The 115,343-nt window shown below is 56.6% G+C and carries 82 protein-coding genes and 1 tRNA gene (2 of these 83 cut by a window edge); 40 read left to right on the top strand and 43 right to left on the bottom strand.

What is annotated here, in order from left to right:
* Positions 1–1,237: the 5' portion of an ELWxxDGT repeat protein gene (locus GFN93_RS15130; protein ID WP_235902080.1), read on the bottom strand. 182 nt of this gene lie to the left of the window's left edge; 1,237 of the gene's 1,419 nt are visible here — the first part of the coding sequence; the start codon lies at positions 1,235–1,237; its stop codon lies off the left edge, out of view.
* 453 nt (positions 1,238–1,690) lie between these two features.
* Here GFN93_RS15130 and GFN93_RS15125 point away from each other — a divergent pair, with 453 nt between their 5' ends.
* The 3 genes from GFN93_RS15125 (at position 1,691) to GFN93_RS15115 (ending at position 4,259) form a co-directional block, all read left to right on the top strand.
* Positions 1,691–2,524 (top strand): DUF6502 family protein, encoded by an 834-nt coding sequence (locus GFN93_RS15125; RefSeq protein ID WP_153502157.1) that lies wholly within the window; start codon positions 1,691–1,693, stop codon positions 2,522–2,524.
* Positions 2,521–3,699 (top strand): hypothetical protein, encoded by a 1,179-nt coding sequence (locus GFN93_RS15120; protein ID WP_153502156.1) that lies wholly within the window; start codon positions 2,521–2,523, stop codon positions 3,697–3,699. Before GFN93_RS15125 ends, GFN93_RS15120 begins: the two co-directional genes overlap by 4 nt.
* A gap of 335 nt (positions 3,700–4,034) precedes the next feature.
* Positions 4,035–4,259 (top strand): hypothetical protein, encoded by a 225-nt coding sequence (locus GFN93_RS15115; RefSeq protein ID WP_153502155.1) that lies wholly within the window; start codon positions 4,035–4,037, stop codon positions 4,257–4,259.
* Between the two features lie 77 nt (positions 4,260–4,336).
* Here GFN93_RS15115 and GFN93_RS15110 read toward each other — a convergent pair whose 3' ends face one another.
* Positions 4,337–6,043 (bottom strand): amidohydrolase, encoded by a 1,707-nt coding sequence (locus GFN93_RS15110; RefSeq protein ID WP_235902078.1) that lies wholly within the window; start codon positions 6,041–6,043, stop codon positions 4,337–4,339.
* A gap of 388 nt (positions 6,044–6,431) precedes the next feature.
* On the opposite strand from GFN93_RS15110, the gene GFN93_RS15105 reads away from it, so the two are divergent.
* Together GFN93_RS15105 and GFN93_RS15100 are read left to right on the top strand one after the other, a co-directional pair.
* A complete protein-coding gene (locus tag GFN93_RS15105) occupies positions 6,432–8,072 on the top strand; it encodes an acetolactate synthase large subunit (protein WP_153502153.1) in 1,641 nt (546 codons plus the stop codon).
* Between the two features lie 108 nt (positions 8,073–8,180).
* A complete protein-coding gene (locus GFN93_RS15100) occupies positions 8,181–9,611 on the top strand; it encodes an aldehyde dehydrogenase family protein (RefSeq protein ID WP_153502152.1) in 1,431 nt (476 codons plus the stop codon).
* Between the two features lie 354 nt (positions 9,612–9,965).
* Here the strand turns inward: GFN93_RS15100 and GFN93_RS15095 are convergent, their stop codons facing one another.
* Genes GFN93_RS15095 through GFN93_RS15085 form a run of 3 tightly spaced genes read right to left on the bottom strand, consistent with a single transcriptional unit; the run spans position 9,966 to position 15,793 of the window.
* Positions 9,966–11,576 (bottom strand): Na/Pi cotransporter family protein, encoded by a 1,611-nt coding sequence (locus tag GFN93_RS15095; RefSeq protein ID WP_153502151.1) that lies wholly within the window; start codon positions 11,574–11,576, stop codon positions 9,966–9,968.
* 59 nt (positions 11,577–11,635) lie between these two features.
* Positions 11,636–14,344, bottom strand: a complete 2,709-nt coding sequence (locus tag GFN93_RS15090) for a cation-translocating P-type ATPase (RefSeq protein ID WP_153502150.1) — start codon at positions 14,342–14,344, stop codon at positions 11,636–11,638.
* 9 nt (positions 14,345–14,353) lie between these two features.
* Complete coding sequence (locus GFN93_RS15085) at positions 14,354–15,793, bottom strand: MBL fold metallo-hydrolase RNA specificity domain-containing protein (RefSeq protein WP_153502149.1); 1,440 nt, start codon at positions 15,791–15,793, stop codon at positions 14,354–14,356.
* Positions 15,794–16,139: 346 nt separating this feature from the next.
* Between GFN93_RS15085 and GFN93_RS17235 the strand changes: the two genes are divergently transcribed.
* The 8 genes from GFN93_RS17235 (at position 16,140) to GFN93_RS15050 (ending at position 26,599) form a co-directional block, all read left to right on the top strand.
* Entirely contained in the window at positions 16,140–16,289 is a 150-nt protein-coding gene (locus tag GFN93_RS17235) for a hypothetical protein (protein WP_194285827.1), read from the top strand.
* A gap of 181 nt (positions 16,290–16,470) precedes the next feature.
* Positions 16,471–16,971: a Csu type fimbrial protein gene (locus GFN93_RS17230; protein ID WP_194285826.1), complete on the top strand. Its 501-nt coding sequence runs from the start codon at positions 16,471–16,473 to the stop codon at positions 16,969–16,971.
* Positions 16,972–17,045: 74 nt separating this feature from the next.
* Positions 17,046–19,922 (top strand): fimbria/pilus outer membrane usher protein, encoded by a 2,877-nt coding sequence (locus GFN93_RS15075; protein ID WP_153502147.1) that lies wholly within the window; start codon positions 17,046–17,048, stop codon positions 19,920–19,922.
* Between the two features lie 12 nt (positions 19,923–19,934).
* Positions 19,935–20,639, top strand: coding sequence for a fimbrial biogenesis chaperone (locus GFN93_RS15070; protein WP_153502146.1), 705 nt, complete (start codon positions 19,935–19,937; stop codon positions 20,637–20,639).
* Positions 20,636–21,565 carry a Csu type fimbrial protein gene (locus GFN93_RS15065; RefSeq protein WP_153502145.1) on the top strand — a complete coding sequence of 310 codons (930 nt, stop codon included), beginning with the start codon at positions 20,636–20,638 and terminating at the stop codon, positions 21,563–21,565. Before GFN93_RS15070 ends, GFN93_RS15065 begins: the two co-directional genes overlap by 4 nt.
* Positions 21,566–21,724: 159 nt before the next feature.
* The gene (locus tag GFN93_RS15060; RefSeq protein WP_153502144.1) at positions 21,725–22,525 is read left to right on the top strand and encodes an endo alpha-1,4 polygalactosaminidase; all 801 of its coding nucleotides are present in this window, start codon (positions 21,725–21,727) and stop codon (positions 22,523–22,525) included.
* An 86-nt stretch (positions 22,526–22,611) separates the two neighbouring features.
* Positions 22,612–24,564, top strand: coding sequence for a monovalent cation:proton antiporter family protein (locus GFN93_RS15055; RefSeq protein WP_153502143.1), 1,953 nt, complete (start codon positions 22,612–22,614; stop codon positions 24,562–24,564).
* 439 nt (positions 24,565–25,003) lie between these two features.
* Complete coding sequence (locus GFN93_RS15050; RefSeq protein ID WP_153502142.1) at positions 25,004–26,599, top strand: ABC1 kinase family protein; 1,596 nt, start codon at positions 25,004–25,006, stop codon at positions 26,597–26,599.
* A 48-nt stretch (positions 26,600–26,647) separates the two neighbouring features.
* Here the strand turns inward: GFN93_RS15050 and GFN93_RS15045 are convergent, their stop codons facing one another.
* Together GFN93_RS15045 and GFN93_RS15040 are read right to left on the bottom strand one after the other, a co-directional pair.
* Positions 26,648–27,064 carry a hypothetical protein gene (locus GFN93_RS15045; RefSeq protein ID WP_153502141.1) on the bottom strand — a complete coding sequence of 139 codons (417 nt, stop codon included), beginning with the start codon at positions 27,062–27,064 and terminating at the stop codon, positions 26,648–26,650.
* 12 nt (positions 27,065–27,076) lie between these two features.
* Positions 27,077–28,354, bottom strand: coding sequence for a porin (locus GFN93_RS15040; RefSeq protein WP_194285825.1), 1,278 nt, complete (start codon positions 28,352–28,354; stop codon positions 27,077–27,079).
* 818 nt (positions 28,355–29,172) lie between these two features.
* Between GFN93_RS15040 and GFN93_RS15035 the strand changes: the two genes are divergently transcribed.
* Both GFN93_RS15035 and GFN93_RS15030 read left to right on the top strand, forming a co-directional pair.
* Positions 29,173–31,635 (top strand): amidohydrolase family protein, encoded by a 2,463-nt coding sequence (locus GFN93_RS15035; protein WP_153502139.1) that lies wholly within the window; start codon positions 29,173–29,175, stop codon positions 31,633–31,635.
* A 44-nt stretch (positions 31,636–31,679) separates the two neighbouring features.
* Positions 31,680–34,673 carry a parallel beta-helix domain-containing protein gene (locus tag GFN93_RS15030; RefSeq protein WP_153502138.1) on the top strand — a complete coding sequence of 998 codons (2,994 nt, stop codon included), beginning with the start codon at positions 31,680–31,682 and terminating at the stop codon, positions 34,671–34,673.
* A 338-nt stretch (positions 34,674–35,011) separates the two neighbouring features.
* On the opposite strand, the gene GFN93_RS15025 is transcribed toward GFN93_RS15030, so the two are convergent.
* Positions 35,012–35,620: a lysophospholipid acyltransferase family protein gene (locus GFN93_RS15025; RefSeq protein WP_153502137.1), complete on the bottom strand. Its 609-nt coding sequence runs from the start codon at positions 35,618–35,620 to the stop codon at positions 35,012–35,014.
* A 267-nt stretch (positions 35,621–35,887) separates the two neighbouring features.
* Between GFN93_RS15025 and acnA the strand changes: the two genes are divergently transcribed.
* On the top strand, positions 35,888–38,635 hold the full coding sequence (gene acnA / locus GFN93_RS15020; RefSeq protein WP_328594751.1) for an aconitate hydratase AcnA: 2,748 nt from the start codon (positions 35,888–35,890) through the stop codon (positions 38,633–38,635).
* A gap of 360 nt (positions 38,636–38,995) precedes the next feature.
* Here acnA and GFN93_RS15015 read toward each other — a convergent pair whose 3' ends face one another.
* On the bottom strand, positions 38,996–41,038 hold the full coding sequence (locus tag GFN93_RS15015; protein ID WP_153502135.1) for an alpha/beta hydrolase: 2,043 nt from the start codon (positions 41,036–41,038) through the stop codon (positions 38,996–38,998).
* Positions 41,039–41,244: 206 nt separating this feature from the next.
* Here GFN93_RS15015 and GFN93_RS15010 point away from each other — a divergent pair, with 206 nt between their 5' ends.
* Entirely contained in the window at positions 41,245–41,538 is a 294-nt protein-coding gene (locus GFN93_RS15010; protein WP_153502134.1) for a hypothetical protein, read from the top strand.
* Positions 41,538–42,152 (top strand): GNAT family N-acetyltransferase, encoded by a 615-nt coding sequence (locus tag GFN93_RS15005; RefSeq protein WP_235902092.1) that lies wholly within the window; start codon positions 41,538–41,540, stop codon positions 42,150–42,152. Before GFN93_RS15010 ends, GFN93_RS15005 begins: the two co-directional genes overlap by 1 nt.
* A 631-nt stretch (positions 42,153–42,783) precedes the next feature.
* Here GFN93_RS15005 and GFN93_RS15000 read toward each other — a convergent pair.
* Entirely contained in the window at positions 42,784–43,650 is an 867-nt protein-coding gene (locus GFN93_RS15000) for an SDR family oxidoreductase (RefSeq protein ID WP_328594750.1), read from the bottom strand.
* 26 nt (positions 43,651–43,676) lie between these two features.
* Positions 43,677–44,927, bottom strand: a complete 1,251-nt coding sequence (locus GFN93_RS14995) for an oxygenase MpaB family protein (protein WP_153502133.1) — start codon at positions 44,925–44,927, stop codon at positions 43,677–43,679.
* Positions 44,928–45,040: 113 nt separating this feature from the next.
* On the opposite strand from GFN93_RS14995, the gene GFN93_RS14990 reads away from it, so the two are divergent.
* The 6 genes from GFN93_RS14990 to GFN93_RS14965 all read left to right on the top strand — a co-directional run bounded on the left by GFN93_RS14990 (position 45,041) and on the right by GFN93_RS14965 (position 50,674).
* Positions 45,041–45,658 (top strand): TetR/AcrR family transcriptional regulator, encoded by a 618-nt coding sequence (locus GFN93_RS14990; RefSeq protein ID WP_153502132.1) that lies wholly within the window; start codon positions 45,041–45,043, stop codon positions 45,656–45,658.
* Positions 45,655–46,650: an AraC family transcriptional regulator gene (locus GFN93_RS14985; protein ID WP_153502131.1), complete on the top strand. Its 996-nt coding sequence runs from the start codon at positions 45,655–45,657 to the stop codon at positions 46,648–46,650. The genes GFN93_RS14990 and GFN93_RS14985 overlap by 4 nt, the downstream gene beginning before the upstream one ends.
* Before the next feature lie 308 nt (positions 46,651–46,958).
* Positions 46,959–47,840, top strand: a complete 882-nt coding sequence (locus GFN93_RS14980; protein WP_153502130.1) for a fatty acid desaturase — start codon at positions 46,959–46,961, stop codon at positions 47,838–47,840.
* Between the two features lie 165 nt (positions 47,841–48,005).
* On the top strand, positions 48,006–48,881 hold the full coding sequence (locus GFN93_RS14975) for a fatty acid desaturase (protein WP_153502129.1): 876 nt from the start codon (positions 48,006–48,008) through the stop codon (positions 48,879–48,881).
* A 14-nt stretch (positions 48,882–48,895) separates the two neighbouring features.
* Positions 48,896–49,696, top strand: coding sequence for an SDR family NAD(P)-dependent oxidoreductase (locus tag GFN93_RS14970; RefSeq protein WP_153502128.1), 801 nt, complete (start codon positions 48,896–48,898; stop codon positions 49,694–49,696).
* 210 nt (positions 49,697–49,906) lie between these two features.
* Entirely contained in the window at positions 49,907–50,674 is a 768-nt protein-coding gene (locus tag GFN93_RS14965; RefSeq protein WP_153502127.1) for an NYN domain-containing protein, read from the top strand.
* A 347-nt stretch (positions 50,675–51,021) separates the two neighbouring features.
* Here GFN93_RS14965 and GFN93_RS14960 read toward each other — a convergent pair whose 3' ends face one another.
* The 9 genes from GFN93_RS14960 to GFN93_RS14920 all read right to left on the bottom strand — a co-directional run bounded on the left by GFN93_RS14960 (position 51,022) and on the right by GFN93_RS14920 (position 59,426).
* Entirely contained in the window at positions 51,022–52,326 is a 1,305-nt protein-coding gene (locus tag GFN93_RS14960; RefSeq protein ID WP_153502126.1) for a TRAP transporter large permease, read from the bottom strand.
* Positions 52,323–52,829: a TRAP transporter small permease gene (locus GFN93_RS14955; protein ID WP_153502125.1), complete on the bottom strand. Its 507-nt coding sequence runs from the start codon at positions 52,827–52,829 to the stop codon at positions 52,323–52,325. The genes GFN93_RS14960 and GFN93_RS14955 overlap by 4 nt, the downstream gene beginning before the upstream one ends.
* On the bottom strand, positions 52,830–53,822 hold the full coding sequence (locus GFN93_RS14950; RefSeq protein ID WP_153502124.1) for a TRAP transporter substrate-binding protein: 993 nt from the start codon (positions 53,820–53,822) through the stop codon (positions 52,830–52,832).
* A gap of 8 nt (positions 53,823–53,830) precedes the next feature.
* The gene (locus GFN93_RS14945) at positions 53,831–54,682 is read right to left on the bottom strand and encodes a TRAP transporter TatT component family protein (protein WP_153502123.1); all 852 of its coding nucleotides are present in this window, start codon (positions 54,680–54,682) and stop codon (positions 53,831–53,833) included.
* Positions 54,683–54,752: 70 nt separating this feature from the next.
* Positions 54,753–55,574: a rhomboid family intramembrane serine protease gene (locus tag GFN93_RS14940; RefSeq protein WP_153502122.1), complete on the bottom strand. Its 822-nt coding sequence runs from the start codon at positions 55,572–55,574 to the stop codon at positions 54,753–54,755.
* A gap of 231 nt (positions 55,575–55,805) precedes the next feature.
* A complete protein-coding gene (locus GFN93_RS14935; RefSeq protein WP_153502121.1) occupies positions 55,806–56,879 on the bottom strand; it encodes an aminopeptidase in 1,074 nt (357 codons plus the stop codon).
* Position 56,880: 1 nt separating this feature from the next.
* Positions 56,881–57,447 carry an elongation factor P-like protein EfpL gene (gene efpL / locus GFN93_RS14930; protein ID WP_153502120.1) on the bottom strand — a complete coding sequence of 189 codons (567 nt, stop codon included), beginning with the start codon at positions 57,445–57,447 and terminating at the stop codon, positions 56,881–56,883.
* Between the two features lie 312 nt (positions 57,448–57,759).
* Positions 57,760–58,539 carry a lysophospholipid acyltransferase family protein gene (locus GFN93_RS14925; protein WP_153502119.1) on the bottom strand — a complete coding sequence of 260 codons (780 nt, stop codon included), beginning with the start codon at positions 58,537–58,539 and terminating at the stop codon, positions 57,760–57,762.
* Positions 58,539–59,426 (bottom strand): GNAT family N-acetyltransferase, encoded by an 888-nt coding sequence (locus tag GFN93_RS14920; protein WP_153502118.1) that lies wholly within the window; start codon positions 59,424–59,426, stop codon positions 58,539–58,541. The genes GFN93_RS14925 and GFN93_RS14920 overlap by 1 nt, the downstream gene beginning before the upstream one ends.
* 422 nt (positions 59,427–59,848) lie before the next feature.
* Here GFN93_RS14920 and GFN93_RS14915 point away from each other — a divergent pair, with 422 nt between their 5' ends.
* Positions 59,849–60,091 (top strand): CDGSH iron-sulfur domain-containing protein, encoded by a 243-nt coding sequence (locus GFN93_RS14915; RefSeq protein ID WP_153502290.1) that lies wholly within the window; start codon positions 59,849–59,851, stop codon positions 60,089–60,091.
* A 432-nt stretch (positions 60,092–60,523) separates the two neighbouring features.
* Here the strand turns inward: GFN93_RS14915 and ppc are convergent, their stop codons facing one another.
* Positions 60,524–63,190, bottom strand: coding sequence for a phosphoenolpyruvate carboxylase (gene ppc / locus GFN93_RS14910; RefSeq protein ID WP_328594749.1), 2,667 nt, complete (start codon positions 63,188–63,190; stop codon positions 60,524–60,526).
* Positions 63,191–63,349: 159 nt separating this feature from the next.
* Here ppc and GFN93_RS14905 point away from each other — a divergent pair, with 159 nt between their 5' ends.
* Complete coding sequence (locus tag GFN93_RS14905) at positions 63,350–64,291, top strand: nucleotidyl cyclase domain-containing protein (protein WP_153502116.1); 942 nt, start codon at positions 63,350–63,352, stop codon at positions 64,289–64,291.
* A gap of 76 nt (positions 64,292–64,367) precedes the next feature.
* On the top strand, positions 64,368–66,089 hold the full coding sequence (locus GFN93_RS14900) for a S1 family peptidase (protein ID WP_194285824.1): 1,722 nt from the start codon (positions 64,368–64,370) through the stop codon (positions 66,087–66,089).
* Here the strand turns inward: GFN93_RS14900 and GFN93_RS14895 are convergent.
* Positions 66,038–67,048, bottom strand: a complete 1,011-nt coding sequence (locus tag GFN93_RS14895; RefSeq protein ID WP_407921807.1) for an LLM class flavin-dependent oxidoreductase — start codon at positions 67,046–67,048, stop codon at positions 66,038–66,040. The two genes, GFN93_RS14900 and GFN93_RS14895, sit on opposite strands and share 52 nt — an antisense overlap.
* A gap of 185 nt (positions 67,049–67,233) precedes the next feature.
* On the opposite strand from GFN93_RS14895, the gene GFN93_RS14890 reads away from it, so the two are divergent.
* The gene (locus GFN93_RS14890; RefSeq protein WP_153502113.1) at positions 67,234–69,027 is read left to right on the top strand and encodes a serine protease; all 1,794 of its coding nucleotides are present in this window, start codon (positions 67,234–67,236) and stop codon (positions 69,025–69,027) included.
* Positions 69,028–69,408: 381 nt separating this feature from the next.
* On the opposite strand, the gene GFN93_RS14885 is transcribed toward GFN93_RS14890, so the two are convergent.
* The 10 genes from GFN93_RS14885 to GFN93_RS14845 all read right to left on the bottom strand — a co-directional run bounded on the left by GFN93_RS14885 (position 69,409) and on the right by GFN93_RS14845 (position 90,569).
* A complete protein-coding gene (locus GFN93_RS14885; protein WP_153502112.1) occupies positions 69,409–70,308 on the bottom strand; it encodes a hypothetical protein in 900 nt (299 codons plus the stop codon).
* Positions 70,242–70,832 (bottom strand): hypothetical protein, encoded by a 591-nt coding sequence (locus GFN93_RS14880; protein WP_153502111.1) that lies wholly within the window; start codon positions 70,830–70,832, stop codon positions 70,242–70,244. The genes GFN93_RS14885 and GFN93_RS14880 overlap by 67 nt, the downstream gene beginning before the upstream one ends.
* Positions 70,833–71,452: 620 nt before the next feature.
* Entirely contained in the window at positions 71,453–71,932 is a 480-nt protein-coding gene (locus GFN93_RS14875; protein WP_153502110.1) for a hypothetical protein, read from the bottom strand.
* A 57-nt stretch (positions 71,933–71,989) separates the two neighbouring features.
* Positions 71,990–72,295 carry a hypothetical protein gene (locus GFN93_RS17390; RefSeq protein WP_235902076.1) on the bottom strand — a complete coding sequence of 102 codons (306 nt, stop codon included), beginning with the start codon at positions 72,293–72,295 and terminating at the stop codon, positions 71,990–71,992.
* 17 nt (positions 72,296–72,312) lie between these two features.
* A complete protein-coding gene (locus tag GFN93_RS14870) occupies positions 72,313–72,963 on the bottom strand; it encodes a transposase (RefSeq protein ID WP_235902075.1) in 651 nt (216 codons plus the stop codon).
* Between the two features lie 465 nt (positions 72,964–73,428).
* Positions 73,429–73,965: a DUF6990 domain-containing protein gene (locus GFN93_RS14865; RefSeq protein WP_153502109.1), complete on the bottom strand. Its 537-nt coding sequence runs from the start codon at positions 73,963–73,965 to the stop codon at positions 73,429–73,431.
* Position 73,966: 1 nt separating this feature from the next.
* Positions 73,967–81,220 (bottom strand): two-partner secretion domain-containing protein, encoded by a 7,254-nt coding sequence (locus GFN93_RS14860; protein WP_194285823.1) that lies wholly within the window; start codon positions 81,218–81,220, stop codon positions 73,967–73,969.
* Positions 81,207–81,692, bottom strand: coding sequence for a ShlB/FhaC/HecB family hemolysin secretion/activation protein (locus GFN93_RS14855; protein ID WP_235902091.1), 486 nt, complete (start codon positions 81,690–81,692; stop codon positions 81,207–81,209). The genes GFN93_RS14860 and GFN93_RS14855 overlap by 14 nt, the downstream gene beginning before the upstream one ends.
* 149 nt (positions 81,693–81,841) lie before the next feature.
* A complete protein-coding gene (locus GFN93_RS14850; protein WP_153502106.1) occupies positions 81,842–88,912 on the bottom strand; it encodes a two-partner secretion domain-containing protein in 7,071 nt (2,356 codons plus the stop codon).
* Positions 88,887–90,569: a ShlB/FhaC/HecB family hemolysin secretion/activation protein gene (locus tag GFN93_RS14845; protein ID WP_153502105.1), complete on the bottom strand. Its 1,683-nt coding sequence runs from the start codon at positions 90,567–90,569 to the stop codon at positions 88,887–88,889. The genes GFN93_RS14850 and GFN93_RS14845 overlap by 26 nt, the downstream gene beginning before the upstream one ends.
* 131 nt (positions 90,570–90,700) lie before the next feature.
* Here GFN93_RS14845 and GFN93_RS14840 point away from each other — a divergent pair, with 131 nt between their 5' ends.
* Both GFN93_RS14840 and GFN93_RS14835 read left to right on the top strand, forming a co-directional pair.
* Entirely contained in the window at positions 90,701–91,831 is a 1,131-nt protein-coding gene (locus tag GFN93_RS14840) for a tetratricopeptide repeat protein (RefSeq protein ID WP_153502104.1), read from the top strand.
* Between the two features lie 8 nt (positions 91,832–91,839).
* A complete protein-coding gene (locus tag GFN93_RS14835; RefSeq protein ID WP_153502103.1) occupies positions 91,840–92,658 on the top strand; it encodes a putative RNA methyltransferase in 819 nt (272 codons plus the stop codon).
* On the opposite strand, the gene GFN93_RS14830 is transcribed toward GFN93_RS14835, so the two are convergent.
* Positions 92,655–94,268, bottom strand: coding sequence for an FAD-dependent monooxygenase (locus tag GFN93_RS14830; RefSeq protein WP_328594797.1), 1,614 nt, complete (start codon positions 94,266–94,268; stop codon positions 92,655–92,657). The two genes, GFN93_RS14835 and GFN93_RS14830, sit on opposite strands and share 4 nt — an antisense overlap.
* Before the next feature lie 74 nt (positions 94,269–94,342).
* Here GFN93_RS14830 and dinB point away from each other — a divergent pair, with 74 nt between their 5' ends.
* Positions 94,343–95,452 carry a DNA polymerase IV gene (gene dinB, locus GFN93_RS14825; RefSeq protein ID WP_153502101.1) on the top strand — a complete coding sequence of 370 codons (1,110 nt, stop codon included), beginning with the start codon at positions 94,343–94,345 and terminating at the stop codon, positions 95,450–95,452.
* A gap of 213 nt (positions 95,453–95,665) precedes the next feature.
* Here dinB and GFN93_RS14820 read toward each other — a convergent pair whose 3' ends face one another.
* Positions 95,666–95,881, bottom strand: coding sequence for a hypothetical protein (locus GFN93_RS14820; protein WP_153502100.1), 216 nt, complete (start codon positions 95,879–95,881; stop codon positions 95,666–95,668).
* Between the two features lie 250 nt (positions 95,882–96,131).
* On the opposite strand from GFN93_RS14820, the gene ppnN reads away from it, so the two are divergent.
* Entirely contained in the window at positions 96,132–97,499 is a 1,368-nt protein-coding gene (gene ppnN / locus GFN93_RS14815) for a nucleotide 5'-monophosphate nucleosidase PpnN (RefSeq protein ID WP_153502099.1), read from the top strand.
* 250 nt (positions 97,500–97,749) lie between these two features.
* Here ppnN and GFN93_RS14810 read toward each other — a convergent pair whose 3' ends face one another.
* Positions 97,750–98,520, bottom strand: a complete 771-nt coding sequence (locus tag GFN93_RS14810) for a 3-hydroxyacyl-CoA dehydrogenase (RefSeq protein ID WP_153502098.1) — start codon at positions 98,518–98,520, stop codon at positions 97,750–97,752.
* 205 nt (positions 98,521–98,725) lie between these two features.
* Between GFN93_RS14810 and egtB the strand changes: the two genes are divergently transcribed.
* The 3 genes from egtB to GFN93_RS14795 all read left to right on the top strand — a co-directional run bounded on the left by egtB (position 98,726) and on the right by GFN93_RS14795 (position 101,659).
* Positions 98,726–99,973, top strand: coding sequence for an ergothioneine biosynthesis protein EgtB (gene egtB, locus GFN93_RS14805; RefSeq protein ID WP_153502097.1), 1,248 nt, complete (start codon positions 98,726–98,728; stop codon positions 99,971–99,973).
* 31 nt (positions 99,974–100,004) lie between these two features.
* Positions 100,005–100,994: an L-histidine N(alpha)-methyltransferase gene (gene egtD, locus GFN93_RS14800; protein ID WP_153502096.1), complete on the top strand. Its 990-nt coding sequence runs from the start codon at positions 100,005–100,007 to the stop codon at positions 100,992–100,994.
* Between the two features lie 140 nt (positions 100,995–101,134).
* Entirely contained in the window at positions 101,135–101,659 is a 525-nt protein-coding gene (locus GFN93_RS14795) for an acyl-CoA thioesterase (protein ID WP_153502095.1), read from the top strand.
* A 212-nt stretch (positions 101,660–101,871) separates the two neighbouring features.
* Here GFN93_RS14795 and GFN93_RS14790 read toward each other — a convergent pair whose 3' ends face one another.
* Positions 101,872–102,465: a DUF2846 domain-containing protein gene (locus GFN93_RS14790; protein WP_208993766.1), complete on the bottom strand. Its 594-nt coding sequence runs from the start codon at positions 102,463–102,465 to the stop codon at positions 101,872–101,874.
* Positions 102,466–102,710: 245 nt separating this feature from the next.
* Here GFN93_RS14790 and GFN93_RS14785 point away from each other — a divergent pair, with 245 nt between their 5' ends.
* From GFN93_RS14785 to GFN93_RS14765, 5 genes are all read left to right on the top strand, one after another.
* Complete coding sequence (locus GFN93_RS14785; protein WP_153502094.1) at positions 102,711–103,211, top strand: DUF1289 domain-containing protein; 501 nt, start codon at positions 102,711–102,713, stop codon at positions 103,209–103,211.
* A gap of 197 nt (positions 103,212–103,408) precedes the next feature.
* The gene (locus tag GFN93_RS14780; RefSeq protein ID WP_153502093.1) at positions 103,409–104,044 is read left to right on the top strand and encodes a TetR/AcrR family transcriptional regulator; all 636 of its coding nucleotides are present in this window, start codon (positions 103,409–103,411) and stop codon (positions 104,042–104,044) included.
* Positions 104,041–104,847 carry an SDR family NAD(P)-dependent oxidoreductase gene (locus GFN93_RS14775; RefSeq protein ID WP_235902074.1) on the top strand — a complete coding sequence of 269 codons (807 nt, stop codon included), beginning with the start codon at positions 104,041–104,043 and terminating at the stop codon, positions 104,845–104,847. The genes GFN93_RS14780 and GFN93_RS14775 overlap by 4 nt, the downstream gene beginning before the upstream one ends.
* Before the next feature lie 13 nt (positions 104,848–104,860).
* A complete protein-coding gene (locus tag GFN93_RS14770) occupies positions 104,861–106,345 on the top strand; it encodes a flavin-containing monooxygenase (RefSeq protein ID WP_153502092.1) in 1,485 nt (494 codons plus the stop codon).
* An 18-nt stretch (positions 106,346–106,363) separates the two neighbouring features.
* Complete coding sequence (locus GFN93_RS14765; protein WP_153502091.1) at positions 106,364–107,311, top strand: patatin-like phospholipase family protein; 948 nt, start codon at positions 106,364–106,366, stop codon at positions 107,309–107,311.
* 111 nt (positions 107,312–107,422) lie between these two features.
* Here GFN93_RS14765 and GFN93_RS14760 read toward each other — a convergent pair whose 3' ends face one another.
* From GFN93_RS14760 to GFN93_RS14730, 7 genes are all read right to left on the bottom strand, one after another.
* Positions 107,423–111,163 carry a hypothetical protein gene (locus tag GFN93_RS14760; RefSeq protein WP_153502090.1) on the bottom strand — a complete coding sequence of 1,247 codons (3,741 nt, stop codon included), beginning with the start codon at positions 111,161–111,163 and terminating at the stop codon, positions 107,423–107,425.
* A 74-nt stretch (positions 111,164–111,237) separates the two neighbouring features.
* Complete coding sequence (locus GFN93_RS14755) at positions 111,238–112,308, bottom strand: OmpA family protein (protein WP_153502089.1); 1,071 nt, start codon at positions 112,306–112,308, stop codon at positions 111,238–111,240.
* Between the two features lie 351 nt (positions 112,309–112,659).
* Positions 112,660–112,899: a hypothetical protein gene (locus GFN93_RS14750; RefSeq protein WP_153502088.1), complete on the bottom strand. Its 240-nt coding sequence runs from the start codon at positions 112,897–112,899 to the stop codon at positions 112,660–112,662.
* A 144-nt stretch (positions 112,900–113,043) separates the two neighbouring features.
* Positions 113,044–113,520: a LabA-like NYN domain-containing protein gene (locus GFN93_RS14745; protein WP_153502087.1), complete on the bottom strand. Its 477-nt coding sequence runs from the start codon at positions 113,518–113,520 to the stop codon at positions 113,044–113,046.
* Positions 113,521–113,696: 176 nt separating this feature from the next.
* Positions 113,697–113,781 (bottom strand) — tRNA-Leu (locus tag GFN93_RS14740).
* 57 nt (positions 113,782–113,838) lie between these two features.
* A complete protein-coding gene (locus GFN93_RS14735) occupies positions 113,839–114,525 on the bottom strand; it encodes a hypothetical protein (protein ID WP_153502086.1) in 687 nt (228 codons plus the stop codon).
* Positions 114,526–114,590: 65 nt separating this feature from the next.
* On the bottom strand, positions 114,591–115,343 hold the 3' portion of the coding sequence (locus GFN93_RS14730; RefSeq protein ID WP_153502085.1) for a hypothetical protein. The gene runs 123 nt beyond the window's last position; only the last 753 of its 876 coding nucleotides appear in the window; its start codon lies beyond the right edge, outside the window; the stop codon is at positions 114,591–114,593.

The raw sequence follows: 115,343 nt of genomic DNA, 5'->3' as shown, positions 1-115,343 counted from the left end.
AGTAAAAATCCGAACCGCTGGCGCCTGGCTCGATGTCCTTGAGCAACACCGTGCCGGCAACCGTACCGTCAGTGGTCCACATTTCCTGACCGTAAGTTGCATCCTCGCCCACAAAGAGGACCGTATCATTGGCAACCATCAAGTAATTCACATTTCCGGTATTGAACAGGGCCATGGTTCCCGCTCCAGTGCCATCGGACACCCATAGCTCATCGTCACCACCAGAAACCGAGCGCGCAGTGAAAAACAGCTTGTCGTTCACCGCATTCATGAAATCGATGTTGGCCCCATTGGCGGTAGTGCTCCCCCCCGTGCTGGTATTGATATTCTTGACCAGCTCGGTACCCGCAGCGGTACCGTCAGTGCGCCACAGCTCGGCGCCCTGCGCGGTACTTTCAGCTGCAGAGAAGTAGATCATCCCGTCCATGGCGACAAGATCGGCGGGCAAGGAGGGATCGGTACCTGGGCGGATGTCTTTTACCAATTCCGTACCCGCTGCGGTGCCATCACTCTTCCAGAGCTCGTGACCATGAGTGCCATCATCCGCTCTGAAGTAAAGCATGCCATCCACGCTGATCATTTCCGAAATATTAGATGGGGAGGCCCCGGGATTGATGTCCGCCACCATCACCGTCCCAGCCGCTGTGCCGTCGCTTTTCCACAACTCATAGCCCACAACACCATCACTGGCGGAGAAGTACACCGCAGCTCCCATCGTCACCAGATTGCTGACCCCCGTACCGTTTATCCCGGGCTGAATGTCCTTAACCATGATCGTACCCGCCACGGTGCCATCGGTTTTCCACAGCTCAGTGCCGTTGACATTATCGTAGGCGCCGAAATACAGCGTGCCATCAGCAATAGCGAAACTGGGAATGTAGGTACTTCCCGTACCGGCGCGGATATCCTTCAACAGGATCGTGCCAGCCTCCGTGCCATCCGTTACCCATAACTCACGGCCATTGATGCCATCATCCGCCTGGAAGATGGTTTTGGCACCAAGACTGCCAAGCACCTCAACATCGGCGCCGCCACCGGCATTGATCACCTTGACCATGGAGGTACCCGCCGCGGTGCCGTCGGTTTTCCATAGCTGCCTGTCATTCACGCCATTGTCCGCCTGGAAAAACTTCACCGTCGGACTTGCTGTCACCTCCGGCGCCGCCCTGTTGCTGGAGCCACCGCCCCCACACGCCGTCAGAAACAATGCCGCACCCAGCACATACCACGCATTCATAATCGATCCCTCTTTCATATTTGGGTTTATTTTCCCATTTTTTGAGAAGATAACAAAAGCCATCCTGTTTTGCACGTGCTTTGTGAAACGGCTCACGGAATGCACATTTAACTTTCAACCTTTTGTTTTTTATAGAATTAAAAGATGACATTCAGGCTCGACAAGCCCAAAACCCTCATTGTCAGGCTAAAAAAAGTGCTTTTTTTATGGGATAGAAAGCCCACGGGAGGTAGCATTGGCTTTAACAGGAAACCATTCAGGGGCAGAAAGCGAGTCATTAGCGGTGAAAGTTGGCTGCCTGAAACACCGCTCTCCTGACCAGGGACGAGCAACAGGCGCATCGCTATCAGGTATATACTGCCCCGTCGCGGGAAACGTAGACGGTTAGCGCACAGCCAAAACCAGTAAACGTGTCTCGCAGGAATTCAAAAATTCGCGCTTGGTTCATACCCAATGTCCGATGCATCTACAAAAACAGGGTTTCATAAAGCTGTTCGCAAGCTGATGCGCCCTCTCGTCCGGATGGCCATCAAACGCGGGGTATCGGTGAATGATTTTTATCTCTGGCTCAAGGCCATCTACGTAGAAGAAGCAGAAAGCTTCACCATTGAGGGGAAGAAACAGAGCACCTCGCGAATTGCGCTCCTCACCGGGCTGGACCGAAAGGAAACCGCTCGATTGCGCAAGCTCAATCAAGACATGGATGCCCTGCTGCAGCTGCAGACCAAGCGCACTAACCGTGCTGTCAGAGCCATCAATGCCTGGCAAAAGGAAGCGCTTTACTCCGATGGGCAAGGCCATCCGCAAGCTCTCCCCCTTTATGGTGAAGGGGCCAGTTTTGAAAGCCTGGTTCAGCAGTACTGTGGTGATGTTTCTGTCGTCACCGTTCTCGGCGAGCTGGAGCAATCCGGGGCCATTGAGGTCCATGATGACGACAGCGTTACCCTGAAAGACACCAGCTATATCCCCCATGAAGATAATGAAGAGCTGCTTTTCCTGATGGGCCAGGCGGCCCACGACCTGCTCAACACCAGTGCCTACAACATCGAACAACAAGGCCAAACCTCACGCTTGCAGCTCAGCGTGGCGTACAACCGCGTCAACCCTGAAGTCATCGCCAAACTGAAAGTGCTGATCGAAGCAGACAGCCTGGAACTTTTGCAGAAACTGGATCGGTGGCTGGACCGGGAGATTGACCATCAAGGCGACGCCCGCCCTGAGCAGTACCGGGCTGGTGTCGGCATCTACTATTTTGAAGAACCCATGGACTCAGGCTCGGAGCAATGAAAAACACCACCAAACTTGCACTCTTCATACTGATTGCTCTGCTGCTGTCTTGCGGGGGCGAATCGTTTTCTGTCTCGAGCAATGACGGCGGGATATCCGGCACCGGCAACGGTGGCAGCAAGTCGTCGCTTACCGGCTCAGCCTATAAAGGGCCCTTTATTCAGGATAGTGAGGTGGATGTCCTCAAGATTGAGGGAGATACCAGTTCAGTGGTTGCCAGCTCACAGGTTCGGGCAAACCTTGGGGACTTCAGTCTTGAGGTAGAACCCGGTCTGCTGTCCGTGGCAACAACCGGGCGCTATTACGATGAAACCGAAGCCACCTACTCCAACGATGATGTCACTCTCAAGGCTCTGGTGAACAAAGACCCTGAACAACAGGCCAACATCTTTGTGAACGCGCTGACGTTGCTGAGCCACGACTATGCAGTGGAGTTGATCAATCTGGGCAGCAGCTATGAGCAAGCGACCCTTGAAGCCGACAGCAGAGTGAAGAACGTACTGGCCGCCGTCACCGGTGACATCCCGACCAGCCAGCCCTTTATCAACATGAGCATCAGCAATCGCGCCGGCACTACGCCAGAGGACAACGCCTACGCGCTGTATATTTCATCCCTGTTCAGTGAGGCGGTGAATGAAAGACGCATCGAAGAACCGCACTACAGCATGAACACCCTGCTCAGCACACTAAGGGCCGACGTGCTCAACAACGATGCCATTGACGAGATCACCCTGCTTTCCCTTCAGGAAGCCAACGGCAGGCTGGATGCGGCATCGATTCAGCAGAATCTGGAAGCGGTACTGATTGGCGAAACCATCGCGGATATTGGCGACGTGATAGAAGCCGTCTCACCGGGGCTGGTGACACCCTCCAATCTGAGCACTTCTGTAGAACCAACCGCTGGCGCTCAACAATTCTGCTTTGACATGGAAGCGGTTTGCTCCAACCCGGAGCACAAGGCGGAAATCGTCACCGTCTCAGGCTTCTCTTATGAACTGCAGATTGATGACAATGCGGACTTCTCCTCCCCGATCGCCGATCTGGACTGGCAGCGTAACTTCTTTTCAATCGAACATACCTCTTTGGGCAGTGGCACCCACTACTTCCGGGTCAGAAAGCGGCAAGCTGACGGCCAGCTAAGCCTGTGGGCACAAACGGATTTTGTTGTCCCATGAAACAGAGACGAAGCTAGTGCTCTAACTGGTCCACGAAAACGTCCCTTGCAATGCCCGGGGCGTTTTCTTTTAAAGGCCAACGTGGCAACCACCCAAGCAATTTCCGGACAGATTCAGGAGTATCCCCGCGCCCTAAAAGGCGGCCGGAAATCCACCGCTGGCAGACGCCTGCAGGTACAGCCTTCCGCCGTTCGCGAAAAGTGCACGACCATCCATCACAAACGCTCAAACTTTAACCAAATACCGCCAAATGCCGTTTGTTTTACGTCACCATCGTTGGCAACATGGGGTTGAGTTCTGCAGTTGAGAACTCACAAACCATCAGGAGGCTTCGCATGAGCGACTACGAGAAAGACGAGTACCTGAGAGAAGAGTACCTGCAAGAAGCCGAGGATCTGCTGGAAACCATCGAGCAGGTGGAAGAAACCCTGACTGTGATGTCCAAGGTCGTTGGACAGTTGAAAGAACAGGTGGCCTCACACCTGGATCATGATGCGATTGAAATGAGCGCAGAAGAATTCCTGGAGCAGTGCGAGAACCTGGAAGGTACCTGGCACTGATTCAGCTGGGGGCGTTGTAAAAAACGCCCAACCGGTACAGGGGCCGCACCGTTGGCCCCCTTGCTCTCGCCGCCACCCTATTCTGTCATTCCATCAGGGAAGCGACGTACCCCATCGACCCAGACCCCCCGCACCTGGATAGACTTCCAGTCGGCGATGGATTCACGGGGGTCCCGGTCGAGCCACACCAGATCAGCACGCAGTCCTGGTCTCAATTGCCCGACTTCCTCTGCCACTCCCAATTGCCGCGCTGCATCGATGGTCACCGCCTTGAGAGCACGCTCCACGGTGATTGCCTGCTCTGGCCCCAGCAGCTGACCACTGGCGGTTTGCCGGTTCACCGCATTCCAAACCAGCTGAAGCGGCTGGAACGGCACCACCGGAGAATCCGCATGCAACGTAAACGGCAACTCCAAACGAGCGGCTTCTGCCAGGGGCGAAATACGTCCTGCGCGCTCTGGCCCCAGGAAGATATCCCGATGACGGTCCCCCCAGTAATACACATGGACGTTAAAAAAGGAGGGGATCACATCCAGTGCCACCATGCGATTCAGCTGTTCGGTAGTGGCCATCTGCGCATGAATGAGTACCGGCTGGCGCTGAATTTCAGGACACTGCGCCCGGGCCGCCGCAATGGCATCAAGGCTCATTGCAATCGCCGCATCCCCGTTGGCATGAATCGCAACCTGTAGATCCTGACAGTGAAAGCGCACCACCTGCTCATCCAGCGCTTCTGCAGACAGAGAAGGAAAACCAAGATACTCCGGGGGATACGTCTCCGGCACCGTGTAATAAGGCTCACTCAGAAAACCGGTAAAACCCTGCAGGGAGCCATCGCTGACCAGCTTCACCGACCCCGGGTATCCGCGGGGTGTACGCACCAGCTTCAGGCGTCCCGAGCTGATCTGTTCCTGGGCCTCGGCATCTGGCCACACGCTCAGCCGCATCGGCAGCAAGCCATAACGCAACACCGGCGCCAGCGCGCGCAAAGTTCTGGCATCCGCCAGACCATTCTGGGCAAAGGTAATCCCACGGGAAAGGTACAGGTGCGCCGCCCGACGCATGACACGGAAGCCGTCCATGCCCGACAGATTCAGCAGGCTTGTCCTGACCGGGCTGAAAGCGGTTTCCGCCAGCACCCCATTGAGGCGACCATTCTCATCACGACCGTAATAGCCGCCGATCGGGTCGGTGACCTCTTCGCTGATCCCCATGGCCGCCAGCCCTGCGCTGTTAAGCACACCGAAATGACCGGAGATGTGCATCACCAGAACCGGGCGTGTCTCGCTGACCAGATCCAACTCCTGACGGGAAGGATAGCGCTGCTCGCCGATAGTGGTATCGTCAAAACCATAAGCGAGCAAAGGACCATCCGGACGGCGCTGGGCGAGCAGCTTGAGCCGCTCCAGAAGGGTTTCAATACTGTAAAGGTCGCCAATGGGAGGACTATTGGCATCCACTGCAACAGCAGAAAGCCCCTCGCCGGGGAAATGACCATGAGCTTCGATAAAACCCGGCATCAGGGTGCCGCCCTGCAAATCTACGGTCACCACATCCCGGCTGACCCGATCGCGCAGGGTTTCTGCATCCCCCAGAGCAACAATCTCACCACGCTGAACCAACATGGCTGTCGCCTGAGGAAAGGTCGCATCCATGGTCAAAATGGAGCCATTATAAAAAAGCTGTGCGGGAGGAGCAGGAGGATTAAACCAACGGTGCACCCCGGCGAGCCCCGCCGTCACCACCAACAGCAACGCCACACTAATTCCAAGCCAGGTTTTCATCATCCTCCTCCCTAGAGGCAAACATCCGAACCAGCGCTCTACGACAACATGCCCTTGTCGCGCCCCCAATGGCAAACCAGGCAGGACGCTGTGAGATATCGAAAAGGTCTGGCGCAGACTGTGCACCGCAGGGCCTAATCCGGCAATGGGCCATGATCACATTTGTTAATAAAAAGTATCGGCTTTGCCTACGCCCTATCTGCACCATGTCGCGCTATAGTGAAGCCCGGAATGCATATAAGGCACCATATTGATGCACTTTTCCTGCACTAATACAGGGAAAAACAGGCACAGCCTTTGCATTACCCGCGTTGAATTTTGATTACCACGCGTCGTGGACACCTGTTTGAGAGCAAAACCAGACAGGTAACAACCGGAGAGACACCCCATGAAAGCATCAGATTTGTTCGTCCGAGCCCTGGAAGCCGAAGGCGTGGAGCACGTCTTTGCCATTCCTGGCGAGGAAAACCTGGACCTGCTGGAGTCCCTGCGCGGCTCCAAGATCAAACTGGTGATTACCCGTCACGAGCAGGCGGCCGGCTTCATGGCGTCAACCTACGGTCGTCTCACCGGCAAAGCCGGTGTGTGTATGTCTACCCTTGGCCCCGGCGCAACCAACTTAGTGACTGCTGCGGCCTATGCCCAGCTGGGCGCCATGCCGATGGTGATGATCACCGGCCAGAAGCCCATCAAAAGCAGCAAGCAGGGCCAGTTCCAGATCATTGATGTGGTCGACATGATGCGTCCGCTGACCAAGTTCACCAAGCAGGTGGTAAGCGGGGACTCCATTCCCACTCGCATCCGTGAGGCTTTCCGACTGGCCCAGGAAGAGCGCCCCGGCGCGACCCATCTGGAGCTGCCGGAAGATATCGCCCGCGAACATTCCACCATGCCGGTGACGGAACCCAGTATGACCCGTCGCCCGATTGCCGAAGACAAGTCAATCTGTAATGCCATCGAAGCCATTCAGGGCGCACGCAAGCCCTTGCTGCTGGCCGGCGCCGGAGCCAACCGCAAGTTGACCAGCAAGATGCTGCGCCAGTTTGTAGAAAAACTGGGCATCCCGGTAATCACCACCCAGATGGGTAAAGGCGTGGTCGATGAGACCGGACCACACTTCCTGGGTAACACCGCCCTGTCCTCCGGAGACTTTGTACACCGCGCCATCGACCAGGCCGACCTGATCATCAACGTGGGCCATGATGTGGTGGAGAAGCCGCCCTTCTTCATGCGCCCGGGCGGCGCCGAGGTGGTTCACATCAACTTCAACTCTGCCCAGGTTGATCCCGTGTACTTCCCGCAGATCGAAGTCATCGGCGACATCGCCAACAGCCTGTGGCAACTGAAGGAACGCCTTGAGCCTCAGGAGCACTGGAGCTTCTCCGATTTCCATCGCATTCGTGATGCGCTGCAGACTCACATCCGTGAAGGCATTGTGGACGACAGCTTCCCGATTCGTCCGCAGCGTCTGGTGGATGAGATCCGCAAAGTCATGCCCGAGGACGGCATTCTTACCCTCGATAATGGCATGTACAAAATCTGGTTTGCCCGTAACTACCCGGCGATCAAGCCCAACACCGTGTTGCTGGATAACGCACTGGCCACCATGGGCGCCGGTCTGCCCTCCGGCATGGCCGCCAAAATGGTGTATCCGGAGCGACGTGTCATGGCTATTGCCGGCGATGGCGGCTTCATGATGAACAGCCAGGAACTCGAAACGGCGGTGCGCCTGAAGCTGGACATCGTCATCCTGATCCTCCGCGACGACGGTTACGGCATGATCAAATGGAAACAGGCAGACATGGACTTCCAGGACTTCGGCCTGGACTTCACTAACCCGGATTTTGTGGATTATGCCCGCGCCTATGGCGCCAACGGCCACCGGGTCGAGTCCACCGCCGGCCTCGCACCCCTGATTGAAGAATGTTATGCCGCTGGCGGCGTACATGTGATTGATTGCCCTGTGGACTACAGCGATAACAACCGCATCCTGAACCAGGAAATTCGTGAGTTGAGCGGAAAGCTGTAAGCACACCCGACGCCCGACGCCTGATGCACGACGCTCGACGCCTGCTTTCTTTAAGCGTCATGCATCAGGCGTCTAGCTTCCGGCGTTCTTCAACCTTCGGAGAAAAAAATGCTGAAGAATTCTTACCCCTACTACCTGGCCAATGAGGCGGTCTTCGCCAACCAGGATCTGGACGTTACTGACAAATACAGCGGTGAAGTCGCGACCCGGGTCGCCATGGCCGATGCCGCCACCATTGATCAGGCCATTGAGGCCGCCGACAAGGCCTCCGAAGCCATGGCCAAACTGGCCCCCTACGAGCGCCAGGAAATTCTTTATCACTGCGTCAAACGTTTTCAGGAACGCTACGACGAACTGGCCGAAGCCTTGTGCATCGAAGCCGGCAAACCGATCAAGGACGCCCGCGGCGAAGTGACCCGTCTGATTGACACCTTCCGCGTGGCGGCTGAAGAAGCGGTGCGCATTGAGGGCGAAGTGCTGAATCTGGAGATTTCCGCCCGAGCCAAAGGGTACCGCGGTATGGTCAAGCGTGTGCCGATCGGCCCCTGCTCTTTTATTTCTCCATTCAACTTCCCGCTGAACCTGGCTGCACACAAGGTGGCCCCGGCGATCGCGGCAGGCTGCCCCTTCGTGCTGAAACCCGCCAGCCGCACCCCCATCGGCGCCATCATCATTGGTGAAGTGCTGGCCGAAACCAATCTGCCCAAGGGCGCGTTTTCCATTCTGCCCTGCCACCGGGAGGGGGCTGACCTGTTTACCACCGACGAGCGCTTCAAGCTGTTGAGCTTCACCGGTAGCCCGGACGTGGGCTGGGACCTGAAAGCCCGCGCAGGCAAGAAGCCCGTCATTCTCGAACTTGGCGGCAACGCCGCGGTGGTGGTAGACGAAGACGCCGATCTGAACGACGCGGTTGAACGTATCGTGTTCGGCGCTTTTTACCAGTCCGGCCAGAGCTGCATCGGCGTACAGCGCATCATGATTCACGACAAGATTTACGATGACCTGAAAGCCCGGCTGGTAGAAAAAACGGCATCCCTGAAGATGGGCGACCCGAAGGACGAAGACACATTCATTGGCCCGGTCATTTCCGTAGGCGAAGCCACACGACTGGAAAACTGGATCAACGAAGCCGTGGAAGCCGGGGCCAACTTGCTGGTAGGCGGCCAACGCGATGGCGCCATGCTGCAGGCCACCCTGCTGGAAGATGCACCGGCGGGCACCAACATTGTGGAAGAAGAAGCATTTGGTCCCGTTGCCGTGATCAGCCGCTTCAGCGATTTCGATGAGGCACTGCAATCCATCAATGCCTCCAAATTTGGTCTGCAAGCGGGTATCTTCACGCGCGATTTGTACAAGGCCCAGAAAGCCTGGGACGTGCTGGAAGTGGGCGGCGTGGTGATCGGTGATGTGCCGAGCTGGCGCGTCGACAACATGCCCTACGGTGGCGTGAAAGATTCAGGCCTTGGCCGTGAAGGCATTCGCTGGGCCATCAACGACATGACCGAAGAGCGCCTGCTGGTGATTCGCACACCGCAGTAACGATGACAAGGTCCACCAGTTACCTCCCTCTGGACCAGGGAGTGCGGGCCCGCTTTCGCAAGGAAGCGGGCCCGAATTTTTTAGGCCGCTTTGCGGCTGCAACACGCTTCACGCTCAACCAAAACCCCGCTCTTCCAGGGGACGAACCTCGCGTAGCGAGGCGACCGAAGGGAGGTGTTTTAATCAACCTGTCGAGCCCGGAAAGGCCTGATCGCCCTGCGGCATGTTCCTTTCTGGGCCCTCTTAAGGGAGTAGAGGCGCCGACAAATCTAAATGCGTTTCTGGAATCCTTACCTCGCTTAGGCTCGGATCGCGAGCAGGCTCGCTCCTACAGCGGCTTCGTAGCTTTCAGCGTCAGGCATCAGGCATCAGGCGTTCACTATCCTCCGGGTCATCCGCAGGCGGGGTGCCGGCCATGTTGGTGTAGTACTCCAACGCCCGCTGCCACTGCTCCAGCATCCAGCGCCCCTGACTCAAGCTCTGCAGGGCAAGATCCAGAGAAGCACGGGACAGGTTGCCCGACATGGCACTGGCCAGCAGGCCATGCTTGGCCTGCTCATACTTGTTAAGCAGTGTCTCGGCACCCGCACTCCCGTCACCGGCACGCCACTCTTCTTGCATCTGCCGTCCGGCGCTGGCAAACCAGTCCACCAGAATTGACTCAACCCTCGCCCAGTCATCATGGCGCTGCAAGGCAAGGCCAAGACCATTGAGCCGCTCGAGAGTGTCATCCATGTTCAGCAGATTACCCTGCAGCCGCCACCCCATCTGAAACACAGTAATCTGTTCATCGTTCAGGTGCTGACGCCCCACATCAGCAAGAAAATCCCCGATCTCTTCCAGCAAACGATCACGGATGGCAACGTGACTCAGGCGTTTGGCATCGGCACCGGGCAAGGTGGCCATGGCCACGGGATACTGCACCAGCAGGCGCTCCATTTCCTGGGCCAGGGCCGCGCGGGCAGCGTCTGGCAAGGCGATCAGGTTACGATCCAGAAACTGCAGCTTCGCCAGACTATGCTGGCGCTCCTTGAAACGGCTGAGCAGAAAGCGGCTCATAAAGGGTTCCACCGGCCACATCAACAGGATGCCAAGCAGATTGAAGAGAGTATGGAACAGGGCAAGCCGCGCCGCAGGATCCTCTTCCAGTCCGGTGACGCCAGCCACCACATTCACCACCGCCAGCAACGGCGCGATCAACAGGTAGGCCATCACCCCTGTGAACAGGTTGAACAGGACATGGGCAATCGCCAATCGCCGGGCATTGGCGGTAGCCCCCAGGGTGGCGATCAGTGCGGTGGAGGTAGTGCCCACATTGGCACCGATGACCATCGCTGCGGCTTCGCGGAAGCCCAGCAAACCACCGGCAAGGGCAGTGAGCACCAGTGCCACGGTGGCGCTGGAGGACTGCATCAGGGAGGTCAACACAATGCCCGCCAGCACCAGCCACACCAGCGCAGCACCTTCCGGCACGCTGAACTGTGAGCCGAGGTTTTCAAACCCGCCAGACAGCACATCGATGCCCATAAACAAAATGCCGAAACCGGCCAGCGCCATACCCAGGTTGCGGTAGCGATCAACGGGAGCAAACACCCGCAACAGCGCCCCGACACCTACCAGTGGTAACGCCAGTACATCAATCTTGAATTTCACGCCAATCAGCGCCACCACCCAGGCAGTAAGCGTGGTGCCGAGATTGCTACCAAAGATGACCCACACCGCGCGCTCGAATCGCAGCAGGCCGCTGTTCACAAAACCGAGCGCCGCCACCGTCACCGCACTGGAGGACTGCACCACCGCCGTGAGCAAGGTGCCGGACAAAAGCCCACGCAATCGACTGCGCGTCCACCTGGCCAGCAGCCGCTCCAGCGACGCGCCTGCGGCCACTTTCAACCCTTCGGTAATCAGCCACATGCCCAGCAGAAAAAGCCCAACTCCGCCGAGCACGGCAATGACATATTCCATCTACACCCGGCCTCCCAGCCAAACCGAGCCATGCCTGATCCTGGTGACGCTGATTTCCATCAACGCCCCACTCCGTTATTCATTACCCGCTCTGAATCCCCATGCGCCCCCCTCAACAGGCGAACCAGCGCCTTTTCCCCTTCCACCGCCAACAACACCAACAGTGCCGTGAACAAGGCTTCGCTCCACAGGTGCCACGACAATGACACGGAGCCAAACAGTTGCTGTAGAGGCGGCAGCTCCAGAAACGCCCATTGCAACACCACCACCACGGCGGAGGCCAGCAAGGCCGGCATCACTCCTTTGAGAGACAACCGCGACCAGGCCGGGGCCAGCACCCGGCGACAGGCGAACAGATAAACAATTTCAATCCACACCAGCGTCAGCACCGCCATGCTGCGAGCTCTGTCCAGGTCTTCAGCATCAAATCGGTGGTACTGCCAGAACACGGCCGCCGTACCCACTATGCCCAGCCACGCCAACCGGAACAGCAGCAAGGGGGTAACCAAACCCTGACGCGGTGAGCGGGGCGGGCGCGCCATCAGATCCGACTCACCCTGCTCGAAGGCCAGCGCCAGCGCCAGCGAGATAGCCGTTATCATATTGACCCAGAGAATCTGTACTGGTGTGATCGGCAACGGCACCCCCAGAACCACCGCCACCATCAGTACCATGGCCTCAATCAGGCTGGTTGGCAGAATAAACAGGAGTGCCTTGACGATATTGTCGTAAACGGTGCGCCCTTCACGCACCGCCGCCGCGATGGTGGCGAAGTTGTCATCAGTCAGCACCATCCCCGCCGCATCCCGGGCCGCATCCGTGCCTTTGCCGCCCATGGCGATGCCAATGTCCGCCCGTTGCAGGGCCGGAGCATCATTGACACCATCACCGGTCATGGCCACCACCTGGCCTCCGGCCTGCAGGCGTTCCACCAGACGCAACTTGTCTGCCGGTGAGGTACGGGCAAACACATCCACTTCATTCAGCAGCGCATCCAGTTCCGCGTCAGACGTTTGCGCCAGCATCTTGCCGGTCATGACCTTGCCGCCTGCCAAGCCAACCTGAGAGGCAATCACCCGCGCTGTTTGCGGATTATCACCCGTGATCATCTTCACACGGATACCAGCACGACGACACTCGGCCACGGCCGTTACTGCCTCCTCGCGCGGCGGGTCCAGAGTGCCGGCGAGACCCAGCAAGACCAGCCCGCTTTCAAGGTCCTGTTCTGTGAGTGTGGGCTGACCTGTCGGCAGCCACCTGGTGGCCAGCGCCAATACCCGCAGCCCTTCCCCTGCCAGACTGTCCAGCGCTTGCTGCCAGACATCCTGTGCCAGCGCTTCGTGGCCTTGCGCCGTCTGCTGATACTCGCACAGGCCCAGCAGTCGTTCCGGCGCCCCTTTCACCATGATCTGCTGCTGGTCACCCACTTGATTGAGGGTGGCCATGTATAGACGCTCAGTGGCAAAGGGCAACTCCGCCAGACGCGGGCAGCCTTGACGAAAACCTTCATCCAGCCCGGCCTTGCGGGCCATCACATAGAGCGCGCCTTCGGTGGGGTCGCCATGCAAGCGCCACTGCTCCTGCGCTTGCTCCAGCCTCGCATCGTTGCACAGCATGGCCACCTGGGCTGCTTGCTCAAACAACGCCAAGGCCGCTGGAGTGTCACTGTCGATGGCGCCTTCAGGCGCGTAACCTTCGCCACCAATCTGGATCCGGCCTGCCGATGTCACGAAGGTGCGCGTGGTCATTTCGTTGCGGGTCAGGGTGCCGGTCTTGTCGGAGCAGATGACTGTTACCGAGCCCAATACTTCCACCACCGGCAACTTGCGAATGACCGCATGACTCTTTGCCATGCGCTGCACACCAATGGCCAGAGTAATCGTGACAATCGCGGGCAGCCCTTCTGGAATCGCAGCCACCACAATACCCACCGCCACCGGCAGCAGCTCAGAGGGAGCCAACCCCATGGCCAGCACCGCCCAGGCCAGACCCACCGCTGACAACACCAGAATCAGCATGGCCAGCTGACGCCCAAGCCGCCCCAGCGCTCGGGTCAACGGCGTCTCCGGAGACTGCACCGTTGCCACCATTTCGCCAATGCGCCCCAGCTGCGTCGCCGTACCCGTCGCCACCACCAGGCCTTCAGCGGAGCCCGTGGTCACCAGCGAGCCCATCCACACCATGTTGTGACGCTCGGCCAGGATCGTTTCTTCCGGCAGTGTTGCCACCCGCTTGCCCACCGGCACGGATTCGCCCGTGAGCGTCGCCTCATCACAATGCAGCTCGCTGACGCTGAGCAACCGCAGATCTGCGGGGACACGATCCCCCGCGGCCAGCACCACCCGGTCTCCGGGCACCAGCGCTGCCGCATCCAGAGTCTGGATCTGACCACCGCGCCATACCCGGCAGCTGGATACCAGCATCTGCTGAATCGCCTGCAATGCGGCCTCTGCCTTGCCTTCCTGAACAAACCCCACCACGGCATTGATCAGCACCACCATGACGATAACCACCGCATCGCTGGTATGGCCCATGAACAGAGCCAGCACTGCCGCAACCAGCAGCACGTAAAGCAAGACATTATGGAACTGGCCAGCGAGACGTCGCCAGGGACCACGTCGACGCTGATCCAGCAATCGATTCTCACCAAAACGCTGACGCCGCTCGCGGACCTGGGCGTCGCTCAATCCCCCCTCAAGGCTGCCAAGTGTTTGCAGCAAGGAGGTCTCTGTCTGGTAATGCCAGTCCCGCTGTGGAGAGGCGTCCATGCATCACCCTCAAGTGAAGTCTGGAACGAATGTGACCCCCTGCTCCGCCACCGTCACACGCTTGCCCAGGTCCGCCAGCGCATTCGCAAGGCTCTGCAAGGCTTCGGGCTCTCCGTGGACCAGACGAAACTGTGGGGAGTCTTCAAACTTGTTCGCCCAGGCCAGCAATTCATGACGTCCGGCGTGCGCCGAGAAACCGCCCAGCGTATGCAGCTGTGCCTTGACGGCATAGCGCTGACCGAACATGCGGATATGGGTTGCCCCATCCACCAACCGTCTACCCAGGGTTCCTCGGGCCTGATAACCCGTAAACACCAGATGATTGCGTGATTGCCAAAGGCGATGCTTGAGATGGTGGCGGATGCGACCGCCATTACACATGCCGCTACCGGCAATAATGATCGCGCCCCGTTCAATGCGGTTAATCTGCATGGACTCTTCCACGGAAGGGGTGGGTGTCAGTACCGGCAGAAAATCCTGAAGTGTGCGCGCACCATAGTGCGCCATGACACGCTGGTCCTGCTCGTCCAGCGCGTCCAGCCACTGGTCATAAAGGCCGGTCACTTCCAGGGCCATGGGGCTATCCAGAAATACATGCCAGCCGCCAAGCAGTCCACGATGATAAAGACAGCCAAGATGGAACAGCAGCTCCTGGGTTCGGCCGACCGCAAAGGCCGGCATCATGATCACACCATCGTTGTTGGCCTGGGCGATGATCTGTTCCAACTCCCCCATGGTGTCTTCCTGGCTACGATGATCCCGATCCCCGTAGGTGCTTTCCATCAACACCAGGTCGGCCCGCTCCGGCACTTCCGGGCAGCGCATCAATACCCGCTCGTTTGCGCCCAGGTCACCGGAAAACACCAGCGTTCTATCGGGCTCTCCGGCAATGGTCAGTTCTACCACCGCCGAACCCAGAATATGGCCCGCATCATGGAAACGCAGGGAGACGCCAGAAAAAACAGCCTCCTGCTCGTGGTACTCCATGGGCTGACACTGTTCCAGCACTTGCCGCACATGCTCCAGCGTATAACGAGGCTTCAGCGTGGCCCGGCCGGCTCGCTTGCGGCGGAGATTGCTGTGATCCAGATCGCGCTGATAAAGGTTGGCCGCATCTTCCAGCATAATGGCCAGCAGGTTCAGGGTAGGACCTGTGCAGTAGATGGGGCCGCCGAATCCTTCCGCCACGAGTAAAGGCAAAAGACCACTGTGATCCAGATGGGCATGGGACAGCACCACCGCATCGATCTGCCGGGGTACAAAGCCGAATTGCTCGTCCTGCAGGCGCTTTACCGCATCACCGCCCTGGTGCATGCCGCAATCCAGCAACAGTTGCCTGCCCGCCACAGCAACCTGATGGCAGGAGCCCGTCACCTCCCCTGCCGCACCGTGAGAGGTAATCGTCAATGCCCCGGCGCGGTCCCCGGTCCCCACATTCTCGTTTTGCATGGCCGTCCTTAATACTGTTGATCGATCCTGTAGCGTCCCTTGTCTCTCCCCCCAAGTCTGTCCAGTTCACCACCTGCAAATCAACGCTTTTTCACCACTTCGCAGTCGCCCCTTGGTGCGCGGGTCAAGCCAATCACTTCGTGCCATCAATAGATCGCGGAAAGCCTTATTCGCTGACCGCCAACACGACATCCTTCCGACCAGACCGACCATCGCCCTGTAACGACCACCTACCCAGCGCCCCTGCATTTTGTCCCTTTCCGGAATGCGCCTGTCCCAAAGCGATGGCGAGAAGGAAAACACGGGGTTTAGTGTCAGAAGTGACTGAAACGATGGAGGACAAGGAATGACCACCACAATTAAAGACATGCTGAATGCGCTCGCCACCCTGCTCGGGGCTGCCACCTATAACGGCTGCCTGGATGCACGTAAGCCTGTACCTGTTCCTGTACCGATCAATCAGGCCCAACCAAGGTTGCCGGTTCGGCACAGGTAAAAACGTGGATCGGGGGTATGACCATTCAGGCCGACATGAACGCCGTTCATCTTGGTTTTACACAAGATTAACAGAAGAGGATTTACCTACGGGGAGTCTCATCTTATCTTCTGAACCCAATGACGATAATGTGACGCAAGTCACACAAGACCAAACACTGTACCGGGAATGGAGAATTCCAATGAAAAAGAGTCTTTCGCTTGCCGCCCTGTCCGCCGCCATGTTGAGCGCTCCACTGGCCTCTCAGGCTGCCACCGCCACCGGCACCTTCGACGTATTGCTGACCCTGATTGGTTCCTGCACCGTGAGCCAGGTCAACAATGTGGATTTCGGCACCCAGACTGAGGCAGCAGTCAATACTGGCGGCATTACCGCCGCGGCGACCCTGGGCGTCACCTGCTCCAACAATACTGCCTACACCGTAGGACTGAGTGGCACCAATGGTGCTCGCTTCATGACTTCCGCCAATGGCTCTTCCGTGGAATACGAACTGTTCCAGACTGACGGCACCACCGCCTGGGATAGCACGAACACAGAAGCCAATACCGGTAACAGTGCAGAGCAAACCTACACCGTCAACGGTAATATCCCGGCCCAGACCATGACCCTGAACGCGGCTGACGCTCCTGACGGCACCGGTATCGCCCTGAGCGATACTGTCACCGTTACCGTTACGTTCTAAGCGGATAAACCGCTATCATTGCCCCTCCCGGACTGAATCCCCAGTCCGGGTAGAGGACACAAGGATGTCGGTAAGTGAAGGCAAAGCTGTTGCAGGAAAGGTTGTGCGCTGGGCGCCGCTCGGGTTCAGTACTATCAACCCCATTCCTCTTTGCGTCGCTCTACCTGTTCACCCCCCTTGCATGGGGTAGTGACGAAGCCTCCCCGCGCATTGCCGCAGCAGATATCGCGGCTTCCAGAGTCGTTTCACTGGACAACACCTTTACCCAATCCGATATCGCCAAGCTGCGGGCACAGGCTCGCGGCCAGGCCACTGCCGCCTACATTGCCTACCCTCAGTTGATCCTCAATGGCCAAGCCACACCACGGATGCTTCCTGTGCAGGTGTACGGTGAAGAGGTCGCAGTGGATACCCGGGCCCTGGCGGCCCAGGGCATTGATATTCCCGGCAGCAGTGACGAGCAGTGGCAGACGCTCAACCAGCTTGGCATCGCTGGCCACTACGATAACAACAGCCAGCAGATCAACCTGCTGGTTCCCGCAGAGTGGCTGCCACACCAGACCCTCAATGCGGGGTACTTTCCGGGAAACAGTCCTGTCCAGCGCGGCCAGGGAGCCCTGCTCAACTACGACGCCTACAGCACCTGGCTGGACAATGGCGGAGAAAGCACCTCTGCCAGTCATGAACTGCGCCTGTTTGATGACTGGGGGATTGCCAGCACCAGCGGTCTGGTGCGTTGGAACCATGAGCTGGAAGACAGTGGCGACTATGTTCGGCTGGACAGCTACTGGCGCTATACCAACCCCCAGCGTATGCAGACCTGGATGGTAGGCGATACGATTAACGGCGCTCTGACCTGGATGCCCTCAGTGAGGCTCGCGGGTGTTCAGCTGTCCCGCAACTTTTCCTCCAGGCCTGACCTGATTACTTTTCCGCTTCCCCAGATCAGCGGGTCCGCAACTCTGCCTTCCGCACTGGAGGTGTTCGTCAATAACTTGCGCCTTGCAGACCAACCCATACAGCCCGGGCCTTTTGTTCTGGAAACGTCTCCCCGGGTGACGGGGCTGGGCGAGGTGCAGGTTGTCACCACCGACACTCTGGGTCGGCAGGTGACCCAGACCGTACCCTTTTATGTCAGCCCCAAACTGCTGCGCGAAGGTCTCTGGGACTATTCCGGCACCCTGGGTACAGCTCGCCGTTACTACGGTCAGCGCTCCAATGACTATGACGGCAAGCCCATCGGAACCGGCGTAGCACGTTATGGCTACAATGAGCGACTGACCTTCGAAGGCACCAGCAGCCTCAGTGCCGAGCTTCTCAATGCCGGTGCGGGTGTGGTTTTTCGCCCAGGCATGTTCGGGGTATCCAACCTTGCACTTGCCCACGGCCAGGATGACGACGACAGCGGAACCCAGTGGGTACTCGGACATGAATTCCGCACCCGGCGTTTCGGTGTCAGTGGCCAGCTGACTCAACGCACCGAGGGATACCGGGATCTGAGTAACAGCCTGGACGTACTGCCCAACATCAAGAGCAGCCTGCAGCTGAACGCCAACCTGAACCTGGCGGAACAGGGTGACATCAGCGCCAGCTATCTGGAGACCCGGTTATTCGACGGGGATAACAGCCGTTTCTTTGTTCTGGGCCATAGTCGCACGCTGTGGAAGCAGCTTTCCGTCACCCTGAGCGTCAATCAGAACCTGGATGACAGTGACGATCGCACCTGGCTCGCGGGCTTCCTCTACCGGTTGCGCTCTACGGGCAGGCAGCCCATACAAGCTGGCGCCAGGTTCGATCACTACGAAAAAGACAATGAAACTGACACTCTGCTGACCCTGCGCCAGCAAGTGGACGAGTTCTGGGACCTGGGCTGGGACCTGGCCTACAGCCCTGATAGTGATGGAACCCGTCAGGCCCGCGGACGCTGGTGGACCCCCTATGTCGATCTTGAGGCAGGCGTTTACGGGCAGGGTAATGAGCTGAACAGCTTCGCCAGCCTGAACGGCGCTTTTGTGACCAATTACGATGATGTTTTTGCGTCCAACAGCATGTACAACAGCTTTGCCATCGTGGACACAGGCGGTTTCGCCGATCTGCCCGTCCGGCGAGCCAACCGGGTCATTGGCCACACCAACAGCAAGGGCCGACTGCTAATGCCTGATCTGGTGCCCTGGCAGGACAACACCCTGTCCATCGACGTGGACAACCTGCCCATGGATGCCCAGTTGCAGGCACCCGAGCTCATTCTCAAGCCCTCGGAGTTGACAGGGGTCACCGCTCTGTTTGATATACAGCAGACCCACAGCGCAATACTGGTTGCCATCGATGCCACCGGCGACCCAATCCCTGCCGGCGGGCGAGTTCTGTTGCCAGGTGCCGAAGCGACCGTGGTCGGATTTGATGGCGAGATTTTCCTGCAGGGGCTTTCCGCAGGCAATAATGAAATCGGCATCATCAGTGGTGGCAGCCTGTGCACCCTCACCTTTGATTTCATCCCTGAGCCGGGAACCTTGCAACGGCTGGGCCCAGCCACCTGCCTGGCACCTTCAGAACGGCTGGACCCGCCTGCAGCCATCGAGCCAGCCCCGCAGCCCGTTGAAGAAGAGAGCCAGCCTGAAGCGCCCCCCGTGGAACCGGCTCAACCCGTTGCCGCCATAGCCGCATCGGCCCCGGCAGACCCGGAAACGCCAAACAGCGCCTCTCTGGTCATTCAGGACAGCGCCGGAAAGCCCATTTCCGCAGGCGCCCGGGTGCTGATCCCCAACGCCAGCCCCACCACCGTGGGTAGCGAGGGTCAAACCTTGCTGCGCGGCCTCAAGGAAGGCGAAAACGAAATTGGTATTATCTCCCGTGCTGGACTGTGTACTGTTAAGTTCACATTCACTGCCTCAGCGAACGACACACAGCAGCTTGGCACACATACCTGTCTGTCACCCTCGGAACAAGAGTAAAGGAGCGCTTCAATGATGAGCCGTTTGAATACATTTTTCCTCTGCGCTCTGCTTACTGGGTTAAGCCCACTGCTTTGGGCCGGCCAGCTCACTGTCGCGCCACTGACAATGAAAATGACCCCCACCCAGCCCAATGCCACCTACAAGCTGACCAATGGCTCAAGCCAGGAAAGCTTTTACCAGCTGCAATTATTCGCCTGGGAGGAGAAAGATGGAAAAACCCGGCTGCTCAAGCAGGACGATCTAATTGTGTCACCGCCCGTCACGCTGATTCCCGGTAACGGAGAGCAGCTGGTGCGCATCATTCGTCAACGCCCAACCCAGTCCGAAAACGAGAAAAGCTATCGATTGATCGTCAGTGAAGTACCCGACACTGAAAGCCCCCAGGGGGCCAACCTCAAAGTTCTTTTGAGAATGTCCCTGCCCGTCTTTGTCGGCAGCGAGGGAAAGGAATATGCCCTTGATGCCTACTACAAGGACGGAATTCTGCGTGTCAGGAATACGGGCTCCAAGCACGCACGATTGAGCGATGTATTCTGGATGAATCAAAGCTCCGACAAGAAATATGAGATCCAGAAAGGCCTGCTCGGATATGCCTTGCCCGGCTCCGAGCTACATCTGCCCGTTGAGAAAGCGCCTCCCCAAGGGGCAATCAAGTTTTTCTCCGCCACCATCAACGGCCAAAGCCAGACCATCCTTATCGAGGATTCGCCATGAGAGCACTGACGGCTTTTCTGATCCTGCTTTGCTTTCCTCTTGGCAGCAACGCGGCGGTAGTGTGTGGGCTCACAGGCAGCCCGGTACTGGATTTTGGTACCCCTGACCCATTCGTGGGCGGCAACATTACCAGCACCGCCACCCTGAACTGGTCCTGTACCAAAGACTCGCCCGGGCAACCCTCCTTCACCCTGTGTTTCTTCGTCTCGCCTGACACCAATGGCAACATTGACCCCCGGTACCTGACCAATAACGGGGTACAAAGCCTCCCCTTCAATGTCTACAGTGATGCCACTTATACGACAGTGATGCAGCCTACAGTTGATGGCTTTCCTGTCATTGTAGACATGCCCAACAGAGGTCCTGACACCGTCAGCGGTAGCGTCACCTTGCACGGCAGCCTTCCAGGGCCTCTCCCGGCAAATGTGCAAACCGGGCAGCACCAAACGGTCATGGCCAACTCCCAGGTCCATATTGTCGCGGGCACTTCCGCCAACGCCTGCAGCAGCACCAAGCAGGCAGCTGACAACATCTACACCCTGACTGCGCAGGTCAATATTCCCAACCAGTGTCAGGTCACGGCAACAGATCTGGACTTTGGGACTCAGGCAACACCTCTGTTACAGACGGACAGTCAGTCCAGCGTCACTGTACGTTGTACCAACACAACCCTGTTCAGCGTGGGCTTGAACGGCGGCTTAAGTGGCAACCGCGAGCTGGTCAGCGGCGGAAGCACAGTCGGTTACGAGCTTTACCAGGATGCGGGACGCACAATCATCTGGAATAACAGTACCGACAGACAACCCGGCACTGGATTGGGAACGACAACGGCAATCCAGATGACCGTGTTCGGGCGATTATTCGCCAATCCAACCGCAGCCGAAGGCGTTTATACCGACACCGTCACGGTGGATGTATCGTTTTAAGTTCGCTCATGGATACTTTAAGAATATAACCGAGGAATTTTTTATCTTTTTTATGTAAAAGCGATTTACAAAAATAGCGCGATTGCGCCACATTTTTCACCCTGCCTCAGCCCTAGTATCAACGGTGCCCATCTATTGCCGGCTCACTGAAGATACATTATGGAATCCGTCAGGCTCATCGGTTCACTGCTTACCACCCTCGCTCAACCCGTGGTGAATGAACCCGGCCCCAACGTCAACTGGTATCAACCCGATATGAGCAGCCAGTGGCAGATCCAACTCCAAGGAACGCCGAACACGGGCTATTCCGTCGATCTTTTCGTGCTTGACCTCTTCGATACTCCCCAAAACGTGATTGAAGATATCCAGGCCAGTGGCCGACATGTGATCTGTTATTTCTCTGCCGGCAGTTATGAAGACTGGCGAGAAGACCAAAGCCGCTTTTTACCCACCGACAAGGGCAGGGATCTGGACGGTTGGCCCGGTGAACGCTGGATCGATGTTCGCTCGCAGAATGTTCGGGACATCATGAGTGATCGTATTGCGCTGGCAGCGGCAAAAGGCTGCGACGGCGTCGATCCGGATAATGTAGATGGCTACACCAACAACACCGGCTTTCCCCTCACCTATAAAAACCAGCTGGATTACAATCGCTTTCTTGCTGACCAGGCCCACAGCAACGGACTGGCCATTTCGCTGAAGAACAATCTAGAGCAAGTGAAGGACCTGGTTGCACTGTCCGACTTTGCCATTAATGAATCCTGCCATCAGTGGAACGAATGCGACCTTCTCAAGCCATTCATCGAGGCTGGCAAGCCCGTGTTCCATATCGACTACCTGTATGCCAATGATCCCGTAGCACGTTCCAGGTTCTGCCAGGCCATGCAGCAGCAAAGCTTCCGCACCCTGACCTTGCCGATGGCATTGGATGACAGCTACCGGCTCAGCTGCGCCCCATAATCGACGGTCTCGGTATTGCCGCAACACAGACGGATCTTGTTCCTAGCTGATACACTGGGCGTATCGACTCAGGGACGATCCGCTCCATGCACGACGCCTTAACACTTATTGTTGTTCTACTCGGCTCCGCCGTGGCTGCGGTAGTGCTGTTTCGCCGCCTTGGCATGCCTCCGATCCTGGCCTATCTACTCTGCGGTCTGGCAGCAGGGCCTTTCGGGTTTGGCGGGATCACCGATCTCGAAGGCATACAGCACGTGGCCGAATTCGGGATCGTGTTTCTGCTCTTTACCCTCGGTCTTGAATTTTCTATTCCTCGCTTGCTGACCTTGCGGCGAGTGGTATTTGGTGCAGGCCCGTTGCAGGTCATTCTGACAGGCCTGGCCGTTTTCGCCGTTATGCGCCTGCTTGGCTTTTCACCTCTCACTTCAGGTATTACCGGTTGCGCACTGTCGCTTTCATCCACCGCCATTGTGATTCGCGAGTTGATTGGGCGCGGTGCGGTGAACACCGGCTATGGCCGTGCTTCCACCGGTATTCTGCTGTTCCAGGACCTGGCTGCCGTCTTGATGCTGGTATTGCTGCCGCTGTTTAGTCAGGAGAACAGTGACAACCTGCTCGGCATGACAGCCCTGACGCTGGGCAAATCCCTGCTGCTGTTTGTTGGCATTTTTGTGGTCGGCAAATGGGTACTGCCCCGCTTGCTGGAAGAAACCGGCCGCACCCGGTCCGACGAAGTGTTTGTGATGACCGCGCTGCTGCTGGCGCTGGTGGCCGCGTGGGTCACTCACTGGCTTGGGCTGTCCATGGCCCTGGGCGCGTTCCTCGCCGGCATGATGCTTGGCGAGAGTCACTTCCGTCACCAGATTGAGGCGGATCTCCGCCCGTTCCGGGATCTGCTGCTCGGGCTGTTCTTTATCAGCGTGGGCATGCTGGTAGACCCGGATCTGTTTGCCGCCAAATGGCACTGGATCATCATTGCTGCCGCTTCCATCATGCTGTTCAAGGTGGTGCTGATCATGGTGCTGCTGAAAACCCTGGGTGAGCGAACAGAGGTTAGCCTGCGCAGCGGCCTGATCCTGTCCCAGTGCGGTGAGTTCGGTTTCGTGCTGGTGGCTCTGGCGGTCTCCCACGACGTCATGACTCCCGGCAAGGCTGGCCTGCTGGTGTCGATCACCGTTCTGACCATGTCGGTGACCCCTGCCCTGATCCACAACAGTGGCCGGCTGACCCGTGCCCTGCTGCGCCCCTGGCTATCGGTTCCGGACGATGCTCCGGTGTCCAAGGATATCCAGGGGCATGTGATTCTCTGCGGGTACGGTCGTGTGGGACAGAATCTCATGCGCTACCTGGCCAACTTCCATCATCAGGCTATTGCCGTGGACCTGGATATCGTCCGCCTCCAGGAAGCCAGTGCCGCCGGCGAGCGCATTCTCTACGGCGATGCCAGCCGCAAGGATATTCTCGAGCGCGCCGGTATCGAACGCGCGCGCTTGCTAGTGGTGACATTCGACAATGCGCGGCTCGCCGAACGCATTATCCATACCGTGCGCGATATCAATCCGGACATTCGGGTACTGGTGCGCACCCGGGATGAAACCCACCTGGAAAGCCTCACCGAGGCTGGCGCCGCCGAAGTAGTACCAGAAGTGCTGGAAGCCTCCCTGATGCTGGTCGCCCACGCTCTGATGATGCTGGATGTCCCCTTCGAAAGAGTGCTGGCCACCCTGCGCAAGACACGCCGGGAGCGCTATCGCATGCTGCGCGGCTATTATCATGGCGACAGTTTCCCCACCGCCGACAGCGCCGGTAATCCCTATCGGCTGCTACACGCTGTGACGCTCACCGGCAAGGCCCGTGCAATTGGCTTGAGTATCGAGGAATGCAGTCTCAAGGATGTGGAAATCCGCGAAATCAAACGTCATGGCCAGGGTGAAGAAAATCCGGACCGGGACACCAGGCTGCAGGAGGACGATACCTTGATCCTGTATGGCCCACTGGAAGCGGTGGAAGCGGCGGAAGGCAAGTTGTTGGGCGGCTAATCTACGCCATCGAAGCGCCAATGCATCATCGTGCATGCCAACGTGGGGAGCAGGATTGCCGGTCTGTACCCCAACCGCTTCCGGAAAACCCGGGGACACAGCGGATGAAGGATCCGTTCAGATGCTGCCCGCTTTGAGTGGTCGTTATCGTCCGGCTGCGACCGGCCTGTTCATCATCAATACTCTAAAACGATCAGCACTGATCCTTCGACTCTCTCCGCCTGACTTTCTGACCCTTTCCCATATCGGAAAATTGTTCACAGAGACATGCAGAAGTCGCTCCCACCCTCACAAACCGTCCATAAACCGGGGCTGAACAGGGATCTGCCACCGAACATCTGGAAATACACATAGTGTACATGTGTACATTTTTATATTGCAGGCCACCCCGATTCCGGCTACATTGTGAACACTTATTCACCAACAGAGGTGCGTGAGCATGAGCGATCACGACTCCAAACAGCTTCAGGACTCCGGCGCCGCCTGGCAGCCACTCACCGACTTTGCAGGCCAGCGACAGCAGGACAGCGGTCTCAAGGCCTGGCTGGCGGTGATCAATGGCTGCATCAAAGCCATCGAGTCCGCCGCCTGGCAAGGCCGAGACCTGGCCGATCAGGCCTTTCGCGCCTGTCAGGCCATTGGTCGTGGCGCTAATGCGGTCAATGAGGAAATGCAGCTGCTGGCCGACGAAGCCCGGCGCTGGCCTGCTCGCCTGAAGCGCCTCAGCGTCACTGGCTGGATGCTCACCAAGATCCTTACCAGCTACCGCCTGTGGAATACCCGTTCTGCCTTCCTGCCCAGGAGCATGCGCGAAAAAGCGTTGACGGCCCTCCACGAACGCAATGCTCAACGTTTTCTGGAGACCTCCCAAAAGCAGGGCGGCGCCTTCCTCAAAATTGGCCAGCTGCTCTCCAGCCGCCCGGATCTGTTGCCGCAACCCTGGGTCGAGGCGCTGGCCATTCTTCAGGATCAGGTCAACCCAATTTCCTACGCAGAGGTCTGCGCCGTTATTGAGGCTGACTTCGGCCAGCCGTTGGAAGAATTGTTTGCCGAGTTCAACCCTGAACCCCTTGCTGCCGCCAGCATTGGCCAGGTGCACCATGCCCGGCTCGCAGACGGCACCGAGGTGGCGGTCAAGATTCAGCGCCCGGGTCTGGATGAGCTGGTGGAGCTGGATATGGCCATCCTCAAGGTTTTCGTGGATGCGGTGAAAAGCGCCCTACCCCCCATGGACACCGATACCATCGTGCGCGAGATCCAGCGCACCGTTCGTGAAGAGCTGGACTATGAGCGTGAGGCCCGCATCCTCACCAGCATTGGCAAACAACTGAGCCACGTTGAGGGTGTCACCACGCCGTCGCTGGTGCCGTCACTGAGTACTCGCCGGGTCCTGACAACCGCTTTTGTCAAAGGCCGCAAACTGACTGTGGTGCTGGATGAGCTTGCCCAGGACAACCCTGCTGCGCTCAACCTGATACTGCATCGCCTGCTGGACGCCTGGTTCAGTCAGGTGTTGCACGGCGGCCATTTCCACGCTGACCCGCACCCCGGCAACATCATGATCTCTGATCAGGGCGAGCTGGTGCTGCTGGACTTTGGTTGCAGCCAGGCCATCAGCCGGGAAGCCCGTCACGGCTACTTCCGTGTATTGCAAGCCTGTGTCGTCGATGAGCCCGCCGTGATTGCCGAAACCCTGGACAAGCTGGGCTTCCGTACCCGCAGCGGCCAGCCCGGCACCCTGCTGGCTTTTGTCTCCGCCATCCTTGACCAGGTGCGCGAGGCTATTATCAACCCGGATCAGCAGGACGGTTGGCCGTCCTCGGAAGCGGTAATGCAGCAGCTTGCAGACCTGCTGGGTCAGCTGGAGCATGACCCAGTGGAAAGCATGCCAGAGGACTTCATCATGCTGGCACGTGTGTTCGGCACCCTGGGCGGCCTGTTCCTGCATTATCAACCGGAGATCGATATCGCTGGCCTGATGCTGGGATACCTGACCAAACCAATTGATGGGCACCACCAACCGGTGGCGGCTTAATCGCAGAGCAAAAAAATGGCCAGCATTCGCTGGCCATGTTCATTTGGGTCAGGGCAATCTCAAGAGCACCTTCACACCCGGTTGCAAGTCTCCCTCATCCATGTAGCCCAACGCATGGGGGTCCGCCTTCAGGGAACGAACCATTTCCATTGGGCCACCCACTTGCCGTGGCGGGGTGCCCCTGCCGGTAAAAATCATCCTTGCCCAATAAGACTTGAGCTGTGATTCATTCTTCCCGGCTACACGACTGTAAAAAGACTTACGCAGTGTACTTCCCTCCGGCATATCCAGAAGCTTCACCTTGTAACCTCCCGCATTATTGGTGTTGCCCATGTAAAGTTGGCGAACCTCACTCTTGCTGAGTGAAGCCAGGTCCGAGTGATCAGCAGCCACCACAATGGTTCCAGCGTTAGCCAGGAGCGGACAGAAAAGCGAAACGACAAAAACGATTATTATTTTATTCATGTCCATCCCCCCTTAAAAAACACTTTCTACAGCAAAGCGGTAGATCAGTGGGTCATCATCATCAGGCTGCCCACAACCCAGCCCCGCAGTCGCAACATCACAGCTGCTGTCGTAAAGGCCTTTTGATGGATACTCGCTATCACCAAGATCATAGTTTCGGGTCACTTCTGCCTTGAGTGCCACACCGGGAGTCAAATCGTAGCGTGCGGTAAACGTCCAGCTCTTCTGGCGATCTGCGAAATTATCGAAGATGGCTGGCGCGACCGGATTAGAGGTGTCGACATCCTGAAAGTCGCTGTGATCAATGCTGGCCCAGGTCACTTGCGGGGTAAATTTACCTATGCGATACCCCATCGAGACATACGCAGATTCAAGCCGAGGAAACCAGTGATTGGGAGTGGACAGGTCCAGCCGGCCAACTTCCCCCATGGTAAAGAAAGAGCCATTATCATATTGCAGCCCCACGCCAGTGAAATAAGCGTAGTGCTCATCCATATTCAGTGCGGCAAAAGCAGGGTCAAATAATGGATCCGGGGATAGAGGAGTAAGGTCAACACTTACCCGGCTGTTGGTATAGCTGTACCAGAGTGCCCAGTTCCCCAAGTCAGAACGGATATTGGCGCCATATTGATCACGGACCTTGAATTGCAATCCATTAGCCGGCACATCCATGCCTCCCCAGAATACATTGATGCTGTTGGCTACCGGACCGGTTGACAGGTTCCAGGTCAAATCGATTCCCTCATGTGTATCGAGCGGAATCACTGAGTACATTTCTTCCGGCAAGGTCACCCAGTTATACGCATAACCGACCTGGGTGTACTGAGAGTGCAGATAGAACGGCAATACCAGCCGCCCGGCCCGAGCTTTTAATGTGGGAGAGAGCTCATACGACACATACGCCCATTGAACGCCAGCATCAAAATCCTCATCCGCCCTTCCCAGGAGCTGAACCACCGCTTCGGTCTTCTCGTTGACTTCCCCCGTAAACTGAATGCCAGCCCGTGTCAGACTGTTCATGTTCCACTCGTCACTGCTCACATTTTCAGAGAAAACCAAACGCTCCCCTGAAGCAGACCTGGTACCCGATGCACGCTCCATAGCAAAGGTCATAAAACCGTTGATCTTTACCTTGTCTTCCAGACCTGCGTTCTGCGCAGGCTGCTTTTCCAGCATTTCAAGTCGCGATTCTGCCTCAGAAAGACGTTCCTCCAAGGTCATATCCGCCAGGGCCGTCACTGACATGGCAGACAACACCATGACAGCCGAGGCCTTGCCTAAAGCGTTCATATGTACTCCGTCACTTTTCATTGTTATTGGTTTAGTCGCAGGTCTTCACACAGGTGGGATGCGTTCTTGAATCGCGAGGTTCGTCTCTGCACATTCAAGAGAAACGCGCCATGGGCGATATCCGCTCTTCCAGCCCCTTTACAGGGTGTGCCGCAGGCGAACTGGCATGAGGTGTCAGCATGGGTACCGGTTTTGAGATGACAGGAAGGCATCACATCCTCTGACCATTTTTATTTTTATAGACTGGGACAAGCCCCCAAGCTCATCCCAAGGACGCCTGTAACTGTGCAGAAAGTTTGATGAGTGTGCAGCGCCACTCATCCTGCCTTCGCGGCCTTTGGTCCCTCTATTCCATCGAACGCAATTCATGTGTACGTTCGTTCAATAAGTTTTTGGAACCAAGGTGTCAATCCCCGCATAAAAAGCATTAAAACAGAAAAAACAACAAGTTAATTAGCACCTCCAGAACGAACCCCCATCCAAAAATAAAGAACTTTTGTTCACAGCAATCGATTTATTTTCCAGCGTCTGCCAGCACTTTTCACGCCAAAGGAACCGCTGCTGGACCGGAATAGCCCGACGGCAAAACATGCCCGACGGATCCACTCCACCCGTAACCGGGCGATGGGCCGCCATGGATTTTTACCCCCCGCCGCTACAAACCCGTAAAGAAAGCGTCAAGAACCCTGACAAATTTGCAACAGCCTCCCCTGCCTCATTCAAGGTACAAACGTACCAATAACAATGCAGCGTAGTTCATAACAACCAAACACCGCTACGTGCACATACCACCATCATGGATCATCTAGGGGTCAGTCATGTCGATGAATCGGACACTGCCACTGGTGGCAGTTACTGCTGTTGCCACATTTTTGTCGGCCTGCGGGGGCGGAGGCAGCAGCGCTACCGCCACTCAGGACACCAGCACACCGGCCACCGCCCAACAGCAACCGGTCACCCTCCCCCCCACGCCCAGCAAGCCACCGGAACAGCCGCAACCGCTGAATCGTTACAGCTTCGCCAATGGCTGCTTCACCCTCTCCAGTGAAGGGCGCTACCTGCAGGCGGGGACAGACGGGTATCAGCTGACCACCAGCGCCGGGGAGGCAACTGCCTTTTACATGAAACCCACGGCTCTGGGGCGCTACTTGCTGGTCTCAAACTATCAGCGCGATCCCGGTGCTTTCGGTGATATCGAGCTGCTCGGCATCAGCGATCCGGCCGGCGAGTTCCTTGATGACAGCGGCAACTTCATTGGTGAGGTCAGCTATCTGGTTTCCGGTCTGGGCGACACCCTGAATCTGGTGCTCGACCCCATTGCTCCCCTGGGCGGCCTGCTCAGGGAGCTGGGCGAAAGCCTGGATGGACTGGGAGACAACATCGGTGAGATCAACGTTCAACCTGCCCTCGGCAAGGTGGACAAGGCCAGCGACCTGGCCGTGTGGAACGTGAACCCCAGTGAAGGGGAGCGCTTTACCGTGGCATCCCAGGTGACCGGCCTGCTGCTCACCGCCACTGATGAAGGGCTGACACTCAGCTCACCCAGCCTGGAAGATGACAATACCCGCTTCACTCTGGCTTCAGCGGAACAGTGCGCCAGCTACCCTGAGGCGCACGTCAGCGCCGACGTGGAAGAACAGGGCCCCGCGATCTACCTCAGGGAAGTGGAGCGTTTCCGCAACGTTCCAGGTCTGGATAACGACGATATCTTTGGTTATGTGGATGCCCACAGCCACATCTCTGCCTACGAATTCATTGGCGGTCGCATCAACTATGGCGACCCCTTCCACAAATTTGGTGTTGATCATGCCCTGCATGACTGCGCGGAGAACCATGGGCCAGAAGGGCTTACCGGCGTGGTGGAACAGGTCACCAGCACGCCAGGGCCCCACGCCACACGTGGCTGGCCGGACTTCCCTTACTGGCCGCGCAATAATTCCTTGCAACACCACCAGAGCTACTACAAATGGATCGAACGGGCACACCTGTCTGGCCTGAAGATCCTGGTGAACCATTTGGTGCACAACGAAATCCTGTGCCAACTCAATCCGCAAAAGCAGAACGACTGCGACACCATGGTGGCTATTGAAATGCAGGCGGAGCAAATGCATCGCATGCAGGACTACATTGATGCCCAGAACGGCGGCCCCGGTGAAGGCTGGTTCCGTATTGTCACCGATCCCGCCCAGGCACGGGATGTCATCGCCGACGGCAAGATGGCCGTAATCCTCGGCGTGGAAGCCTCCAAAGCGCTCAACTGTGGTGAGTTCCTCAACGTGGCCGAGTGTAGCCGCGAAGAGATTGTGGAGCGTCTTGATCGACTCTACGCCATGGACGTTCGCAGCCTGTTCCCGGTCCACAAATTTGACAACGCCTTTGGCGGTCACCTGCCAGATCTCTCCGACGGTATTGGTATTGGTGCCGTGCTGTATGGCGGCAACCTGCTGGAAACCGGTCACCCCATCGAGTTTGAGGAATGTCCGGAGCACGAGCATGGCGACACCAGCAATCCCGTCGCCGACGCCCTGCAACCACTTGGTATTTTTGATCAGCTGCTATTCCAGATTGATTACGTGGGCGAGCGTTTTCCTGCCTCCCCGGAAGAACTGGCGGAATACGATCCGCGCCGCGGCACTGACCACCTGTGTAACACCCGCGGCCTTACCGACCTCGGTTTCTTCCTGATTGAGGAACTGACCAAGCGCGGCATGATGATCGAAACCGACCACATCAGCCGCAAGGCAGCCAGCCAGATTCTCGACGTCACCGGCGCCCGCGGTTACCCCGTCATCAACAGCCATGGCGGCTGGGGCGGCACAGAGGACCTGCGCAATCAGGTGGCTGCGCAAGGCGGCATTGCGGCCTCTTTCGGCAGCGTTCGCGGTAACTGGGTAGACCAGCTGACCCGCGATGGTAACCGCCCCCGCGCTGACGAATTCAAGGTGGGCCCGTTCGGCGGCGCGCCCTTTGCCTCAGACGTGAACGGCATTGCCAGCCTCGCCGGCAACCCCGGCACCCCGGATCAGGAAACCTCGCTCTACCCGTTCACCTCGGTGGATGGCCGCGTGGTATTCGACAAGCAACTTACCGGTGACCACGCCTTCAGTCTTTACGAAGGCCGCGGCGTTGCCCACTACGGTCTCTACCCGGACCAGATTGCCGACATGATCGCCAACAGCGACCGCTCGGAGGAGCAGGTGAACGATGCTGTTAACCAGCTATTCACCTCGGCGGAAGCCTACATACGGATGTGGGAACGACTGGAGCTGGCCACTCAGTAATGGCCCGTACAACACAAAAGAGAAAACATCTTCAGGGGAACATCATGAGCATCGACCTTACCCGACCCATAGCGCTGGCCTTGCTGGCCAGCGCACTCAGCCTCACCGGCTGTGGTGGTGGCGGCAGCAGTAATAGCCCCGCCAGCAACTCACCCGTTGCCAATACAGGTGGCGGTGGCACTGACACGCCGCCGCTGACCGGCGATGGCCGCACCTTCCTGGTCAGCCCCGGCGACAACGCCACCAAGGACATGGTCGATGCCATGATTCAGCTTCGTCCGGGGGATACGCTGCAATTCGATTGTGGTTACTTCAACCTGGACCAGGGGCTTTTGATTCAGGCTACTGAGGACGTGTTGATCAAGGGCTGCGGCAAGGACAAGACCATTCTGTCCTTCAAGGACAGCGTCAACGTCACCGGTCTTGAAGCACTCAATATCAGCGGCATCACCGTGGAAGACCTGACCATCCTCGACTCCCCCGGTGACGCCTTCAAACTGAAGGGCGTCAAGTGGGGCACCCTGCGTAATGTACGAGCCATCTGGTCCGGCGGCGGTGGGCAGATCACCGAAGAAAACTACGCTGAGCGCGTCAATGTGGCCTGTACCACACCGCCGTTCAACGAAGGCGACCCGACTCCGGACTATGTCCCCAGTTCGGCCAGTGGTCGTTACGGTATCTACCCGGTTGAATCGGAAAATATCCTGGTAGAGGGCAGTGAATCCGTCGGCGCGTCCGATGCTGGCATCTACGTCGGCCAGACCAACACCGCCATCATTCGAGACAGCCGTGCGGTCTATAACGTGATGGGCTTCGAGATCGAAAACGTTCAAGGCGGCGAATACGATAACAACGTGGCCGAATGTAATACCGGTGGTTTCCTGATCTACGATCTGGAAAACATCACCCAGTACGGTGATACCTCGGTGATGATCAACAACCTGGCCCGCAACAACAATACCTACAACTTCGCACACAGTGGCCTGGTGTCCGCCGTGCCTCGCGGCACCGGTTTTATCACCCTGGGCTACGACAATATTGAAGTGGTCAACAACACCTTCGAAGACCACAGTACGGCTGCTGTCATCTACACCAGCTACGAGCTGATTGATGGCAAGGGACAAACTGCAGACAGGAAACTCGACCCTTATACCGAAGGCCTGCACATCCACAACAACGTGATGAAAAAGTCAGGCTATGATCTGCCCCCGCCGAACCTGGAGAAAGTGGCCAACGGCGAAGTGGAAAGTGTCCTGCCCACCCTCATCGGTCTGAAAAACCTGCCCACCATCAACGATCCCACACAGCTGTTGGGAAGCCTGGACAATATCCTCAATCTGGGCAAAGGCGCCCATATTGTCTGGGATGGTCTGCTCGATGATCTCGACGCCGACTGCCCCTACCCGGTGGACAGCAATGGCGAACCGGTACCCAAAGACAGTAACGGCAAGCCGATCCATACCAATGAACACCCCAACCCCAGCTGCCATTACAACGCCTACAAGTTCGACGATGAAGGCGCCCGTATTCAGCCGAAGTGGGGGTCCTGCTTCCACGACAATGAGTTCTCTGACGACAGCGAACCCTACCTGAACTTCCACGGCACCGATGGTCTGGAACTGGTTCTGGCGCTGGCTGAACAGGACTTCTCCATCCTTTCTCCCGAGGGGCTGCTGGACGCTCTGGAAGGTCTGATGAATATGCCTTCCGATACCAATATTGCCGACCATGATTGCCAGACCCGCTTTGGCAGTGTGCTCAGCTCTCTGCCTCGAGTGGTGATTCCGCCCTTCGAGCGTAGTGGTGATTTCGATCCTGCTCCGGATCCGGAAGTGGTCGAGCAACTGTGTAATACCGAAGTCGCCAGTGGCGAGATCAACCGCGCAGCCCTGGTAGTGAACTGCCCGCGTCTGGACCAGTACAACCTGTTTGCCAGCAGCGATGACCCTCGCAGCCTGCCCAACGAAGGCGGCGTACCCTATGTACTGAACAGCAAGCTGTTTTCCGATTACGCCACCAAGTACCGCGTTGTCTTTGTGCCGCCGGGCACCAAGGCCGTGTACCGTGACGGTCAGGATGGCAACAACCTCAACGGTGGCATCCACTTCCCCGCAGGCACTGTGATCGCCAAGACCTTTGCCTTCACCAATGAAAGTGAAGGTACCGAAAGACTGGTGGAAACCCGTTTGCTGATCAAACGTACCAGCAGCAGCGGCAAACCCATCTGGGAAGGTCTCCCTTATATCTGGGGCGAAGAAAATGGCGAGCTGGTGGCGCGTCTGGCCATGGGTGGCGGCACAACGACTGCTGAATGGCACTACCGTGATGCAGACTCCGGCTCTCTGCTTACCGGCAGCACCACCGGCTATTCCGTGCCCAACGCCAATCAGTGCATCACCTGCCACGGCAATGATGATCAGCCCGCAGGCAGCGCCCCCATTGGACCGAAACCCCGCAACCTGAACCGTCCCTACAAGGCCGAATCTGCGTTCATGGGCAACACCGGTCAGGCGGGCTTCCCGGCAGTGAACCAACTACAGTACTGGACCGATGTGGGCATTCTCACTGGTACACCGGAGCTCACCATCAGCAACGGCATCGCGACCAACATCGAGCGTATTCCACACTGGAATGTGCCCGGCGACAGTGGCGCTACAGCGGGCTCTGACGCCGACGTTGAAAGCCGCGTGCGCGCCTACCTGGAAGTGAACTGCCAGCACTGTCATAACGACAAGGGCGCCGCCTCCAACACGGGCTATTACCTGGATCACTTCCGTGATGTGGATGCCAGCTATGGGGTCTGCAAGAAGCCCACCGCCACCGGCGGCGGCTCCTGTGGCCGCCAGCATGTACTGGTGCCCGGCAGCGCAGACAGCTCCATCGTCTCCTGTCGCGTGGCTGCCGAAAACGATCCGCAGCGGATGATGCCCCCCATTGCCCGCAGTGTTGCCCATACCGAAGCCAGCGCCCTGCTGGATCAATGGATCAACACCGTGGTGGACAGCAGCTACACCAACGCTGAAGCCTGCGGCAACTGACACCCTGAACCCCTCCGCCTCCCGCTTGCGGGAGGCACCCCTCCCCGCGTGCGGGGAGGGATTTTCCGCCCCCACTCAAGCCACGACGTCGAACCGGACGCTTTTCGGTATTACTGACCGAGAGTTAGGGCACCGGGCTTTGATCTTTTTGCGGATGACACCGTGCCGGGCACTGACACATTGGGCCCTCTACAGGAGTCTCTTTGCATGGTCGGCAGGTAACTTGGCGGGTGGCACAGACAGTCCACCCCAAAGGACAACTCAGATTGCCGAGCGAATTGAATCAAGCGCGAGAAAAGGGTCTCAAATTTCCAGTGGCTGTCGAGTAAAGCTTGTCGCTATTCCACTTTATCCCGCAGCGCCTTGATGGGCGCAGACAACTTTTCCGGATGGCGAGGGTGTACCTTCGCATAGCAATTGAGAATGGTAGCCAGGTCTGTCTCCAGGTCACCTGAAGCCGGTACCACCAGCGGAAAATCGATTTCCTTTTTACGGTAGTCCGCCGACGCCACGATGATCGGCACCCCTGATTTTTCGGCAATGCGGTAAAAGCCGGTTTTCCACTGGCTGGCACCACTGCGGGTGCCTTCCGGAGCCACGATCATGAACAACTTGTCATGCTCGTTGAACTTAGCCACAGTCTGCTCAACCACCCCTCCGGCCTTGCTGCGATCAATGGGCAGCGCGCCCATCCAGCGCAACAGCGAACCCAGCGGCCCCTTGAAAGCGCTGTCCTTGATCATCACGTGGGCATCCAGCCCCAGCTCCATCATGGCCGCCAGCGTCACGATACCGTCCCAGTTGGAGGTATGGGGCCCACCGATCATCACTGCCTTGGGTATCTCAGGCAGAGGACGCACCACTTTCCAGCCAATCAGTTTCAGGAAACCACGGGCCAGCGCGCGGGAAAAGCCGTTACCACGGCGGGGATAGGAATCAGTGCTCATCAGGGGTCCAGGTGATCCGGTTCAGAGGGAGCGCAATGGTACGGTGAAGCCAGTGCGGTGGCATTGACCCTGACGACCATTCCGTCGAGTGGTACTCATCCTGCTACAGCGGGATGATGCGTTTCATGTCACTGCGATATGGGCGTAGTATGAAATGAGTCATGCGCAGGGGCGTTACGTCATCATGTTGCAGACCCATGACGCCCCTGCTCCCCGCCACGCCCACCCACGGGTTGAGGCGAAATCCCTATGACCAGGAGGTGTACAGTGACACGGATTGGCCAGGACACCCTGAACAGCAAGACTTCCCTGCAAGCCAATGGCAAGACCTACCACTACTTCAATATCAACACCGTGGCCGACAAGGGCTGGGGTGACCTCAGCAAGCTGCCCTTTTCACTGAAAGTCCTGCTCGAAAATCTGTTGCGATTCGAGGATGGCGACACCGTCACCAGCGAGGACATCGAGGCAGTGGTGCGCTGGCTGGAAACAAGAAGCTCCGACCACGAGATCAACTATCGCCCGGCTCGGGTGCTGATGCAGGATTTCACCGGGGTACCCGGGGTGGTAGATCTGGCCGCCATGCGTGACGCGATCAGCAAGGCCGGTGGCGATCCGTCACGTATCAATCCACTCTCCCCTGTGGACCTGGTCATCGACCATTCGGTGATGGTAGACAAGTTCGGCAACCCACAAGCCTTTGCCGAAAACGTGGACATCGAATACCAGCGCAACCGTGAACGTTACCAGTTCCTGCGCTGGGGCCAGAAAGCCTTCAACAACTTCCGTGTTGTTCCTCCGGGCACCGGCATATGTCATCAGGTGAACCTGGAATACCTGGCAAAGGGGGTGTGGTCCTCCGACAGTGACGACGGCAATACCTACGCCTACCCGGATACCCTGGTGGGCACCGACTCCCATACCACCATGATCAACGGCCTCGGCGTGCTGGGCTGGGGTGTGGGGGGCATTGAGGCCGAAGCAGCCATGCTCGGACAACCCATTGCCATGCTGATCCCCGAAGTCATCGGCTTCAAGGTCAAGGGCAAACTGCGCGAAGGCATCACTGCCACCGATCTGGTGCTCACGGTGACCGAGATGCTGCGTCGCCGCGGTGTGGTGGGGAAATTCGTGGAGTTCTTTGGCGACGGACTCGCCGACCTGACCCTGGCCGACCGAGCCACCATCGCCAATATGGCGCCTGAATATGGTGCCACCTGTGGCTTCTTCCCCATTGATGAACGCACCACCGAATACATGGAACTGTCGGGCCGCGATGCAGATACCATTGCTCTCGTGGAAGCCTACTGCAAGGCGCAGGGGTTATGGCGTTCCAGTGCCGACCCGGACCCGGAGTTCACTGATGTACTGGAGCTGGACCTGGGCGATGTCGTGCCCAGCCTGGCAGGCCCGAAGCGCCCCCAGGATCGGGTACCACTCACCGCCGTGAAACGCACTTTCATTGATGTGGTGACCGAGACACTTAACCTGAACGACGAAGAAATCAGCACTCTGGAAGGGGAAGGTGGCCAGACGGCGGTCGGTAATCACGAACCCAGCGGCGGCCAGGTGCCCGTCATGCTTGACGGTCAGAAGCATTACCTCACCCATGGTGATGTGGTAATCGCTGCAATCACCTCCTGCACCAACACGTCCAACCCCAGTGTGATGATCGCCGCCGGTCTGGTTGCAAAAAAAGCCGCCGAAAAAGGCATGAACCGCAAACCCTGGGTGAAGACGTCCCTAGCTCCCGGGTCCAAGGTCGTCACCGACTATCTGAATGTTACTGGCCTGCAGAAGCCGCTCAATGAGATCGGTTTCGATCTGGTGGGCTACGGCTGTACTACCTGTATCGGTAACTCCGGCCCGCTGCCGCCCGAAATCGACAAGGCCATCAGTGACGGCGACCTGGTCGTCGCCTCGGTCCTGTCAGGCAACCGTAATTTTGAGGGGCGGGTGCATCAGAGTGTGCGCACCAACTGGCTGGCCTCACCGCCACTGGTGGTGGCCTACGCGCTGGCAGGCACGGTGAAGATCGATCTGGACAAGGATCCTCTCGGCAAGGACAAGGACGGCAACCCGGTTTATCTGAAAGACGTGTGGCCAAGCTCCGATGAAATTCAGTCAGAGTTGGTGAAGATCAACAACGACATGTTCCGCAACCAGTACGCCAGTGTCTTCGAGGGCGATGAAACCTGGCAGAGCCTGCCCATCCCGGACTCCGAGACCTATGACTGGGATAGCAGCTCCACCTACATTCAAAATCCGCCGTTCTTTGAAGGGTTAACCGCCGAAGTGGACGATGTGAAGCCGGTGAGAGAAGCCCGCATCCTGGCGCTGCTGGGAGACTCGATTACTACCGACCATATCTCTCCAGCCGGCGCCATCAAGGCAGATTCACCTGCCGGGCACTACCTGCAAGGACACGATGTGGAGCCCATCGACTTCAATTCCTACGGCTCCCGCCGCGGCAATCATGAAGTGATGATGCGCGGCACCTTCGCCAACATTCGCATCCGCAACGAGATGACCCCGGATATCGAGGGCGGCTTTACCAAACACCTGCCCCAGGGCGAGGAGATCTCCATTTACGGTGCCGCCATGCGTTACCAGAAAGATGGCGTCCCCACCGTCGTGATCGCCGGCAAGGAGTACGGCACCGGCTCCAGCCGCGACTGGGCAGCAAAGGGCACCAACCTGCTCGGTGTAAAAGCGGTGATCGCAGAAAGCTTCGAGCGCATCCATCGATCCAACCTGATCGGTATGGGCGTTCTGCCGTTGCAATTCCCGGAAGGGACGGATCGCAAGACGCTGAATCTGGATGGCAGCGAGAAGGTGGATATCCCGGACCTCTCCAACGGACTCAAACCCGGAGAAACGGTAAAAGTGGTCTTCCACCGCGATGGCAAGGAACAAACCGTGGAGGCCATCTCTCGCCTGGATACCGCCGCCGAAGTGGAGTACTACAAGAACGGTGGCATTCTCCACTATGTACTGCGGCAGATGATGAAATAGACACTGCTCGCTTCACGCAACAGGCAACACGCAAAAGGGCGGTGCCAATCGGCATCGCCCTTTTGCGTAAATCTTTCACCTCTCTCAGCCCCCGCTGTCCGCTGCAGGAGTTCGCTTCCCGGGGACGCGCCTCGCCAGGCGAGGCGACCGAAGAAGGACCATTCTTTGGAGACGTGCCCAGCCTGATCGCCCTTCGTCGATTCCGTGCTACGCACGGTTCGCTCAGGCAAGCTGAGTCTCCTACAACAGGCAGTGCCCTTTAAAATTCGCCGAACTCAACGATCTGAAACGCTTTTCCGTTCTTCGGAAAACCCGGAAACGTATCCAGGCTTTCCTATCCAAACGAGCGAGGCTCGCAGCTTACAGCACCGGCACTTGCACCGTGCCACTCAATGTCACCGCCGGCACCAGTACATCCCGGCTCAGGCTGGAGAGGTACTGCAGGTGATAGCCGTATACCAGCAAGCCCAGCTCCTCATCCTCCTGCAAGGCATCCGCAACACCGACCATGTTCACCCGATGGCCTCCCAGGCCGCGCAGCGGGGTGAGTTGATCATCGATCAGGCGAGGTGCTTCGGTTCCGACACGCGCGCCCCAGCCCACATGGACGATGGCATCACAGCCGGTGGCCGGCAGCTCCTCTGGCAGATCGACGCCCGCGTTACAGTATTCAGGCACGCCCAACAGCGGCAGGCCGAGCGTCACATCGAGGGCACCGATCCCCGCCACACCCGGAAGGTTTTCAGGCAGGTCATCCAGAGGAATAAACACCGGTGCCAGCAAACTGCTCAGCCCGAGCAGGCTGTTGGGAATCGGCACCGGGGTCACCGGCACGGTGGTTTCCACGCGGTTCTCATCATCGATCTGCGCAAGGGATCGCCACACCGCTTCACCATCTTTTAATGGCAAGCACACTTCATTCTGGAGTCGATCCACCTGGCCGAGCATGGCAGCATCCAGCACCTCAGCACGGGGCGGCTCCAGTTTCTCGTTGAGAAACGCCAGCACCGCATCATTACGGCTCAACTCACCACAGGCGGCAGCACCGCCGGCCTGCTGCAATTCGGGCAGATCTGCTCCAAGGCTGTTGAGCAAGTCCTGCAGCGGTGCAACACCTTCCGCCAGCGGTCCCAGCTGATCCAGCAAACCGGCGATTTCCGGCAAGATGTGGCCACTCTCATGGCCCATCAGGCGAACGTCCCCACCCAGCGCCCGATAACCCTGGAAGTTTTCCCAGGCTTCATTGAAGTTGAACAACGTATCGCGGATGCCCTGGGAGAAGAGGATATCCACCGCTTCGGGCTGCACTGCGGCGAATTCGTACTCCAGCCCACCGGCAATGGGCGCGGTGAGGAAATCCATAGGTGGCTGCTGATCCGCAGGCAGCGCATCCAGGAAATAGGCCGCGCTGTGATAATAGAAAAATGGTAACGCCCCCTCATGCATCACGTTGAAGGTAGCGCCCCGCAGCAACGTTTCCTTGATGGCCGGGTCCAGCCCTCCCAGCAGAGGCTGGTTGGCCCCTCTCTCTCCCCCCGCCACCAGCAGCAAGTCCCAGGCCGACTTGATGGTGCCATTGGGGTTTAGACTGTAGCGAAGATCATGGGGGGTAATATCCGGGGTCAACACATCCAGCCGATGCTGCGGATCAATGTTGTGAATCAGTAGCTGGTACATGCCGCCATAGCTGCCGCCAGTCGCACCGGCAGCCAGATTGAACCCACCGGCGGGCTGGCGATCATGGGCCAGATAGTCCAGATGAGTTTCCGCCCAGTCCAGAATCTGTAGCAGGTCACGGCCTTCGAAATTGGGATCCATCACCCGTACGGTGCCACTGCTCTCATTGAAGCCACGCTGGTCAATGCTGATGACCGTATAGCCGTTATCCAGCAAGCGCTGCAGTTGGGTACCCGCAGGGTCTGTCACCCGCTGCCCACCAAAACCATGACCATGCAGCATCAGAGGGTGGCCAGTCACACAGTCCACACTGGCGGGCTCCATGACCTGAAAGCTGATGGTTTCCCCGCTGGCGGAGGTGAGCAGCACCTGATAGTTGGCAGCGCCCGTCAGCGCCCGTTCAGCCCGGCAAGAAGCCGTATTGGCATCGGGATCTACCTCCGCGAGAGCAAGTCCGGGCGTCTGGTACGCAGGAAGCCGTCTCGCCACCACCGGAATCTCGGGCGGATCTACCGGTCCCGCCTGAGGCGCAGCCTCATTGGCCGTTGGGCTTGGCGTAGTGGTAGCGCTGCCATTCGATGACGCATCGCCACCACAGGCCACCAGCAGGGAGCTGGCCAACGCAGTCAGAACAAGGGAACGTATCAGGGGCTGACGGCCCCCGCTAATCGCAGTGAACATGAAATCTCCCACGTGACCACTGGCGCCAGGATGGCGATTGGTCATTATTGTTTTCGAATGCGCTGAGTGACGCTTTGTGGGACGTTAATCCAAACTTTTCACCAGCGGCACTGGCCCTAACCAAACCCCAGCAAATCCGCTACAGGTCGTTTACCTTGTTCACAGAATACGTTGGCAAGTCTTGCCCCTCCCCCACGCCGTCCGGTTTTTGCTATGCTGACTCTCCTTCACGCTGGGTTTGGGGAAGCGCCATGCGTTGCTTGTTACCATTGATGTTGCCACTGATGATGATGTGTGGCCCAACACAGGCCAGTGATGATGAATTGCTCACGGCAGAGCAGCGCGATGCCCGCATTCGTGAGCAGCAGGAGCTGGAAGCGCGCACCCGGGAGCTGGAAGCCCAGCGGCAAACGACTCAACAGTTGCTGGACCAACAGGACGCCTACCTGAAGGCACTGCGAGAACAAATCGACGCCCTGAAAGCGAATGGGGCGGACACGAATACTAATAAAGAGCAGGCAGAGCCTGCCGGGGAAACACCGTGATGCTGGATTGGATTCGCCGCCTCCTTGGCCGTGTGAAAACAGACGCCGAGCAGGAGCAGTCACCCTCTGCACGCATGGCTGAGCCCACTCTGTCGCAAGAGGCTGTGCAGGCAAGCGAACCAACGGATGCGTTTGCCGCCTTTCTGCCTTTCCAGATACGACCTCTGCAATCCGGGGACTTGAGCAAGCTGATCAGGATCTTCCGAGATGCCATTCAGGTCAGTACCGCCGGCCACTACGATCAGCAACAGCGTGATGCATGGAGCCTGGCCCAGAACCATGAAAGTCTTATTTCCCTTCTGGGCGACGGGGAAACGGTGGTCGCCGAGTGGGATCAGGAGCTGGTGGGGTTTGCCCAGCGAATTCAGGACAGCATCAACATGATTTACGTCCATCCGGATTCTGCCCGTGTGGGCATTGCCACATTGCTCTACCAGCACCTGGAAGACAGCGCTCGAGTGGAAGGCCTGAGCAGGCTGACCGCCCACGTCAGCCTGACGGCGCATGATTTTTTCCAGTTCATGGGTTTCAACAGTGAAGGGGAAGAACAGGCCGACCGCGGCGGCGTCACCCTGACACGCCACCTTATGCGCAAATCATTAGTGAGTAATTAAGTATACAGTCTGCCCATTGATCAATTTTTTTGATCATACCTCTCAATCCAGTACGCTGGGTTGCCTGACAAAGCCGCAGTACTCTTATCCCATGGTTGGCAACAAGGCCACCAGCAGAACGAACTTGCGCTCACTCTGTGTACAACGGAATCAAGGATGATTCCACCCTGGAGCCCCTGCTACCCCCCCTTTGGCAGGCTCCGACAACCCCCTTATGGCCGTCCCCTCGACGGCTATTTTTTCTTCATTTTCGGGCATCTTCATTTCTTGTTTTCTGCAGGAAAGCCAACGTGTTGGCCCAAGGACTCCGCCTCCATCAAACGTCAGGCCTCCAGTTAATCTGGCACGGGATGAAAGTTGAAGCGGTGGTTTGTGGGTAATTCAGCTTGCTGAACGGATTGAGCCGACTTTCTGTTCAATCCATGCAAGTGGGAAACGCTGTCGGTCAATGTCGGGGGACTTTCTCGAATGTTCTTGTCCAAGCGTAGCTTGTAGCGGATCCTGACCGCTTGCAAAGCGAACCTGCCCCAGGCGAGTAGCGGCAAGCTTGCCAACCCCCACTATCCCACCAGGGAAAATCCGCTTTGCAAACAGTCACACCACCCGCAGAACAGGCGGCGTGGAATATCGATCAGGACTTGTACAACAGCTTGCCAATGCTGCTGAAAGCCTTTTCCGAAAGACTCATGCGTATCATGGAGCGGAACAGGGTTTCCGGCAGCAGACGACGGGCGGCCAGCAACATCCTGGCATCCATACCCACGCTGTAACGTAAGCGTGGGCTGGCGTCTGTGGAAGCGCGGTAGATTACCTCAGCAGCCTGCTCCGGTGTCGCTCCTCCCGGCCCGGTCTTGTCCATCACCCCGAACTGCGCTTTGCTGTAGTAAGCATATGAGGAGACGCCGGTGTTGTTCTCCCTGTCGGAGGAGCGACCAAAGAAGGCCGTATTCACGGCGCCCGGCTCAATAATCTTCACACCAATCCCGAGCGGCCCAAGCTCATAGATCAACCCCTCAGTGAAGCCTTCCACCGCCCACTTGCTGGAGTTGTAAACGCTGTACAGTGGCAACGGCACACGCCCCACCATACTGGCCACATTCACCAGTACGCCGCTACTGCGCTCACGGAAGTGTGGTAGCACCGCGCGGCAGGTTTCCATCAAGCCAAACACATTGGTATCAAACTGACGAATGATCTGCGCTTCGCTGAGGGTTTCAAACGCCCCCATCAACCCGTAGCCTGCGTTGTTCACCAGCACATCGATGCTGCCAAACTCGCTGATGGCTTCCCTGATCGCGCTTTCAATACTATTGCGATCATTCACATCCAGCCGTAACACCAGCACTCCCGGCAGTGCTGCCAGGCCACTGGCATCACCGGGGTTGCGCATTGTCGCCACCACGTTCCAGCCCTTCTTTTGAAAGAGCCGGGCGGTGGCATAACCGATGCCGGATGAAGCACCAGTAATCAGTACCGTTTTTTGCTGCTTGTCTGTCACGTCGCGTTCCTTTCTGCTCAGATCGTTCAAACATGCCCGGGGTGTTGGCTGTCCGGGCGGATGATTCCTTGCTCGGCCTCGCCGAACATCTGATTGAGCACCGCGAGTTGATCACGACGACCGCGACGTTCCTGACGGCCCCGCAACAGCGGGTTGTAGCGCTGCGCCACATGACCAACGAAGCGCGGCACCAGGGTCGCCACCGGATACCAGGGCAGCGTCGATGACGGTAAACCGAGCTGCTCCATTTTTTCCTTGTCCAGGAAATAGCGGCTGACGCTGAGGTGCTTTTCATAAGCGAGCCGGCGCTGCAGTCCTTCAAAATGACTGAAATGACGCTCCAGCGGCTCCTCGGCCAGCGCCTTGCCCAACTCACGGCTGGTTTCATCCGGGCGGCTCTGAGTCATCAAAGTGTGATGCAGCAGCACGATGCCCTGGCTCTCGGTATCCACCAGCCAGCGTTCCTCAACGCCCATCAACCAGCTTGAGTACTTCCAGAGATGCATCACCGCCTTCGATTCCCGCGGGGTTACTGGCACGCCCAGCTTTCGAAGACCTCCCAGCATGACCACGCAAAAGCCCAGGTAAGTCGCCACCATGTCCACCTGGCTCAGGGGCATCCCCCACTCACTAGCATCCCAGTCCTTGCGGCTGTTGAGATTGCGCCGCACCAGTGAATGCACCATCCGCACATGCATTGTGGAGTGAAAACCGGGGCCAAAACGACGCAAGCCGCCTACTTCAGTGCAGTCGATCCACCACTTTCCTGTCTCGGCAACTCTTCGCGAGGCGCCCTTGTTCAAGGCCCCAGTGAGTACCAGTGACTGATTGAACCCGGATAGCAGATATCCGCCCATCAGCGCCAGGTCACGCAGAACATAGGGCGCGGTCATCCCGGTGGAATGAATGAAGCGCGCACCTTCATCGATCAGGTCGAAATCCACCCACTCAGGACGCTTTTCCATCTTGCGGACAAAGTGACGCAGCGGCTCCGGGCAATCTTTTATTGCCGCCAGCCCTTCGTTGATGGCCTTCTCGAACAGGGCTCGGGCCTCACGGGCACCAAACTCCATCATCCAATCCACCAGGGCATCCATCTCCGGATCCCCCACCCAGAGGGCGCCCACAACCCCATCAAACTCCGCTTTGCTGGGCGCCAGTTCGCGGCCCAGTAGTGCCTTCAACAGCAGCGACGTAGGCTGCTGGGTCTTCTCAAAAGGCCGCACCCGTCCGGGTACTGCCGGTAATCCTTGGTGTGTCTGGGCCGGAGCATTCATGCTCGCCTCCACATGTCGGTACGACCGTTGTTGCAATGACCTGCACCCTAATGCGAATATGTATTCGCATTCAATTCGCATTTGGACTCTGGCCCAACAAGACTCTTTTCGCTATGCGCAAACGCCCACAACAACAACGCTCCCGGGAAATGGTCCGGGCCCTGATCGATGCCACTGCCAGGGTCATCCAGCAGCAAGGGCTCGATAACACCACCACGGCACGCATTGCCGAAACCGCAGGTGTCAGTGTGGGTTCGCTCTACCAATACTTTGGCGACAAGGATTCCCTGATCCAGGCGCTGATGGAAAGCCTGGCTGATGACATCGGAGTGGGGCTGCGCAAGCTGCCGCTGATGGATAATGTGGACATGCACGCCCTGATTGGTAATGCCATTCGTTTCGGCTTTGCCGTACTGCATTCCCGTGACGGCCTGTATCTGGAACTGGTGCGTAACTGGCATCGCCTGCCCACGGACCGGGTGGTAGATGTGTTGCAACAACATTTCATGGATCTGGCCCGACTCTACTTCCTGCGTCACTATCGGGACTACCCCATCGACAATCTGGAAGTGAGGGTATTTATCGTCACCAACAGTGTCCTGTTCACCATGGTGCGCCATATCAGCCAACACAACGGGCTGATTCGCGAAGATGCCCTCGCTACGGAATTGACCAGCATGGTAGCCAATTACATGATGCTGCCGCCGCAGTCAGCGGAGGCACAGCGATGACGCCAGATCTTGCACTGGCCTACTGCCGCATGATTGCCCAGGCCATGGGGCTGGATCAGGACGGTCTGGAAAACCTGGTCTGCAATACCGGCATCAATGTGGATACCCTGCTCCACGGTGACGGCTTTATCGACTGGCCCGGCACCTGCCAACTGATCGCCAATGCACAGGCCCTCAGTGACCAACCCGACCTGGCACTTCAGGCCGGGCTGCGAGCACTGCCAGCCATGCACGGACCCATGGGCATGGCGGCCATGGCCAGCCCTACCCTGCGCGACGCCATGAAGGTCTTTGCGATTTTCACCAATACACGCACCCGGGTTTTCCATACCGAAATGGAAGAAGGCGCCAGTACCATCACGCTCAATCTGCAGTTCAACTACCCCATGGATGAGTACATCCGCTTTCTCACCGAATCGGCCATGGCCTCGGCCTACGCCTGCCATGTGGTGCTGCGCGGCAAGCCCATCCATGATGGCCAGGCCTTCTTCAATTACCCGGCTCCCCCCTGGGCAGAAGCCTACAAGAAGATTTTCCGCGGCACCGAAGTCATCTTTGACGCCCCCGGTGTTGGCTTGGCCCTGCCTGCCCACTATGGCGATGAACCCCTGGCCAGCCATGACAGGGAACTACTGTGGATGGCGGTACAACAGTGCGAAGCCCGCCAGGAATCCCTGCGCAAGATGGGCACGATCAGCGATCAGGTGCTGGCGCTGCTGCACCAGGCAGAGGGCAAGGCCGATCTGAATACCATTGCCGACCGGCTGCATGTGAGCCCACGCACCCTGATCCGCAAGCTCAAGCAGGAGGACACCCGTTTCCAGCAACTGCGCGACCAGACCCTCAGCCGCCGCGCCACCCAGCTACTCAGCCTGCCCCACTACACTGTGGCCGCCGTGGCGGAGGACCTGGGCTATACCGACGTCGCCAGCTTCCGCCGCGCCTTCCAGAGATGGTTTGGCACCAGTCCGGGGAAGTTCCGGCAGGAATAGAGCAGTTATGAGTAGCGAGTAACGAGAAGCGAGTTTCGAAAGTCAAAAAACGGGTGGTGCGGAACCTGGTTTTCTCGCTTCTCGCTTCTCGCTTCTCGCTTCTCGCTTCTCGCTTCTCGCTTCTCGTAACTCGTAACTCGTAACTCGTAACTCGTAACTCGTAACAGAATAGTCTCACCGCGCTGATGGGTTGGCTCGAGATGCCATGACACCCTGTCATTTATCATCCCCCCCTTGTCAGCATCCGCGCTTATGCCCGCCCCGGTTTCCAGCAACACTGAATCAATGCCGCGATGGAGACTGGCGCTATGAATAATGAAGATAACAACACCGAACTGGCTCAACTCAAGGTGTCACCGAAGCTTGCCTGGCCAACTCTGGCCATTCTGGTCGCGGCTCTGGCTGGCGTGGCCCTCACCTGGTTTATGGTCCCCATGGGCATCTGGCCCCTTTGGTTGGGCATGCTGGTCAACAGCATCGCCGGCTATGCCTTGTTCACACCGGCCCATGAAGCCATTCACCGTGCCGCCGCCCGGAAATCAGAGCACAACGATTTCATATTGGCCGCGGCCACCTTCGTGGCAGTCCCATTCGGCAAGGGCAAACTGTTCCGCCTGCTGCACATGCGTCACCATCGCTTTGCCAACGACCCGGAAAATGATCCGGACCACTGGATGAGCAGCAGTTTGTGGACCATGCCGCTGTGGGGCCTGTGGCCGTATTTCTATCTGTACAAGTTCCTGCGTAACCCAGCCCTTCTGCCTAACGTGAAGGTATCCGAGATTGTGCGCGAGATCGTGGTAGCGGGCGTGATCTTCGGCATCCTGATCGTGCTGATGCCCTGGTACATGCTGACGCTATGGCTGATCCCCACCTACTTTGCCTTCTTCCTGATGTGCCTGGTCTTCATGGTACTGCCGCACTATCCGCATACCGGCCGCCAGGACGAAGACCCCAACTCCACAGCGCTAATGCGCATGGGGCAGGAATGGTGGCTGACCCCAGTGCTGATGTACCAAAACTATCATCTGGTGCACCACCTCTACCCCACCGCACCGTTCTACCGGTACGGCAAGATCTGGAAAGCTCGCGAAGCGCATCATCTGGCGTACTCCGGAGACATGATCATCGGCCCCTTCGGGCTCGGTCCGGACAAATCCCGACGCGAGTCCGCCGGCAAGGCAACCTGACCCCTTTCCGGGCGGCTTCGGCCGCCTGTTTTTATTCCTGGTCGGCCGAAGAACGGCCAACCATCAGGTGACAGTTTTTATCCCCTGATTGGCAATTTCCGCGCTTAACAAGCTTTGCCGATTAGTAAACACTGTGTATCTGAACCATGCAGGGAGACCGCTCCAATGACCACAACAACTGAAGCAGAAGAACTCAAGACCCTGGCCAAGCTGAAGGTGTCCCCGAAGTTTGCCTGGCCCACCATCGCCTTGATGGTGCTCTCCCATGCCGCCAATATCATGAGCTGGGTAATGGTCATCGGCGGTTACTGGCCAGCCTGGGCAGGCCTGATCATTAACAGCATTTCAGGCTACGTCATGTTCACCCCGGCCCACGAATCCATTCACCGTGCTGCTGCCCAGAAATCCGAGCACAACGACCTGATCCTTTCCATTGCCACCTTCGTGGCAGTGCCGTTCGGGAAAGGCAAGCTGTTCCGCATCATGCACATGCATCATCATCGCTTTGCCAACGACCCGGAAAAGGACCCTGATCACTGGATGGCCAGCAGCCTGTGGACCATGCCATTGTGGGGTTTCTGGCCCTTCATCTATCTGATCAACTTCATGCGTAATCCGCAGAAGCTGCCCAACGTGGAAGTGGCCGAAATCCGTCGTGAACTGATCGTGGCCGGTGTCGCCCTGACCGCCCTGTTCATCTGGCAGCCCTATGTCACCCTGATGCTGTGGCTGATTCCATCCTATTTCTCGTTCTTCCTGATGTGCCTGGTGTTCATGGTGCTGCCGCACTATCCCCATACCGGCCGACAGGACGTGGACCCGAACACCACGTCCCTGATGCGCATGGGCAAGGAATGGCTGCTGACCCCGCTCCTGATGTACCAGAACTACCATCTCGTGCATCACCTCTACCCGACCGTACCGTTCTATCGCTATGGCAAGGTATGGAGGGCACGTGAGGCGTATCACCGCGAGCATTCCGCCAGCATGATTATTGGCCCCTTTGATCTTGGCCCCAAAGAACAAACCAGCGAAGTCTGATCAGGAGAACAAGAATGACAAGAACCGTACTGGTCACCGGTGGTGCCGGTGGTATCGGCCGTGAATTCTGCAAGCTGTTCAACAACGACGGTTACCGCATCGTGGTATTCAGCCTGCTGCAGGAGGAACTGGACCAACTGGGCAAGGACTTGAAGGCACAGCGTGCCGAGGTGGAATACCATGGCATGCAGATGGATCTGTCCGAGCCGGATGCGGCGGAGAGGATCGTCGACTGGCTGGATCAGGAAAAGATCGACCTGGATGTACTGGTCAACAATGTGGGCTTCGGCATGATGGGCGAGCACGTCGAACAGGACAGCAAAAAGCTGGAGCGCATGCTCACCTTGAACAACATCCTGCTCAGTAAACTGTGCATGCTGGTGGGCAACCGCATGAAGGGCCGTGGCACTGGCCAGATCATGAACATCGGTTCGCTGGCGGGCTTCTGTCCCATGCCGTTCTTTGCCGCCTATAGCGCCAGCAAGGCGTTCGTGATCAACTTCAGCGCCTCCCTGCACGAAGAGCTGAAGCCCTACGGCATACAGGTCACCTGCTTCTGCCCCAGCACGACCAGGACGGCTTTCCTGGACACCGCCCAGAGCAAGCACCAGTCCTCCAGCGGCATCACCAAGTTCGTCTCCGCTCAGATCGACACCCCGGAAGAGGTGGCCATCGCCGGGTACAAGGCACTCAACGAGAAAAAAGTCTTCGCCCTGCCGAATCTCTCCATCACCCTGCAGAGTATCTGGATCCGCATGATGCCGCTGCGCACCATGGCGGCCTACGTCCACAAGAAATCGTTAAACGAGCAGTGAAAAAGCAGTTAACCGTGACTCGTTAACAACTGCGCGGGACAGGTTAGCCCGTACCGTAACCAAAGAGGCCGCACCCATGTCTGGGTGCGGCCTCCTTGGTTTGGGAAGCCGAAAACATGCTGCAGGAGTACTGCTTGAGGTGACATCATGCGGTTATGGAAACCTGCTTATGTGGGATAAGCTGACTTCATCGAAAAACAAGGAAGAGCAATGGCAATCAGGTATGAAGCCCAGAGATCCGCAGATCCAGATCACGCCTCTCTCGCCGTATTGATTGATGCTGATAATGCGTCGCACAAGATCATTGATGGCTTGTTTGAGGAAATCGCAAAGTATGGCACTGCCAGCGTCAAGCGCATTTACGGTGACTGGACCGCCCCCAACCTGGGAGGCTGGAAGGATGTGCTGCTGAAACATTCCGTACAGCCCGTGCAGCAGTTTGCTTACACCAAAGGCAAGAACGCCACCGATAGCAGCATGATTATTGATGCCATGGATCTGCTTTATACCAAGCAGCTGGATGGCTTCTGCATCGTGTCCAGTGATAGCGATTTCACCCGACTGGCAGCCCGACTCAGAGAAGAAGGCTTGATGGTGTATGGGTTCGGAGAGGAAAAGACACCAGAACCCTTTGTGTCCGCTTGCGACAAGTTTATCCGAACCGAGGTGCTCCGCTCTGATCACAGCCCGGCACAGGATGAGAACAAAGAGACGCCTGCAGAATCCGCTCCAGCGCCGGTACGAAAGGAGCCGCCACCCCTGCAACTGATCGCCAATGTCATCGATTCCATCGGAGACGAAGAGGACTGGGCCAACCTGGGTACTGTTGGACAGTTGATGAGCAAGCGCAAACCGGACTTTGACACCCGCCTCTACGGCCACAAGAAACTCAGCGATCTGCTACGCGCCTATCCAAAATGGTTCGAGGTCAAGAATGGACCCGGCAAAGGGATTCTGGTCAAAGCCCTTCGCAAATAATTCCACGCAATCTTTCTGCAGGAGCACCTCTCAAGGTGCTAACCGAGCGACAGCGAGTAACGAGTTCGAGTTGCGAAAGGCAAGATCAAAAATCACCCCTGCGAGAACCGGGGTTTTGGTTTTCGAAACTCGCTTCTCGGAACTCGAAACTTTTTGTTCGCGGCTCACCAAGCGAAGCGCAGGAACGTCGAAGACGGCCCCGAAGGGGTGAGCGCAGCGAATAACCGCCGCGTCTACAGTTCATCCAAACGAAAGAGGCCGCGCCCAATGCCTGGGCGCGGCCTCTAACTTTTCAATCACCGCCACGCCTTCCCCGCGCAGCTATTCATTATTAACTATTCACTGCCTCACCGTACCAACCACAAACTCAGCTGGGGTATATAGGTGATCATCAATAGTGCCACGATCAGCACCAGCATGAACGGGATCGTGGAGGCGAACAGCTCAGTGACGCGCTTCTTGAAGCGATAGCTGGCGATGAACAGGTTCATGCCCACCGGCGGGGTGATGTAACCGATCTGCATGTTGGCCACAAAGATCACGCCCAGGTGTACCGGGTCGATGCCGTAGCGCAGGGCCACAGGCAGGATCAACGGCACCATGATTACCAGGGCAGCGAAGATATCCAGCAACGCCCCCAGCAACAACAGCAGGATATTAAGCAGAATCAGGAAGGCGATCTTGCTCTGCACATGGGTCTGGATCAGGGTGAACAGCTTTTCCGGTACCCCGGCGTAAACCAGATAATCCGTGAACGCCAGCGCCACCGCCAGAATCAGCAAAATCCCCCCCACCATGATCATGGAATCACGCATGATCGAAGGCAGTTTGCGCAGGGAAATCTCGCGGTACAGGAAGACCTCGGCTACCAGCACGTAGAGTGCGGTAACGGCCGCGGCTTCGCTCACAACCAGGAAGCCGGAGAAGATGCCGCCCAGCACCACGACGGGCAAAGGCAATTCCCAGCGGGCTTCCCAGAGCGCATCCACCAGCTCACGGAAATCGAACGCCTGGCGGGGAATCGGGTGCCCTGCCTTGGCTGCCCCACGGGTAGCCCAGACGCAATAGCCGTACAGCAACACAATCATCAGCAGCGCCGGCACCAGACCTGCCAGATAAAGATCAACAATCTCGACCGAAGGCATGTCCAGCTGCTGGGACATCTGCTGGGCAATGATGCCGTAGATCAGCAACGGTACGGATGGAACCAGTAGCAGACCGAGGCTGCCCGAAGAGGTCACCAGGCCAAGACTGAATCGTTCCGGATAATTCCCTTTCACCAGTGCCGGCAGCAACAAGGCACCGAGCGCCACGATGGTGACACCGGACCCGCCCGTCAGGGCGGTGAAGAAGGCGCAGGCAATCAGCGATACGAAAGCCATACCCCCGGGCATCCAGCCGAAAGCCGCCTGGCTGAGACGCAACATACGGTCGGCGGTTTTCGATTCGCTAAGCAGGAAGCCCGCAAAGGTGAACAGCGGCAACGCCATCAGCACCACTGAATTACTCAGCTGGTAGATATCGATATGCAGCACAGCCATCTCGATATCCAGGGTGTAGAAACCCAGTGCCGCCGCCCCCAGGATAATGGCATGCAGCGGGGCACCCATCAGGGCCAGCAGGATCAGCAAAAGGATCGCGATGGTAATCATGCCACCGGCTCCTGCATCTTGGGTCGCTTGCCTAACAGGCCGAGCCCGAACAGCGCCACATAACGTACCGCCATCACCGAGAAGCCCACCGGTATAATGGCCTGCAGCAACCAGCTGGGCACGTTGCCAAAGGCCGGAGTCGCGTACTCATATTCTTCGATCACGAATCCCACGCTGTACCAGGCCACCAGTACACAGATGAACGCCGTAAACAGATCCACCGCCGTGGTCAGGATCGGATGGTATTTCTCGGGCAGCAAGGTGGACGCCACATCAATACGGATATGCTCGTCCTTGCGAGAGGCAATCATGGCCCCCAACAAGCCAATCCAAAGCACGGCGTTTTGCAACAACGGCTCGATCCACACCAGGCTGGTTCCGAAAAAATTACGCAGCACAATCTGCGCCACCGCCAGGAGGATCATAAACAAAAGGACGGCCACGATAAGGCCGTCCTCGATGCGGTGGAGGGTGCGGTGCAAGCCGCCCAGAAAACCGGTCATTTACTGCCCTTCACGCTGCTTGGCCAGAATGGAATTGAGACGATCCAGCATGGCCTGGCTGATTTCGCCCTCTTCCACCAATTCGGCAGTGGCGCGATCAGCGTACTTCTTCCATTCCTTGAATTGCTCATCGGTGGGCTTGACCACGGTAAGGCCCTGCTGTTGAACCGCCTGGAACGCACTCAGGTTTTCCTGACGGCTGTCCGCATCCAGCTTGGCAAAAGTAGCCCCCAGCACTTCGTGCACCGTTTGCTGATCTTCCGGGCTGAGACGGTCAAAATATTTCTTGTGGATACCCAACAGGCCGAAGGTGTAGAGCAGCGGCATGTCGGTCACGTTTTTCACGCGGGAATACCACTGCAGGGTCAGTGCCGCCACCGGCGGTGCAGCAAAGGCATTCACCGCTCCGGTCTGCAGCGAAGTCAGCACCGCACCGATGTTGAGCATGATCGGCGACAGCTCAAATGCCTTGGCGGCCTTGGCAGACGCTTCGTCGTTGGCCGGCAGCCACAGCTTCTGGTCACGCAGGTCATCCAGGCTGCGTACCGGGTTCTCGGACATGACGTAAGCAAAGCCGCCATCAATCAGACCAAAGCTGACCCAGCCGCCAGCCTCCAGACCTTTCTGGATTTCCGGGTCCAGCTCGGCACGGACGGCATCCACTTCGTCGTAGTTATTGAAGGCCAGCGGCACATTGAGAATCTGGCTGTCCTTGTAGGCAGACGCGAAGGCGCCGCCCTGGGCGATCTGGCCATGGAGCTGGCCAATGCGGATCTTGCGTTCCACCGCGCGATCATCCCCCATCACACCACCGGGGTAGATTTTCAGCTTCACCCGCCCTTCGGTTTTCTCGGCGATCTGCTTGCCCGCATCTTTCAGGCCGGCAACGATGGTGGTGCCATCCGGATACAGGGTGGAAATTTTAAGGGTAGTGGTAGCGGCAGAAGCCACCAGCGGCAGCAGGGCTACCAGAACCGTCGCAAGACGCAACATATCAGCTCCTAGAAATAATCATCAGCATCGGCAAGTAGCGCAGTTGCCTGTTGCTGTGCGTAGGTATTTTGCAGGGTCAGGCCGTGGACGTCCGGGTCTGCCTCCAGCACTTCATTGAGCAGGCGATCATGCAGTTCCCGGTCAAAGACCAGCCGTGCGTATTTTTCAGCGTACAGCACCGGGGCCAGCAAGTTCTTGCCCTCAGACAGCGTGACCGCCTTTTCAAAATGCTCTTGTGCCTTGTCCGGATTGCCTCCCAGGGAAGCCGGCAAGATGCTGTTCAGCACCCCCAGATACATGTGGGCCTGACCATACTGATAGCGTTCATCCAGCTCGACCACGCGATCCATGATCGCTTCCACGCGACCCAGCTCTGCCACCGCATTCCAGTCGCTGGTGTTCTGCTGGATATATCCTGCCCAGGCCCCACCGAGGGTGAACAACATGGGCACGTCTTTCTTGCTGGCATCCTCAAGCAGCGCTTCGAATTCCGGCACGCTCAAGCCACGCAGATCGCAATAGTCACCATCACGGGCACAGGCGGCACGAAATCCGTAGTCCAGCGCCTTGATACTGAGTTTTCGGGCCCGTTCAGGCTCTTTCACGAACAGGCCCGCGTAGGCACCGTAAAGGTCGGCGCCACTGGCCAGCAAAGACTCGCTTTCCGGCCAGTTTTCGATCAGCCCATCCACCATCAGCAGATAGGTCGGCAGGCCGTCCTCCACCAGCTGAAGGTCGTTATTGTTCAGTACGCCATAGGGCAGGTTGTCATCGACCCGGGCCAATGAACAGCCCTGAAGTGTAAATGCCGATGCCAGCAAGAAGGTGGGGACCAGCCCCTTGAGAAAGCGCCACTGCATAGGTCGCTGGTGTCCTTTCATATTATGGTCATTGTTTTGGCTGTCTTTATAGCAGCCCCACAGGGGTAACTCAAACCGCCCCATTGGCCGAACCGCGGCGAATCAGGCCGAAAATGCCACCCAACACGCAGCCACTGACCAGTCCGGCCAGGTGCGCTGCATTGGCGACCACACCGGACAGGCCCACAAAGCAGATCACCATCCACGCCAGCATGAAGATGACGATTTCCCGGCGCAGGGCATAGCCCGCCCCGGGGTTGAGGCGGCCATAGATCCATAAATAACCCAGCAAGCCGTAAACCACACCCGATAGCCCGCCAAACGCAGGGCCACTGGTCAGGAACTGGGCCACATTGGCCACCGCCGAGGTCACCAGGGTCACCATCAGCAACTGCCCGGAAGACTGGAACCGTTCAATCAGACGCCCCAGATCCGCCCACCACAACAAATTGAACAGGATATGCAGCAGGGAGAAATGCAGCAGCATGGGAGAAACCAGCCGCCAGGGCTGGGCCGCCAGCCCGGACAGACTGTTGGGGAACAACAGCGCGCTGTAGACCTCATTACCGATCAACCACGGGGTCAGGAAGATCACCGCACAGAGCACCAGGATCGTTTTAGTCACCCAGCCCATACTGGCCAGCCAGCCGCCGGACAGCAGTGGTTGTGGTCGCCCTGTCAGCGGTTCCACCGCCACCTGCCCCTGCTGGCGCTTGAGGTCGCCAATCAGCTCCTGCACCAACTGCCGGGCATGGGGGTACTGATGCTCATCAGGAATCGACAGCACCAGCTGATCCCCCACTTCGCTACGTTCCACCGTAAAGCCATTACGGGTCAGGGTACGCTGGATCAGGTCGGCCAATTCCGGTTGCGGGGTACGAATCAGTTCCATGAAAGTCCTGTAGGGCCTGTTAAGACTACCGAAAAGGCATCTGCTGAATGCATTTTTTCGTCCAGTAGTGTCAGCCGATGTGACGTGTAGTCATTCTACATAAACATCGGATGGCGCTCTGCTGGGCGGAAAAAGGGATCAGCCCTTCGGGTTGAGCCCCAAAATCCGCCACTCGTCGTTATTCGTCACTCATTTGGATAAACCAAACATCACTCCTCATGCCTGGATTGGCTAATTTTGGGACTCAACAGGGGCCATTTCGGTAGCCTTAACAGGCCCTAACGCCTTTTTGCGTTGGGCGTCAGTCAGGTCGGCAAGATTATCGACCTGCTGCCAGAAGCAGTCCCAGTCTCGCTGGCACTGGGTAAGCAAGCGGGCGAACGCGGGGACATAGCCATTATAGTCACTGACACCATTGAGCTGGGCATTGTTCAACGGTCCGTCGAAAAAGCCCCGATAACCTGCCAACGCCGGGGTATCCGTTTGTTCCTGCTGAAAGCGTTCCCGGGCCAGCTGCTGGATACGGGCCTTCTCCGCCGCCAGCAACTGCGGGTCCTCACTACTTTCGTACAGCCGACTGAGCGCCTCGCGGGTATCTTCGACAATAGCCATAAAAGCCCGCTCAGCCCTGTCCCGTTGAACCAGAGCCTCTTCGTTCAGATGAATGCCCTGATCCGCAAAATACGCCAGGGCGCCTTCGCGGCCCACCAGGGTCGCCAGGGATTCATTGAAGCGGGTGTCATTGGCAATGTAGATGCGACGATGAGTCAGCTCATGAATAAGCAATTCCGCCAGGGCCGGGCGCGAACGGTTGAGCATCGGCGTGGTGAGCGGGTCAGCAAACCAGCCCAGGGTGGAATAGGCAATCGCTCCGCCCACCCAGGTATCCATACCGTCCTCGGCCAGCGCGGCGGCCTCCCGGTCTGCCCGGGCACGATCAAAGTAGCCCCGGTAACTGACACACCCCAGTAGTGGGTAACACCAGGTTTTTGGCGTCAACGACCAGCGCGGCGCCGCCAGCACGTTCCATAGCACCGCATCCTGCTCCAGGGCCACGTACTGGTGGTAAACGTCATCCACGGGCAGGTCCAGATGCGGCCCCGCCCAGGCGATGACCTGCTGACTGAAGGCCAGTTGCTCCGCCACCTCTGCCGGCGTATCCGGGTCCGCCAGCACCGCTGCCACCGGCTCTCGCTTGCCCATCAGCGCAAAGTGGCCGTTCATGGCCTGGCTGTAATAGCCCAGTTGGCACCCCGCCAGCAGTGCTGGCAGGGTCAGCATATAAAGCCAGGCAAGACGCCGCATATCAGGCCCGGGACATGAACTTGCGTTCCGCCGTGTTCACCCGCACCTTTTCTCCTTCCACAATGTATTCTGGCACCTGAACCACCAGGCCGGTGTTCAGGGTGGCGGGTTTGGTGCGCGCCGAGGCGGAAGCGGCTTTCATGGCCGGGGAGGTCTCCGTCACTTCCAGCACAACCGATGCCGGCAATTCCAGGCCGATCACGGTTTCACCGACTTTCAGGGCCAGCACCCCTTCCGTGTCTTCGGTAATGAAGGCCAGCTCGTCACTGATGTCGTCCTGCTTGAGCAGGTACTGGGAGAAATCCTCGTTGTCCATGAAGATGTAGTCATCACCATCGACATAGGAAAACTGCACCGGGCGACGCAGCAACTCCACGGTGGTGACATCCTCATCCCCCTTGAAGCGCTCCTCAAACTTGGGACCGCCGCCCACCGCACTGGCTTTCACCCGATACAGGGTGGCCGCGCCACGGGCCGAGGGCGACTGCACCTCAATCTGGCGAATGGCATAGAGAGTGCCGTTGACTTCAATAACGTCGGATTTCTTCAGTTCACTGGCGCGCGTCATGGAAAGGGATCTCTGAAATGATGATGCGCCAATGCTACAACAAACCGGGGCGGCAGGCTGCAGGTCAGGGCATTTCCATGGCGTAGAGCCCCGCGAGCGAACGGGAGCGTTAGCGAGTGCGAGTTTCACGTTGCGAAAAGCAAAACCCGCAGTCGAAGGGGGTCAGGTTTTCGAAACTCGTCACGGGCTTTTCCAGACCTCAAGCCCGGAAATAAGGAGATGCCCATTCCCGGATCGCCCTTTGGCCGATTCCATGCTGCGCATGGTTCGCTCAACAAGTTGAGTCTCCTACAGCTGGAATTTCGACAAGACTCAGCCCTTGAGCTGCTGCGAGATCCGCTCCCGGGCCTGCTCACAAAGCGCCTTGCGATCCCCGTCAACCCTCAGCGGCTCACAGAAATGCAACCGGATACGGACCTCTCGACGAAGCAGCATGGCCCAAAGGTGATGATGGAATTCGTCCTCGCCGATAAAAGCCATGGCCGGATCCGGCGCCCCCATGCTGTCCAGATAGCGAATCGCCAGCGGCTGTACCGGTATGTCCGCCAGCAGCGGTGCATCAAACAATTGCGGGAAGAAGCGGCGCAGCGAGGTGCCGTCGGTGGTGGTGCCTTCCGGGAACACCAGCACGGTATGGCCCAGCTGCAGACGAGCGGCAATCTCCCGGGCCTTGTTACCCGACTCACCGCTGCCACGCTTGATAAACAAGGTGCCCACCGCCCGGGCCAGCGATCCGATCAGGGGCCACTCGCCCACTTCAGCCTTGGACAGAAAATACAGATGCCGCTGACTGGCAATCACCGGAATATCCAGCCAGGACACATGATTGCTGACCAGAAACACATTGCCGCCCTCAGGACTGCCTGTGACGGTCAGCTCAGTACCAAGAATGCGCAGGAACCGCTGGCACCAGCGCTGCTTGGCGGCCAGCACTCTTGGTTGCTGTGGCGCCCGGAAGGCGCCAAGGCATAGCGCTAGCAGAAAGCCCCAGGCCAGATGCACCACGATCAGTGCAACACGCATCACGCGGCGGATTTGCGGCCAGGTACCACCCAGAGCCTGTTGCTGTGCGGCCAGACTTTCCCCGGACATCAAACGGCCTGAGCCGGTTGTACCGAAGGCAGGGCATCCGCTTGCTGCATGAAATGCTGCACATACCGGGCAGGCAAATCATTCACGTCCATCAGCACGAAGAAATCCAGACAGTTGAAATCCGGATCCCAGCATGGCTCGCCGCAGATCTGCGCGCCCATGCGCACATAGGCCTTGAGCAGGGGAGGCATTTTTACGCTGGCCTGCTCGCTATCACCGGGCAGCGTCTCCAGTTTCAGGTGCGGTACCACCCGATGGGGTTGAGTACTGAGGTGCTTTTCATTAATGCGTTGCCAGATAGCGGCCACGTTGTAGCCTTCGCCCAGCGCGATGCTGGCACAGCCGAGCAGGTAGCGGATGTCATTCTCGATCATGTACTGGGCCAGCCGCGCCCACAGCACCGTGATCACAGCACCATTACGGTGAGCGGGATGGATGCAGGTTCGGCCGATCTCCGCGAGTCGCCCCTCGAGCCCCTTCAGCATGCTCAGGTCAAACTCGCCACTGGAGTAAAAACCACCGGTTCGGTGCAGGCGGTCACCGGGTAGCACCCGCGTGTAACCGACGATCTCACCGCTACGGTTATCCTTGACTACCAGGTGAAGGCAGTGGCGGTCATAGCGATCCCGATCCAGTCCGAATGGCGCGCTGAAGCTGGCACCATATTCCTCGGAGAAAATACGGTAGCGCATGCGCTGCACCTTGATAATTTCCCGCCGCGAGCGGGTGAAATAGGCGGTGAAGCGGTTCTGCCCTTCGGCTTCGCTCAGGTCACGCAGCTCACGGGGAAAACGCAGGATATCCGCCGTGGCCACAAACGGCCTGGCCAGGGCATCCTTGAGTTGCGGACTCAGAGCTTTGATCTTTCCTGCGGCTTGCGCAAGCATGGCGTACTCCACTGGTATTTTGTCGCAGTGTCGTATGTCGGCATGGCAGGCCAGTGACGCTTGGATGACAATTCAGTTAATAGTGAATAGTTGCGCGTGCGGCGACGGAGGGTGCGGAAAGGGGCGTGCCCGCCCACCACTGCGGTGAGGTGCCGTAGGAGCCTGCCTGCAGGCGATCCTTTAGAGGGACGAACCGGGCAAAGCGAGTTACGAGAAGCGAGTTTCGAGTTGCGAAAGGCTAAATCAAAACATGGGGTCTGCGGATCTTGAGGGTTGGGTTTTCGAAACTCGTGACTCGCAACTCGCTTCTCATCCCTCGCTGTCGCTCGGAACGCCCGCAGGCAGGCTCCTACCTCAAATCGCTTCTCTACGATCAAGCCTTGCCGCAACATTCAACGCCAATTCAGAAAACAGGATCTGCGATGAAGAAACCTCTTGCCACCCGATGGCCTTACCCCTTACCGGTAAAAAAAGGCGAAACCGTTCATTGGTGTTCCTGCGGCAAAAGCACCAATCAACCCTTCTGCGATGGCAGCCATAAAGGCACCGATTTCAAACCCGAAGCCTTCACCGCCAAAAAAGATTGCATCGTGTTTTTCTGTGGCTGCAAACAAAGCAGGAAAGGAATGCTGTGCGACGGTAGCCACAGCAAGATCAGTGAATAGTTAATAGTGAACAGCGCGCGAGCCTGGGTTGTTGTTGCTTGAAGCGTGTGCGCCGCTAACATGATGTTAGCGGGCGGTCGAACGGCGGAGATGCCCAGAGGCATTTCCGCCCCACGATGCTGAGATGCTTTTTGTAGGAGCCTGCCCGCAGGCGATCCGAGCGACAGCGAGGGATGAGAAGCGAGTTGCGAGTCACGAGTTTCGAAAGGCCAAACCTTAAGCCCCACAGACGTTTTTTTTTGATTTTGCCTTTCGCAACTCGAAACTCGGTACTCGTGAATCGCTACGCCCGGTTCGTCCCTCTAAAGGATCGCCTGCAGGCAGGCTCCTCCGGCACCTCACCACAGTGGTGCGCGGGCACAGCCTTTTCCGCCTCCACCACCGCCACACGCGCAACTATTCACTATTAATTATTCACTATTAATTGCTTTTTCAGCCCGTGTTGCGCAGCCCCGCCGCGATCCCTGCAATAGTCACCATCAGGGCGCTTTCCAGCGTTTCATCGCCATCCTGCTCACGCAGACGCGCCATCAGCTCGGCCTGCAACAGATGTAACGGGTCGGTGTAGGGATCACGCACCCGGATGGACCAACGCATGGCGGGGTTGTTTTCCAGCAAGTCCTCCCTGCCGGTGAGCCCACCCAGCGCGGCCACACAGCTGGTGAGTTTCTCCCTCAACACGGTGCCGAGCTGCTGCAGGCCGTCATCGTTACCCGCAAGACGCTGCTCGTACCAGGCCGCCACATTCAGGTCTGCCTTGGCCAGTACCATTTCCAGCATGTCCACCACGCCCTGAAAGAACGGCCAGTGCGCAGCCATATCCCGCACCCGTTCCGCCTGTTCCTTGTCGGCCAGCGCTTCTTCCAGTGCACCGCCCGTACCCAGCCAGGCGGGCAACATGAGACGGATCTGGGTCCAGGCAAACACCCAGGGAATGGCGCGCAGGGAACTGATACCGGCATCTTGCTTGCGGCGTGCAGGGCGACTGCCCAACGCCAACCGTGACAACTCGGTTTCCGGTGTGACCGTGCGCAGGTAACGCACCAGCTCCGGCTCATCCTGAACCACACCGCGATACCCCGCCACGGACACGTCCGTCAGGATCTGCATCTGCTCTCGCCATTCTGCCTGAGGCGAGCATGGCGGCAGCAACGTGGCTTCCAGGGTGGCGGCCACATACTGGGACAGGTTGAACACAGCCACCGAAGGCCTGCCATACTTGAAGCGGATGACTTCCCCCTGCTCCGTCACCCGGATACGTCCGGCCACTGAGCCTGGCGGCTGCGACAACAACGCCATTCGCGAAGGTGCGCCACCGCGGGAGATGGATCCGCCGCGGCCATGAAACAGGGTCAACGGAATCTGGTGTTCGGCAAACAGGGCGGTCAGTTTTTCCTGAGCGCGATACTGCGCCCAGGCCGCGCCCAGAAATCCCGCATCCTTGGCAGAGTCGGAATAGCCGATCATCACTTCCTGGCCCTGCGCCACCCGCTCCCTGTAGAAAGGAATCCCCATCAAGGCACGCATGGTGTGCTCAGCACCGTCCAGATCCGCCAGGGTCTCGAACAACGGCACCACTCGCATGGGTTCGGTAACACCCGCGATTTTCTGCAGCAGCATCACTGACAAAACATCGGAAGGGGTGGTGGCCATGGAAATCACATAGGCCCCCAGACCTTCACTGCCCTGCTCGGCGATGACCTCACAGGTATCCAGCACCTCGGCGACCTCAGGGGTACATTCCTCGCTGCGCCGGAAGGCGTCATCAATCAGCGGTCGGCGGGCCAGCAACTCATTGACGAGGAAGGTCTGGCGCTGATCCTCGTCCCATTCATGATAGCTGCCCAGTTGCAGGTAACGGGTAATGGCATCCAACACGTCGCTGTGACGGGTAGATTCCTGACGGATATCCAGCCGCAACAGGGTAATGCCGAAACAGTTAAGCCGCCGCAGGGTGTTCTTCAAATCACCGTTGGCGATATCCGCCAGCCCCACCGCCCGCAGGGATTGGTCGATCAGTTTGAGTGGCTCGAGCAACTGCTCACGGAACAGATAGCCTTCCCCTTCCGGTACTGGCAGGCCATCCACCTGCGCTTCCCGTTGCCGGCGGGTGAGTTTGAGGCGGCGGCGCACCTCCCGCAGTAACACCCGGTAAGGCTCATGGCTGGGCCCGGTCACCGCCAGCAATTCCTGGCTGGCGGCCTCCATGGACAGATCCGCCAACAGGTTTTCGATGTCCCGCAGGTACAGATCCGCCGCCATCCAGCGAGCCAGTAGCAACACTTCCCGGGTCACCACCGCTGTCACATTGGGGTTGCCGTCCCTGTCCCCACCCATCCAGGAGGCCAGCTTCACCGGTGCCCAGTCAGCAGGAGGCAGCGGCAAGCCGCGATCCGCCAGATGAATTTCCAGCTGCCGCACCATGTCCGGCACGGCCTGCCACAGCGACTGCTCAATGGTGGCAAAGCCCCACTTGGCCTCATCCACCGGGGTCGGTTTTTCACGACGAATTTCATCCGTGGTCCAGGCAGCCAGAATCACCCGCCGCAAACGGGCCCGGAGAGAACGCCGCTCTTCATCATTCAGGTCGGAGCGATCCAGCTCACCCAGCAGGTCCGCCATCTGGTCGTATTTGCGAATCAGGGTACGACGGGTCACTTCGGTCGGGTGCGCGGTCAGCACCAGCTCCACGGACAAATCATGCAGGGTTTCACCCAGCGAGGCGTCTTCAATGCCCTGCTCTTTCAGTCGAGCCAGTACATCCAGTAGTCCCTGATCCCCACCGGGATCGCCGGGATAACGTTGATGCTGGCGATGCAGGCGTTCGCGGTGGTGCTGCTCTGCAATGTTGCTCAAATTGAGAAACTGGCTGAAAGCCCGCGCTACTTCCAGCAATGTGTCGTCATCCAGCGGCGACAATAAATCCTTCAGGGTCGAGATAGGCGCGCCTTCTTCACTGCGGGTAGCCACCGATGCCTTGCGAATTTGTTCGATGGTGTTGAACAAGTCCTCACCTGCCTGCTGACGCAGACATTCACCGAGAAGATCGCCCAATAAACGAACATTGTCCCGTAATGGTGCATTCACGTTGTGATCCACGCTGCCTCCTTGGAGTGGCAAATAAGAAGTGGCACATGTCCTGTTATGACCCATTCATTGCTTCACATAACAGTTTTAACAAGATTACCCCTGCAGGCATCTTTATTCCTCTGTCTGGCTATCGCAACATAGGCGCCTCAGTCACAGGGACGCAGTATTATGAGCACAACAAGCCGCATCACGTCTGACCAAGGTGTCGTGCTTATGCAATACCTGGCCAGAGCGCTGTTTGCATTGCTGGCCGTTTTTTACTTTCACAACACGGACCAGTTTTACTTCGCCCTGCCCCAGGCGACGCCCTGGCTGCTGTTTTTCACCTATGTCGTGGTTCAGCTTGGCCTGCTGTTCTGGCGGCCGGCCAACAGTGATGCTTTCGCTTCCGCCATGGACCTGCTCACCCTGGGTGTGGTGATGCTGCTGGACGCGGGCAGCCCGCCGCCGACCATGGCGCTGCTGTTTGTGGCGGTCCTCAGCAATGGCCTGCTGCACGGGCTGAAGCGGTTTCTGGTCATGCTGGCTGCGGCAGAAGTCATGCTGGCCATCGTGCTGCCCGTCCGGCTCAGCTATGCCCCCACCCCAGACAGTTCCGCCAGCCTGTTTCTGGTGGCCGCCCTGAGTATCTGCATGCTGTATTTTGGCTTGATGATCTGGCGCAACCAGGTGCTGGCCCGGGCAGCACTGGAAGCCACCTGGCGGGATCCGGATACCGACTTCATCAGCCGCGAAGCCCTGGTGAGCACCGCAGGCTGGCTGGTACCGCTGCACGACCGCATTTCTTCCCCCCTGACGCTGGTGTTGATCCAGCATGGTGAACTGCCCCAGCTGGCTGACCAGGTGGCCCAGCGGATCCGTCGCAGCGATGTGGCAGCCCGTTACGATGAGTCGCAGCTGGCGCTGCTGCTGCCCTGCACTGCCACTGCGGCAGCCGAGCAGCTGCTTCATGACCTGCGTGACCGCCACCCGGGGCTTCGTGCGGCGCTGATGACCCTCGCAGATGGTGATGTGGCGCTGGAGCAGGCTCTTACGCACCTTGAGCAGAGCATGGCCCGTACCACGGAAGAAGACAGTCACTGGCTGGCCCACGCGGCACCGATCCACTGACGAGTCGATACACACCTTCACACACACGGCACTAGCGACCCGCTACACTGCATGAATGCTCCGGAGAGGACTGATCATGCCGTGTTTGCGGGTTTTGCTTGTCAGCCTGATCATCAAGGTGGCCTTGATGGCGCCGGCTGCGCAGGCGGAAGACAACACCACTGCCACCCCGAGAATTGTCGGCGGCACCGATGCGCCGGTTAATCGTTGGCCCTGGATGGCCCAGCTGGCCATCGTGGACCCCAACCTCACCGGCGGCTTTTTGCTTTGCGGCGCCAGCCAGCTGAGTACCCGCTGGATACTCACCGCCGCCCACTGCCTGGAATACAGCAATGGCGACCCGGCCGAAGCCAGCAATGTCTACGTATTCATCGGCGACAGCGACCGCAACAACAGCCCCCGCAGCGGCATACAGGCCCAGCAGCTACTGCTGCATCGTCAATATGCTCGCTTGAATCACGATCTTGCCCTGATCCGCATCCCGGCCCGAAGCAACAGCGAATGGCCCAGCATCATTACCCTGGACGACCACAACTCTCTGGAGAGATCCTCCTTCTCACAAAGAGATGAGGCCGTAACCGCACTGGGATGGGGCGAAACCGGCAACGGCATCAGTAACGACCTGCAGGAAGTCCAGCTGGACTACATTCCGCGCAGCCAATGCCGGGATTTATCGCCACTCACCATCTCGGACTTTGTCATTTGTGCAGCAGAGTTGAACCCGGTAAGAGGCAGAGACCAGGACACCTGTTTCGGTGACAGCGGCGGCCCGCTGTTCCTGGGCCGCGACCGCTCTCCCTGGCTGGCGGGCATCACCAGCTTTGGCGAACAGATCTGCGCCACTGGCTCCCCCGGAGGCTATACCCATCTGGCTGCTGAAACCGCAGAGATTGAAGCACTGACCGCCGGAGCCGGCTTCCCCCTGGTGGACCTGAACCTGTTCTGGAGTTTCCCTGCTCCCAACCGCTTTTACCTGACCCCCAGCGACAACAAGACACTCACCCTGACACTGGAGAACACAGGCGCCAACCTGATCACCAGCCCGACACTGAGCCTGTCCCTGTCGGGGGGCACCCTGGCCTCGGCTCAATGGAGCAACTGCAATGGAGGCCTGCTCAGTGGCAATCGCTGTACGCCGGTGAGCAGCCTCTCAGGGAGTCGCACCCAATCGCTGAGCGTCAGCGGCAATAATAGCCAGGATCAGGTCGTCACCGTTGCCGTCCAGGGCAGTTCGGATCAGGAAGATTATCGCCGACGCAACAACCGGCTCGAGCAAGTCATTGTCTTCTCCAACAATCCTGACATCGCGCTTGACGCCCGCCTTACCGGCAGCTCCAGCAATCGCGCCTCGGTGTCTGTGACCCTGCGCAACCTCTCCACCCTGAACGCCGCCACCGGTACCGCTGTGCAGTTCACCCTGCCGGTGGGCATGAATCTCGATAATGCCGCCACTCTCGGCTGTACCGGCACCAGCCCCGTCCAGTGTCCACTGGGCACCCTGGCCCCCGGTGCGGGAAAGGTGATTAACCTCAGGATCAGCAGTCCCAGCAGCATTGCTCGCACCCTCACCTTTCAGGGCACCCTGAATGAGCGGGATGTTCCCTCCGGCGATACTTTCAAACAGGTCCTCGTCAGCTTTAGCACCGGGGTCACGGCCAGCGCTTCCGGCAGCAGTGGCGGCGGTGGCAGTCTGTGGATCGGCCTGTTACTGCCATTGGCGGCACTCGGCCTTCGCCGCCCACTCCCTCAAGGCAGAGCTCTGAACTGCGGCAACGCTGCCAGGATATCCAGCGCATGACGGCGTTTGGCCGGATCGTACAAATCCACCGTCACCATCAACTCATCCACTTCCACCGTCTCCAGCAACTGTGAAAGCTGGCCCTCAATCGCAGGCGCATCGCCCAGCAACTGCAAGCCCAGAAAGCCTTTCACTCCGGCTTCTTCCTGGGGATTCCACAATCCCGCCATACTTTCCACCGGAGGGCGCATCCACAATGGCTGCCCCCGAAACAGGGCAAGAATGCGCTGATAACTGGTCGTACTGAGATAACGCGCCTCTGCCACAGAATCAGCGGCGATCGCCGGCACCGCCAGCATGGCGTGAGGTTTATCCAGATACGCCGATGACTGGAACTGATCCCGGTAAATCCGCAGCGCCTCACGATACAACCGCGGGGCGAAATGACCGGCAAAGGCATAGGGCAAACCTTGCTGTGCCGCCAGCTGCGCACTGTAGAGGCTGGAACCCAGCAGCCAGATCGGCACCTTCGTGCCCGCACCGGGGATAGCATTCACTGCACGGGAGGGATCCAGCGGGCCGAGCAATCGCTGCAGCTCTGCCACATCCTCAGGAAACTGCTCCGCGCCAATGCCATCACGACGCAGTGCCCGGCTGGTCATCGGATCCGTCCCTGGCGCCCGGCCCAACCCCAGATCAATACGACCGGGATAGAGAATTTCCAGCGTGCCATACTGCTCGGCAATCACCAGCGGCGGATGGTTAGGCAGCATCACGCCGCCTGATCCCACACGAATGGATTCCGTCTTCCCGGCAATGTGGCCGATCAGCACCGATGTAGCCGCGCTGCTGATGCCCTGCATATTATGATGCTCCGCCAACCAGAAACGCCGAAACCCCAACGATTCCGCATGGCGGGCATAGGCCACACTATTGTCCAACGTCTGGCCGATGGAATCACCTTCCCGGACGGAGGCCAGCTCCAGTAGGGAAAAGGGGATGGATGTTGACATGGACACTCCGGGAGGCAAATTCAGTGAAAGGTGTGACGTGACAATCAACGCTGCAATTGTCATCAGAAGTGGGGCCTCAGAATCGGATGACAACCCTGCTTATTTACCGAAAGAAAGGGTAATCTTGAATCTGCCGATACCCATACTCATTGCAGGTGGGCCCCTTTAATCGATTCACCGTCCGGGGGGGAATGATGATTCGGACACTTCCGCTGGCGCTCAGCATGCTGCTGGCCAGCCAAGTACTGCAAGCGAACACCGCCACACCACGCATTGTTGGCGGCGTAGACGCCGACGAAGACTGGCACACACTGGTTGCGTTGATCAGCAAGCCGCTAAAAGCCCAGGCCATCACCAACGGTTGGCCCTCACCGGTTTACGAGGCCCAGTTTTGTGGCGGCACCCTGCTCTCCAAAGACTGGGTAATGACCGCAGCCCATTGCGTAACGGGACAGTCCAGCAATGACCTGGAAATCCTGGTAGGAAGCCAAACCCTGGATGTGGATCCCTCAAGCGCATTGTTGAAAGATGTGGCCAGCATCCATATTCACCCCAACTACAGTAGCAGTACTGACCGAAATGATATCGCGCTGATTCGTCTCTCTGAGCCCGCGGATCCGGATGCTGGGGGAGTAAGCACTGCGGTACTGGCTCGAGCGGGTACGGATCGCACCCTGGATAGCGAACCCAGCTATAACGAGATTCTCTCGGCGCTGGGCTGGGGGGTCATCAGCTACGAGGGAGCGAATAAGGATCCTGAATACCCCAGCCTTCTACAAGAGGTTGCACTGGACTATCTGCCCAACTCTACCTGCCAGAATCTGTACAACCGCAATGCCAACAGCGAAACCATTTACGGATCGATGATTTGTGCCCGCGAAACCAACCCGGATACTGGCGATGCCTTTGGCGAAGACAGCTGTCAGGGCGATAGCGGAGGGCCTCTGTTTGTTACACTCAACCCATTGAACGACAGCCCTCAGGTGGGGGTCACCAGCTTTGGCTACACGTGCGGCGATTTCACTATTCCAGGCGTTTATACCCGGGTCTCCAGCTTCCTTGGCTGGATTGAACAGGTCACCTCCACCCAAAGACCACTGCGAGACCTGGCCATTCCTGCTGACGATCAGGATTACCAGGGGGTGGCCACGGTCCCCTTTTCGGTCACCATTGCCAACCTTGGCAACCGCGATGCAACAGACTTTGCTCTCAAGATTGAGCATGGCAGCTCGCTGACCCTGACGGAGCAACAAGCAGGCCTGAATTGCAGCAATACAAGCAGTACGCTAATGGAGTGCAGCTATACGGGAAGCGCCGTCACGGGCGGTAGCGATCTGGCAATGCCGTTTTCCGCCACGGATGCACTGGTGCGAGAGTCCGGCTCTGAAACCCTCTCAGTGACCGTCACACTGGACAACCATCGTGATTACCACCGCTTGAATGACAGCGGTCAGATAACGCTGGATTTCGGTTACCCATCGATCAGCATCAATGCAGAGCCGTTTTGCCTGAATCCGGGAGACAGCACTGTACAGGTGCGCGTCAAGGCGACACTCGTTAATGCCAGCACGCAGATTCATTCTGTGGACACACAATTGTCGGGCACCTTGCCAGAAAGCCTGACGCTGATTGGCAAAACTTCAACGAACTGTAGCATTGATGAGCTTCGTCAGTTCACCTGTGACCTGGGCAAGATAGAGGCGAACAACGAGCTGGTAGCCATTCTCGCGGTCACCGCCGTGCCCGAAACCCTGGAGTCGATACAGGTGGACGTGGACAACCAGAATGGCTTTACCAATGATTCCGTGCTGTCGCAGACCGTCGATTTGGACTTCAGTCGTGAAGACCTGCCCACCTGCCCCAAGATCAAGACACCGGTGAGCACCCTTCGCGGCGGAAGTTCTGGCGGCGGGGCACCCGCCCCGGGGATGTTAGTCCTGACGATGGGGCTGATCTACTGGCGGCAACGCCGCCGTGGTCATTAAGAGCCATCACAAAAAAGGCCCGGTCATCCAGACCGGGTCTTTTTGTTCTATCAATAAGAGTACATCTCCACCACGGTTTGCCAGGCCTCCCGGTAATGGGGCTCATAGCAAGCAGTTCGTGCTTCATCCTCCTCAAACTTCTGGAGGCACTCCCGATAACCGTCTGCGGCAAGGCGCGACACCATACTTTGGCGTTGCACGAGATCAATGTATCGATCGACAGAGAGATTGCAGTAATTGTTGGCAGGATCCTCGGTCTTGCATGCATCAATCATGGCCTGACGATAAGGCTCGGTATCAACGGAAACGCGGATGCCCTTACTGGCACAACCTACTACCAGGCCATACGGGTTTTACGTGGAAAATGGGAGAGCCTGACCCTCATGGCTGCTCCTCTTTACGTTTCTGGAGAAGCTCCATAGCCTTTCTAATTCGCTGCTTCGCGGCTGCAGCACGCATATCAACAAAACCCTGCTGAAACAGTTCTAGATCTTCAAGCAAAGCACCATTTTCCTGCAGTGCCCTGATATCGGATTTCAGCATATCCTTAATTGACATTTCCTCGGTCAGATAGGTCGTTGCCCTTCCCCCTGAACGCGAGTAAAGCACCCTAACGCCAAATCGCTCATCCTTGGAAAGCTTGCGGGTCTTTAGAGGCTTCCCATCTTGCAGATCAGAACCAAACATGCCTTTTGTAATCAGTTCCGCATAGTAGATATGCTCACCTGGCTTAACAGTATTGCTTGCCAATGGGTACTTTGAGACCTTGCCCGCATTCATAAAATCCAGTCGCTGCACATTGACATTGCTATCAGAGATATTGCGAATGGCGAGCAGGCCATTTCTGAATTCCGCTTCGAGGACATCACCTCGAATTGCATAGTCAAGGACAGGAACACCAGGCAGCTGCCAACGATCAACGGCCATGACGCCAGTAGTGACTATCCGATCACCATCCCAGCCTACAAAAACATCGCAACGCACTTCATCTAACAGATAGCGCATTCGCTTACCAGGACAATCAAGGGTAAAGGACACCAGTTGAGACGCTGGCTGAGTACGCAAAGCCTCCGTAATTGCTTCCACCATGGCGACAAGGTTTTCAAGCGTTTCAGCCCTCAAAGGAGTCTCCCGCCATGAAAACTGAGGCTCCACATCATAGAAAAAGCGGTCATCGATAGCATCGCTTTCATCAAAACCATCCAACTCCAGGCTTACCCTACTCTCCCGGTTTGCGATCGCTTCATGAATTTTTTCTTCAAAGGCCAGAATTCGCCCCATCCGTCCTGATAACGATCAACAAGAGATTTGAAGGTTTCGATATCCATCCTGGATTCCGCAGCATGACGCGCTTTTTCAAACTCCTCACTGTCGAATTTTGTCTTCCATGGCATGTTGCCCAAAAAAGGCTTCAGCCCCAGGCTGAATACCGTGCCAAAGAAGCCATCCACAACCAGGGGTCTGTTGCTGCGAAAAAGCGCGTCACTCCCTTTCGGGCATGTATCCTTGCCGATAAGCCGCTTGTAGCAACGTCGGGATTTACTGTTCCATGCCGCGGTACTTTCAAAGATATTGACCCACGGCTCTTCCGGGACAGCAGCGGAAGCAAAAGCCGAATAACGGAAATCACCTTCCCCACCTACCAACTTTCCGTAAAGAGAAGGCCGGGAGTTCTGCTCTTCAAGAGCCTTAAGATACTTCTCTACGGCTTCGAGCGGAGGAGTCACAGCCTGCTGATCTGCCTGCAACTGGCCTGCCACCATCAGGCAAGCCACAAACATGATTGCCATTATTCTGCTTTTCATTTCACCACCCGATCATTATGGAAAGTCGCACAAGATACGTTTAATCAAAGCAGTTTAAAGACGCCCTCGAGAAATTTGTGAGCTCAACCACATATTGCCCCAGCTAACTCAACCCATGGCTGATTTCCTACATACACTACTTTTTCTTTACTGTTATGATTTATGGTTTTGTGAGATATCAGCGTCACCCATTAAGCATCCAGTCAATATCAGAAAAAATATTCTCCCGAGCGAGCGGGCTCTCATTCCCCACAAGTAGAGTTCACGCAATGACCAAACGCCATAGACGGACTTTTTCTACAGCCAATGCCTAACTCCCAAGTCATCATCTCCAAACATCAAATGATATTTAGACCGCCATGCTTTCTCATTAGCAGCAGACGCTCAACGACAAAAGGAGGTCATGGCAAAAGCATGGTTTGACGGACACTACACACTTACCGAGATAGGCGAGCATTTTAGCTGTGGACAATCCACCGCCAACCGAGCCACAAAAACCTTTCGCGGGAAATTAAAGGCCAGCCCCTTGCTCACAGAGATTAGTTAAGGAGCTTTTGGTAGATCTACCAATTCGCCGGCATCCCAAATTGTTCCTGATTACCTGATCATTACCACACGGTTTATATTTTATCTTGATCCTTAAATTTTCTCTTTCGAGAACCGAGAAGAACAAGAAATGGAAAAACAAATAAGCAAAAACTCATCAAAACGGCTAGAGCGGCTCGTCCAAATGTAATTCCACCTTCATAACCATCCACTCCCTCAATATCAAGCCGAAAAGGATCATTACTATCAGAACTCTGAAAGTAAGCTTTCACAGTTCGCCCAACATAATCATGATTCTCTTTTGGATTCCTGCAACTCCCTCTCCTAGCGCCCACCGTATATGTTCGACCTGATTCACCAGCAAAATAAAAAAAATCTGATTTCCCACTGCTAGAACAATGATAAGACACAAATACGTCGTCAATCACAACAACACCTTCATCATCTGCAGATGGCGCGTTAACAAGAATGGCAAAAACGAATGCCGAACAAAAAATCACGCACAACATGATCTCCCAAGGCTCGGCATAGTAAAAAAGGTTTGATTTATTCATCACCATCGCTCAAAAAAATCGGGGGAACGCATAATTTTAATCGGCAAAAATAGTAACTTACCATCCCACCAGGCTTTGCCCCGCAATCCATTTACGCCCAGTCATCTGTGCGTACTCCTTCAGTCTATCCAACGCACCCAGGGCAATGGGCTGTCTTTGCTGTTTAGGCCTCATATGGGCTAACCATGCCTTCTCATCTATTCCCAGACGATCCAGCACACCCGCCGCTTGTGCGGATATTGCGCCTCGCTTGCCATCACGGACAGCGCGCCCTGTACTGTCCACCAGCGCCAGATAATCCATGAGCCGGAAGCGGCACACCGTATCGTCATCCTCTGCTTCGGCATTGCTGGCGTGAACCATGGGAAGAAGCGCTGGCCTTAGCTTATTGTCCTCATCACCTTGGCTGAAGGCTTCTGAACGCTGCTGGATAGACGTGTAATCGGACTCCCCGCCATATCCGCCCTTACAGGGTTGAGATCCACATAGGCCATGCACTGCAGCACCGCCTTTTCATCCAGCAACGCCTGGCACTTGTAGCGGCTTTCCCAGAAACGCCCCTTACAGCAGTCCTCTTCATTGGCTCGTCTGGCCAGGTACTCGTTCAGGCATTTCATGAACCAGCCCATGTCGTACAACCGCTCACGCCATTGAAAGACGATTTCTTCTGCTTTGAGGGATTCCGCATCCTCGGCCTCCCCTTTAAGCCAGCGCTTGACGATGAGAGGGCCACTGAAGAGCTGCATCCAGCGCTCAGCCTCTTCTCGATCCGACCAGGACAAGGCTTTCTGCTGGTTGATGCGTAGTACAAGGTGGTAGTGATTGGACATCACCGCATAAGCACATAGGTCAATCGCAAACACCTCTGCCAACACCGACAGACGATCCACAACCCACTGGCGGCGATGCTCATAATCCTGCCCGGAATAATGGTCCTTGCCACAAAGAAAGGCCCGCCGAACACAGCGACAGATACAGTGATAGCAAGACGTTGAATCCAGGGATACCTGGGTATAACGAGCGCGAGTCATGGTCAGCCTTCTTGCTTATCCATGACCCAAACATACTAGCCAAAAGGACAGCCCTGAATTTGCTAAAGACTCCAAACCTTGTAAGAGATCTTCCATTTCATGCGTGTCCTCGATCGACTTTCCGATCGACTTCTCGATCGATTACTCGATTACTTGCACTCCTTTGGAAAGGGTGCCATCCGGCGTTTCGATTACAAGGTGGTAATGATTCCCCATCAAACACTAGGCGTGACAAACCCAGTTAAAGTTCGACGCAACACAGCCAAGCAACGCCAGAAAACGCTCACTTCCTTCCTCATCCTCATAGATCGCCTCGCACCGATCCCGACGGGACGTCACATGGTAAAGTGCTCCCGAAAATTCAATACAGATTGGTCTAGACATCACCGCCCCCTAAACCAAGTAAAGTCTAACGTGTAGACTTGACTCCATTCCCGATTACCGTGACCCTCAAGCCCTAGACCCCTATGCTCTGTACACAGCAACGTCAACAGCCCGAGCGAGCATCTCTTCAGTAATCATAGGAACAAAATAAGGGCTCTTTCCATTAATAAAGGACTCTCTATAATCCATCAGCCGATTAAAATCCCCTAAAAAGGCCAATGCTGAAACATGCATCAACTGATTAAGCCCTCCACTGGCAACCCGCTCTGACCATTTTTTAATTTGCAAACCATTATCTTGAGCGGCCCACCAAGCCTTGGCTTCTTTATCAAGAAACAAAACATCCTCAACGCCGATGATTTCTGAAGATTTTTTGATTTCTTCCTGAGAAAGATATAACCGCGACCGTTTTTTACCATAAATTTTTTCCGCAATCTCATCAAACTCATCGGAACAGCAACCCAAACTCAAAGACAAAATTTCACAATTTAATGTTTTTTTGAATTGGTAGATTGCCTCCAAAACCTCTCCATCTCTTGAAACACATAAACAGATAGACCCTGCCGAATCTTTTCGAAACGACCAGCCCAGCCTCACGAAAGCATCTACGATTTCCATACTACAATCCCGGAACGGTAATTTGATAAACAGGGATACCATTTGGATAGCCTTGATCTTTCAAAGGAACACCAGCATCCAAGCCAAGACTTTGCGCGAGAGCACCCGACGGAACCGCATCACCGCTTGACACCTGTGGGTAAATAAAACTTTGACCACTACTATTCGTGGCATTGCCCGTTTTAATTTCGATAATCCCCCCAACCAATTCCTGCCCAGGCCGAACAAATACAATATCAGGCTTACAGCTATCTGATGAACATGCACTTGTAAACATAACATCGTTTTTAACTCTGTAGCCTTGAGATTGAAGCTGAGCGCTAATGTCAGCAACATAAGTGTCATGATGTTCACGATGCTGCAATATATTAACATCTGGTTGGCCCGCAGGATTTTGAACTTTGACCTTCACTCCGCCTGAAAGCGAGTAATAGCTACCGCCGCTATCTTTATATACAAGCAAACCATTATCATCAGCACCTACAGGTTCATATCTCCCATTTCGTGGCCCAGTTATGCTCCCATCCGCGTTCCTAGTATAGCCACTAGGCAATTTCCCAATAGGCATACTCTCTGTAGGTTTGACTATCCTAGCCTCAAGCAAATCATCTAATCTATTTAGAACCTTAATATTTGGCAGTCTATTCGCGCCATTTCCTAGCCCAAGAGCGATGGTGGTGTTATAAAGGTTTACCCCTCTGCGCATATCATCCAGCTCCAGATCATCCTGCGGCAGAGCAGGGTTATTCAGCAGGTTGGCGCTGTATAGCAGAGATTGCTGGAGGTGCTTCAGATCATGGTAGGCCTGAGTCGCCATAAGTGCTTCGGTGGACATACCCGGATTAGCATCCTGAATCGCCCGCAAATCATCTTTCGCTGCCTGGAATTGCCCCATCAAGGTTGGCACCAAAGCCTTGGCATCGTCGACAAATGCCTGATGATTACCACCATACAGCTGATTGATCAGCTTATAGGCCGCATCTGCAGAATTTAAGCTGCTGCTATCGTGAGCCGCTGCTTGCAGCACATTATTGACGTTACCATCAGCATACTGAAATGGGTTGTAGGCCGCATCTGCAGCAGTAACCTGACCCAGATTGAGAAGCTGGTTCTTATACTGCTCATGGGTCGCGGAAAAATACTGTTGACCTGTAGCCTGACCGTCAGCGCTTTGAATGTCTTGACCTGCCCCCAATTGGTTCAGCCAAGCTTCTGCACGCTCTCCAGATTTTGGATCAATGAACAATTCCTTGTTCCACTCCTCATCCACCATAGCCATAGCTTGCTCGGTCAGTTCTTTGAGTGCTTCACCTTCTGATAGACCATATTCTTCCGCATATTCCTTGTAGCTAACTTTGATTAACTTAAGCTCCTCCCGATGCAGCTGCCGGTTATACGCATCCGCTTGTTTAGCAATCCAGGCCCCATCATTGACGTTTCCATCTACTGCCACCGCACCTGCAAGGCCTGCCAGTTGTGCCCCGGCAGTTCGCCAAGCATTCACATTTTGGCTACCTCCAATGGCATTTGCCGCGCCAGACAGAGGAGTAGACAACAGCTGATTCAGACCTGCTGCAGCCGCACCAGTTGCAAAATCGCCGCTGGTGATGTTTGTAATCGCGCCGCCTACCGTGGAATGCATGGCCGTTCGACCCAAGCCTCCCTCTACGAAAAGTCCATAGGTAAAGGTATCCTTGCGAATGCCTGCACCCTCTGTAAGAAAATCAGCAGCATTACCTACTTGATTAAACGCCAAAGCAGAAAGCACGTTGTTGCCCTGACTCTCCAGATTCGCATTCAACGCATCGGTAAAGCTCGTTCCATAGATCGTGCTGCTAACGCCAGCATTCAGGCCAGCCTGAGCCGCATTGTGCAGAGTGAAGCCAGCCATTCCGGAGACAGTATCCAGATTAAAGCCTTTCGTCAGACCATTAATCGTGTCTGAATTTACCGCCCCTTCGCGGCCAAACGTGGCATACTTGTTGAACATGGCATCCAGGCCGACCGTCAGGCCCGCGGTAAGACCGGTGACCCCTAGCCCCTGATAGGTCTCGGAGTTATCCATGCTCTTCAACGCAGCATCTACACGACCTCCATTATTAATGGTGTTAGTTACTAGTGTCGTGGAGGCACTCACTGCCATTGCGGTTGCAGCAACGTTGCCAACGCCCGCTGCTCCTGTTGCCGATGCTGCAGCCATCAATGACCCAGAGCCTGCTGAAGCGCCCGCTGCCGAACCAATCGCCGCACTAGCTGCACCGGCCGTTACCGCTGCCATCACAATGGACACGATCAGCGTTGTCGCCACCCCCATGCTCTGGCTACTTTCATCCCAGCTATCGTGGATTTCCTGGACTCGATTCCAGTCCACATCCCCCCGGGCTTCCGCCTCCTTCAACCAGGCCAGATCCGGGTTATTCGCGACCATGCCGTCGATCATTTCACTGACCGTGCCCTGATCAATGTCTTTGAGGTCAATACTCAAGCCTTCCGCTGCCTGGATGGCCAGATTACCCTGGGCGACGATCTCGGACTGCAGCACGGTTTCATCAGTACGGCCTTCACTGGACATCTGGTTCCAGGATAAATCACCCTGACTACTTTCATGAGATTCGCGGTAAAGATCTTTGACTGCTTCGAACGTGATGTGGCCGCCACTCACAATGCTGATATCACCGCCGCTTTCAAGCCTGGCCGCCTGATAACGCTGGTCACCATCACTTTTGATGGTCAGGTTTCCGCCTGCACTCAGGGTGGTGCCAACATTGGTTACCGACTGAATTTCATCTCGCTTGGTGCTCTTTGCCCCGTAGTCACCGTCTTTATTATTCTCAAACAAGTGATAACTGGAGTTCTGCGCTGCCAGGAAGGCGATATCGCCACCCGCAGACAGTGACATATCGCCACCGCTTTGCAGGTGGCTGGCAATAGCGATGAGGTTGCCTTCGGAGGCTTTGATATCCAGGCTGCCGCCAGCATTAATGGCGCTTTGGCGCTGGTTAACCGTGCTATTGGTGATCTGTTTTTCTTCTTCGCTATCTTCGAAATGGTAGTTCTCGTACGACTCATTCGCAGCAGCACGGATCAGGATGTCGCCGGTCAATGCCGTCAAGGCGATGTTGTTACCTGCAGAGATATCCGAGCCGATGATGCCAATGCTATTACCCGCTGTGGCCACCACATCCATGGAAGCCTCAATGGTGCTGGCCAGCTGCCTTACTTCACTTTCTTGGTACTCACCTGCTGCATGTCGCCCATCAAAGCCCTCTCTCACTGCCAGGCTCTCAATCTGAATATTCCCTGCAGCCTGCAACCCGATGTTCTCACCCGCAATCCGGCTACCGGTAACCACGATATGCTCACCTGCATTCAGGGTGACATTACCGGTTGCCTCGATATTGCTGGCCTCACCATATTCGGTGCGCCAGTATTTATCCCCCTGACGTGTTTCTTCAATCAACGCAGAGTCTACTTCGTTGATAATGCTACCCTGGCTTTGCAGCGCGATATCCCTACCCAGAATAGTGCCGCTCTGGTTCTTGATATCGCCTTCACTGTCTACCAGCAGCAATCCACCGGCCTGCAACGCACCCTGATGGTTCACCACCCCTTTATCCCCGGCGATAAGCGTCATATCCTGTGCTGCAGCAATCACCCCGCTATTGCCGATACCCTCTGCTTCAAGCTGAATGCTGTTACCGGATATCACGGAGCCCTCGCGGGTGAGATCTGCACTACCAGGAGCAAGATATAGCACAGGCACCAGCACGCTGTGGCCAGCCACTACTTTTTCTTCCATCCAGACGATGTCGTGCTGGAGAGCGTTCACTTGATCTGGCATCAGGCTGACGCCAACCGACAGCTCCAGCACTTCAGCAGCGGCAACGGCGTTATTCATCAGCCAGCTGAACTGCTCCTTGTCGCTTTCGAAGTCAGGGTCGAGGAAGCGTGTTCCTGTTGCCGCAATGATGGCATCACGAATGAGTTGGGTTTCGTAATAACTGTCCCCCAAGCGTTTGGTCGTGACATTGGGTGTAAGACCCAGCCGGTCGATCAGGTACGAAGAACCCAGAAACCCATCCATGCTGGAAAACAGCGGATTGGTTTCAATCAGATAGGGGTGGTTCGGATCGAGATTGATCGAAAAGAGGCTATTGTGACGATCCAGTAACTCAAGCGTTCTAGAGGTGATGGTGTTGATGACACGTGCAATATCACTACCGCCCCAATCAACATAATCTTCCGGCGGCTCGGCGCCACCCCCGGTATCCTCACCGCCCGTATCCTGGGTTTCGTCAAGCGAATATTCATCCTGATCAAACTCGAAGCCTTCATCATCACGGGTAAGCTCCGCGTTTTCGATGCTATCTTTCAAGCTGCCGATAACACTTCCACCTGCGGCAATAACACTGTTGATGACCGTCGGATTACCATTTTCATCCAGCAAATCGACCGACTTATCCCGGTAACTGGTGTACTCCCAAGGCATCCAACCTGGGTCCGGGTTGTGCTTAAAGTTGTGCCAGCTTTTCCAACCAGATCGCACATTGAAATGCCTCTGCAAGCGAAAACTTTCATTGAGAAGCGTGTCACCTTCCAGGCGCATATCGCCCACAGATGCCAGCGTGCTGTATCGGTTATCGATAACATCGGCGTAGATGCTCATATTACGGCCAGATGATATCAACGAAGGCGAGTTGTCAGAATCCGGATCGATTACATCGTCGTATCGATTATTCCCAAACTGGTAATATTTAACGTAATTATTATCACAGGCCTCCCCTCCACCGCGCCAATCAAAGCGGCCTTCGCCACAGGCAGACTGCCAAACATTTAGCGTCCCCATGTGATTTGCCAACCGATCTTTAGTCCTGACTAGCATGGCATCATATTTCGCAGGCGCAATATCCTTAATGATTTGCGTAACCCGCGCGATGATCCACATGGTTTCTGCTAACGGGTTTTTGGCTCCCCCAACATTAATGGCTGTCGATTCACTCGTACCCGAATACTCGTAATAGCTGGGCGCTCGAGGGCCATTGTCTACATAGGTCACTACCCCGACCAGCTCCTTTCGGATTGCTTCAATCTGCGAAGTAGACAACCCCGCGCCCAGCGAGTTATTCAGATAATTGGTGTACTGGGTCAACCAATAGTTAACCGATGCATGACGCGGACTGGATGAGGAGGCGTATAGCGGGATCTGATAAACGTTCGGATCAAAGATGAACGCCCAATCATCAAGGGTTAGCTCCGCATTAGCCGCCATCAACTTGATAATGTCATTGGATGGATCACCGTCCTGCAGCGCCAGCCAGTTTGCTTCCAGAAGATCTGCCGCTGATACGTTGTAGTCTTTGCTCACGTTTATTTCGCGACTGTTATCAAGGTGTCGGGTAAAAATCGTGATATCCCCGTTCATGGAGACAATTTCACCCTGGTCATTTCTGACGAGATTGTTTTTTGCCAGATCCAGTGCTGCCTCAACTTCCTCTGGGGTCATATCCTCTGAAACCATAGGGTAGTCTGCCCCTATATAGATACTTCCCAGCGCCTGAATGCTCGACGTCTCATTGATCAACTCATCGGCAATCAACAGGGACATGTCACCACCGGAGCCAATCAGGGCTCCGCCCCGGTTTTGCAGCGTGTCTGACTGAATCAGGAGATTTTGTTCAGAACCCAGTACCCCGTCGCCATCAACCGCGTCAAGATTTCGCAGATTAGTCACACCTTGGGCAGAAATATCCAGCAGACTCTTTCCAACGACATTACCTGAATTTTGTATCGTGTTTTGGGCCGCAAGGATCAATTGATCCTGAGAGCGAAGAATGCTCCCTGTACTGTTGGTGATATTGTTCGCGCTTACAGACAGGCTGGTCTCAGCCGTGATAATGCCGCGATTCTGAATATCTGCTGACACGCTCTGCAAGGCAGAATCTCCACCGGAGATGATCTCGCCGTCATTAGCAAGATTGCCCTCAACAGTAACGGCAATTCCATCACCAGCACGAATTGTTCCAGCGTTTGAAATGGAGTCAGCGCTAGCCAGCAATGTCGAATCCGCCAGAATGTCGCCCTGATTTTCCAGCGCCGAGGCCACAGACACGTTCACATCAGTGCCCGCGATCTCGCCAAGATTGGTTAGCGTTTCGGTTTCCAGCGACAACGTTTCCGTCGCGTACAGCGCTGAGCCATCGCTGACCTGAAGCTCTTCCGCTGCTACTGCAAGCTGCCTGGCACTCACCTGCTCTGAGAGCACAGATAACGAATTGCCTTGCAACAACATCTGCTCACCAGCAACGGTGCGCCCATTCAGGTCGATGTCGCCGGTACTGGCGATCTGCATATTGCCCGTTGCACTGGCGTCAGAAAGGGACAGCTTCCCGTTTGCTGAGAGGTACATATCCCCGCTTTGTGCGGCGACAGGAGCATCCAGCCTTACTCCGACACCATCTTCATTGGCGATAAGGCGGATCCTGTTGGCATACATCCCACCCAGAGCAGTGGAATCAATAGCAAATTCAGGAATCTCTCCACCCACCGAATTCGCTGATGTTTCCAGGCTTTCGCGGTCCACTGTCTGTAAACCAGTAACGACATTAAGTTCCTTGGCATGAATCTGACCTGTCACCCTCACAGAGCGGGCAATCAAATCAAAGCGATCCGTATTGGAGGCATTGAGACCATTTTCACCAATAAGGATGTTGCCTCCCTGTACATCAAAGCCCTGCAGCCGCCCTCCTTCCATGATCGCCGTGCCGGTGGTCAGCGTGGCATGGCTGGTATTGATAAAGCCGCAACCGTTACAGGTAATGCCATTGGGGTTGGCGACAATTACATCCGCCCGGGCGCCACCGACTTCCATATAGCCTTTCAGACTGGACGGGTTGGTGCCGATCACTTCATTCAGGATTACGCTGGCAGAGCCATTGGTGAGATTCGGGTTACCCTCGATATAGCCGCCCAATTGGGTCTGGGTAAGCTGGCGGCTGTTATTCAGAATCAGGCCCTGGCTGCTCACATTGAGATCGTTGTAGAAATTCTGCGAGACACCCTGGCCATTGGGGTTCTGGATATTGACGATGGGCACGCCATTGGCGGCTTGATCCAGTGTGGGGCGGCCATTGGTGGAGTGCGTTGGGCTCACGGCTTCTGCGGCAGCCACCAACATCGGCTGCCAGATCAGCAGTAATGACAGACCATAGACCAGGCTGCGTTGCACAATGGACGCGTGTTGATCAGATTTCGGCATAGAGTGAGGCATGAAGCGTGTACTCGCTGTCTGTCAGTTCCGTTGAATGTTGTTCCATGGGCCAGGACACTTCAGTCGTGAAGCTCAAACTGCGGTAACCCAGCCGGACGCCCGTGGTGGCCGAGTCAATACGCGCAAACCCAAACTCATTGCTGTTGCCAGGTACAACCCCGGAGTCGTAGGCAACAAACGGGGTAACCGAGACCGGCCCGGTAAGCGGCGGATAAACATCAAACTGTACGGTGCCCGCCATGGCGGAGTTACCGCTAAGAGAAATATCCCGATACCCCCTGACCGCCGCGCTGGACGCGACGGAGAACCGTTCGGACGGGAACAAGGCGTCATCGCTGTACTGCCCGTTCAAACGGATCGACACTGCACCATATAACGGCTTTATGAAGCGATTGGCTGTAAGATATGTCTGATATCGCGTGTGCGAGATATCGGCAATCGAGATATCCCTCGGCAACATTGTCACTGGCACTACGGTGGATGCTGGCCCTGCTTGGCCTTCGCCACAAACGCTAAACATGTCAAAGGGCCGGCTCATGCCGGCCCTTCAGGTTTTGAGTAAAAATAGAGCTAACTCCAAGGTGAGCCCATGTTCCCATGATTATTTCATTATGGAGCTTGCGCTCCACATCGAGTAACACAACTGTAATTTGAGTGCGGCGATGATCCATCTCCAGCAAAGAGGGCCCCCACACTCCCCCAACCTGGTTGGTTTTGCGTCTGATCAAGCCGCATCGCCGTCACCCAATTAACCACCAATTTTTGAGAGATAGGGTCGAAATTTTGCACCACATTAAAACTCTGGCCATCCCTACCATGGACATATAGCCCATGATTTCCACCCAAGCCTTGCCCTACAAAATCACCGCTATTAACAGAGGAGCTACTAAGCAGCATGCCGTTACTGTGGAGGAAGTCATTGAATTGGTCCGCATTCACCGGGGAGCCGAACATATTCCAGGTGAAGTTTGGATTAGCTGCTGGGCCGAACACGATATTCTTGGAGAGCCCTACCGCGAGCAAACCTGAGTAGTTCAGCAAGTTACCCTGTGAGTGGTTGGCAAAATTTGCATGATCATCTCCTCTGGCCAGCATCACCTGATTCGCAAATATGCCCGTATCAACCGCCACATTTGTCGCCATCCATGATTGGCCGAATTCGATCGACAGTACGTCTTGAAAGCTTTCAAAAGCATCAGCAATCACACCTCGTGACGGGTTGTAATTCAGTGTCACCAATACCGACTGCTCAGGATTGCTTAACAGGTCATGGGTTTGCGTCACAGCGTTGTACGAGGCCAGCGCAGGGGTATTTAGCATGCCGTTTGTAGAATTCTGATAAGTAGCCGTTCCCGCAGCAATCGCCAGCGGGTTCGTGCTAACCATTGTCCCTGCCAGCTTTGCTTGCTGCGCAGAATTCATCAAATGATAACCAGGCGTTTCTGAAATCGGCACCCAGCCCAATTCCGGATTGGCCAGCATATAGGGATTGTCTGCCGAAGCAATCACCATCTGTTGTTGGTGTGCATCTCTCCCAGGCAATAACTGGCCTGGTAACTGTGCCAAAAGCCCGCCATAGTTCTGTGCGGTGGGCAGGATTCCCCATGCTCCGATTCTTTTATTGATTATCTCTCTCATCACCGTGGGGTTATCTACACCCGAGATGCGTACACCAAGGTCTACACCACGGCTTATCTCACCGCCTACTCCGCTAATCACTATCTGAGCATTGGTTCCTGAGTTTAATTGTTGCTCCACAATCTCGGCCCGACCCACTTCGCTGAAAAGACGATGATCTACCGTCACACCGAGGTCCAGCGCCCCAGTCTGCTGATCAAGCGTCACCACTTGCGACTCATTGATATCACGATTCAAAATGGCATAGTCAGCATGATCATCCAGACTCACTCCACCAACGGTGATATTACCCGCCCCAATCGTGGCCAGGGTCTGACCTTCCATGCGGCTCCCCGAATTCTGGAGACTGACTGTCGTTGTTCCGGTTGTCTGCTCCTTGCCCTTTAGATCTTCTCGCGTCCCTTCATATTCTTGCTTACCAACATTACTTACCTGCAGCCCAACACCCTGCTGTTCACTCTTACTGTAATCGCGCAGATCTTCGACCGTTAATGTTTCCGTAGTAAAATTCAGATTGCCATGGTCCACTAACGCCAGCTCACCAGCCTCAGCACTTTCTTCATAGCTGGCATTGGCGATCATGCCACCGATCAGGGTAGTGTCCCTGGCCGTGACCCGGCTGTTTTCGCCATCTGCCACCAGAATGGCACTTTGCTGATTGGTGCGCGCGCCTTCGCTGCTTCCTTCTGCCATGTTAAAACCCGCGCTGCCGCTAGCGGGTTTTCTCTCGTTTCCAGCACCAGCGATCCCAAGATTTGCTCCCATGCTGCTGTTGCTGCTGCTGTAGGTATCTTGCAGACTTTCAATATGTAGTGCTCCGGTTTCGATTTCAGCAGAGTTGGCGGTGATAAGGCCACCTTTCACCGTCAGGCTCTCACTGTTACTGGCCAGGTGGCCCACATTGAGCTGGCTATTAACGTACTGGGTAGCCTGACTTTGAGAGTCCGCTTCATTAAAACCGACATTGGCATTCCAGCTACCCGCCCCGCTGCCACTGACACTGAAGCCGGCAGTCTGGGTTTCTTGTTGGTAACTGCTGCTTTGCTCATTGGTTCCAGCACCGATCAAGATATCGGTGGCATCAAGCACCAAGAGGCCCGCATTAATATCACTACCGATGATGTTCGCCTTATCGGCATTGATACTCATCGCAGATGCAGACAAGCTACTGCCTTGCCAAGTCTTCTCGTTCGAGAAACTGGATGAGGTCGTTTCTGAATGTTGGGCACTAGCACTGGCATAGAAACCCGTGCCTGCTGTGGTTGCACCGGCAGCCAAGGCCTGCATGACGCCCAATTCAACTTGAACAAAGTTTGCGGAGGCAGCGGCAAGCATAACCCTGTAATCCTCCAGTGCCTCCTTCGCCAACTCGCCACGCTCTACCCTTCTCTCGGCGTCTTTCAGAGAATCTTTCGCATCGTCTACTGCTTTAGCAGCCTCATCGATTCGCTTAACGGCATAGGCAGCATCCAGATAGGCATTGCGCACGCTCAATGTCAGCTCGCTAGTCTTTTCGGTAAGCGTTTCACTGACGGTTCGCTCATCCTGCACCCCCGTGATATTGATCTCTTCCCCGGTCAGCGAAAGGGTTCCATCTTCCCCTGTCGCATACAGGTCTGCATTGATGAGGGTGATACCACCTTCGGCTTCAAGGAAAATCTGGTTTGCGCTGATACTGCTGCCAGTGTGATTGATATCTCTGATAACAGTGGCTTGCTCAAGCTCCGTCAGCCTTAACCCGCCAAGGCTGATTTCATCTTCTTTCAGGGAAGGATCAATGCTGGAAGCTGTTTCGGTGACATCCCGCTGGGTGGTGGTGGTGTCTGTAACTGCCGTATCCAGCAGAATGTTTTCTGCCAATACGACGACTCTTCCACTTTCTTGATCAGCGGCGATGCTGGAACCTGTTACCGCAATGTCATTCTGTGCCGATAGCTGAACATTCTCTGCCTGCAAGCTGCTTCCAACCTGTCTGCTCTGCTGAACTCGGCTTTCGACATGCTCCGACAACTCAATTTCGCTCTCTTTACCCGCCAGAGCCAAACCCGGCATGTAAAGGGCACCGAGTCCGATCATCGCTGAGCTCACCTTTGCCAGATCTTTTACTGGTCCGCGTAGCTCACGCGTTCTCACACTCCAACTTTCATTCTCCAGTGTCACAGTACCAATATTGAGGTTGTCGATACTTCCTCGCTCAATGATTGGGTGGCCATTCTCATCCAGCTTGAGCGCACCATTTTCATCTTTTGCGAACGCGGCTTCGCCAATGGTGAGATTCCCCTGAGCCTCGAGCTGGGCCGCGCCCAAGGTCACGTCATCTTGCGCATTCAGAGACAGGTCCGCCCCGGAAGTCAGACCAGCCTGAGCCAGGGTTTGGTTGATGCTCCCTGTATCACGAGTTTTTACTCTAGCCAGATTTTTGTCAGTAACCTGAGTGCGTGAAAATTCACTGCTTACACCGGATATGATGTTGATGCTCCCTCCAGACTCTGCACTCACTCCTTCAGCGCCGTAGCCATTTGAAGCAACAAGATCGATATTCCCCGTCTCCGTCTTCAGGGATAATTGCCCACCCGCCTGGAGCAGGCTTCCAACCTGACGCTGGCTTCTATTTTCAATTTCTAGAGTTCTGCTTCTGTCAAAACTGCTATCATTTTCCTCATAGCTATAGCTGTAGTCAGAATCATTCGCCGCCAACAGGGCTAGATCACCTTTCGCCATCAGCGACAGATCTTCATCCGATTTAAGGAGGCTGGCTATTGCCGTCAAATTGTTTCCTGCGGACAGGGAGACATTGCCACCACCATTAATTTCACTTCCCTGCTGACGGACACTACGTTGGATGTTATGGCTGGTTTCGCCATCATGGCGAACACGAAAATCATAGCTATTGCTGTTCTGTGCAGCTGCAATAAGCATGTCATCGCCTGAAGACAAACTAATGGTTCCATCACTGGAAATATTTGAGCCAATGATTGAAAAATCGTTAGCAGCTTCTGCCACGATATCCATAGTTGCACTGATCTCGCTTCCAAGATGCGCTACGCTTGACTCAGACAGCGCCCCTCCATGGTAGCTGCCTGACCGACCGGACTTGCTCTCAACGGTCTGGACAACAATATTTCCATCTGCATCAAGCGAGATCTCGCCACCTTCGAGGCGACTCCCTGAGATAGCAATATCTCCACCCGACTGCAACGCAAGTGACTCAGACCCACCTATAACAGCAGCCTTGCCAATATCAGTAGACCATTCACGACGCCCCTGCTCCTGAAGCTCGTGCAGACGAGTGAAGCGACGGTTGATAATATTCCGGGCACTTTTGATCGCGACCTTATCCCCATCCAAGACACCGCTGACATTAACGACATCGCCTTCAGAATCGATATTTAAATAGCCATTACCAGTAACGGTTCCTCCTACGTTCTGCATGCCACCTTCGTTCAGGCTCCAGTCAGCGTTGTCGCCATAGATAATGGTTCCTGAATTAAAGATACTGCTGTCATCGATAAGCATATGACCGCCTGAAGCGATCAATGCCCCGTTATCATCAACACCGATGCTTTGAGGAGTCAAATACAATTGCGGGACCAGTACCACCTCACCCGCCACCTCTTTTTCAACCATCCATACAATATCTTGAGTCAGTTTATTAATCTGCTCAGGACTTAGCGCCACCCCTACCGAAAGTTGCAATTCTTCAGCCGCAAATGCGCCATTCTCAAGAAGAAAACGGTACTGTTCATTTTCGTTCGTATATTCATTGCTAAGGAACACTCGCCCTGTTGACGCGATGATCTGTTGACGTATCAGCTGCTGCTCATAGTAGCCATCCCCCAATAACCGAATAGCATTGTCTGGCTCCCATGCCAGCCTTTCCAACATGTACTCGGAGCCCAGCAAGCCTTCTTGACTGGCAAAAAAGGGATTCGTTTCAATCAGATATGGATGATCAGGATCACCAATAGAGAAGAGACCACCATTTACACCATCAAAGTAGCTATCGTAATTATAGGAACTCCCCGATCCATCACGGACAGCAATAATCTCTTCTTCAGAACGCCCCTCTTCCTCTCGATGCCCAAAATCCCCATTGAAAATGGTGGAATCCTCAATATCCATATCTCCACCAGAGATAATATTGGCCCCAAGTATTTCGGTGGACTCAAGAGGCCGCTTGGTGCCTTGACCATCTTTCAGGTACCCGAATAGCTGGGTATCTTCACTGTCAATCAGATTGTCGGGGTTGTAACTCGGGTTATTCCTGTTCGGCACCAACCACATAATTTCTGCTGCAGGATTCGCTCCTGCACCACGGTATTCTGCACCTCCAGAGTAGTTGTTCCTGTTATAGGGCATCACATCCCATAAAACATAATCAACATGCCTGTCATCTGCGATGCCGATAATCGTTCGATTATTTGTCAGTACATATTCACCAGAATGCAGCCCCACGTTTTCCAGCTCTTCAACATTGAGAGTCATGTTTCCGAACGAAAGAATGTCGCTGGCTTCGTTGACCAACGTATCCCCCCCGACGAGCAAGTCATTCCCCGCCACCAACAAACTACGACCTGTACTCGCGTCATCCAGTTCACGATAAAAATATTCGTTCAGGGTATAACGCATATTGAAGTGCTCCCTCGCGCACTCCAGACATGTATAGGTCAAACTACCTTCATAGAGGGTATCTTCCCAGTCAAGCACATCTCTGATATTGAAAACTTGACCGGAAAATATACTGACATTACCTAGCCCTTCTATTCGACCGGATCTATTCTCGACAACATCAGCGCTTCCATTATTGGCAGCACTTATTGATATATCCCCGGTTGTATAGATATCCGCTAGTCGATTAGTAATACTATTTGCTTCGAGCGATATTTTATTATTGGAAAGTAGCGCAGCACCTGCATCATTAAGAATCGAATCTGCTTTAACGCTCAGATGCTCACGCCCTCCCAGCGTTCCGGTATTTGTCACCGAATTAGCGGATACAGTAACCCCCTTTTCTGCAACGATTGCCCCCTCGTTGAGATACTCATCTGCAGTAACAGAAAAGTCAGATTTGGCGAGTGTTGCACCCTGAGAATGAACTTGGCCTTGTTCTGCGGAGATTAAGATATCACCAGCAGCAGCCAGATCGCTGTGCTGGATATTCCCATCCGACGTCAGCACCAAATCCCCATTCTGGGCCGCGACAGGCGCATCCAACCTCACCCCCACGCCATCTTCATTGGCTATCAGACGAATGCGATTGGCATACATGCCGCCCAGCGCAGTGGAATCAATCGCAAAAGACGGTTTATCCCCATCGGTAGTGACATTGCTGGCCTCCAGCGTATTACGGTTCACCGTTTGCTGGCCGGTCACAATATTCAGTTGGTCTGCGTGCAGCTCACCTGCCACCTCTACAGAACGGGCAATCAGATCAAAACGGCTCGTATTGGACGCATTAAGCCCATTCTCACCGATATGGATATTACCGCCCTGCACATCAAAACCACTCAGGTTGCCGCCTTCCATGATCGCCGTACCGGTAGTCAGGGTGGCATGGTTGGTATTGATAAAACCGCAACCATTACAAGTAATACCATTGGGGTTGGCCACCACCACGTCTGCACGGGCACCACCGACTTCCATGTAGCCGTTAAGACTGGAGGGGTTCGTGCCGATGACCTCATTCAGGATTAAGTTGGCCGATCCACCTGTAAGGTTAGGGTTGCCCTCAATATAGCCACCCAGTTGTGTCTGGGTCAGCTGCTGGCTGTTATTCAGAATCAGCCCCTGACTTCCCACATTGAGTTCATTGTAGAAATTCTGCGAGACCCCTTGCCCATTGGGGTTCTGGATATTCACGATGGGCACGCCATTAGCGGCCTGATCCAGTGTGGGGCGGCCATTGGTCGAGTGCGTTGGGCTCACGGCGTCTGCGGCGGCCACCAGCATCGGCTGCCAGATCAAAAGCAATGACAAACCATAGCCCAGGCTGCGTTGCAAAACAGGCGGCTGCTGATCAGATTTCGGCATAAAGTGAGGCATGAAGCGTGTACTCGCTGTTTGTCAGTTCCGTTGAATGCTGTTCCATGGGCCATGACACTTCCGTCGTGAAGTTCAGGCTGCGAAAACCCAGCCGGGCCCCGGCAGTTGCAGAGTCAATGCGTGCAAATCCCAGCTCATTGCTGTTCCCAGGCACTACACCTGAATCGTAGGCAACAAACGGGGTCACCGAGACAGGGCCGGTAATGGGAGGATAGAAATCAAATTGAACGGCAGCCGCCATGGCGGAATTACCATTAAGAGCAATATCCCGATACCCCCTGACCGCCGCACTGGAAGCGACGGAAAACCGTTCCGACGGGAACAACATATCATCGCTGTATTGCCCATTGAGCCGAATGGATAAAGCTCCATATAACGGTTTTATGAAGCGGTTGGCTGTAAGATATGTCTGATATCTCGTGTGCGAGATATCGGCAATCGAGATATCCCCCGGCAACATCGTTGCCGGCCCTGACCCTCTACCCTGCTCATAGGTAAAGGTGCCCGCCAACTGGGTATTACCCCACAGGTACTTGGCATTGAATCTGCCACCCCAAGCACGCAAGTGGTAACTGCTGACCCGAATTACCGCATCTTCAAGGCGGTTTTCAGTGTCGGAATACGCGCCCAGCAAGGAAAGCGAGAAACGCGCCTTGTTGCTTCTGTAGAGGGTACGAGTCAGCTCCAGCCTGCTGGTATCCGTCGCCCCCTCGGATTCGAAGGACTGGAAAATCCCATCGATAGTATTCTCATACTCCTGGCGGTTGTAGCTTAACGCCAGATTCCAGTAACCGTGGCTGATGTCATAACTCAAACCCGAGCCCCAGGCCTGATCTGAAAACTCCGTGTCCAAGTCGGTATTCAGGGACAGGGAAATGCGATCCGGAACGCCGAGCAAGCCCCCCCAGTCAAAGCCGGCCTGAGCGGTGCCGTGGGTGATATCGCCGTAGTGCTCTTCATCCAGCACCAGGGTGCCCCGATAGCGCTGCGGCCACTGCGCCTGCCCGAGGATGATCGTTCCGCCCTGCTCCTCGCCGGGGGCCAGATCCATATTGGCATCGAGATGAGGCAGCCTGGCAAGGGTCTCCACCGCTTGCTCAAGATCCCTGAGATTGAGGAGATCGCCCTCCGACGCAGGAATAGCCCATTCCAGCATATGCCGGGACAGCCCAACCGCCTCAAAGTCTTCTACTCTGCCCGGCACGATCAGGAGCAGCAGGCTGCCAGTGGACACATCCTGCTCAGGAATCAGTACGCGACTGGTAATGAACCCCTTATCGATGAGGAGATTGGATAGGACGGCTTGCAGGGTCTGGATGTCCTGCATGGTCATGCAGCTACCCTGGGGCTGCCTGGCCACCTTGGTTATCCGGCGCCCAAAGGGGTGCGCCTCACCATCCAGCGTGGTCAGTTTTACGGTCTCGATGGCAAAGCAGGGCGCTGGTGCGTCAGACGCCTCGGGCAGGGGTACTTGCAGGGGGATCTCCTCCCCTGGCACCTGCATTTCTTCCAGGTGCTGCTGCTGACGCTGACGTTCCTGCTCTTGCAGACGGTCGAACATGCGCTGCTGCGCGCTGGGTTCCGCATTGACGGCCCCAACGAAGAAACAGCAAGCAGCGAGCACACCACCGCTAAAGAGTGCTTTATCCCCCAACATGGCTTTCCTTGCCTTAAATGATCACAATAGGAACGAGCAACGCTGAGTTAGAGTTATTAGCGCTGACCTCATTCGCAGCCGCGCATCTTACACTTTTGGGTAAACAAACGTGAACAGGGAACGATCTTGGCGTGAAACGGATCACACTGAGGCTGACGCTATGGCTTTTTGCCATCATGCTTTACTCGCAAGCGAGCGCCGCATCCATTGAGTCTTCATTAAAAACACTAGGCCAGACAGCCGCGACCGAAAAGGAACTGGAGGCCGCACTGCACGGTGCCCGCCACCTCAAACCTGCTGAACGTTTTGTCATCGAGAACCAGTTAAGGCTCCGATTGGCAGCCTTACAGATGCAGCAACAGGACTTTGAGCAGGCACGCAATACTCTCAAACAAATCAATACCGAAAGCCCGGCAGCCTTGCAGGCGAGTATGCTCATGGCTGAGAGCTATCGGCTAACCGGTCAGCCTGCCGACGCCCGAAGCTGGTTTTTGCGTACTGCCCAGCATTTTCCCTACCGCGCAGCGACACTGAACGGGTTGCTCAGTGCAGCACATGATGCACAGGACAATAACGCCGGACTGTCTGCCGCGCTCTATTCGGAAATCAGCCGGCAAAGCCTTTTCGCACTTGGCCAACTGGACCTGTTTCAGGAAAGCGGCGAGCTGGATCCGATGGCGATTATCTTCCCATCGCATCTTGATGAGGCCGTTCGCAAAACCCTGCTGCGACGGAGCTTGCGACATCCCCGCCATAATTTGCTGGCACAAACTGGCCAGCTCAAGGAATCCGTTACCGCTGTCCTGGCGCTGCGGCGACGCCACGATGTACTGAATAGCGAGCTCAGTGAATTAAGCCAGACTCTTGGCCAGTACCAGCAGCAACAGCAATCCATTCTGCAGCAGGTGGCAGCCGGGGACGCTCAGCTGGCAGCGCTGATGGCGCAAGTAGTGCCGAATGATCTGGGGCAGGAACAAGTCCGAATTCGCCAGCAGATCACCCGGCTCCGCAACCAGCAAGCCCGGCTGCGTGCGCAATTGGCCTTTATCGAGAGAAGCCAGCAGGCACTGCCCGCCATTGCCCGGAAACTGGAAAAGCAACTTCAGGATCTTTATCAAAACGCGCAGCAGCAACTCAGCCAAAGCCATGCTGCCGTCACGGACATCCTTGAAGAAACCGTTGCCCAATACCGTGCCGAACTGTCTGACCTGGCCGCAGAGGCGCAACTACAGCGATCTGAACTGCTGCTCTCCTCAAAGTGATCATGAACATGCCCACACTGAAATGCCCAAGCTGCGACCAGATCCTCACCCTCTCTGACAGCACCTGGCAGTGCGAGTCAGGGCATCGTTTTGATCGTGCACGGCGCGGCTACACCAATCTGTTGCTGGCCCAGCACCGGCGTTCCCGCTCACCCGGCGATGACAAGGACATGGTGCAGGCACGCACGGCATTTCTGGAGCTGGGCCGCTACCAGCCTCTGGCTGAGATGCTGCTCAGCAAGCTGCCAGCGGAACCCGAAGGCGACTGGCTGGACCTGGGCTGTGGCGAGGGCTGGTATACCGAACGGTTCGCCCGTCAGCTTGGCGCTGAGCAGGGTGTCGGGGTGGATATTTCCAAGTTCGCCATTGATGCCGCGGCCAAACGCAACAAGGCATTAACCTGGCTGGTGGCCAGCGGCGCGCGGCTGCCGCTGTTTGATCAGAGCATGCAGCGGGTGGTGGTGCTGTTCACCCGCTTGTTCACCGATGACATTGCACGGGTGCTGAAGCCTGGCGGCGAATTGATCGTTGTGGGCACGGGCGAGCATCATTTGATGCCGCTGCGCGAGGCCCTCTACGAAGATGTGCGCCAGTCTGGCTTTGATGCCGGAAAGTTTCTGGATGACCGCTTCTCACTGATCGACAGCGAGGAAGTCACATTCGAATGGACGCCCGCAGATGAGCAGGAACTGCAAAACCTGCTGACCATGACTCCTCACCACTGGCGCGCCAAGCCTTCTGCCAAAGCCGATATTGGCAAGCTGGCGGGCAAGGCCATGCCGGCGCACTTTATAGTGCAGCGGTGGGCGAGAGTAATTAATAGTTAATCAGCCCCTCGCCTGCCAAGTACTGAGTCAAGATACTCCAGCAGATGATCCGCATTCCCCACGGGTGCCCGATACGCCAGGTGGCCATCCGGGCGCATCAACCAGAGACGCGGGCCGTGCCCGAACGCCTTGGCGAAGTCGCCTTCATGGTCCTGCCAAATGCGGGTGGTGCCTTCGCGAGGAATCTCGGCATGGGGGGTATGCTGGGCGGCCACCACGGTCAGGTGGGCACGATTGCGGTAGTCCTGACCGAGCCGATCACTGAACGCATAGAGCACCAGTTTTTCGTTGTACTCCGGCTTCTCACTCAATTGCAGGATCAGGTGATGCACCGGCTTGCGCAGCAAATCATGAAGCTGATGCAGATGACCGGTTCGCACGGATTTCAGGCTCGCATCCGGCAAACGATCACCGGGCAGCGGCCCTTCCCGTCGCCAGCCCAAGTCGGATTCCGGGCCACTGGTCACGATGGGAGAATGGCGGTAATGCACATCCAGCTGACTGGCGGTACGCAGTATTCGGCTGGATAACCGGTTCCGACCACCCGCCAGTTTCAGCAGGGAATCCCGGCTTCGTCGCAGTAACGGCAGTTTGACCAACGAGGCCCGCGACAACATGTCCACACCGTAAATCATTTTTTCCGCCACGGGGCGCCGCTCCTGCTCATAGCTGTCCAGCAGCTCCCCACTACCGTAGCCATTCAGGTAATACCCCAGCTTCCAGCTCAGGTTGAACGCATCGGCCAGGCCGGTGTTCATCCCCTGCGCACCCAGTGGGCTCTGTACATGAGCCGCATCGCCGGCAAGATACACCCGGTTACGGCGATAGTGCTGGGCCAGGCGGCGCTGCACCGAGAACTCGCTGATCCAGCGTGGCGAGCCAAGATCCGGCTTCTCTCCCAGGATCGGCGCCAGCCGTTCCTCAAAGACGGAAACCTCCAGTGGCACGTCCGGCGGTGCGTCGGTGGCCATGATCAGCCGCCAGCCGGTGGGTAGCGGCAAGGCAATCAGCAGTCCTTCTTCCTGCAGAAAACCATGGGAGCTATCACTGCGCCAGGGGCTCTCCCAATCCACATCGGCCAGCAGGAAGTGTTCGCTGTATTCCACACCGTGGAAGCCGAGGCCAAGCTGCTGGCGTACGGTGGAACCCACGCCATCGGCACCCACCATCACGTCGGAGTGCAGGGTCTGCACCGCTGTTCCCTGGCGAATGCGGGCAGTCACTCTGGAGCCATCCTGGGTGAAATCCAGCAACTCGACCCCGCGAACCAGCTCGCCACCCAGCGCCTTGAAACGCTGAATAAGCGCCTCTTCCACATCCGATTGCGGGCAACTCAGCACCCACGGGTAGGGGGCATCCAAGGACGTCAGGTCCAGCTCGAACAGAAAGCCGTTGTCGCCATACACCGACACCGCCTTGAGCACCCGTGAGGCCTTGCGAATCGGCCCGAGGACATCCATGGCGGCGAACACTTCCAGGCTGCGCGAATGCAGCCCCAGCGCCTTGGACCAGGGAGACGGCGCGTCCAGACGATCAATGATGGTGCAGGCAATGCCCTGCCGACGCAGCCCAATGCCCAGTGTCAGACCCGTGGGCCCGGCCCCGACAATCAGTGCCTGCGTCGTGCTGCTCTCCGTAATGGCGATGGTACAATCTCCTCATTCTGCATTCTGGCCAACGCCCAATGACCCTGAGCCCACCCACCCGCAAGATCATCCATGTGGACTGCGACTGCTTCTATGCAGCCGTTGAGGCCCGTGATGACTCATCCTTGCGTGGCAGGCCAGTGGCCGTAGGGGGCGATCCTCATCGCCGGGGCGTGATTGCTACCTGCAATTATCCGGCGCGGCACTTCGGCGTACATTCCGCCATGGCATCCTCCACGGCGCTGCGGCTGTGCCCGGACCTGGTTATCGTGCCACCCAATTTCGACAAGTACCGTAAAGTGTCTGCCCAGATCCACGAAATCTTCAAACGTTATACCGCGCTCATTGAACCACTGTCACTGGACGAAGCGTATCTGGATGTCTCCCAGAGTGAACAGTTCGAGAATAGCGCAACACGCATTGCCGAAGCGATCCGCGCGGAAGTCCGCCAGCACATAGGCATTACCGTGTCCGCCGGTGTGGCCCCCAACAAGTTTCTCGCCAAGGTGGCCAGCGACTGGCGCAAACCTGATGGCCTGTTCGTGATCACCCCCGCCCAGGTGGATGACTTTGTGGCCAGCCTGCCGGTCAAAAAGATTTCCGGTGTGGGGCGTGTCACCGCAGAAAAGATGGCCAGCCTGAACCTGCACACCTGTGGAGACCTGCAAGGTTTGAGCCGGCTGGAGCTGGCGCAGGCCTTCGGCAGCTTCGGTGAGCGGCTTTACCATCTCAGCCGGGGCGAAGATAACCGTCCGGTACAGACCGGCCGACGGCGCAAGTCCGTGTCGGTGGAGCGTACCTATGACAGTGACCAGCCAACCCTGAAGGAATGGCTGCGGGAACTGGACAGCCTGCTGGACAAGCTCAAGGAACGGTTTGCGAGGCTGGATCAGAACTACCTGATCAGTGGGCTCACCGCCAAGGTGAAGTATCAGGACTTCGTCAGCCTGAGTTGCGACATGGCCGGCACGGACCTGGACCGGGCGCACTTTGAAACACTACTGGAGCAACTGTGGGAACGCCGTCAGGGGCCGGCCAGATTACTCGGGATTGGCGCCAGACTGCGGGATATGAAGGCCCCACAGCAGCCGGATCTGTTTCCTGAGGAATGGGACAGGGCGCTGCGCCAGCGGCGGGGCAAGACCTAGGGACAAGCTACAAGCGGCAACACGGGGAAAGGCAATCGTCACTTTAAGGTTCTCGCTACGCGCTGATAGGTGGGAGCCGCGGAGACCCCAAAGGCTTTCGGGTTACGAATGTAGGTTCTTACTCTGAGTCACACCGGAACTGGCAGCACGAAGCGAAGACATTTCCGGTACCCCAAACCTCCGCTTCGTGTTGTAGCTTGAAGCTTGCCGTTCTCAGTGCACCGAGTGCCCCACCCGCTCCAGCAATTCCGCCGGCATCATGCCATCCATCAATTCGCGGCCACGCTGCTTGACCGGCTCCATCTGGCTGTCCAGGTAGGTATCCAGGGTGGCGACACAATCCGCACAGCGGGTCATCGTGTCGGAATCGGGGTGCTCCGCCAGAGCTTCCACCGCCCTTTCCAGTTCATTGAGATACTTGAGCAACATGTCGTGCGCCCTCACTTCCAGTATTCATGCCGGGGATCGGCAGCCTGTCCAGATTAAGACACTTTCAAGACAAGCACATGACAGAAGTCATGCAGCCAGTATGCCAGTGCCGATATCCCTGTGACGCACACCCGGTGGCAGCGTTCCCCGGGGAATGTAAAAAAGCAGGCAGCCACCCCCTGCTTTCCTTCACAAGCACCCTGACAGCCTTTGCGTTAACCTAGGGGCTGTTTGCGAGGAAACACACTTTATGACCAAGACGGTATCAACAATTGTTGCCCCCGAGGGCAGCCTGGAAGTACTCAGCCAGCACGAAGTGGAGCGCCTGCGGGATACCTCCAGCAGCGGCCTCCATGATCTTTTCCGGCGCTGTGCGCTGGCGGTACTGAACTGCGGCACGCCCACCGATGACAGCCGCGAAGTACTGGAGACCTACCGGAGTTTCGAGATCGAGGTCATCCAGGAGGACCGCGGCCTGCGGCTCAAACTGGAGAACGCCCCTGCCGGTGCCTTTGTGGACGGACGCATGATTCGCGGTATCCGTGAACACCTGTCAGCGGTACTGCGCGATATTGTCTATGTATCCAACGAGATCCAGAACAACGACAGCTTCGATCTCAACAACAGCCAGGGCATCACCAATGCGGTGTTCCATATCCTGCGTAACGCAGGCGCCCTGAAATCCGGCTCCACCCCCAACATGGTGGTGTGCTGGGGGGGCCACAGCATTTCCCGTGAAGAATACGACTACAGCAAGAGCGTGGGGTATCAGCTCGGGCTGCGTCACAAGGACATTTGCACCGGCTGCGGACCCGGTGCCATGAAGGGCCCCATGAAAGGCGCCCATGTAGCCCATGCCAAACAGCGTTTCGACGGCGGCCGTTATTTGGGGATCTCTGAGCCTGGCATCATTGCCGCCGAGGCTCCCAACCCGATTGTGAACGAGCTGGTGATCATGCCAGACATCGAAAAACGGCTGGAAGCGTTTTTGCGGGTGGGCCACGGCATCATCGTGTTCCCCGGCGGCGTGGGTACCACGGAAGAAATTCTCTATCTGCTGGGCGTACTGATGCACCCGGACAATGCCGATATGCCGTTACCGGTGGTATTGACCGGCCCGGCCAGCAGTGCCCCCTACTTCGAGCAGGTGGACGCCTTTATCCGCGCCACGCTGGGAGACAAGGCCGCTGACCGCTACCAGATCATCATCGACGATCCCAGCGCTGTGGCCACGGCCATGTGCCATGGCATCGACCGGCTCACCCTGTTCCGCCGCGATAATGACGATGCGTTCTATTTCAACTGGCGCCTGACCGTGCCGCTGGAATTCCAGCAGCCGTTCATACCGACCCACGAAGCCATGGCCGGTCTCAATCTGGGCAATGATCAGCCGGTACACGAGCTGGCCGCCAACCTGCGCAGAGCCTTCTCCGGTATCGTTGCGGGCAACGTGAAAGAACAAGGCATCCACGCCATTGAACAGTATGGGCCTTACCAGCTTCATGCCCCCGGCGAGCTAATGACCCGACTGGACCACCTGCTCAACGCCTTCGTCGCGCAGCACCGCATGAAGTTGCCGGGAACCCACTACGAACCCTGTTATGAGTTGATGGGGTGAAAGGCAGCGGGGAGTCGTGGGCTGTGAGCCACAAGGAAAACCCGGCCATACACACAAAGCGATAAGGCAGTAGCGAGTCACGGGTTTCGAGTGGCGAAAACCTTTAAACAACGCGTTTTTGCTTTTGCCTTTCGAAACTCGCTTCTCGTTACTCGCAGCTCACCGCTCGCAAAAACGAAAACGAAAACGAAAACCAAAAAGCCCCGGTAAACCGGGGCTTTTTCGTTTCAGCTCATCGCTGGCAGCGGCCTTAACGCGGCTGCATACGGATACCGCCATCGATACGGATGGTTTCGCCGTTGAGGAACTTGTTCTCGATCATGTGGCAAACCAGCTGACCGTATTCTTCCGGGTGCCCCAGACGCTTGGGGAACTGGGTCATTTCGATCAGCGGCTGCTTCACCTTGTCCGGAGCAGCGTTCATCAGCGGGGTATTGAAGATACCCGGGGCGATGGTGTTGCAACGGATGCCCAGCGGAGCCAGATCACGGGCGATCGGCAGAGTCATGCCGACCACTGCACCTTTGGTGGCAGAGTAGGCAACCTGACCCACCTGACCGTCGAAAGCCGCAACGGAAGCAGTGTTCACAATCAGACCACGCTCGTTGTCTTCGCCCGGCTCGTTCTCGGCCATGGCCGCCGCCGCCAGACGGGTCACGTTGAAGGTACCGATCAGGTTGATCTGTACCACCTTGCTGAACACACCCAGGTCGTGAGGCTTGTTTTCACGGCCAACGGTCTTCATGGCAGAGCCTACGCCAGCGCAGTTAACGGCGACATGGACAGCACCGAACTTGTCCAGGGTGGCTGCAATGGCCGCTTGTACAGAGGCTTCGTCGGTCACGTCGGTCTTGATGAATGCCGCGTTGTCGCCCAGGTCCGCAGCAACCTGCACACCCTGCTCTTCATTCAGGTCCAGGATCATCACTTTGCCACCCTTTGCAACGATAGCCTGGGCAGTGGCGTGACCGAGACCGGATGCGCCACCGGTGATAACAGCAACTTTATCGGTAATGTTCATATGCTCTCCTTGGATGTGGGGCCATGAGGCGCCAATGAAACACAAACAATGTGACCCGTTTTTCAATGACGCCGAAACAATGCCCGGAGTATACCCACCACTCACAAACGGCTCATTGTTGCTTTCGCTCAATCCGCCAGTGTTTTAAGGTGAGATTGCGTCAATGGAGAGTGGCGCATGACTCCAGGACACGGGAGGGAAAACCTTGCCAGAGACCGTCCGACAGGAAAAGACATTCACGCTGGGGCGCACCTACACACGAGTACGCCAGTTCAGCGAGCAACTATGTGCCCCGCTCTTGCCGGAAGACATGGGCCTCCAGGCCTGTCCCGACGTGAGCCCGCCACGCTGGCATCTGGCCCATACCACCTGGTTCTTCGAGACGTTTCTGCTGATCCCGCACCTGCCCGGCTACCTCCCTCCCAATCCGGCTTTCGAGTACCTGTTCAACAGCTACTACAACGGCATCGGAGAGCAATACCCTCGTCCGCAGCGCCACCTGCTGTCGCGCCCCACCAATCAGGAAGTCATCCGCTGGCGGCATCATGTGGATCTGGCCATGGGGCAACTGATCGAGGCACGCCCTGATCTGGAAGCACTGGTCACCCTGGGCCTGAACCATGAACAGCAGCATCAGGAACTGCTGCTGACGGATCTGAAATACAGCCTCTCATTCAATCCACTGGCCCCGGCGATTGCGCAGGCACTTCCCGCCCAGGGTGAGCCGGCGCCCGCCCTCACCTTTCAGGACTTCGCTGGCGGCAAAGTTGCACACGGCGCCACCCCGGAGGACGGCTTTTGCTTCGATAATGAGCAGCCACGTCACCCCATCTGGTTAAGCCCCTACCGGCTGGCCAACCGTCCTGTCAGTAATGGGGAGTTTCGGGATTTCATCAACGACGGCGGCTACCGCCGACCTGAGCTGTGGTTATCCGATGGCTGGGCCTGGGTACAGCAGCACCAGATCCACCGACCGCTTTACTGGCAAGGTGACCTGCTTAACCACTGGACATTGGCAGGTGTTCAACCGATCAGCCCCGGCCAGATTCTCGCCCATGTGAATTACTACGAAGCCGATGCCTATGCCCGCTGGGCCGGCTACCGCCTGCCCACAGAACAGGAATGGGAACATGCCGCCAGACAAAGCCAGGCAGAGGGCAGCTTTGCAGACCATGCCCGCTATCAGCCCGGCATGGCGACCAGCGCGCCCCTCAGCCACATGCTCGGTGACGTCTGGGAATGGACCGCCAGCGCCTACCTGCCCTACCCGGGTTTTCAGACAGCAGCAGGGGCGGTCGGTGAATACAACGGCAAGTTCATGTGCAACCAGATGGTATTGCGTGGCGGCTCCTGTGCCACCAGCCGGGATCATATCCGGGCCAGTTACCGTAACTTTTTCTACCCGCACCATCGCTGGCAGTTCAGCGGTATCCGGCTGGCAGCCGACAACTAGACAAAGAACAACCCTGCCCTCAGAGGTGATCATGAAACAGGCAATGCCGGTCAATGAGCAGCAACTGGGCCCCAATCTGACCTTTTACGACCTGCACCCTCCCGCCACCGATATGCTGGAGGAGGTCACCCGTTCACTGACGGCCCCACGCCCTCACTTGCACCCCAAATACTTCTACGATGAGGCCGGTTCGCGCCTGTTCGATGCCATCACCACCACCGAGGAGTACTACCCCACCCGCACCGAAGCCGCCTTGCTGGCCCGCTACAGTAGCGAGATTCAGGCTCAGCTGGGGCACGCGAACACGATAGCCGAGCCGGGTGCCGGCAGCTGCCAGAAAGTGCGTTTACTGCTTGAGCGCTGGTCCCCGGAGCGCTATATGCCGCTGGAGATTTCCCGGGACTGTCTGCTGCAGTCCACACGCCAGCTGTCGCGGGATTTCCCAGAGGTACAGATCGATGCGGTCTGCGCCGACTACTGCCAGGCCCTGTCACTACCTGCAGACAACCTGCCGGGAGGAAGGGTGGTGTTCTTCCCCGGCTCCACTATCGGAAATTTCGACCCCGCCGAGCGCTCTGCATTCTTGCGTGGACTGCATCATCTGGCGGGGCCCGGAGGAGCACTGCTGATTGGCGCTGATCTGCAGAAGGAGGCTTCCCGACTCAACGCGGCCTACAACGATGCCCAGGGCCTCACCGCCGCCTTCAACCTGAATGCGCTACATCATCTGAATAACGCACTGGGCTGCCAGTTCGATGTGAACAACATGCGCCATGTGGCGTTCTATAACGAGACGGCGCAGCGCATTGAAATGCACCTGGAATGCCTGTGTGATCAGGAATTACACCTTGGCCATCATCAGATCACTCTCAAAGGAGGCACCCGCATCCACACCGAGAATTCCTACAAATTCACCGTGGAAGGCTTTACCCGGGAGTTGATGGACGCCGGCTTTCGCCCCAGAGGCTGCTGGACAGATTCCGACGACCTTTTCAGCTTGCATCTGGCCTCGACTGACTAATCTGATCATCCCGGCGTGTCGTTTGGCGATAGGCAATAGTGTGAACTGAGTCTGGTAACGGTATACTGAACCGCGTTCTCACCCCCTAACGACCAAGAATGACACCAATGCCACGATGGGGAGTGGCCGAGGGAGCCCGGATGCTTGAACTGATCAGCGCGGCGCGCAGACGTAAACGCCCGCCTACACACCAGCTATTTGATGTGGTCACTCTGGAATTTAGAGTAGGCCTGCTGGATATCGACCTGAACATGCATCTGAACAATGCCAAGTATCTCAAGTTCATGGATCGAAGCCGACTGGAACACGCCGTTGTTACCGGCAGCCTCAATCGCATGATTGAAGCGCGCTGCAACGTGGTCGTAGCCAACACCGAAATTGCCTACATCCGTGAACTGCGCCCCTACCAGCAATTCCAGGTACACACCCGCATCCTTGGCTGGGATGACAAGTACGTCTACTACGATCAGCGCTTTGAATCCCAGCGCAAGCTGCATACCCATGCCCTGGTGCGCGTGGTCAACGTCCACGGCGGCAAGTCCATCAGCCCGCAGTCGGCCCAGGACATCACGGGTATGCACCTGAACTCTCCGCCGCTGCCAGAGTATGTGGAACAGTGGAAACGATTGCTGCAGTCGAAGAAGCGGTTGACGGAAACGGACTGACTGCGAGTTTCGAGTTTCGAGTTTCGAGTTTCGAGTTTCGAGTTTCGAGTTTCGAGTTTCGAGTTTCGAAGATCAAACCCTGAACCTTCGCACTTGCGAAGTTTTCTCTTTCGAAACTGGCTACTCTTCACTCGCCAACCAGGAAAACCAAACCAAAAGCCCCGGATTACCGGGGCTTTTGCGTGTTGCATGCAGTGTAATGCGTGATGCGTTTATTCAACCGAATACGTATAGAACGGGGCCCAGCGAGGCTCCTTGTTCATCCGGTCGGCATAGTAGACACCTGGCTCATCCAGACGCAGGTCGGCGATTTCGCGCAAGGCAATCGCTTTAGGCACTTGCTGGAGCGGACCAGACTGCTGGTACTCTTCCGGGTTGGCCACGATCTCGGTCAGATCCAGCGGGCTCAGTTCGGAGTAGCGGAAGTAATAGTCCTTGCCACCCTCAATCTTGAGGTCCATGTCGAACACCATCTTCAGGTAAAGCACACTCAGGGGACGACGGGCATAGAATTCATGGGTGCCGGCAGGCAGCTCCAGCCAGCTGTAGGCACCGGCCTTGAGGCCGAACAGCTGGGTAGAATCCAGGAAAAATACCGGCGCCTGCACTTCTTCATACCCCCAACGGGTAATCGGCCGGTAGATGTAAACCATGGAGTTACGAGGATCCAGGGACTCAATCGGATCGAAGGTCTTGCCACCAGGCGCATCCAGAAAGGCCCCAGGCGTAGAAGGAATACCCATCCCTACTCCGGAACACCCGGACAGCATCAGGCTGAGCAATGCCAGCCACACAACCAATCGCATTATTATTCTCCATTGGTACCGTGGCTCTTGAACGGCCCGGACCTGTTATTATTGCGCCTTTCCTGCCCGCCCCCGGGATTCGGGACAACCGGGAGATTGCGAGGCTTGCCAATATAGTGCCTTCAACAATCGCTAACTATGGCCGATTTGACCGTTTTGCTCAAGATAGCGGCAACCAGGTCCCGTCGTCACTTTACAGGCATCCAGGCTCCCCGCCCCGCAGGGATTTCTGGTAATCTTTCGCCATGTCCGTAAATCGTATCCGCACCCCCTGTATTGGCGTCTGTTCCACCGTGTTTGGCGACACGGTGTGCCGTGGCTGTCGCCGCTTCAGCCATGAAGTGGTGGACTGGAATGCCTACACCAACGAGCAGAAGAGCATTGTCTGGAAACGGCTCGATCTGCTGCTGTGTCAGGTGGTAGACAACTACTTCCAGGTGGCCGATGCGACTCAGCTGGCAGAGCAAATGGCGTTCCAGAACCTGCGTTACCAGACTCAGCTGTCTCCCCAGGGATGGATTCCGGAGCTGCTCAAGGCCGCCGGCAAGCAGGCTATCCCCTACGATCGCTTCGGATTGATCCCGCTCTCTACCACCCAGGGCCTGACCCCGCGTCAACTCTACGAGCAAATCAGTGTCGAGTGCCATGCGCTCTCCCAGGCCCACTATGACCGCTCCTATGCTCGCCCGGTAAGGCTCGTTGCCGAACTCACCGAGTTGGCGGCACGGGAAAAAGGGCTGATCTAGTTTCGAGTTTCGAGTTTCGAAGATCCAACCCCGTAACCCTGATACCGACAAGAGTTTTGCCTTTCGCAACTCGCCACTCGTCTCTCGCAGCTGCTTTCATTTGTCCCAATCTGACTCTTCACCCCCCCTTTCACCACTACATCAAGCAATGGCACATTAACGGAATGAACATTCATTATTCATTTCGCAGGTGAGCCATGGCTACAGCCACATCCATCGCAAACACCGCTTCCCGCCCCGCCAGGGAAGGGGGAAAACGGGAACAGATTATCAAGGCAGCTTTGCAGGTATTTGCCGAGCACGGTCTGCATGGCACCCCTGTCCCCCCCATCGCCGACAAGGCCGGCGTGGGTGTGGGCACCCTGTACCGGTACTTTGACAGTAAGGAAGCGCTTATTAATGCCACCTTCTGTGATGCCAAGCAGCGCCTGCAGGATCGGCTGCTGGCGGATCTGGATCTGTTGAATCCCAGCCGCGCCCTGTTCGATACCCTGTGGGCCAGGCTTACCGCCTTCGCCCGCGAAGAACCCCAGGCATTTCAGTTTCTGGAAATGCAGGATCACCACAGTTACCTCACCCCGGAAAGTCGCAGCTGCGAACAGGCCCTGCTTATCCCGCTGGGCATGATGGTGATCATTGGGCAACGCAATGGCCTGCTGAGTGACCGGCTCAAACCCGATCTGGCCATCGCGCTGTTTTGGGGCGCCTTTGTCGGCGTATTCAAGGCAGAGCGACTCAATTACCTGACGCTGAACAACGAGGACCTGAAGCAGGCACGGGATGCCTGCTGGCTGGCCATCGCCAATCACCACCCTGAAGGAACAACCCCATGACGCACGCGACTCTCTCAAGACCCGCCATCATGAAACCGGCACACGTTGTGATCACCGGTGGCGCTGGCGCCATTGGCAGCGCACTGGCTGAACAGTTTCGCAGCCATCATCCTGACGTAGCCCTCACTCTGGTAGACCTCAATCCGGAGGCTTTGCAGACCGTGGCCAGCCAGCACGGAGCCCATGCCGAGGTATGCGATCTCACGGACATCGACGCCCTGCCCGGCTGGTGGCAGTCCCTGGTGGAACGTCATGGCCCGGTGGATGTGCTGGTCAACTGCGCCGGGATCATGGACATCATGACCCTGGCCGGCACTGGCTGGGAACGAGGCAAGCGCAGCATGGACATCAATTACATTGCCCCCATGCGGCTTATGGACCTGGCAGTGCCCGACATGATTGAGAAACGACGTGGTTGCGTGATCAATATTTCCAGCATGGCAGGCCGGGTGCCCATTCGCGGTTGCAGCTACTACGGCGGCGCCAAGGCAGGGCTGGGCATGGCGTCCGAGATTGCCCGGCTCGACCTGAAAAAGGAGGGCGTCAACGTGGTCACCGTATACCCCGGCCCGGTGTACTCCGGACTGGAGAGCCATGCACGCAATCAGGTCAAGCGCGGCGCGATCTCGCGCTTCATTCCCACGGGCAAACCGGACGTGCTGGCCGAGCGCATCTATCACACCTTCCACAAAGGCGGTGCGCGAGTGATCTACCCGGATGTCTACAGCCTGGCCAAACAAGTGGCCAACCTGAACCTGACCAACAAGGCCATGGACTTCTTCAGCCCACAACCGAACCAGTGAAGCGGATACCAGCATGACACAGCAAGCAAACACCCCCATTCATGACGTACTGATTGTCGGTGCGGGCATTAGCGGTATTGGTCTCGGCATCAAGCTGAAAGAGGCCGGCATTGATAACTTTGTGATTCTGGAAAAGGCAGCGGATCTGGGCGGCACCTGGCGGGACAACACCTACCCCGGCTGTGCCTGCGATGTACCGTCCGCCCTGTACTCCTACTCCTTCGCCCAGAAACCGGACTGGACCCGTGCCTTTGCTGGCCAGGCAGAAATCCTGGCCTATGTGCGCGACGTGGCAGAGCAGCACCGTATCCCGGACAGCATTCACTTCAATCAGGGCGTGGAACGTGCACAGTGGCGCGAAGAGAAAAGCCTCTGGGAAGTGCAAACCGCAGATCAACTCTATTTGGCCCGCACCGTCGTGGCGTGTTCCGGTTATCTGCATGAGCCGATCATCCCGGCCATTCCTGGCCTGAAAGAATTCAGCGGCACCCTGTTTCATTCCTCTCGCTGGGATCACGACCATGACCTGGCAGGAGAGCGTGTCGCCGTCGTCGGCACCGGCGCATCCGCTATCCAGTTCGTGCCGGAAATCCAGCCCAAAGTGAAACAGCTGACGCTGTTCCAGCGCACTCCACAATGGGTGCTGCCGAAACCGGATCACAGCATTCCCAAAGTGGAAGAACACTTTTTCCGCCTGCCCTTCACCCTGAATGCCTGGCGCAAGATGCTCTACGGTGGCTTTGAAACATTCGGCATCGGTTTCCGCCGGCCAGCCATCCTCAAACAGATTCAGAAGCTGGGCCTTGCCCACCTGAAAGTGGCCATCAAGGATCCGGCACTGCGCGCCAAGCTGACCCCCGATTACACCCTGGGTTGTAAACGGGTACTGATGAGCAACAACTATTACCCGACGCTGAACAAGAGCAATGTGGACGTATTCCATACCGGCCTGAAAGAAGTCCGCGGCAATACGCTGGTCGGACAGGATGGCAGCGAATGCGAGGTAGACACCATCATCCTCGGCACCGGTTTTTTCGTCACCGAACCGCCCATTGCCAATCACATTTACAACGCTGCCGGGGAATCCCTCAGCGACATGTGGAAAGACGGCATGCAGGCCTACCGTGGCACCACCATTGCCGGGCTGCCCAATGCGTTTATGGTGCTCGGCCCAAATCTGGGTATCGGCCACAACTCGGCCTTCATCGTGATTGAAGCGCAAATCAACTATATCGTCAGCACCCTCACCACCATGCGTGATCAGCAGCTGCAACGCATAGAGGTCAAAGCGGAAGTGCAGCGGGACTACAACCACAAAGTGCAAAAAGACCTGCAAGGTACGGTCTGGAACACTGGCGGTTGCTCCAGCTACTACCTCGACAAGAACGGTTTCAACAGTGTGGGCTTTCCCTGGAGCACACTGGAAATGCAGCGACTGCTGAAGCAGTTCGACAGTGACAACTACACCCTGACGCCGGCCACCCAGCCCGTCTTCTAGCTTGTAAAGGTTAAGACCATGCCCAAAGACAACACACCCTCCACACCACGCCGCGCTCTGGTACTGGGCTGCGGCGGTGTCGCCGGCGGCGCCTGGAGCATTGCAGCCCTGCATCATCTGGAGCAGCAACTTGACTGGGACTGCCGCGACGCCGATGTGCTGATCGGCACCTCCGCAGGCGCGGTGCTCGCCGCCCTGCTTGGCAGCGGCATCAGCGTCGAGCAGCTGCTGGCCTGCCAGCAAGGGACCAGTGACCGCTGCCAGTGGAATCATGACACCGACACCGGTGGCGCCCTGCCGCCGTTGCCAGGCGCACGCTTCACCGGCAAGTCTCTGGTCATGAAAGGGCTTCGCGGCGAAGTTTCCGCACTGACCGCCATCTGTGGTGCGCTTCCTGCCGGCCAGTTCGACATGCACGCCTTCAGAAAGCTGATCAACGATGCTGCCCACGGCAAGGACTGGGTCGATCACCCGGCCACCTGGATCATGGCGGTGGATACTGACACCGGCAAACGCATTCCTTTTGGCAAGGGTGGCGCTCCCAAAGCCAGCATCGCCGATGCGGTGTGTGCTTCCTATGGCGTGCCTTTCTGGTGCCCCCCTGTCACCGTGGATAACCGCAGCTACATTGATGGCGGCGTGGCCTCGCCGGTATCGGCAGACATGCTGGTCGACAGTGCGGTAGACGAAGTCATCGTGCTTGCCCCCATGGCCTCCCGACAGCCAGACAAACCCTGGCATCCATTCGAACGCATTGAACGATCGGTTCGCCGCTACATGACGTCGGTGGTTGACCGGGAAGTGGCAGCCCTGGAAAAAGCCGGAAAAAAAGTGATTCGCATTGAACCCGTTGCCGAGGATCTGAAAGCCTTCGGTTACAACATGATGGATCCGGGCAGAAGACAGCGGGTACTCAAGACTGCCCTGGGTACCGCGCCCTCCACAGTAAAGACTGCCCTGGCATAGCGCATTCGAAAGCCTGTCGCCGGCAAGCAGCCCGTCTCCACGGGTAATCCAGATAAAACAAAGCCACCATAGCTCGGTCTATGGTGGCTTCAAGGGCAGACCTTCACGTTATCAGTACTGGCGATCCGGCGAGGGACAGTCTACGCCATTAGCAGAATCTGCGTTTTCTGGCATCAGCACACTGATATTCCAGGAAACATTGAGCTTGCTTTGAATTGCCGAATCAAACTGCTCTTTACCAAAGGAGTGACTACCTGATTTGGTCTGTGTTTCAAGACTGAAGTTATCTACATCATAAGTGGAGGTATGTTCACTGCTTCCTACCGTCACTTTTCTCCAGGTACCTGCAACCAGCACCTCAGGCTGATTAAGGAAGATTTTCATTTTGCGACTGGCATCAAGCTTAAAATAGAAAGGGCCATAATCATCTGGATGACGAACCTTGCTGTACAGCCACTTCTCATTGTTCGCATCAGGAAAATCCGGATCCTTGATGATCACACTGAAAGCGACTTTGGAATCATCCGCAACTTCATCTCCGATGGAGAATTTCACACCGACACATACATCCGAGCCATCGAGAGGGTTCAGCTTGAGCTTACGCTCATCGAAATCGGAGAAGGCATACTTGTCCTGGTCGGTATTGGCAACTTCAGGATTGGTTCCTGCCGTTCTTTCGGCGCCATCCAGAAGCAGATCGCTGTCTGCATCCGCTATGAGCGGATCGGAAACCACATCCAACGGATCCTGGCCGACCACTCGCACAGTCCAGCCGTCCAATTCAGCCTGGTCACCCAATTTGTCGCGGTCAGTGTCCCAGTGCAAAGGATCTGTCTCAATGCCGGCAGCGCCGCCAAACAACTCTTCTTCATCCGAACGACCATCGCTGTCGGTATCGCTTACTCTGGGGTGGGTCCCGTTCTCACGCTCTAGTCCATCCAGCAGCAGGTCGCCGTCTGTATCCGGGTTGGTGGGGTCGGAATCCGGAAGCAGCCCCCCGAACAACGTAATACAGTCCTGCAGATCAGCAGCATTAAGACTGCATGTTCCTGTCACTTCAACATTTTGGCCAGGGATGATAAGGGGAGAAATGATCGTTGCCGTTACCGGCCAACCGTTGTTCTCCTCAAAGCCTTTCAGTCCATCGCCATCGAGGTCCTCCAGGTTACTGATATCATCGATCGTCGGGTTCGCGAACAATGGCAGTTCACCACCATCAGACACCCCATCTCCATCACTGTCCCGATCCAGCGGGTCGGTCTTGCACAACACCGGCCGTAAATCAGGGTAAGGAGAAGGCGCCGGTGCCGCTGTGGGTTCGCAAATCTCATGATCCCTTGTGGTGTCTGCAGGTAACAGGCTACTCCCCACATCCTTGAGGAAGACCAGATACCCGTGGATCTCCTCGAAATCGGTCAACCCATCGCCGTCTGTATCGCGTTTCTTCGGATCAGTGCGATAGAAGCTTTCCGGTGTTCCGGCGATCGCCTCGTTGCTGTATTCCTGATCATCAGTAAGACCATCGAAATCCGTGTCATCCGAATTACAGCTTGAAAAGGCTTCATAGTTTGTCCCCTTAACCAGCTCGATCGTCCAGACATTAGCCGGATTCTCTCTGGCCCCTGACGGAAGTCGAGGCTCGCCAAAGACTTCAAAATAATCACTAAGGGAATCGCCATCGGAATTGGCTTCGTTATCGGAGCAACTATGCAAAGCCTCTAGGCGGGCAGGAATCCTGTCACTGTCCCTGTCCTGCACATAGGCCATGCTGATACCGGTACCGGAGAACAACTGCTGATCATCCGCTTTAAGATCGCCGCTACCGAACGATAGCGCCCCACCCATGATCAGACCCGTTGGCGTCAGTATGGTCCAGCCACTTTGCGTCTCAGGGTTTCCCTCACTTTGTCGGATTCGGGTAATACGCTCGATACCACTGGCATCCACCGTGGTCGCATAGCTATTGAAACGCTCAGCTTCGTTCTGGGTATCATTGCCGGCTGCGTAGTGCTTTAGACCCAGTACATCCTGCATGACATCATGAAAAACAACGCCGATATTCTTTCCGGCAGGATCAAACGCCAGTGGACTGGTGGTGTCAGAATCCAGAAGACCATAGTAATAACGCAACTCGCTTTCGCTGATCCCCGCCTGCACCGCCAACTTGCTCGCCAAACGCCCGACCGGCTGACCAAAACTACTCGCCACACGGTAGTATTCCGTGGCCGGCTCTCCACCAAAGTCCAGACTTAGAGAAACCGTTCTATCAATCACTTCCTGGGAACTGAAAGCAAAGTTCCGTCCACTCTCATCTTCGATATTGTAGTTGGCGATCTTGAAGATCACACCACTGGGACTCTCCATCAACCGCTCAACCTGACCCGGAAAGATATCCTTGGCAGAGAAAATCAGCGGCCCCACTTCGCCTCGCAATGGCCCGAGATTGAACTGGTTATCTGTAGTATCGGCTGGCACCAGAGTGGCTACCGGCACATAGTTTCCAGGGTTACGGACATCATCCACCAACGCAGTGATCTGCAAGTCTTTAAGAGTAAAAGCCACATCCCCCGCAGTGGACAAATAAACCAGTGTGCTGATCCTCGCGTCCTGGACAGTCCGGGTCACACTGGTGCCCTGTGACACTTCCTGTGAACTGGCCAGAGACTTGTTGTATTCTTCCTGCGTGGCCTTGGTGCTTTCGTCAGACCAGGATGAAGACCAGCTATGTTCATATCCGGCGCTGACTTCCACGCTACCGGACAGTTTGAAGCTGGGCTTGATGGTGTTCAGCTCATAACCCTGCTTCACCGTCACACCGGCGGATACCTTGTCGTTGACCTCTGACGTTTTCGAGCGTGTTCGTGAATCACTTTGCGACAGCGTGCTGGAAACCGATATATCTTCAGAGGTCGTAGCACCTTCTTCATCGGTTTTCTCTAACCGTACATCCAGCTCCAGCCCAAGACTCTCCACCCGAATGACCGGCTGTGGAAGATCTGCAAGCCGGGCATTACGGTTAGCCAGAATCACTTCATCGCCATCCGTAATCTGGTCACCATCGGTATCACTGAGCAGAGGGGATGTTTTGAAGAAGGACACCTCGGAACCATCTGAAATGCCGTCGCCATCAGAGTCCTGACGGTTCGGGTTGCTGAACAGGCCATTGAATTCGTGCGCGTCAGCAAGACCATCTGCATCGCTGTCACGATTACGGGGGTTGGTACCAAGATTTCGCTCCTGGCTGTCGCTCAGGCCATCTTCGTCCGTATCAGGATTCAAGGGATCACTGCTGACTTCCCGTATGTCTTCATCGCCGCTAGTGTTATATGTCCTTACCAGCCAGCCTCGTTGCTCATCGTTATCAGCAAGACCATCACCATCGGAATCCACAATTCCCGAACCGCTGGCAGGACTACCGGCAAACACCGCTGAGTTCGCGGAAACATATCCCAGACCAGTAATGGGCGTCACTTCTATCTCACGCCCCTGGCGATCTGTCACTCCCACAACCGTCACCCGGTATGTGACTTCGTTCTGTGAAAGCGTGGTCAGCATCACCGCAGTTCGCGTGGCATTGGCAAATTCGGCGCTGAGCACAGTGAGATAACCCGTCTCACCGTTCACATTCTCCTGTACTACAGAGTAGTTACCGGCTTCTTCCACGGAAGCGGACATGGGCTTGCTAAAACTTACCCGTACCTGAGTATTGCCCGTAGAGATGGCTCCGGTGACCACAGGGGGAGAGGCAGGCGTCGTTGGAGGTGGCGCCACACTGACATCGTCACCAAAGCAACCGGAGAGAGCGGCCGATAACAGTAATACAATTCCTACAGGGCGGACGGTGGAAAACATGATGCTCTCCTCATAAGTGATTGGTAACGTGCATGCCTCATGAATCCAGGCAGAATATGTATTTCATCGATGGGTCACGATTCCGGGAAAGACTTCCCCATGTCATAGCCCTTGATCAGCTCCTGACAATGCACGCCTTCATCAAGATATTTCTCAATACCAAGCAGTGTTAGCTCGGCCCGGCGGCCGCCCTCATGGGTACGATCAGCCTCACCCGAGCCGGGTAATACCCATTCGCCATAACCCACTGCGTGAATACGACTGAGAGCAATGCCTGTCGAGGCCAGATAATCGCGAACCGCTCGGGCTCTTACCTGTGACAGGGCATAGTTATAACTTTCCGTCCCTACTTCATCAGCATGGGCGCGAATTTCAATTTCGATATCATCGGGAAGCGCTCGCAACTCTTCGCTCAGCGCATCAAGACGGCTACGGCTTTGCTCACTGAGGGCTACGGAGGCGGTGTCGAATTCCACGCCGTCAAAATGAAGAATGAAGTCATCACACTGCATGACAACTTGCTCAGCCATTTCAGGTTCCGGTGCAGTCAACACAGATTCAGGTTTTCCGCCGGGATAGAAGTGTTTGACGAGACCAACAGTTGCGACCTGCAGCTGTGAATTGAAGTAGGTATAACCAGCGCGCAACTGCCAGCTATCCGCTGGTGCCCAGCGCAGGCCCAAAACAAGATAGGGGTCGGTTTCGCTGTCACCTTGGACATCGGCATAATAACGGTATTGGCGATCCAGCGAGGCAACCCCAGCCTGAACAAAGGCATCAAGTGCTGGAGCGTATTCATGACGCCAGGTAGCTCCGACACCATATACCTCAAGGTCAGCGAGCCCCCGGGTTGCACCGGTTTCCCGGGAGACGACGTCGGCACTCCCCGCATCCAGCCAGAACAGCTCAGCCCCCCAACGTGATTCAAATTGGTACCCGGCAAATAGCCCCTGTGAAAAGCTGCCGCCCTGATCCCCCGTCAACGTTTCAGAGGGAACATCCAGATCCGAAATAGCAATCCCAGCTCGGTACCCCACATAAAAGGTGCGATCTGGTGATGCCTTCCAGGATCCGGCATAAGTGGAGGACCCTGCCACAACGAGCAATCCGCTGACCAAAAGCGCTACAGGCCAAGAACAGATCATCAATTGGTGCTCCCTAAATCCCAGACAAGGTCCCCACCTTGACGTCAGTACTCTCGATGTCAGAAAGTGAAAGAACGATCATTCACGTGGCAAACATTGTCAAAATCTGTTCATCTGCCGTTTTGGGAGTATAGGGAGCCCACAAAATCACCTGCATCCCCCATTGGTGGGAATTTCAGATTCAAAGTCGATGATTTTGTATCCAGCAGAAAATGGCTTGATGATCGCTAGACAGGCAGAACAACACCCACGCATGCACTCTGCACACATGAGTGTCGCCATTACTGAGGTCGGATTGGCAAGGAATGAAAATGTCGGCTGACGAGCGGGATGAAATCTCAGTGCGTGGACTTAGGACTCCCCTGACTCATTCAGCCCATCGTCGATAATGATCTTGATGTCTTGCATGGCGTTACGGACTTCGAGACTTTCCGCATGGGTGAGCACTCCCAGCACCAGTGCTCCGGCAACCAGCAACACGAGCCACAGTAGCGACCACTTCTCTTTCTCAATCTTCCGCCCGCCACCCACCGCGCTCTGATCGGCTTCATCATCGTGACGACCATGACTGTGCGACCTGCTATCCGTCATAAAAACCTCCTGTGACATTTCCCGTTCTACGCTTGAGAAAGACCGGCTGCAAGGCAATGAAAGAGCGAAGCGATAACTGGAAAAACAGGAAAGGCAGAACGAAAAACGCTGTGAGCATCTAAGGCAAGCCACAGCGACTCGCCATCAAGGCAGCAACAGATCTGCCTCTATCGGATGATAGTCATTGGCACTCTCGATCAAGGATCGGGCGGTTAACGACTCCACCCCATACACCTCGGTGCGCACCCCCGGGCTCACCTTGATCGCCGACAGCAGCACATCAAAATCCCCATCCCCGGACAGCAGTACCACCGTGTCTACCTGCGGCGCATGGGTCATCACATCCACCGCAATGCCCACATCCCAGTCGCCTTTGGTGGAGCCATCGCTGCGCTGGATATAGGGCTTCAACTTCACAGTAAACCCCAGGTGCCTGAGCGCATCCTGAAACCGGGTCTGGCCATCATCACCACGCTCGGTGGCATAGGCCAGGGCCACCACGATATCCCCCTGCTGCGAGAGCGTTTCCCACAGGGCTCGATAGTTGAACTGACGACCGAATGCCTGGCGGGTGGTGTAGTAGATGTTCTGAACGTCGGCGAAGACGGCGATGCGAGTCATTTCACTTTCCAATGGCGGGGGAAATTTCCGAACAATGAAGACTAGCACAACAGACTCACCACACAGGGCCCGTTCACACATGCCAACCGACTGCATGTTGCGTGAAGCGTGCTGCACCCGCATAGCGGAAACGAAAAAGGCCGTAACAGCGAGCTGCTACGGCCTTTCTCTTGTGATGGTGCGCCAGGAGGGAGTTGAACCCCCACACCTCTCGGCACCAGAACCTAAATCTGGCGTGTCTACCAATTCCACCACTGGCGCAATGGGCGGTTATTCTAGCAGGGAATTTCGCAATTACCACCGCTTTGCGCGGCGGTATCAGCCGCCCTGCAAAATCCGGTACAGGGCCTGCAGATCCTTGTCGATTTTGGTGACCTTGGTCTGCAGGGCATCTACTCGAGGATCCGCTGCCGCCTTGACCGTGGTCGGCGCGGGCGCGGGGGCCGCGGTCGGGGCCGGGCGGCTGGCCAGCGTTGTTACCCGTCCTGAAACAGCCTTGAGGCTGGATTCGACTTCGGCAATTCGCTTTTCCAGCTTGACGGTTTCACCGTCATCCTGGCCAGCCTTGGCCACCGCCACACTCAGGGTACGCACCCGGGAGCTGAGCTCACGCAGGTCGTCACGCAGGTTGGCCAGCGCTGAAGCATCCACCGGTCCACCACTGGCTGCGGGCTCCCGTACAGTGCGGGGCTCCGCATCGGCGGCTTTCTCGACAGTGGAGGCCAACTGATAGTATTGCGCCTTGAGTTCACTCATCTCGCGGCCCAGCTGCATATTGCTGACCCACTGCCAGACAGCCAGCAACAGGGCCACGCAGGCGATACCCAGTGCCAGCCATACGGTACCTGAGCGACTGCTTTCCGAGACACTGACAGGCTGTTGTCTTCGGTTGGTGCGCAGAGGCACGGGCTCATTGCTGGCGGGTTCCACAGGCGCACTGACGGCCAACACGTCCTGGTTCAGCCCCTGCAAGCGTCGTTCTTTGTTTTCTGGCAACTTGGCCATGACAAAATGCTCTTTGTCTTATTGTTAAGGGGAGCCGTTGGCTCCCCGCCCCCGATGTATCGTGTCTAGCGGCGTTCCAGCTGGTCCAGGCGATTGTTGACCTGAAGGCGGTAGGCATCAAATGCCGCGACGGCGGCCTCCGTGTCTTCAACCCGCCCTTCCAGGGAAGCGAGCGACGCCTGGGCCTTGCTGATCTTGCCCATGGCCGCATCCAGATTCTTTTGCTGGCGTTCTACCTGGTTCAGGTTTTCCACCAGCACATCCAGCTGAGTCTGCATCTGGCTGATCTGCGTCTGCCATTGCTGACTGCTCTTGTTCACCGCAGTGACCGCACTTTCGACCTGCTTTTTCAGCGCAGCAGCGTCTTTGTTGATGTCAGTAATCTTACCATCGACACCCGCCTGCGCTTTTTTGACGTCGGTCACAGATGCGGTCAGCGCTTTGACTTTTTTGATCTGGGCATCCAGGTCGGCGCGGTTGCGCTTGTTGCTCAGGTCCCACAGCTTGCGGAGTTCCTCGCCATTCTGCTTCAGCGCCTTGCCATGCCCGGCCACAATATCCTGCAGCTTGCCGGATGACTGATTCAGGGTCTCATCGGTGGCAGACAGCTGGGATTGCAGGTTACCCAGCTGTTGGCTGGATTCGGTCAGACGATTATCCAGCTGGGCCTGCAAGCCGCCTACCTGTTTGTGAAACCACACTCCCATGACGGCCATCAGCACAACCAAGACCAGACAGGCGGCCATCCAGCCGCCGCTACCACCGCCGCTGGGAGCGGGTTTGGCCACTGGCCGGGAGGGTTGTCCCGGCGGCTTGCC

Origin of the sequence: Alcanivorax sediminis (genome assembly GCF_009601165.1) — a bacterium.
GTDB lineage: Bacteria > Pseudomonadota > Gammaproteobacteria > Pseudomonadales > Alcanivoracaceae > Alcanivorax > Alcanivorax sediminis.
The sequence above is the reverse complement of the archived record's forward strand: the minus strand, read 5'-3'. Positions and strand labels throughout refer to the sequence as shown.

Bases quoted from the DNA above. Each gene is read 5' to 3' on its own strand.
- GFN93_RS15125 (WP_153502157.1), top strand. From the start codon at position 1,691: ATGTCCGATGCATCTACAAAAACAGGGTTTCATAAAGCTGTTCGCAAG.
- GFN93_RS15120 (WP_153502156.1), top strand. From the start codon at position 2,521: ATGAAAAACACCACCAAACTTGCACTCTTCATACTGATTGCTCTGCTG.
- GFN93_RS15115 (WP_153502155.1), top strand. From the start codon at position 4,035: ATGAGCGACTACGAGAAAGACGAGTACCTGAGAGAAGAGTACCTGCAA.
- GFN93_RS15110 (WP_235902078.1), bottom strand. From the start codon at position 6,043: ATGAAAACCTGGCTTGGAATTAGTGTGGCGTTGCTGTTGGTGGTGACG.
- GFN93_RS15105 (WP_153502153.1), top strand. From the start codon at position 6,432: ATGAAAGCATCAGATTTGTTCGTCCGAGCCCTGGAAGCCGAAGGCGTG.
- GFN93_RS15100 (WP_153502152.1), top strand. From the start codon at position 8,181: ATGCTGAAGAATTCTTACCCCTACTACCTGGCCAATGAGGCGGTCTTC.
- GFN93_RS15095 (WP_153502151.1), bottom strand. From the start codon at position 11,576: ATGGAATATGTCATTGCCGTGCTCGGCGGAGTTGGGCTTTTTCTGCTG.
- GFN93_RS15090 (WP_153502150.1), bottom strand. From the start codon at position 14,344: ATGGACGCCTCTCCACAGCGGGACTGGCATTACCAGACAGAGACCTCC.
- GFN93_RS15085 (WP_153502149.1), bottom strand. From the start codon at position 15,793: ATGCAAAACGAGAATGTGGGGACCGGGGACCGCGCCGGGGCATTGACG.
- GFN93_RS17235 (WP_194285827.1), top strand. From the start codon at position 16,140: ATGACCACCACAATTAAAGACATGCTGAATGCGCTCGCCACCCTGCTC.
- GFN93_RS17230 (WP_194285826.1), top strand. From the start codon at position 16,471: ATGAAAAAGAGTCTTTCGCTTGCCGCCCTGTCCGCCGCCATGTTGAGC.
- GFN93_RS15070 (WP_153502146.1), top strand. From the start codon at position 19,935: ATGATGAGCCGTTTGAATACATTTTTCCTCTGCGCTCTGCTTACTGGG.
- GFN93_RS15065 (WP_153502145.1), top strand. From the start codon at position 20,636: ATGAGAGCACTGACGGCTTTTCTGATCCTGCTTTGCTTTCCTCTTGGC.
- GFN93_RS15060 (WP_153502144.1), top strand. From the start codon at position 21,725: ATGGAATCCGTCAGGCTCATCGGTTCACTGCTTACCACCCTCGCTCAA.
- GFN93_RS15055 (WP_153502143.1), top strand. From the start codon at position 22,612: ATGCACGACGCCTTAACACTTATTGTTGTTCTACTCGGCTCCGCCGTG.
- GFN93_RS15050 (WP_153502142.1), top strand. From the start codon at position 25,004: ATGAGCGATCACGACTCCAAACAGCTTCAGGACTCCGGCGCCGCCTGG.
- GFN93_RS15045 (WP_153502141.1), bottom strand. From the start codon at position 27,064: ATGAATAAAATAATAATCGTTTTTGTCGTTTCGCTTTTCTGTCCGCTC.
- GFN93_RS15040 (WP_194285825.1), bottom strand. From the start codon at position 28,354: ATGAACGCTTTAGGCAAGGCCTCGGCTGTCATGGTGTTGTCTGCCATG.
- GFN93_RS15035 (WP_153502139.1), top strand. From the start codon at position 29,173: ATGTCGATGAATCGGACACTGCCACTGGTGGCAGTTACTGCTGTTGCC.
- GFN93_RS15030 (WP_153502138.1), top strand. From the start codon at position 31,680: ATGAGCATCGACCTTACCCGACCCATAGCGCTGGCCTTGCTGGCCAGC.
- GFN93_RS15025 (WP_153502137.1), bottom strand. From the start codon at position 35,620: ATGAGCACTGATTCCTATCCCCGCCGTGGTAACGGCTTTTCCCGCGCG.
- GFN93_RS15015 (WP_153502135.1), bottom strand. From the start codon at position 41,038: ATGACCAATCGCCATCCTGGCGCCAGTGGTCACGTGGGAGATTTCATG.
- GFN93_RS15010 (WP_153502134.1), top strand. From the start codon at position 41,245: ATGCGTTGCTTGTTACCATTGATGTTGCCACTGATGATGATGTGTGGC.
- GFN93_RS15005 (WP_235902092.1), top strand. From the start codon at position 41,538: ATGCTGGATTGGATTCGCCGCCTCCTTGGCCGTGTGAAAACAGACGCC.
- GFN93_RS14995 (WP_153502133.1), bottom strand. From the start codon at position 44,927: ATGAATGCTCCGGCCCAGACACACCAAGGATTACCGGCAGTACCCGGA.
- GFN93_RS14990 (WP_153502132.1), top strand. From the start codon at position 45,041: ATGCGCAAACGCCCACAACAACAACGCTCCCGGGAAATGGTCCGGGCC.
- GFN93_RS14985 (WP_153502131.1), top strand. From the start codon at position 45,655: ATGACGCCAGATCTTGCACTGGCCTACTGCCGCATGATTGCCCAGGCC.
- GFN93_RS14980 (WP_153502130.1), top strand. From the start codon at position 46,959: ATGAATAATGAAGATAACAACACCGAACTGGCTCAACTCAAGGTGTCA.
- GFN93_RS14975 (WP_153502129.1), top strand. From the start codon at position 48,006: ATGACCACAACAACTGAAGCAGAAGAACTCAAGACCCTGGCCAAGCTG.
- GFN93_RS14970 (WP_153502128.1), top strand. From the start codon at position 48,896: ATGACAAGAACCGTACTGGTCACCGGTGGTGCCGGTGGTATCGGCCGT.
- GFN93_RS14965 (WP_153502127.1), top strand. From the start codon at position 49,907: ATGGCAATCAGGTATGAAGCCCAGAGATCCGCAGATCCAGATCACGCC.
- GFN93_RS14960 (WP_153502126.1), bottom strand. From the start codon at position 52,326: ATGATTACCATCGCGATCCTTTTGCTGATCCTGCTGGCCCTGATGGGT.
- GFN93_RS14955 (WP_153502125.1), bottom strand. From the start codon at position 52,829: ATGACCGGTTTTCTGGGCGGCTTGCACCGCACCCTCCACCGCATCGAG.
- GFN93_RS14950 (WP_153502124.1), bottom strand. From the start codon at position 53,822: ATGTTGCGTCTTGCGACGGTTCTGGTAGCCCTGCTGCCGCTGGTGGCT.
- GFN93_RS14945 (WP_153502123.1), bottom strand. From the start codon at position 54,682: ATGCAGTGGCGCTTTCTCAAGGGGCTGGTCCCCACCTTCTTGCTGGCA.
- GFN93_RS14940 (WP_153502122.1), bottom strand. From the start codon at position 55,574: ATGGAACTGATTCGTACCCCGCAACCGGAATTGGCCGACCTGATCCAG.
- GFN93_RS14935 (WP_153502121.1), bottom strand. From the start codon at position 56,879: ATGCGGCGTCTTGCCTGGCTTTATATGCTGACCCTGCCAGCACTGCTG.
- efpL (WP_153502120.1), bottom strand. From the start codon at position 57,447: ATGACGCGCGCCAGTGAACTGAAGAAATCCGACGTTATTGAAGTCAAC.
- GFN93_RS14925 (WP_153502119.1), bottom strand. From the start codon at position 58,539: ATGTCCGGGGAAAGTCTGGCCGCACAGCAACAGGCTCTGGGTGGTACC.
- GFN93_RS14920 (WP_153502118.1), bottom strand. From the start codon at position 59,426: ATGCTTGCGCAAGCCGCAGGAAAGATCAAAGCTCTGAGTCCGCAACTC.
- GFN93_RS14915 (WP_153502290.1), top strand. From the start codon at position 59,849: ATGAAGAAACCTCTTGCCACCCGATGGCCTTACCCCTTACCGGTAAAA.
- GFN93_RS14905 (WP_153502116.1), top strand. From the start codon at position 63,350: ATGAGCACAACAAGCCGCATCACGTCTGACCAAGGTGTCGTGCTTATG.
- GFN93_RS14900 (WP_194285824.1), top strand. From the start codon at position 64,368: ATGCCGTGTTTGCGGGTTTTGCTTGTCAGCCTGATCATCAAGGTGGCC.
- GFN93_RS14890 (WP_153502113.1), top strand. From the start codon at position 67,234: ATGATGATTCGGACACTTCCGCTGGCGCTCAGCATGCTGCTGGCCAGC.
- GFN93_RS14885 (WP_153502112.1), bottom strand. From the start codon at position 70,308: ATGGGGCGAATTCTGGCCTTTGAAGAAAAAATTCATGAAGCGATCGCA.
- GFN93_RS14880 (WP_153502111.1), bottom strand. From the start codon at position 70,832: ATGAAAAGCAGAATAATGGCAATCATGTTTGTGGCTTGCCTGATGGTG.
- GFN93_RS14875 (WP_153502110.1), bottom strand. From the start codon at position 71,932: ATGAATAAATCAAACCTTTTTTACTATGCCGAGCCTTGGGAGATCATG.
- GFN93_RS17390 (WP_235902076.1), bottom strand. From the start codon at position 72,295: ATGGTTCACGCCAGCAATGCCGAAGCAGAGGATGACGATACGGTGTGC.
- GFN93_RS14870 (WP_235902075.1), bottom strand. From the start codon at position 72,963: ATGACTCGCGCTCGTTATACCCAGGTATCCCTGGATTCAACGTCTTGC.
- GFN93_RS14865 (WP_153502109.1), bottom strand. From the start codon at position 73,965: ATGGAAATCGTAGATGCTTTCGTGAGGCTGGGCTGGTCGTTTCGAAAA.
- GFN93_RS14860 (WP_194285823.1), bottom strand. From the start codon at position 81,220: ATGCCGAAATCTGATCAACACGCGTCCATTGTGCAACGCAGCCTGGTC.
- GFN93_RS14855 (WP_235902091.1), bottom strand. From the start codon at position 81,692: ATGTTGCCGAGGGATATCTCGATTGCCGATATCTCGCACACGCGATAT.
- GFN93_RS14850 (WP_153502106.1), bottom strand. From the start codon at position 88,912: ATGCCTCACTTTATGCCGAAATCTGATCAGCAGCCGCCTGTTTTGCAA.
- GFN93_RS14845 (WP_153502105.1), bottom strand. From the start codon at position 90,569: ATGTTGGGGGATAAAGCACTCTTTAGCGGTGGTGTGCTCGCTGCTTGC.
- GFN93_RS14835 (WP_153502103.1), top strand. From the start codon at position 91,840: ATGCCCACACTGAAATGCCCAAGCTGCGACCAGATCCTCACCCTCTCT.
- dinB (WP_153502101.1), top strand. From the start codon at position 94,343: ATGACCCTGAGCCCACCCACCCGCAAGATCATCCATGTGGACTGCGAC.
- GFN93_RS14820 (WP_153502100.1), bottom strand. From the start codon at position 95,881: ATGTTGCTCAAGTATCTCAATGAACTGGAAAGGGCGGTGGAAGCTCTG.
- ppnN (WP_153502099.1), top strand. From the start codon at position 96,132: ATGACCAAGACGGTATCAACAATTGTTGCCCCCGAGGGCAGCCTGGAA.
- GFN93_RS14810 (WP_153502098.1), bottom strand. From the start codon at position 98,520: ATGAACATTACCGATAAAGTTGCTGTTATCACCGGTGGCGCATCCGGT.
- egtD (WP_153502096.1), top strand. From the start codon at position 100,005: ATGAAACAGGCAATGCCGGTCAATGAGCAGCAACTGGGCCCCAATCTG.
- GFN93_RS14795 (WP_153502095.1), top strand. From the start codon at position 101,135: ATGCTTGAACTGATCAGCGCGGCGCGCAGACGTAAACGCCCGCCTACA.
- GFN93_RS14790 (WP_208993766.1), bottom strand. From the start codon at position 102,465: ATGCGATTGGTTGTGTGGCTGGCATTGCTCAGCCTGATGCTGTCCGGG.
- GFN93_RS14785 (WP_153502094.1), top strand. From the start codon at position 102,711: ATGTCCGTAAATCGTATCCGCACCCCCTGTATTGGCGTCTGTTCCACC.
- GFN93_RS14780 (WP_153502093.1), top strand. From the start codon at position 103,409: ATGGCTACAGCCACATCCATCGCAAACACCGCTTCCCGCCCCGCCAGG.
- GFN93_RS14775 (WP_235902074.1), top strand. From the start codon at position 104,041: ATGACGCACGCGACTCTCTCAAGACCCGCCATCATGAAACCGGCACAC.
- GFN93_RS14770 (WP_153502092.1), top strand. From the start codon at position 104,861: ATGACACAGCAAGCAAACACCCCCATTCATGACGTACTGATTGTCGGT.
- GFN93_RS14765 (WP_153502091.1), top strand. From the start codon at position 106,364: ATGCCCAAAGACAACACACCCTCCACACCACGCCGCGCTCTGGTACTG.
- GFN93_RS14760 (WP_153502090.1), bottom strand. From the start codon at position 111,163: ATGTTTTCCACCGTCCGCCCTGTAGGAATTGTATTACTGTTATCGGCC.
- GFN93_RS14755 (WP_153502089.1), bottom strand. From the start codon at position 112,308: ATGATCTGTTCTTGGCCTGTAGCGCTTTTGGTCAGCGGATTGCTCGTT.
- GFN93_RS14750 (WP_153502088.1), bottom strand. From the start codon at position 112,899: ATGACGGATAGCAGGTCGCACAGTCATGGTCGTCACGATGATGAAGCC.
- GFN93_RS14745 (WP_153502087.1), bottom strand. From the start codon at position 113,520: ATGACTCGCATCGCCGTCTTCGCCGACGTTCAGAACATCTACTACACC.
- GFN93_RS14735 (WP_153502086.1), bottom strand. From the start codon at position 114,525: ATGGCCAAGTTGCCAGAAAACAAAGAACGACGCTTGCAGGGGCTGAAC.